At 70.5% G+C, this 115,343-nt stretch carries 94 protein-coding genes and 1 tRNA gene (1 of these 95 running past the window's edge); 43 read left to right on the forward strand and 52 right to left on the reverse strand.

What is annotated here, in order from left to right; all coding sequences use genetic code 11:
- Positions 1–301: 301 nt before the first annotated feature.
- The 3 genes from QSK32_RS09705 to QSK32_RS09715 all read right to left on the reverse strand — a co-directional run bounded on the left by QSK32_RS09705 (position 302) and on the right by QSK32_RS09715 (position 3,147).
- Positions 302–1,621, reverse strand: coding sequence for an FAD-dependent oxidoreductase (locus QSK32_RS09705; RefSeq protein ID WP_285471696.1), 1,320 nt, complete (start codon positions 1,619–1,621; stop codon positions 302–304).
- 69 nt (positions 1,622–1,690) lie between these two features.
- Positions 1,691–1,954 (reverse strand): hypothetical protein, encoded by a 264-nt coding sequence (locus QSK32_RS09710; RefSeq protein WP_285471697.1) that lies wholly within the window; start codon positions 1,952–1,954, stop codon positions 1,691–1,693.
- Positions 1,951–3,147: an eCIS core domain-containing protein gene (locus tag QSK32_RS09715; RefSeq protein ID WP_285471698.1), complete on the reverse strand. Its 1,197-nt coding sequence runs from the start codon at positions 3,145–3,147 to the stop codon at positions 1,951–1,953. Before QSK32_RS09715 ends, QSK32_RS09710 begins: the two co-directional genes overlap by 4 nt.
- 314 nt (positions 3,148–3,461) lie before the next feature.
- On the opposite strand from QSK32_RS09715, the gene QSK32_RS09720 reads away from it, so the two are divergent.
- Positions 3,462–3,704, forward strand: a complete 243-nt coding sequence (locus QSK32_RS09720) for a hypothetical protein (RefSeq protein ID WP_285471699.1) — start codon at positions 3,462–3,464, stop codon at positions 3,702–3,704.
- A gap of 2 nt (positions 3,705–3,706) precedes the next feature.
- On the opposite strand, the gene QSK32_RS09725 is transcribed toward QSK32_RS09720, so the two are convergent.
- From QSK32_RS09725 to QSK32_RS09735, 3 genes are read right to left on the reverse strand one after another with little or no spacing between them, the layout of a single operon-like run.
- The gene (locus tag QSK32_RS09725) at positions 3,707–4,240 is read right to left on the reverse strand and encodes a hypothetical protein (RefSeq protein WP_285471700.1); all 534 of its coding nucleotides are present in this window, start codon (positions 4,238–4,240) and stop codon (positions 3,707–3,709) included.
- A 23-nt stretch (positions 4,241–4,263) separates the two neighbouring features.
- Positions 4,264–6,330 carry a hypothetical protein gene (locus tag QSK32_RS09730; RefSeq protein ID WP_285471701.1) on the reverse strand — a complete coding sequence of 689 codons (2,067 nt, stop codon included), beginning with the start codon at positions 6,328–6,330 and terminating at the stop codon, positions 4,264–4,266.
- Positions 6,323–7,387 carry a hypothetical protein gene (locus QSK32_RS09735; protein WP_157411596.1) on the reverse strand — a complete coding sequence of 355 codons (1,065 nt, stop codon included), beginning with the start codon at positions 7,385–7,387 and terminating at the stop codon, positions 6,323–6,325. Before QSK32_RS09735 ends, QSK32_RS09730 begins: the two co-directional genes overlap by 8 nt.
- Positions 7,388–7,654: 267 nt before the next feature.
- Between QSK32_RS09735 and QSK32_RS09740 the strand changes: the two genes are divergently transcribed.
- The 7 genes from QSK32_RS09740 (at position 7,655) to QSK32_RS09770 (ending at position 18,611) form a co-directional block, all read left to right on the forward strand.
- The gene (locus QSK32_RS09740; RefSeq protein WP_045748123.1) at positions 7,655–7,996 is read left to right on the forward strand and encodes a WXG100 family type VII secretion target; all 342 of its coding nucleotides are present in this window, start codon (positions 7,655–7,657) and stop codon (positions 7,994–7,996) included.
- 29 nt (positions 7,997–8,025) lie between these two features.
- The gene (locus QSK32_RS09745) at positions 8,026–8,310 is read left to right on the forward strand and encodes a WXG100 family type VII secretion target (protein WP_285471702.1); all 285 of its coding nucleotides are present in this window, start codon (positions 8,026–8,028) and stop codon (positions 8,308–8,310) included.
- A gap of 94 nt (positions 8,311–8,404) precedes the next feature.
- The gene (locus QSK32_RS09750; protein ID WP_052721238.1) at positions 8,405–8,812 is read left to right on the forward strand and encodes a YbaB/EbfC family nucleoid-associated protein; all 408 of its coding nucleotides are present in this window, start codon (positions 8,405–8,407) and stop codon (positions 8,810–8,812) included.
- Entirely contained in the window at positions 8,805–9,170 is a 366-nt protein-coding gene (locus tag QSK32_RS09755) for a hypothetical protein (protein WP_045748121.1), read from the forward strand. Before QSK32_RS09750 ends, QSK32_RS09755 begins: the two co-directional genes overlap by 8 nt.
- A 10-nt stretch (positions 9,171–9,180) precedes the next feature.
- Positions 9,181–16,581 carry a WXG100-like domain-containing protein gene (locus tag QSK32_RS09760; RefSeq protein ID WP_285471703.1) on the forward strand — a complete coding sequence of 2,467 codons (7,401 nt, stop codon included), beginning with the start codon at positions 9,181–9,183 and terminating at the stop codon, positions 16,579–16,581.
- A gap of 137 nt (positions 16,582–16,718) precedes the next feature.
- The gene (locus tag QSK32_RS09765) at positions 16,719–17,819 is read left to right on the forward strand and encodes a hypothetical protein (protein ID WP_285471704.1); all 1,101 of its coding nucleotides are present in this window, start codon (positions 16,719–16,721) and stop codon (positions 17,817–17,819) included.
- A 57-nt stretch (positions 17,820–17,876) separates the two neighbouring features.
- On the forward strand, positions 17,877–18,611 hold the full coding sequence (locus QSK32_RS09770; RefSeq protein ID WP_045748119.1) for an endonuclease/exonuclease/phosphatase family protein: 735 nt from the start codon (positions 17,877–17,879) through the stop codon (positions 18,609–18,611).
- Positions 18,612–18,619: 8 nt separating this feature from the next.
- Here the strand turns inward: QSK32_RS09770 and QSK32_RS09775 are convergent, their stop codons facing one another.
- Positions 18,620–19,147: a hypothetical protein gene (locus QSK32_RS09775; RefSeq protein ID WP_285471705.1), complete on the reverse strand. Its 528-nt coding sequence runs from the start codon at positions 19,145–19,147 to the stop codon at positions 18,620–18,622.
- Here QSK32_RS09775 and QSK32_RS09780 point away from each other — a divergent pair.
- Entirely contained in the window at positions 19,146–19,421 is a 276-nt protein-coding gene (locus QSK32_RS09780) for a hypothetical protein (protein WP_285471706.1), read from the forward strand. The genes QSK32_RS09775 and QSK32_RS09780 overlap by 2 nt on opposite strands.
- Before the next feature lie 133 nt (positions 19,422–19,554).
- Here QSK32_RS09780 and QSK32_RS09785 read toward each other — a convergent pair whose 3' ends face one another.
- Positions 19,555–20,616, reverse strand: coding sequence for a hypothetical protein (locus QSK32_RS09785; protein ID WP_285471707.1), 1,062 nt, complete (start codon positions 20,614–20,616; stop codon positions 19,555–19,557).
- Here QSK32_RS09785 and QSK32_RS09790 point away from each other — a divergent pair.
- From QSK32_RS09790 to QSK32_RS09800, 3 genes are all read left to right on the forward strand, one after another.
- Positions 20,563–21,540 carry an SMI1/KNR4 family protein gene (locus tag QSK32_RS09790; protein WP_285471708.1) on the forward strand — a complete coding sequence of 326 codons (978 nt, stop codon included), beginning with the start codon at positions 20,563–20,565 and terminating at the stop codon, positions 21,538–21,540. The genes QSK32_RS09785 and QSK32_RS09790 overlap by 54 nt on opposite strands.
- Positions 21,537–22,373: an SseB family protein gene (locus tag QSK32_RS09795; RefSeq protein ID WP_045748239.1), complete on the forward strand. Its 837-nt coding sequence runs from the start codon at positions 21,537–21,539 to the stop codon at positions 22,371–22,373. The genes QSK32_RS09790 and QSK32_RS09795 overlap by 4 nt, the downstream gene beginning before the upstream one ends.
- 119 nt (positions 22,374–22,492) lie before the next feature.
- A complete protein-coding gene (locus QSK32_RS09800) occupies positions 22,493–22,975 on the forward strand; it encodes a hypothetical protein (protein ID WP_285471709.1) in 483 nt (160 codons plus the stop codon).
- A gap of 90 nt (positions 22,976–23,065) precedes the next feature.
- Here QSK32_RS09800 and QSK32_RS09805 read toward each other — a convergent pair whose 3' ends face one another.
- Entirely contained in the window at positions 23,066–23,971 is a 906-nt protein-coding gene (locus tag QSK32_RS09805; protein ID WP_285471710.1) for a hypothetical protein, read from the reverse strand.
- Between the two features lie 118 nt (positions 23,972–24,089).
- Here QSK32_RS09805 and QSK32_RS09810 point away from each other — a divergent pair, with 118 nt between their 5' ends.
- Positions 24,090–25,346 carry a S8 family serine peptidase gene (locus QSK32_RS09810; RefSeq protein WP_245674363.1) on the forward strand — a complete coding sequence of 419 codons (1,257 nt, stop codon included), beginning with the start codon at positions 24,090–24,092 and terminating at the stop codon, positions 25,344–25,346.
- A gap of 4 nt (positions 25,347–25,350) precedes the next feature.
- Here QSK32_RS09810 and QSK32_RS09815 read toward each other — a convergent pair whose 3' ends face one another.
- The 3 genes from QSK32_RS09815 to eccD are packed head-to-tail and all read right to left on the reverse strand — an operon-like array spanning position 25,351 to position 28,956.
- Positions 25,351–26,166 (reverse strand): class I SAM-dependent methyltransferase, encoded by an 816-nt coding sequence (locus QSK32_RS09815; RefSeq protein WP_045748242.1) that lies wholly within the window; start codon positions 26,164–26,166, stop codon positions 25,351–25,353.
- 11 nt (positions 26,167–26,177) lie between these two features.
- Positions 26,178–27,554, reverse strand: a complete 1,377-nt coding sequence (eccB, locus tag QSK32_RS09820) for a type VII secretion protein EccB (protein WP_045748243.1) — start codon at positions 27,552–27,554, stop codon at positions 26,178–26,180.
- A gap of 4 nt (positions 27,555–27,558) precedes the next feature.
- The gene (gene eccD, locus QSK32_RS09825; RefSeq protein ID WP_045748244.1) at positions 27,559–28,956 is read right to left on the reverse strand and encodes a type VII secretion integral membrane protein EccD; all 1,398 of its coding nucleotides are present in this window, start codon (positions 28,954–28,956) and stop codon (positions 27,559–27,561) included.
- A gap of 161 nt (positions 28,957–29,117) precedes the next feature.
- Here eccD and eccCa point away from each other — a divergent pair, with 161 nt between their 5' ends.
- Positions 29,118–33,080, forward strand: coding sequence for a type VII secretion protein EccCa (gene eccCa, locus QSK32_RS09830; protein ID WP_285471711.1), 3,963 nt, complete (start codon positions 29,118–29,120; stop codon positions 33,078–33,080).
- 23 nt (positions 33,081–33,103) lie between these two features.
- Here eccCa and QSK32_RS09835 read toward each other — a convergent pair whose 3' ends face one another.
- From QSK32_RS09835 to QSK32_RS09865, 7 genes are read right to left on the reverse strand one after another with little or no spacing between them, the layout of a single operon-like run.
- A complete protein-coding gene (locus QSK32_RS09835) occupies positions 33,104–34,165 on the reverse strand; it encodes a hypothetical protein (RefSeq protein WP_157411644.1) in 1,062 nt (353 codons plus the stop codon).
- Positions 34,162–35,445 (reverse strand): type VII secretion protein EccE, encoded by a 1,284-nt coding sequence (locus tag QSK32_RS09840; RefSeq protein WP_285471712.1) that lies wholly within the window; start codon positions 35,443–35,445, stop codon positions 34,162–34,164. Before QSK32_RS09840 ends, QSK32_RS09835 begins: the two co-directional genes overlap by 4 nt.
- A 31-nt stretch (positions 35,446–35,476) precedes the next feature.
- A complete protein-coding gene (locus tag QSK32_RS09845; RefSeq protein WP_045748458.1) occupies positions 35,477–36,484 on the reverse strand; it encodes a glycoside hydrolase family 26 protein in 1,008 nt (335 codons plus the stop codon).
- A complete protein-coding gene (locus tag QSK32_RS09850; protein WP_211275658.1) occupies positions 36,481–38,175 on the reverse strand; it encodes a glycosyltransferase family 2 protein in 1,695 nt (564 codons plus the stop codon). The genes QSK32_RS09845 and QSK32_RS09850 overlap by 4 nt, the downstream gene beginning before the upstream one ends.
- Positions 38,175–39,728, reverse strand: a complete 1,554-nt coding sequence (locus tag QSK32_RS09855; protein WP_285471713.1) for a glycosyltransferase family 39 protein — start codon at positions 39,726–39,728, stop codon at positions 38,175–38,177. Before QSK32_RS09855 ends, QSK32_RS09850 begins: the two co-directional genes overlap by 1 nt.
- Before the next feature lie 58 nt (positions 39,729–39,786).
- A complete protein-coding gene (locus QSK32_RS09860) occupies positions 39,787–41,451 on the reverse strand; it encodes a right-handed parallel beta-helix repeat-containing protein (RefSeq protein ID WP_285471714.1) in 1,665 nt (554 codons plus the stop codon).
- 9 nt (positions 41,452–41,460) lie between these two features.
- Positions 41,461–42,768 carry a hypothetical protein gene (locus tag QSK32_RS09865; protein ID WP_045748286.1) on the reverse strand — a complete coding sequence of 436 codons (1,308 nt, stop codon included), beginning with the start codon at positions 42,766–42,768 and terminating at the stop codon, positions 41,461–41,463.
- A 527-nt stretch (positions 42,769–43,295) separates the two neighbouring features.
- Between QSK32_RS09865 and QSK32_RS09870 the strand changes: the two genes are divergently transcribed.
- Positions 43,296–44,420 (forward strand): hypothetical protein, encoded by a 1,125-nt coding sequence (locus QSK32_RS09870; RefSeq protein ID WP_285471715.1) that lies wholly within the window; start codon positions 43,296–43,298, stop codon positions 44,418–44,420.
- A 250-nt stretch (positions 44,421–44,670) separates the two neighbouring features.
- Here the strand turns inward: QSK32_RS09870 and QSK32_RS09875 are convergent, their stop codons facing one another.
- Both QSK32_RS09875 and glpK (QSK32_RS09880) read right to left on the reverse strand, forming a co-directional pair.
- Positions 44,671–46,404, reverse strand: a complete 1,734-nt coding sequence (locus tag QSK32_RS09875) for a glycerol-3-phosphate dehydrogenase/oxidase (protein ID WP_285471716.1) — start codon at positions 46,402–46,404, stop codon at positions 44,671–44,673.
- 22 nt (positions 46,405–46,426) lie between these two features.
- Entirely contained in the window at positions 46,427–47,905 is a 1,479-nt protein-coding gene (gene glpK / locus QSK32_RS09880) for a glycerol kinase GlpK (protein WP_045748283.1), read from the reverse strand.
- 84 nt (positions 47,906–47,989) lie between these two features.
- Between glpK (QSK32_RS09880) and QSK32_RS09885 the strand changes: the two genes are divergently transcribed.
- The 3 genes from QSK32_RS09885 to QSK32_RS09895 all read left to right on the forward strand — a co-directional run bounded on the left by QSK32_RS09885 (position 47,990) and on the right by QSK32_RS09895 (position 51,482).
- Positions 47,990–48,748: an IclR family transcriptional regulator gene (locus QSK32_RS09885; RefSeq protein WP_045748289.1), complete on the forward strand. Its 759-nt coding sequence runs from the start codon at positions 47,990–47,992 to the stop codon at positions 48,746–48,748.
- Positions 48,748–50,247, forward strand: coding sequence for a glycerol kinase GlpK (glpK, locus tag QSK32_RS09890; RefSeq protein WP_285471717.1), 1,500 nt, complete (start codon positions 48,748–48,750; stop codon positions 50,245–50,247). The genes QSK32_RS09885 and glpK (QSK32_RS09890) overlap by 1 nt, the downstream gene beginning before the upstream one ends.
- Positions 50,248–50,387: 140 nt before the next feature.
- Entirely contained in the window at positions 50,388–51,482 is a 1,095-nt protein-coding gene (locus tag QSK32_RS09895; protein ID WP_245674368.1) for an LCP family protein, read from the forward strand.
- Positions 51,483–51,520: 38 nt separating this feature from the next.
- On the opposite strand, the gene QSK32_RS09900 is transcribed toward QSK32_RS09895, so the two are convergent.
- On the reverse strand, positions 51,521–53,692 hold the full coding sequence (locus QSK32_RS09900) for a bifunctional polysaccharide deacetylase/glycosyltransferase family 2 protein (RefSeq protein WP_285471718.1): 2,172 nt from the start codon (positions 53,690–53,692) through the stop codon (positions 51,521–51,523).
- Between the two features lie 3 nt (positions 53,693–53,695).
- The gene (locus tag QSK32_RS09905) at positions 53,696–54,682 is read right to left on the reverse strand and encodes a glycoside hydrolase family 18 protein (protein ID WP_285471719.1); all 987 of its coding nucleotides are present in this window, start codon (positions 54,680–54,682) and stop codon (positions 53,696–53,698) included.
- Between the two features lie 180 nt (positions 54,683–54,862).
- Here QSK32_RS09905 and QSK32_RS09910 point away from each other — a divergent pair, with 180 nt between their 5' ends.
- The gene (locus QSK32_RS09910) at positions 54,863–55,726 is read left to right on the forward strand and encodes a GDSL-type esterase/lipase family protein (protein ID WP_285471720.1); all 864 of its coding nucleotides are present in this window, start codon (positions 54,863–54,865) and stop codon (positions 55,724–55,726) included.
- A gap of 194 nt (positions 55,727–55,920) precedes the next feature.
- On the forward strand, positions 55,921–56,724 hold the full coding sequence (locus tag QSK32_RS09915; RefSeq protein ID WP_285471721.1) for a hypothetical protein: 804 nt from the start codon (positions 55,921–55,923) through the stop codon (positions 56,722–56,724).
- A gap of 46 nt (positions 56,725–56,770) precedes the next feature.
- On the opposite strand, the gene QSK32_RS09920 is transcribed toward QSK32_RS09915, so the two are convergent.
- Entirely contained in the window at positions 56,771–58,351 is a 1,581-nt protein-coding gene (locus tag QSK32_RS09920) for a DUF2079 domain-containing protein (RefSeq protein WP_045743450.1), read from the reverse strand.
- 96 nt (positions 58,352–58,447) lie between these two features.
- Between QSK32_RS09920 and QSK32_RS09925 the strand changes: the two genes are divergently transcribed.
- Complete coding sequence (locus QSK32_RS09925; protein ID WP_285471722.1) at positions 58,448–59,578, forward strand: Fic family protein; 1,131 nt, start codon at positions 58,448–58,450, stop codon at positions 59,576–59,578.
- A 14-nt stretch (positions 59,579–59,592) separates the two neighbouring features.
- Here the strand turns inward: QSK32_RS09925 and urtE are convergent, their stop codons facing one another.
- The 6 genes from urtE to QSK32_RS09955 form a co-directional block, all read right to left on the reverse strand.
- Positions 59,593–60,285 (reverse strand): urea ABC transporter ATP-binding subunit UrtE, encoded by a 693-nt coding sequence (gene urtE / locus QSK32_RS09930; protein ID WP_285471723.1) that lies wholly within the window; start codon positions 60,283–60,285, stop codon positions 59,593–59,595.
- Entirely contained in the window at positions 60,285–61,025 is a 741-nt protein-coding gene (gene urtD, locus QSK32_RS09935) for an urea ABC transporter ATP-binding protein UrtD (protein ID WP_045743453.1), read from the reverse strand. Before urtD ends, urtE begins: the two co-directional genes overlap by 1 nt.
- A complete protein-coding gene (gene urtC / locus QSK32_RS09940; protein WP_045743454.1) occupies positions 61,022–62,077 on the reverse strand; it encodes an urea ABC transporter permease subunit UrtC in 1,056 nt (351 codons plus the stop codon). The genes urtD and urtC overlap by 4 nt, the downstream gene beginning before the upstream one ends.
- On the reverse strand, positions 62,074–62,961 hold the full coding sequence (urtB, locus tag QSK32_RS09945) for an urea ABC transporter permease subunit UrtB (protein ID WP_045743455.1): 888 nt from the start codon (positions 62,959–62,961) through the stop codon (positions 62,074–62,076). Before urtB ends, urtC begins: the two co-directional genes overlap by 4 nt.
- The gene (gene urtA, locus QSK32_RS09950) at positions 62,961–64,199 is read right to left on the reverse strand and encodes an urea ABC transporter substrate-binding protein (RefSeq protein WP_045743456.1); all 1,239 of its coding nucleotides are present in this window, start codon (positions 64,197–64,199) and stop codon (positions 62,961–62,963) included. The genes urtB and urtA overlap by 1 nt, the downstream gene beginning before the upstream one ends.
- A gap of 199 nt (positions 64,200–64,398) precedes the next feature.
- Entirely contained in the window at positions 64,399–65,457 is a 1,059-nt protein-coding gene (locus tag QSK32_RS09955) for a substrate-binding domain-containing protein (protein WP_045743457.1), read from the reverse strand.
- Positions 65,458–65,526: 69 nt separating this feature from the next.
- On the opposite strand from QSK32_RS09955, the gene QSK32_RS09960 reads away from it, so the two are divergent.
- Together QSK32_RS09960 and QSK32_RS09965 are read left to right on the forward strand one after the other, a co-directional pair.
- On the forward strand, positions 65,527–65,979 hold the full coding sequence (locus QSK32_RS09960; RefSeq protein ID WP_045743458.1) for a MarR family winged helix-turn-helix transcriptional regulator: 453 nt from the start codon (positions 65,527–65,529) through the stop codon (positions 65,977–65,979).
- Positions 65,976–68,444, forward strand: a complete 2,469-nt coding sequence (locus QSK32_RS09965; protein WP_285471724.1) for a rhamnogalacturonan lyase family protein — start codon at positions 65,976–65,978, stop codon at positions 68,442–68,444. The genes QSK32_RS09960 and QSK32_RS09965 overlap by 4 nt, the downstream gene beginning before the upstream one ends.
- A 310-nt stretch (positions 68,445–68,754) precedes the next feature.
- Here the strand turns inward: QSK32_RS09965 and QSK32_RS09970 are convergent, their stop codons facing one another.
- Positions 68,755–69,204: a protein-tyrosine phosphatase family protein gene (locus tag QSK32_RS09970; protein WP_425394655.1), complete on the reverse strand. Its 450-nt coding sequence runs from the start codon at positions 69,202–69,204 to the stop codon at positions 68,755–68,757.
- Between the two features lie 70 nt (positions 69,205–69,274).
- On the opposite strand from QSK32_RS09970, the gene QSK32_RS09975 reads away from it, so the two are divergent.
- The 3 genes from QSK32_RS09975 (at position 69,275) to QSK32_RS09985 (ending at position 74,189) form a co-directional block, all read left to right on the forward strand.
- Positions 69,275–70,507 carry an MFS transporter gene (locus QSK32_RS09975; protein WP_285471725.1) on the forward strand — a complete coding sequence of 411 codons (1,233 nt, stop codon included), beginning with the start codon at positions 69,275–69,277 and terminating at the stop codon, positions 70,505–70,507.
- Between the two features lie 151 nt (positions 70,508–70,658).
- Complete coding sequence (gene argS, locus QSK32_RS09980) at positions 70,659–72,299, forward strand: arginine--tRNA ligase (protein ID WP_285471726.1); 1,641 nt, start codon at positions 70,659–70,661, stop codon at positions 72,297–72,299.
- A gap of 105 nt (positions 72,300–72,404) precedes the next feature.
- On the forward strand, positions 72,405–74,189 hold the full coding sequence (locus tag QSK32_RS09985; RefSeq protein ID WP_285471727.1) for a bifunctional metallophosphatase/5'-nucleotidase: 1,785 nt from the start codon (positions 72,405–72,407) through the stop codon (positions 74,187–74,189).
- Positions 74,190–74,240: 51 nt separating this feature from the next.
- Here the strand turns inward: QSK32_RS09985 and QSK32_RS09990 are convergent, their stop codons facing one another.
- From QSK32_RS09990 to QSK32_RS10000, 3 genes are all read right to left on the reverse strand, one after another.
- On the reverse strand, positions 74,241–74,870 hold the full coding sequence (locus QSK32_RS09990) for a sulfite exporter TauE/SafE family protein (RefSeq protein WP_045743462.1): 630 nt from the start codon (positions 74,868–74,870) through the stop codon (positions 74,241–74,243).
- 52 nt (positions 74,871–74,922) lie between these two features.
- Entirely contained in the window at positions 74,923–76,389 is a 1,467-nt protein-coding gene (locus QSK32_RS09995) for a serine/threonine-protein kinase (protein ID WP_285471904.1), read from the reverse strand.
- 136 nt (positions 76,390–76,525) lie between these two features.
- Positions 76,526–76,939 (reverse strand): hypothetical protein, encoded by a 414-nt coding sequence (locus QSK32_RS10000; RefSeq protein WP_045743464.1) that lies wholly within the window; start codon positions 76,937–76,939, stop codon positions 76,526–76,528.
- A 305-nt stretch (positions 76,940–77,244) separates the two neighbouring features.
- On the opposite strand from QSK32_RS10000, the gene QSK32_RS10005 reads away from it, so the two are divergent.
- A complete protein-coding gene (locus tag QSK32_RS10005) occupies positions 77,245–77,595 on the forward strand; it encodes an STAS domain-containing protein (RefSeq protein ID WP_045743465.1) in 351 nt (116 codons plus the stop codon).
- A 26-nt stretch (positions 77,596–77,621) separates the two neighbouring features.
- Here QSK32_RS10005 and surE read toward each other — a convergent pair whose 3' ends face one another.
- Genes surE through QSK32_RS10020 form a run of 3 tightly spaced genes read right to left on the reverse strand, consistent with a single transcriptional unit; the run spans position 77,622 to position 80,399 of the window.
- Positions 77,622–78,458: a 5'/3'-nucleotidase SurE gene (surE, locus tag QSK32_RS10010; protein ID WP_083449124.1), complete on the reverse strand. Its 837-nt coding sequence runs from the start codon at positions 78,456–78,458 to the stop codon at positions 77,622–77,624.
- Positions 78,459–78,484: 26 nt separating this feature from the next.
- Positions 78,485–79,429 (reverse strand): 1-phosphofructokinase family hexose kinase, encoded by a 945-nt coding sequence (locus tag QSK32_RS10015; RefSeq protein ID WP_285471728.1) that lies wholly within the window; start codon positions 79,427–79,429, stop codon positions 78,485–78,487.
- 58 nt (positions 79,430–79,487) lie between these two features.
- Positions 79,488–80,399, reverse strand: a complete 912-nt coding sequence (locus QSK32_RS10020) for a cation diffusion facilitator family transporter (RefSeq protein WP_045743467.1) — start codon at positions 80,397–80,399, stop codon at positions 79,488–79,490.
- An 82-nt stretch (positions 80,400–80,481) separates the two neighbouring features.
- Here QSK32_RS10020 and QSK32_RS10025 point away from each other — a divergent pair, with 82 nt between their 5' ends.
- Positions 80,482–81,405 (forward strand): SMP-30/gluconolactonase/LRE family protein, encoded by a 924-nt coding sequence (locus tag QSK32_RS10025; protein WP_285471729.1) that lies wholly within the window; start codon positions 80,482–80,484, stop codon positions 81,403–81,405.
- Here the strand turns inward: QSK32_RS10025 and QSK32_RS10030 are convergent.
- Positions 81,402–83,525 (reverse strand): HelD family protein, encoded by a 2,124-nt coding sequence (locus QSK32_RS10030; protein WP_045743468.1) that lies wholly within the window; start codon positions 83,523–83,525, stop codon positions 81,402–81,404. The two genes, QSK32_RS10025 and QSK32_RS10030, sit on opposite strands and share 4 nt — an antisense overlap.
- Positions 83,526–83,750: 225 nt before the next feature.
- Positions 83,751–84,716: an alpha/beta fold hydrolase gene (locus QSK32_RS10035; protein WP_045743541.1), complete on the reverse strand. Its 966-nt coding sequence runs from the start codon at positions 84,714–84,716 to the stop codon at positions 83,751–83,753.
- 181 nt (positions 84,717–84,897) lie between these two features.
- Here QSK32_RS10035 and QSK32_RS10040 point away from each other — a divergent pair, with 181 nt between their 5' ends.
- Positions 84,898–85,509: a carbonic anhydrase gene (locus QSK32_RS10040; protein WP_045743469.1), complete on the forward strand. Its 612-nt coding sequence runs from the start codon at positions 84,898–84,900 to the stop codon at positions 85,507–85,509.
- 239 nt (positions 85,510–85,748) lie between these two features.
- Positions 85,749–85,907, forward strand: coding sequence for a hypothetical protein (locus QSK32_RS10045; protein WP_157411104.1), 159 nt, complete (start codon positions 85,749–85,751; stop codon positions 85,905–85,907).
- A 94-nt stretch (positions 85,908–86,001) separates the two neighbouring features.
- On the opposite strand, the gene QSK32_RS10050 is transcribed toward QSK32_RS10045, so the two are convergent.
- Positions 86,002–86,328, reverse strand: coding sequence for a hypothetical protein (locus QSK32_RS10050; protein WP_045743470.1), 327 nt, complete (start codon positions 86,326–86,328; stop codon positions 86,002–86,004).
- A 232-nt stretch (positions 86,329–86,560) separates the two neighbouring features.
- Here QSK32_RS10050 and QSK32_RS10055 point away from each other — a divergent pair, with 232 nt between their 5' ends.
- Together QSK32_RS10055 and QSK32_RS10060 are read left to right on the forward strand one after the other, a co-directional pair.
- On the forward strand, positions 86,561–87,052 hold the full coding sequence (locus QSK32_RS10055; protein ID WP_045743471.1) for a DUF3145 domain-containing protein: 492 nt from the start codon (positions 86,561–86,563) through the stop codon (positions 87,050–87,052).
- A 228-nt stretch (positions 87,053–87,280) separates the two neighbouring features.
- Positions 87,281–89,011, forward strand: coding sequence for a glycoside hydrolase family 3 protein (locus QSK32_RS10060; protein WP_502872520.1), 1,731 nt, complete (start codon positions 87,281–87,283; stop codon positions 89,009–89,011).
- A gap of 66 nt (positions 89,012–89,077) precedes the next feature.
- On the opposite strand, the gene fabF is transcribed toward QSK32_RS10060, so the two are convergent.
- The 5 genes from fabF to QSK32_RS10085 form a co-directional block, all read right to left on the reverse strand.
- Positions 89,078–90,304 carry a beta-ketoacyl-ACP synthase II gene (gene fabF / locus QSK32_RS10065; RefSeq protein WP_045743473.1) on the reverse strand — a complete coding sequence of 409 codons (1,227 nt, stop codon included), beginning with the start codon at positions 90,302–90,304 and terminating at the stop codon, positions 89,078–89,080.
- A 1-nt stretch (position 90,305) separates the two neighbouring features.
- Positions 90,306–90,548 (reverse strand): acyl carrier protein, encoded by a 243-nt coding sequence (locus QSK32_RS10070; RefSeq protein ID WP_043525374.1) that lies wholly within the window; start codon positions 90,546–90,548, stop codon positions 90,306–90,308.
- Positions 90,549–90,598: 50 nt separating this feature from the next.
- On the reverse strand, positions 90,599–91,549 hold the full coding sequence (locus QSK32_RS10075) for a beta-ketoacyl-ACP synthase III (RefSeq protein WP_285471731.1): 951 nt from the start codon (positions 91,547–91,549) through the stop codon (positions 90,599–90,601).
- 52 nt (positions 91,550–91,601) lie between these two features.
- On the reverse strand, positions 91,602–92,528 hold the full coding sequence (locus QSK32_RS10080; protein WP_285471732.1) for an ACP S-malonyltransferase: 927 nt from the start codon (positions 92,526–92,528) through the stop codon (positions 91,602–91,604).
- Between the two features lie 192 nt (positions 92,529–92,720).
- Positions 92,721–93,806 (reverse strand): PucR family transcriptional regulator, encoded by a 1,086-nt coding sequence (locus QSK32_RS10085; protein WP_083449125.1) that lies wholly within the window; start codon positions 93,804–93,806, stop codon positions 92,721–92,723.
- Between the two features lie 400 nt (positions 93,807–94,206).
- Between QSK32_RS10085 and QSK32_RS10090 the strand changes: the two genes are divergently transcribed.
- On the forward strand, positions 94,207–94,431 hold the full coding sequence (locus tag QSK32_RS10090; RefSeq protein ID WP_045743476.1) for a hypothetical protein: 225 nt from the start codon (positions 94,207–94,209) through the stop codon (positions 94,429–94,431).
- A gap of 136 nt (positions 94,432–94,567) precedes the next feature.
- Positions 94,568–95,356, forward strand: a complete 789-nt coding sequence (locus tag QSK32_RS10095) for a TetR/AcrR family transcriptional regulator (RefSeq protein ID WP_285471733.1) — start codon at positions 94,568–94,570, stop codon at positions 95,354–95,356.
- Between the two features lie 71 nt (positions 95,357–95,427).
- On the opposite strand, the gene QSK32_RS10100 is transcribed toward QSK32_RS10095, so the two are convergent.
- From QSK32_RS10100 to QSK32_RS10120, 5 genes are all read right to left on the reverse strand, one after another.
- Positions 95,428–96,033, reverse strand: coding sequence for a hypothetical protein (locus QSK32_RS10100; protein WP_245674016.1), 606 nt, complete (start codon positions 96,031–96,033; stop codon positions 95,428–95,430).
- 351 nt (positions 96,034–96,384) lie between these two features.
- Positions 96,385–97,797 carry a glutamate--tRNA ligase gene (gltX, locus tag QSK32_RS10105; RefSeq protein ID WP_083449126.1) on the reverse strand — a complete coding sequence of 471 codons (1,413 nt, stop codon included), beginning with the start codon at positions 97,795–97,797 and terminating at the stop codon, positions 96,385–96,387.
- Between the two features lie 70 nt (positions 97,798–97,867).
- Positions 97,868–99,982 carry a methyl-accepting chemotaxis protein gene (locus tag QSK32_RS10110; protein ID WP_285471734.1) on the reverse strand — a complete coding sequence of 705 codons (2,115 nt, stop codon included), beginning with the start codon at positions 99,980–99,982 and terminating at the stop codon, positions 97,868–97,870.
- A gap of 94 nt (positions 99,983–100,076) precedes the next feature.
- Positions 100,077–102,815, reverse strand: coding sequence for a pyruvate dehydrogenase (acetyl-transferring), homodimeric type (gene aceE / locus QSK32_RS10115; protein ID WP_045743480.1), 2,739 nt, complete (start codon positions 102,813–102,815; stop codon positions 100,077–100,079).
- A 288-nt stretch (positions 102,816–103,103) separates the two neighbouring features.
- Entirely contained in the window at positions 103,104–103,508 is a 405-nt protein-coding gene (locus QSK32_RS10120) for a YjbQ family protein (protein ID WP_045743481.1), read from the reverse strand.
- A 62-nt stretch (positions 103,509–103,570) separates the two neighbouring features.
- Here QSK32_RS10120 and QSK32_RS10125 point away from each other — a divergent pair, with 62 nt between their 5' ends.
- The 4 genes from QSK32_RS10125 to QSK32_RS10140 all read left to right on the forward strand — a co-directional run bounded on the left by QSK32_RS10125 (position 103,571) and on the right by QSK32_RS10140 (position 106,955).
- Positions 103,571–105,796, forward strand: coding sequence for a transketolase C-terminal domain-containing protein (locus QSK32_RS10125; RefSeq protein WP_285471735.1), 2,226 nt, complete (start codon positions 103,571–103,573; stop codon positions 105,794–105,796).
- Positions 105,797–105,903: 107 nt separating this feature from the next.
- A complete protein-coding gene (locus QSK32_RS10130; RefSeq protein ID WP_045743483.1) occupies positions 105,904–106,335 on the forward strand; it encodes a DUF3052 domain-containing protein in 432 nt (143 codons plus the stop codon).
- Between the two features lie 52 nt (positions 106,336–106,387).
- Positions 106,388–106,849: a peroxiredoxin gene (locus tag QSK32_RS10135; RefSeq protein ID WP_285471736.1), complete on the forward strand. Its 462-nt coding sequence runs from the start codon at positions 106,388–106,390 to the stop codon at positions 106,847–106,849.
- A gap of 34 nt (positions 106,850–106,883) precedes the next feature.
- Positions 106,884–106,955 (forward strand) — tRNA-Val (locus tag QSK32_RS10140).
- A gap of 1,220 nt (positions 106,956–108,175) precedes the next feature.
- Here QSK32_RS10140 and QSK32_RS10145 read toward each other — a convergent pair.
- Together QSK32_RS10145 and QSK32_RS10150 are read right to left on the reverse strand one after the other, a co-directional pair.
- Positions 108,176–109,786, reverse strand: a complete 1,611-nt coding sequence (locus QSK32_RS10145; RefSeq protein ID WP_285471737.1) for a methyl-accepting chemotaxis protein — start codon at positions 109,784–109,786, stop codon at positions 108,176–108,178.
- Positions 109,787–110,263: 477 nt separating this feature from the next.
- Positions 110,264–110,908, reverse strand: coding sequence for a bifunctional DNA primase/polymerase (locus tag QSK32_RS10150; RefSeq protein ID WP_045743488.1), 645 nt, complete (start codon positions 110,906–110,908; stop codon positions 110,264–110,266).
- Between the two features lie 217 nt (positions 110,909–111,125).
- Here QSK32_RS10150 and QSK32_RS10155 point away from each other — a divergent pair, with 217 nt between their 5' ends.
- The 5 genes in view from QSK32_RS10155 to QSK32_RS10175 are tightly spaced (at most 47 nt apart) and all read left to right on the forward strand, a layout consistent with a single transcriptional unit that may run on beyond the window.
- Positions 111,126–112,352 carry a helix-turn-helix domain-containing protein gene (locus QSK32_RS10155; RefSeq protein ID WP_045743489.1) on the forward strand — a complete coding sequence of 409 codons (1,227 nt, stop codon included), beginning with the start codon at positions 111,126–111,128 and terminating at the stop codon, positions 112,350–112,352.
- Positions 112,353–112,368: 16 nt separating this feature from the next.
- Positions 112,369–112,953, forward strand: coding sequence for a flavoprotein (locus QSK32_RS10160; protein WP_045743544.1), 585 nt, complete (start codon positions 112,369–112,371; stop codon positions 112,951–112,953).
- A gap of 47 nt (positions 112,954–113,000) precedes the next feature.
- On the forward strand, positions 113,001–113,888 hold the full coding sequence (locus QSK32_RS10165) for a Nif3-like dinuclear metal center hexameric protein (protein WP_045743490.1): 888 nt from the start codon (positions 113,001–113,003) through the stop codon (positions 113,886–113,888).
- Positions 113,885–114,619, forward strand: a complete 735-nt coding sequence (locus QSK32_RS10170; protein ID WP_045743491.1) for a zinc ribbon domain-containing protein — start codon at positions 113,885–113,887, stop codon at positions 114,617–114,619. The genes QSK32_RS10165 and QSK32_RS10170 overlap by 4 nt, the downstream gene beginning before the upstream one ends.
- Positions 114,620–114,624: 5 nt before the next feature.
- Positions 114,625–115,343 carry the 5' portion of a bifunctional RNase H/acid phosphatase gene (locus QSK32_RS10175; RefSeq protein ID WP_285471905.1) on the forward strand. The gene runs 391 nt beyond the window's last position, so the window shows 719 of its 1,110 coding nt (coding positions 1–719); the start codon lies at positions 114,625–114,627; its stop codon lies off the right edge, out of view.

The raw sequence follows: 115,343 nt of genomic DNA on the forward strand, positions 1-115,343 counted from the left end.
CGGCTCGGCTCGGCTCGGCTCGGCTCGGCTCGGCTCGGCTCGGCTCGGCTCGGCTCGGCTCGGCTCGGCTCGGCTCGGCTCGGCTCGGCTCGGCTCGGCTCGGCTCGGCTCGGCTCGGCTCGGCTCGGCTCGGGCCTCAACGAGTCGTCGGTGGTGGGGGCTACGGGACAGGCCGGAAGTCGTCCGGGATCGTCCTCACCGACGTGGAGCATCGCCCGACGTTAATCGACGGGCGTTCCCGCTCGCCGTCGGGGTGGCGCAGGCCGCCTTAGTTTTGGCCGCCCGCGTCGGCATGGTGCCACTACGGGACTGTGGTGTGGCGTACCCCCAAAAGCTCTTGATCGTCGATGTTGATCGTGGAATCGGCGCGGAGAACGCGGAGGATCGTGGACGGGGCGAGCAGGTGGGCCGGCGGGGCCAGCATGTTCGAGACGCGGAGGAACGCGGCGCCCAGGGTGGCGTCGTGGACGGTGGCGGCGCGGTACCGGGCCAGATAGGCGTTGAGCGGCCGATCCGTGGGGCGGCGCCGGCCCTCGACCTGGGGGAACCGGAGATCCGTCGCGGAGGCGAGCGCCCAGGGGTTGTCCACCAGACGGGCCGCCTCCCGGAAGTAGCGCTCCGGCGCGGTGCCGATCAACGCGGCCAGCAGCAGCGCCTCCAACGCGGCGACCGTCACACCCTGTCCGTAGATCGGATTGAAGCTGCACAACGCGTCACCGAGCGCGAGAAAACCGACCGGCCGGCGCCGCAGCCGCTCGTAGTGGTGCCGGACGCTCGCCGGGTACCGCATCCTCGCCGGCGCGTCCAGCGGCTCCGCGGTCCGCAGGAAGGCGGCGATCTCGGGACCGGGCAGCGACTCGGCGAAGGCCAGCATGCCGGCGTCGTCGGTCGGCGGCTCCTCGCCCAGCATCCCGGCGAGCAGCACCACCACCCGGTCGCCGTCCTGCCGGATCGTCACCCCGGTCCGCTGCATGCCCGGATACGGCGCCATCACGACGGCGAACGGCGCGCCCGCACCGGGGTCGTAACGGTAGTGACGGGTCGTGTAGACGACCTCGGAACGGACCGTGGTCACCGGGATCTCGCCGTAGCCCAGCGACCGCAGCCACCGCGGGGCCCGCGTGGCGCGACCGCTCGCGTCGACGACCAGATCGGCGAGCATCTCCGACCGTGTCGTGCGGACACCCCGGACACGCTTGTCGTGCAGCAGGGCGGTGACGTCCTCGCCGTCGAGGATCCGGACACCGGGCAGGGCGCGCAGACGCTGCCGGACCAGGTGCTCGAGCAGCGGCCGGCTCACACCGAAGACCGGAAGCGTCGACGGGGCGCGGCGCATCGGGTGGCCGTCCAGGTACCAGTGGCAGTCGGCGTGCGCGTCACCGGCGGGCACCCCGGCGGCCAGCATCTCGTCGACGAAACCGGGGAACAGTTCCTCGAGGGCGGTGCTGCCGCGGGCCAGCAGGACGTGCGCCTGGCGGCTCTGGGGCACACCGCGGCGGGGCACGGCCCGGTCCGGCACCGTGTCCCGGTCGATGAGCGTCACCTGGCCGAACGTGCTGGTGAGGGCCCGGGCGGCGAGCATCCCGCCGATGCTCGCCCCGATGACCACCGCATGACTCATGAGCAGATTGTTATCGTAAATCGCGATATTCGATGAAGTAGTCGGGTCGGTGCCACCCGGTTGGGGCGGTCACTGACCGGCGGTAGTCCAGACCTGGCCCGTTCGGGCCTGAGGGGCGTCGGCGCGGTCCACGACCAGGATGGTCTCGCCGGTACGCCGCGTCCGCGGAGTCGGATGATCCACGGCAAGGATGCGGATCGGCTTCCCGCTGGTCGCGTCGTGCAGGAGGGGAATCCCGGTGAACTCCCCGCCCCGCGTCTCGCCGACGACGATGAGACCACCTCGTGCCGGAATGTCGAACACCTCGTTGACCCGGAACTCGACAACGGTCATGTCGGACTACTCCTCCATCGCTCCAAGGCTGGGATCTCACTCGCGTAGGCCTCGTCCTCGAGTTCCCGGAGCAGCCGGTGCAGATGCTCCCCGCGACGCTGTTGAAGGACGTGTGTGTACTCGTGCGCGATGGTAGCCGCCAGGGTTTCACCGTCGGCGAAGCTCGCCGGTCCGAGACGCACCTGCGCGCCGTGGAGCTCACCGGGCGTGTACGCGGACGCGTCCATGTAATCCAGATACCGGATCTCCTCGGCGTCGGTGATGAGCACGACATCGACATCAGTGAGATCGAGGTTCATTCGTTGCGCGGTGGCGTCGACGTTGTCTCGCGACATCGGGGTTCCCGGGCCGTGATCGAGGACATCCTGGTTGCTGCGAACCGGATTCTTGCTGAAGAAGTTCGTCTCCGCGGCCACCGGACTGGTGCGGCTGAGCCGTCCCAGACGCTGCCGGAGCCGGTCGAGAATCACGTTGATCTCGGTAAGTCTTCCGTTCAGGCGGCGAAGACTGTCCAAAAGCGCTTGGAGGAACCCCCGGATCCGGGACGCCCAGTGCGCCACCATCGTGGCGACCTGGCTGACCACCGCGGGAGTGGCGATGCCGAGCGTCACACCCTCTACGGCCAGCCACTGCGGCAACCGAACCATCAGCGTCGCCACGAACTGGGCGATCAGATCATTTACGATGCCGCGGACCGCCCCGACCAGGAGACCGGCGCCCTCCACCGCGAAGGCGATTGCCCTGGTGACGATAGTGATGGCCTCCATCGCGGCCGACTGCTCGGCGGCGTGCGCCCGGTAGGTGTCACCCGACAGCCCGAACCACTCGGCGGTTCGGGTCTCAACGTCAGCCGCATACCGCTGCCCCGCATCGGCCATCGCCGCGGAGACATTTCGCCAGGCGGCGGCTTGGGCGGCGATGGCGTCCGGGTCGCCGGCGATCTGATTCAGCGCGTCCTGCAACGGTTGCACATGTTCCAGTAGCCAGCCGACACCCCAGGACGCCAGAGTGCCGAGCGGGTCGATCGCCACTGCAAGAGCCTCCAGGCCGCCACCCAGGCCGCCGAGCGTGACGTCAGCCCAGCTTCCGTTCTCGATGCCATTACTGACCTGGAGAGCATCCTCGACCAGGCCCGATCCGGAATACCAGGACGTCGAGGACTGCACCTCGACGATCAGCGGGTTGTCGCTCATCTGGACTCCACCCTCGATTCGGTTCCACCTGGGGCGTACACCGGAATCGGCGCGACGGCTCACTGCAGGGACCGGAATCGGCCCCGATATCCGTCGCCGGGAGGCTGGCGACAGGGGAGCCGTTCGGGATGAGATGTGTCCTTCACCGCCTCAGCCGAACCGGCCGCATCGGAGCTTCCCCCGGCCTGGCTGTTCTAGGGCGTGCACATACATCAGTTGCAGGAGGAGGGGCGGGGGAGCAGCGTCACCGGTCCGTTGGAGGCCGAGACGTACGCCGCCGAGGACGGTTTCGTAGCCACCTGGAGGAGCAGGACATGACCCGGTTGGGCGTCGAGCGGGTCGACCGGATCGGCAGCCGGCCCTGGGTGTTCGTCACCGGGGAGCTGGACGGCGCGCCGCTGAGCATCGGTGACGAGCTCACCGTTACACCGGAGCGGAGCGTCGTGATCCGGGCCGTCGAGTTCCACAGCGCGCCGGGCCGGACCACCATCGCCGTGGACGCCGACGTGGCCGGTCTGGTGGGCGGCGCGGGCACGGTCCTGACGGTTGCGGACTAACCTCACCGGTCCCGGCCGAGCGCCTCCGCGTGATCGGCCCGCAGCCACGGTGAGTCGAGCACCCGGTCCTCCAGGAACCGGATGACCGGATGCTCGATCAGCGTGTCCCGCTGGACGACCGAGTGCACACCGCCCGCGATGTCGCCCAGCTCCTCCAGGTCGGCGCGCAGCACGGCGAACTCCTCGACCCCCGTGTAGAAGACCGCGCCGTCCCGGCTGCCGTCCGCGGCCCACGGCCGTTCGAAGCGTTCGCTCCGGCCGGCGAGCGCCGCGTTCGGCGTCACCGCGTAGACCGCGCTGAGCAGCACACTCAGCCGAGCCTGCACCGGATCGGTCAGGTCGGTGCCGGGTTCCGGGAGGGAATCCGCGGACCAGGGTGGGCCGGCGACGGCCAGGTCGTCGACGAACGTGACGACGACGACCCGGTTCAGGTCGACCCGGTAGGTGCCCTCGTGCAGGGCAGCCTCACCGTCCGGCAGCGACCACGCCAGGGAATCGACCCGGACGTGGTAGTTCGGCGGGAATCCCAGCTTCACCGGCTCACCCTCTCATCCGCGGTTCAGCGCCCGCCCAGAATGCGGCGGATCTCCGGCTCGTAATGCTCCTCGCGTTTGCTCGTCACCACGCCGCCGCCCGGGGTCTGCACCTCGAACGCCTGCTCGTCGGTGACGACACCGCGCGCCTCGTCGTCCCTCTCGGTCCGGTCCCGGCCGTCGCTGGTGCGCCGCCGGTTGAGTTCCGGCGCGACCGTTCCGGGCCGTTCGACCCGGCCCGGACCGCTCGCACGGGTCGCGGCCCGGCTGCGCAGCTCCTTGGGAACCTCTTCCAGCTTGGACACCCTGCTGCCCGAGGGCGGCGGGGCGGGTGCGTCGATGACCGGGGCGCCGGCCTCGGTGCGCGCCTGGTCGGCGCCGATCCAGTCGGCACCGGCGGGCTTCCGGCCGTCTTTACGTCCGGGCCGTCCGCGGGACGGTGCGGGAGTTTCCGGGGTACGGGTCGGACGCTGCAGAACCGGCGGCGCGGTGCCCTCGCGGTGCACGGCGTCGCCACCGGTCCCGCCCAAGCTTGGCGGCCGCATCTCCTGCTGGCTGCCCGGGCGTACCCGGTTGCGGTCGCCGGTCGGGTTCTTCAGCACCGGCGGAGTGGTGCCGCCGGGCCGGCCGAACTGCTCCGCACCGTCGAGCGTGGTGCCGGGCACACGGCGGCCGGCGTCGTCCGAACCCTCGCCGCGCCGGCGCTGGCCGTTCGGCGGCTGAACCGGCGTGCCCCGTCCGGGCTGGCCGGGGGCGCCACGACCGGGCTGTCTTGGCGCGCCTCGCCCGGGCTGACCCGGCTGACCGGGCGTGCCCCGGGCAGGGTCGCCCGGTGTCGATGTCGGACGCCGCAGGCTGCGTCCGGGCGGCTGACCCGCGCCGGGCGACTGCGGGGCGCCGCCGGCGCCGCGGTTGAAGGCGTTGCGGGTCAGCTGGCCGGGGTTCGGCGGCCGGGCCGCACTGGTGGCCGGGCCGGCCGCCGGGGACGTGCCGAGACCGGGCGGACGCGACAGCGACGGTACCGAACCGGGCAGGCTCGGCTTGACCGCGCCGACGCCGGGCGGCGATCCGGCGAACGCGGGCGGCGGGGCGGGCAGCGGCGCCACGGCCGGCGGGACCACCCCGGGCGGGGTGATCGAAGTCGGCGGGTTGGCCACCGCCGGGGGCGCGACGACGGCCGGCGGGCTGGTGGGCAGCGTCGGCGCGGGGGCCGGGGTCGGCGCGGTGGCCGGCGGTTTGGGCGCGGTAGCCGGCGGGGCGACCGGGGTCGGCGCCAGCGCCGGCGGCTTGGCCCCACCCGACGGCACCGGGTTGGGCGCGTTCACCCCGCCCGGTCCGCCGAGCGACGGCGGCGTGACCAGCGCCGGGTTGCCCGGGGTGTTGAGTACCGCGTCCATCGGGCGGTACGGCGGCCCGACTCCGGTGGCGACCAGGGTCGTGTACTCGTAGTGCTCGTTGCCGACGCGGTACGCAAGTTCCTGAGCCCGCTGCTGGAACTGCTGGACCGTCTCGTCGACCTGTTGCTTGACCTGCCAGTGCTTGGCGTCCTCCCAGTCGGTCGTCCAGTACCGCTCGGAGAAGTTGAACCACTCGCTCAACTGCCCGGCCAGGTCGACGTTCTGGGCGGTCTGCAGGGCGCGCTCGTACTCCGCCCAGAGCGCGTCCATGTCGGCGCGGGCGGTGATGCTGATCTGCACCAGGTGACGCAGGGCGGTGACGTTCTGCTGGGCCGCGTCCATCCAGACGTCGAGGTAGGCGAGCACCTCACCGGGCCCCTTGCCCAGGAACGCGTCGCGGGCCTTGGGGGACTGCCAGCTCTCCGCCTCCAGGCGGTTGCTCGAGCCCAGCACGTACGTCCGCACGTTGTCCATCACCGACCAGGCGTTCTGCCAGTGGTCGGCGAGTTCGGCGATCTTCTCCGGGTGCATGTTCCGGATGCGCATCCGGATCTCTTCGATCGTCTTGCCGTCCGCGCTGCCCGGCTTGGAGGTGAACGGCTCGTCCGACGACTGGTGAGTGCCGTAGTGCAACCGTCCGCTGTACGGGCTGTACCCGTAGTTCGGGTCCGCGGTGGTGCCCCAGTAATCAACCATTCGTCAGGGTGCCGTTCAGGGTCGGGTCGTACTCCGCACTGAGTGGCTTGTCGACGGTCAGCTGCCCCTCGGTCTCCTTGCCGGTGTACGTCGTGCCGGTCGTCTCGCCCTCGGCGTTGTACGTCGTCTCGGTCTGCATGCCGGTGTTCTGGTCGACGGTCACCTCGCGGCTGCCGGTCTCGGTGACCTTGCCGTTCTCGCCGGTGGTGGAGTTCTGCGTCTTCTCGTTCGCCACCAAGCCGTCGTCGTCGTAGGCCGTGGTCGTCCGGGTGGTTGAGTTCCCGCTGGTCACCGTCTTGACTTCCGTGTTGGTGGCCGGGTTGTACGACGTGACCGTGCGGGTGCTGGTCGTCGACAGGACCTCGCCCTTGCTGTTGTAGATCGTGATTGTCTGGACGACACCCCCACCGCCGGGGACGTTCATCGTCACGGTCTGCAGCTTCTGGCCGGTGTTCGGGTCGGTGGAGACCGTGGTCGTCTGGTAGGGCGTCTCTGACAGAGTCTGAGGCTCGTCCCAATCAGGGCTGTTCGCGACGACCGGGGTCTCGGCAGCCTCGGCGGAAGCTTCCCGGACTGCCTCGCTGTAGGTCTGGCCGATGTGCGACGGCAGGCCCGCGGGACGGGAGACCCCCGGGGCACCGAAGGCGAAGAGGACGTCGTTGACACTGGCGGCCTGCGTCGCGTCCTCCGCCCCGTAGATGTCGGCGATGGTCTGGGCGGCCGACCCCACGTTGAACAGTGACTGACCGAGATTGTCCAGGTAGCTGAACAGTTCGGAGGCGTTGGCGGCCAGCTGGGAGCGCAGGTACATCGCCTCGCCGAGGGTGGTGCCACCCCACGCCTCGTACGGCCCACTGAACAGGTCGTTGAGGTTCATCTTGCGGTTGGCGAGGTCGAGTTGCTGGCTCACCATGTCCTTGGCGTAGTCGCGCAGACCCTCGACGTCGACCTTCAGCGGCTCGGAGTCGACCCACCCGGCGTTCGTGTTCCCCGACGTCTCCACCGAGTACGGACTGTTCGCCGAATAGGGTGTTCCGTTCCCCGTGTCCAGTCCCATCATGCCTCCCCGTATCGCCGGCTTCGCTGGGTGAACCCGTCTGGCCAGCTAGGGTAATCGGCCACGGCCGTATAGGCGATGGTGTGTCTGAACACTGCCTGTGCAGCCCTTTTGTCGATGGACGGACGAGCCTAATCGGCCACAACGGGTGGCCTTGACACCAGTTCCGCGGTTACCGTCGCTGCTCCATGGAGATTTCGTGTGCCGCTTCACGGGGAGCGAGCCGACATCGAGAGGCGGGGTGATCCCTTGTCGGGGACTCCAGGTATGGGCCAGGTCCATGCCACTCAGGAACAGCTGAACGCGATGGCGCAGCGGTGTGAGGACACCGGCCAGAACATCGCCACCGGTATGGCGCAGCTTGTCGACCGTATCCAGGCGCTGGGCGGTTCGGGTCTGGACGGCTCGGCGAACCAGGCGCTGCAGAACGTGTCCGCCCAGTTGAACTCCGGGCTGACCAAGATCATCAACGCCCTGGACGAGCTCGCGGGCAAGATGAGCAACGCGTCGACGCAGTACGGCGTGAACGACGAGGACGCCGCGCGGGAGATCCAGAACGCTGCCGCGAGCACCGGTGACTCCAGCGTCATGAGCATCCTGCGCGGCTGAGCGCGACCCGGATCGAAAGAGGCGAACACATGAGCATCACCTACAACTTCGGCCAGATCAGCGAAGTGTCCGACGCCATCAACACCTTCCAGGGTTCGATGGAGCAGCAGCTGGAGGACCTGTACAAGCAGTTCTCCCAGCTGTTCGCCCAGGACTGGACCGGCGCCGCCGGCACCGCCTGCGACGAGGCCCGCCAGAAGTGGGACCAGGGCGCGAAGGAGATCAAGGTCGCGCTGGCGCAGGTCGGCACCAAGCTCGGCCAGGCCGGCGAGCGCATGCAGGGCGTCGACCAGCAGATCGCCGCGGGTATGTAGTGACGTCATCGGCCGGTGACCCGATGAAGGGCCACCGGCCGATGACGTACGGTCCCCTTGGCGGATCGTGAGGGTGGAAACCGGGAGGACGGAAGTGGCGGACATACCGGGACGTCCCGACTGGGGCGCGCTCCGCGGGATGATGGCTGACCTGCAGAAGGCGACCAAGGGCCTGCCTGATCTGCAAGACCGGATGATGAGCCTGACCGGGACCGCCTGGTCGCCGGACGGCATGATCAAAGCGGTCGTCGGGCCGCGAGGTCACCTGCTGGAACTCGACATCAATCCGCGTCTGCTGCGCCAGCCCAACTCGCAGGCCCTGTCGGCGAGCATCGTGGCGACCGTGCGTGCCGCCGTCGAGGAGGTCGGCGCCCAGGGACGTGACCTGATCCAGGAGAGCCTGCCCGCGGACATGCGCCACCTGGGTGACGGCGGAATGACCGGATACATCGGCACCCACGACGCCGACGTTCTGATCCGCAGTAAGGACCGCGATGAGTAACTTCGTGCAGATCGGTTCCAGCCCGGCTGAGATCATCGGGATCGCCACCCGGATCAGGAACCGTGGCAGCGACCTGTCCGAGGAGATCAGCCGCCTGAACCAGGCCATCCGGAGTCAGGAGGCGGAGGGTGACACCCTGCCGCACGACGACTTCACCGATGCCTTCCTGAAGGAGTACAACAAGGTCGCCACCGCCAGCGACGGCAAGGACTATCCGGCTTGCGAGGCGGTCCGGATCGGTGCGGCGTCCTGCGGCGACAAGCTGACCGCGATCGGCGACTTCGTCGTCAAGGCGATGACCGGGTACGAGTCCACCGATCAGCAGAGCGGCGACGACATCAGTCGCACGGACCTCTGACGGCGCCGTCGTGAGCGCCGAAGAGCACGAGTTCATGACGTCGCTCCTCGACTGGTTCACGGAGATCGAGCAGTGGATCCCCGGCGCCCGGTCGAAGGTGGGCGAGCTGATCCTCGGCCCGCTTCCGCTGGCACACGCCAACGACGTGTACGACCTGGCCGACCACTGGGGCGCGCTGGCCGACTCGCTCAACGCGGCGTACGAGGACGTCATGCAGGCGGCCAACCCGATCCTGGAGAATTGGTCCGGCGACGGCGCCGCGCAGATGTTCACCCAGGACTGGTTCAACTACCTCGAAGGCCTGCGCCAGTCGGCGGAGAGCGCCGCCCAGATGCGGCAGGGCGCCCAGAACTTCGGCCTCGAGGTCGAGCTGATGAAGTTCATGGCGGCCATCAACCTCGTCATGCTCGCCTACTCGCTGTTCGCCATCGCCGCGGCTGCCGGCCCGTCCCTGGGTGCCGCCCTGCTCGGCGTTCCAGCGGCGTTCGCAGCAGCGAAGACGGCTATTTTTGCGGCTGCCCGGCAGGCCATCTCCAAGATCATGTCGCTGTCGATGCGCATCGTCATGCGCGACATCGGCATGCTGTTCACCCGGCTGCCCGGGGCCCTGACCCACACGCTGCCCACCACGTTGCGCAACGGCGCGACACGGCTCGGCCCCGCGATCGCCAGCCGGGTCAACGTCCCGGCGATGCGGACCGCGATCACTCAGGGCGCCAGGGACATCTGGGCGCAGGGCTTCAACCAGACCGTCCGCAACATCGGCGCACGCGGCATCTCCACCTCGGTCGCCAACCGGATCGCCGCCCAGTCGCTGCGTACCCTCGCCGCCGAACAGGTCGGCGCCGGTCTCGGCCGGCAGATGTCCCGCGAGGCGCAGCGCCAGATGGCCAAGGAGATCCGCAATCAGCTGCTGCTGAAGTGGGCCGGCAAGGAGGGCGCCGACGCGGCCGCCTCCGGTCTGTCCCGGATCGCGGTGGACCGGATCGGTCAGAGCATGCTGGGCCGGGAGTTCGCCCAATATGTGGGGACGCGGGTCGGCATCGGCGCCGGTTTCATGGGCGGCGGCAACCTGGTCGGCCAGATCGGACAGATCGTCTCCGGCAACCGGACCGACGGCGTGGACTGGGCTCAGGTCCGGGACAACACGATCCAGGGCGGTGCGGCCGGCCTGGGCATGTTCGGCGGGGTCACCGGGCACACGATCGGTGGTGGTCTCGCCGCCGGCGGCTACACCCTCGGCGCGCAGACCGTCGACTACATCCGCAGTGACGGTGAGAAGGGCCTCAACTGGAACGAGATCTGGTTGAGCGCCCGCGACGGCGCCGCCTCCGGCCTCTTCGCCGGCGTCGAGACCGTCCTCGAGCCCGGCCTTCCCAACCTCACCCGGGACGACAGCGGAGCGCTCCGCATCGGCAGCGATGTGCACTTCATCGCCGGCGAGGACGGCACGTTCAGCATCGCCGGGACCAGTCGTGGCGAGTCCCTGCTGCTGACCAGCGACGGCTACGTGGCCCACCAGGGCGCGGACGGCGTCCGGACCGTCGACACCGAGATCACCGGCCGCGGCGACGTGACCGAGGGCATCAGCCGGGTCTTCGACAGCCCGGAAACCCGCACGGACAGTGGTGGCGGCGCAGGAGAGGCGAGCTCTCGCGGGTCCGATGCGGCCCCGGTGCCGGGTCACCCTTCTTCAACCCCGGATGGGGTACGCGCAAACGACAGCACCACCACCGTGGCTGACCGGGCGCCGGACTCCGAGCGGTCGGTCCCCGACCGGACGTCCGCGAACGACGGCGGTTCGACCGCTGCTCGGCAGGAGGCCACCACGCGGGGTGACGGCGGTGGCGATCCGCCGGACACGACCAGGGCCGCTTCGGGCGACGGCGGTTCGACCGCTGCTCGGCAGGAGACCAGCACGCGGGGTGACAGCGGTGGTGATTCGCCGGACAGCACCAGGGCCGCTTCGAACGACGGTGGCTCGCCTGCTGCTCGGCAGGAAGCCACCACACGGGCCGACGGGGGCGGCGACCCGCCGGACAGTGGCACGACCGCGCGACCGGAACAGAACACCGCGGAGAGCGTCCGGACCGCCCCCTCCGACGGGAACCGCACGCCCGCGTCCGACTCGCGGACGTCGACGTCGGAGACACACCGTCCGACCGCTTCCGATCAGAGCACGATCGGCACCGGCCACCCGGCTGCGGCCACCGAACACTCCACGACGGCCACCGACCGTGGGGCGACGACGCCGACCGGTGAGCAGTCCCGCGTGACGGGGGACCAGGTCACACCACGGGCCGGCGCGGAATCGTCCGCTGGGCGGGACGGGACTTCCGGCGTACCCACAAAGGGCGAAAGCGGACCGCCGGACGGACCACCGCCGGATCGGACCACGGCTGCTCCCGACCGGACCGCGGCCTCTTCCGGCCGGACGACGCACGATGCTGCTCCCGACCGGACACACGAGACGGCTGCCGACCGGACGCATGAGGCTTCTTCCGACCGGACACATGAGGCTGCGGACAACGCCGGGCGGGAGTCTGATCACCCGGCGGACGCGGCGACCGGTGGGGCTATCCGGCCGCGGGACGACATTCGGGCCTTCGATTGGGCTGAGCGGGCCTATGACCGGTTCCGTGGGGACGACGCGGATGTCGCGGAGATCGCCGGGAACCTGAGCGACGTGCAGCGGGCGGATGGGACCACCGGGTACTCGGTGGCCGAGATCAATCAGATCAAGCAGCATCTGATGGTCGAGGAGCACCCGATCCGCGATTACGACGGGGTGCTGGAGCACCGGCGGTTCGACGCGTCACCGGACATCGCCGAGGCGTGGATCCGGCTGCGCGAGGGCAACCCGCTGCCCGAGGATCTGGTCCTGCTCAACCACGAGCTGGCCGAATCGAATCACATGCGCGCCCACCCGGACGCGGACTACACGACCGCGCATCAGCACGCCAATGAGCAGCACAATTGGCAGGACATCGTGCCGGGTCGGACCGGCGAGGACCTGGACGGCAAGTGGGGAAGGCAGGACGGCGATGGCGCTTCTGGTTCACTTCCGGAAGGCTCGCGAGGACGAGAGACAGGTGGAGTATCTTTTCGGCCACCCGACGACGGATCGGCTGCTGGTGATCGACAAAACGTCGATGGAGGGCAGCCCGGCGGACGGGAACCCGGACAAACCGTTCGCGGCGGCGTTGAGCAAGATCCTGCGCCTGCACCGCGAGCGGGAGACGTGGCCACCGGGCGGGACGTACGCGGCGTAGACCCGGCCACCCGGAACGGCCCGGCCGGTGAGCGAATGCACGGTGACGTCCCGGCCGGTGAACGGGTACCCGGTGACGGCCCGTCGCACGGATCGGCGCCCGATCCGGCGAGCACCGAGAGTCCCCTGCTCGCCAGCAACGGAGCGGGCACCGGTCTGCCGCCGACCCCGGAGACGATCCGGCAGGGCACCGTCCGGATGGAGGACCACCCGGACTATCCGCGCGCCGTGGAGACCCTCGCTGAGCAGGGATTCTCCGTCCTACCGTCGCAGGAAGGGCACCCGCACACCGTCATCCGGCACGTCGTCGACCCGAAGACCCACGAGGTGCTGCGGGTCGAGCGGGAGGTGCGGGTCGTCGAAGGCATGCGGTACCTCGACCTCGAACACGAGATGGCGCACGTCCGTGCCTCCGTCGAACGCTTCGGCCCCGGCGAGCACCCGCCGTCGGAGATCTACCGGGACCGTCCGGGGAACACGCCGAAGGAGATGACCAAGGTCAGGGGCCGGCTCACCACCGAGCAGAACACGATCGGTGAGTACCAGGTCCGGCTCGAGGAGTACCTCCGGCTCTCCGAACGGGGCGTCGACCCGGACGTGCTGGCGGAGCACGTGGCCGGGGTCGACAAGCACCGTGGTGACTACCACGAGGTCATGAACGACGCGTGGGACAAGAAGAACTCGAAGGAGTGGGCGAGGGAGCACTACCCGGACATCCGCGATCTCGAAGCCCGGTACGACGAACTGCGAGCGGCGGAGACGGACGGCACCGGCACGGACCCCCGGACAGGGCAGCCGTCGACGGGCGGCGACAGCACGCCGATGGCCAAGGCGCCCGGCGGCGTCGACCCGTACCGGATGCTGCCTGTTGAAGGTCCGAAACCGGTTGATCCGGTCAACGTGCCGCACGAGGTCGCCCGGCTGATCGGCGACGAGATGGGTGACCTGGTCGCCGGCCGGGACGGCGTCGCCCCGGACCAGCCGCAGCGCGCCGATTGGGACGCCGACGCGGGAACCCTGCGCGTCCGGTACGGCGACGGCCTCGAAGTCGACGTGATCGTCCAGGTCAACGAATCGGTGCCGCCCGGGCAGGCGGTGGTGGTCCGGCCGTCCCTGGAGATGGTGGACGGAACTTGGCAGCAGACGAGTGCGGCCGGCGTGGTGGTGTCCTCCCACATGTCGGCCGACCCGGCCACCCGGGCGGCGCACGTCAGTGAGGCCTTGGACGCGGCATGGCGGACGATGCACGACGAGATCGGCCCGCAGTTGCGCGATCCGGACGGCCCGGCGGTCACCCCTCGCGATCCGGACGGCCCGATGCCCCCGGCTCGCGATCAAGGCGGCTTGCCGGTCGACCATCTCTCCGGCCCGGAGGCGATGCGAGCCCTGGAGGAGCCGCTGACGAGCGGCGACGTCCCGGTACGCGACGCCGACGGCGTCGGCATGCACCGGGCGGATCCGGCAGCCGCGCCGTCCCCCGCGGCATTGACGCCGGAGACCGTCAGGCAGGCGCTGACCTCCACTCGCGGACCGGAACAGATCAGCCGGTGGGCGGGCGACCACCTGTCCGACCGCGACCAGAACGGCACCGCCCGCCCGAAGACCGCCGACGAGATCACCGAGGTCGTCGACCGCCACGCGGGCGAGGCCCTGAACCGGGTCACCCCCGCCCCCGACGTCGCGTCGGTGGTGCATACCGCCAGCCCCATCGAGGGCACTCGCTTCGTGCCCGAAGGCCGGTCACCGTACGAGAGCCCCGTCCACCTCGGCGAACTCCACCAGGCGATCAACGACGTGCTGCCGGGCGACTTCTCCGACGGCGGCATCGTCCGGATCTCCTCGGACGGCGTCGACATCCGGGTGGACAAGGCGGACGGCACCACCGGGTACTTCCGGCCCGAGCTGGGCGTCAACATGCCCGACCTGGCCGAGACGACGGTTCGCTCCGGCACGCCGCAGGACCCGCACATCGTCCGGGTGAACAACCGGGTCTCCGCCGACAACCTGTCCCGCGTCTGGGTCCACGAGATCACCGAGACGCTGGCCGTACAGCACGCGGCGGCCACCCGCCCGGAACCGCAGGGCATGCTCCGGCGTGCGATGACCAAGCTGGGCAACCTCTTCGGTGGCGGCCGCCCGGAGACGACCAGGGTGGACCCGCACGCGGCGGCCCGCGTCAACGAGCGGGTGCACCTGCAGCGACGGCTCAACGAGGCGTGGGCGCGTCCGGACGTGCAGCAACGTCTGCGGCAGGAGATCGCCGGCGTCGAACGGGACCTGGAGAAGCTGGGGCATCCGGTGCCCCGATCCCTTTTCGAGGACATCGGCCGGCGAACCGGACCGTCACCGTTCGGTTCGCATGATTCGCTGGGCAGTCGGATGCGGCCCGACGTGATCGGTCAGTCCGAGCCGATGGGCAGGCCCGAGGCACCGGCCCGCAATGGTCTGCTCGGCCGCAGCGGTGTCATCGGTGAAACCGGTCCGGTCTCCGGCTCCCGCTACGGCGACGACGCCGTGCCGCGACACGACGATTTCACCGCACACCGGTACGAGCAGGAGCCACCTGCCGCACATCACCAGCCCGACCCTCACGCCGAGCCTGAGGCGTCACACATTCCAGACCTCCAGGACCCGACACCTCCGGATGTCGGCGACGGCCCCCGCGAACCAGGGGAGCCCCGTCCGTCTCTGCGCGACCTCTTCCCGCGGACGACGGGTTCGACGGTGGACTGGAGCACGGTCGTCCAGAAGGTGTTCGACCGGGAGTTTCTCAACCGAGACTTCAAGGGCTTCGACGTCCAGGTGGACCACGCATACTCCGCACAGGACGGTTTCTCCGTCCGGATGAGCGTCTGGGAACACGGCGATGATACGAAACCGGTCGGTCACATCACGCGGCGTTTCAGCTACTCGCAGGACCAGGATCTGCTTGTCGCCACCCACGCCTCGCTCACGATCGACGAAGGTTTGCAGGGTTCCGGGTTCGCCAAGGCCTTCAACGATCATATGGAGGAGTGGTACGTCGAGTCCGGAGTGGACCGGATCGCCATCCACGCCAGTATGGACGTCGGTGGATACGCGTGGGCCCGGGCCGGGTTCGGCTGGGACACCCAGAACTGGGGGGGTGCGGAGGCCGACGGTGCCTTCACCCGGCTGCGTTCCGAGATCCGGCAGCTGAGCGAGGACCTGTCCGACTGGGGCGCTGCGAAGAACCGGGATGAGATCCGCGAGCGGCACCGATACGGCGAATCCGTGGACGTCGAGGAGCATCTGACCACCCAGAAGAAGGCCGCGGAGCAGCTGTACCGGCAGTACCGGACCTCCACGTACGGCGATGCCGACTTCCCCACACCCCAGGAAATCAGTCAGGTGGGGCGAGACGGGGAGAGCGGCGCAGGCGCTACCTGGATCGGCAAGCGGGTCATGTTGGGCTACGACTGGCATGGGGCCAAGGAGCCCACCGGGGGCATCGAGGCGCCGTTGCGTGCCGAGTCACCGAACCCGCCCACGGTGGAGAAGCCGGTCTTCAACGATGACTCCCCGGTCTACCCGCCTGACGACGCGGGCCGGGACGACCGGAACCTGCCCGGGATGAGGGGGCAGTGGGGACAGTCCTGGGGTGTTGATGAGGCGCAGCCGCACACCGGCGACACCGCGTACTCTCCGAGCGTCGATGAGCCGGCCGAGAACTATCACAGGCCGGACGAGGGCAGAGAGTACTTCCACCACTCGGATGCCGACCCGCTGGCCAAGTGGGGGCCCGCCTACGAGACGCACCCCGAGGCCTGGAACGAGGCCATCGCGGAAGCGGAGTCGTTCGGTGTCGAGGTGATCACCCGGACCGGAGGCCTCGCCTACGGTCCCGGAGGCAGTCCCGGTACACCTGGTCAGCTCATCCTCGACCCGGAGGCCTCCTACGGTGCCCTGCTGCACGAGCTGAGGCACATGCGAGACGATCAGGAGGCCGGCTGGGTCGGCATGCGTGGCTGGTTCACCGACATGGAGGTGCGGTTCCAGGGTGAGGTGCGGGCCTACCAGGTGGAGATTGACTACGCCGAATCGATCGGCGACCACGAGTCGGCGCAGAAACTCCGTGAACTGCTGGCGGAGGAGCACAAGAAGATCACGGGAGAGCAATGACGTTTCCTGAGTTGCCGAGGGTGCCGGTCCCCGCAGTGGGGGAGATGAGTGTCGCGGAACTGGTCGACTTGGCTAGGGGCAGCAATCGATTCCGGGGCAAGGCGGTCTACGAGCTGGCGGATCGGTCCGCCGCCGATGTGCGGGCCGCCGTCGCCCTCGGGGAGCTGGCCACCCGGCCGGAACTGCAGAACGACCGGTTTCATCTGGTGACGATGGCGTGGGCCGCGATCGTCGCACTGTTGCAGACCCAGGCACCGCATGCCCGGCAGGCCGCATACCAGGCGTTCGCGACGCTGCCCGAGAAGGAACAACATGACCTTCTCGCCTACCTGCGCTGTGAGCGGATCCAGGACGCTGAGCTGTCGCCGGCGAGCGCGGAGATCACGTACTTCATCCGGTTGCGTCCCGCCGACCATGAAGCCAGCCCGTCGTGGGTGCTGCGGCGGGTCGTTACGGAGTCCGGAACGGTGGATGAGCTACTCGGCCGGGACGGGCAGTGGCGACCGTCGGACATGTTGGCCCGGGCCGAGCGAGGAGAGCTGCCCGGCCGGCTCGAGCAGACGAGCGATGCTTTGCCGCGACGGGTTCTTGCGACCGCGGTGTGGCAGTTCGGTGCGATTCGGCGAGCGCTGGCCCTGCAGGAGTCGGGCGGATTCGTGCTTCGGCTCGCGAAGGAGACGCCGGGCACCGCATTTGAGGAGTTCGATGTGGAGGACCGTGAGGAGGTGATCGCGTTCCTCACCCGGGCGCCGCTGGTCATGACGGGCGCGGAGGGCACTTACCGTACCGACGGGATGTGGGTGTGGTCCGAGTCGATCGTGGACATGGTACGGGAGACCGGTTCACATCCGGAGAACAAGTTCTACGGTCACATGTTGGCTCGTGAGTTCGCCCTTCCCGAGACGGTCGCGCCGGACGTGGTGGAACGTGCCCGCCGACTGGTGGGATCGGCGGGCGCCCAGGGCGCGGACCGCATTCAGGAACGGAACGTTCCGGGGCAACCTCCGCCGCCCACCCCGGCGGAACGGCGTCGAGCGCTGAGCGCTTGGCACGCGGAATGGGTGGAGAAGCATGCCGCGACGACGCCGTTCCGTCCGGAGAATCACCCTGAGGGCTCCGACTACAACCTCCACCATGTCGACATGGACGCGTCGCCAGAGGCAGATCGGGAATACGTTCGGCGTGCCCGCGAGATCATGGGCCAGGATCCCGAGACGGGTTTCGACATCGGATTCTGACCGTCGAGGTCCCATCAATCGGTACGTCTCGACGGCGGGAGAAAAGAGAATGATCCGGTGCGGCTGCTGACGTTCAACACGCTCTACAAAGGGGACGTGGCTTTCCGGTTGCGGGCGCTCGGTCCGTTCCTGGCGGAGTATGACGTGGTCTGTCTTCAAGAGTTCATGTACCGCCGCAACGTTCGGGTGCTGCGCGAGGTAGCCCCCGGGTTCCGGCACTACCTGTCCACCGGATCGGTGGTGATCAGAGGCGGTCTGGTGCTGCTGTCGCGGCTGCCGGTCGTGCGGCACCGGTTCGTGCGCTATCCGATGAGCGGGCCGGTCCGTCCGGAGTTCTTCATGCGTAAGGGCGCCCAGCTGGCCACCATCGCCGCCCCGGCGGGCGAGTGGACCGTGGTGAACACGCACCTGTCCGCGAATCTCGACGACGACTGGTCGCCGGAGAACCGGTACACCCGGGTGGAGCGGGCCGAGCTGGACCACCTGGCTGCCGCGCTGCCCGCGGACGGGCCGCTGGTGGTGGTCGGTGACCTCAACCTGCCGCGGAAGACGGAGACGCTCGCCTGGTTCCGGGAGGCCGCCGGGCTGACCGACGCGATGGCGGGGGACACCCGGCCGACCTATCGGCCCACGACACAGTGGCCGAACCCGCCCGCCTTCGACCACGTACTGGTCCGGGGCGCCCGGGCCGAAGCCGACCTGGTGCTCACCGACGAGGTGGCCCTGGCCGACGGCCGCCGGGCGTACCTCTCCGACCACTACGGGATCGGGGCGACGATCACCCTCGACTGAGCCGGTCCTTATTTCGGCCGGATCACACCTCGGGCTGTCGTGATGTCGGCGTCGTCGGGTGCGGTGACGGTGACGGGGGTGCCGAACTGGTCGAGGTTGAAGACGACGTGGGCGTAGTACTCGCCCTGCGGGTGGCCGGGCAGGGGGTTGGTGTCGACTTCGCGGACGTACGCCATGCTGATGGTGACGTCGAGTTTGCGGAGCAGGCCGGTGTCGTCGAGCCAGGCCTGGTAACGCATCGGGTTGCCGATCACGTTGAAGAGAACGCCCAACTGCTCCGGCAGGGGAGGGGCGCAGCCGGGGTTGGCGGCGGCGGTGCTGACGCCGCAGGTGATCTCGTATTTGTAGGGGGCGCCGTCCAGGTCGGCCATGTTCTTGCTGTCCCAGCCGTGGACGGCGTCGTCGCGGGTGACCTGGGGGATGAAGGGCTTCCAGACGGTGAAGTCGGGGAGGTCGTTCGTGGGGTCGGCCAGGATGTTGCCCCAGGAGGACGCGGTCTTCGGGCCGATCCACGTGCGTCCGTCATTGGGCTTCATGACGGGTGAGCTGACCCACACGTCTTCGCCGACCCTGATGCTTTCAGCCGTGATCGGTTTCTCGCCGGAGGCTTCGACGCTGGTGTATTCCGTGTTGGCGTCGTCGCTGTCGGCGCCGAATCTGATCATGCTGGTGCCGGTGAAGGCGGCGGTCGGCCCGGCGACCTGCGGGGTGAACTCGGCGGCGAAGGTGACGCGTGCGCTGCCTGCTTCTTGCAGGCGTTCGCCGACGGAGGCGAGGCGTTTGTGGATGTTGTCGATGGAGTTGCCGTAGCGGGCGTTCAGCCATTCGCCGCCGGCGATGACGGCGACTCCGGCGAGGATGACGACGAGGCTGTAGATGATCCGGCCGCGGGACAGGGGGTTCTCCTGGAAATGGTGGGGGAATCGCGGACTTTGGTAAGTCCTTATTTGGTCCGGATCACGCCGATCTCGGTGGTGACGTCGGCGTCGTCGGGTGCGGTGACGGTGACGGGGGTGCCGAACTGGTCGAGGTTGAAGACGACGTGGGCGTAGTACTCGCCCTGCGGGTGGCCGCCGCCCTTGGGCGCGGTGTCGACACTGGCGATGTACGCCATGCTGATGTTGACTTCGAGTTTGCGGAGTAGGCCGGTGTCGTCGAGCCAGGCTTGGTAGCGCATCGGGCTGCCGATGACGTTGAACAGGTTGCCCAGGCGGTCCGGTAGCGGCGGCGCGCAGCCGGGGTTGGCGGCGGCGCTGCTGACGCCGCAGGTGATCTCGTATTTGTAGGGGGCGCCGTCCAGGTCGGCCATGTCCTTGCTGTCCCAGCCGTCGAAGGCGTCGTCGCGGGTGACCTGGGGGATGAAGGGCTTCCAGACGGTGAAGTCGGCCAGCTCGTTCGTCGGGTCGGCGAGGATGTTGCCCCAGGATCGGGCGGTGCCCTTCCCGATCCACGTGCGTCCGTCTTGGGGTTTCATGACGGGTGAGGTGACCCACACGTCGTCGCCGATCCGGATGCTCTTGGCGGTGATCGGTTCCTTGCCGGAGGCTTCGACGGTGGTGTATTCCGTGTTGGCGTCGTCGCTGTCGGCGCCGAATCTGATCATGCTGGTGCCGGTGAAGGCGGCGGTCGGCCCGGCGACCTGCGGGGTGAACTCGGCGGCGAAGGTGACGCGTGCGCTGCCTGCTTCTTGCAGGCGTTCGCCGACGGAGGCGAGGCGTTTGTGGATGTTGTCGATCGAGTTGCCGTAGCGGGAGTACAGCCATTCGCCGCCGGCGATGACGGCGACTCCGGCGAGGATGACGACGAGGCTGTAGATGATCCGGCCGCGGGACAGGGGGTCCTCCTGGTGGCGATCGAGGGGAGCAGACAGGCTACCCCAGCCCGGAGCAGCCCTTATGTCGTCGCGGTGCGAGGTGTCCCACGCCGGCGGTCCGGCGATTACCCTGGGCGGATGATGGACGAGGACCGGATTGCGGGGGCCCGGTACGCCTTTCAGGTCGCGCACCCGGCCGCGCCCATGCTGCGCGTGCGGTACCGGCACGGGGTTCCGGTCGACCCGTGGGGTTTCCCGGACTGGACGCCGTACGCGCGCACGATGGTCGAGTTGCCGCCGGCGATCGCGGACCTCACCCTCGACGAGGCGCGGGTGGTGGATGTGCGGGCCGCCGAGACGGTCGCCCGGGCGTCCGGTGATCCACTCTGGGACGGCACGGTGGGCACGCCGCCGGGCTGGACGTGGGCGCACGCCGCGCAGGAGCGCAGGCTCGCCCTGGTGCCGGCTGAGCTGCACGCGAGTTTCCGGCACCTGGGCGGGGTCAGTGTCGCCGCTTCGCGGGCGCCGGGGCGTGGGCTCACCGCGCGGGGTGGTGAGGCGCCGCGGGTGCTGCTCTCCGAGCGCCTGTCCGACGAGGCGGTGGCCAAGGCAGAAGACCTTCTGGGGGTACGCCTACCGTATGCGTACCGCGAGTTTCTCCAGCGTACCAACGGTGGCGCCCCCGGCATGCCGGCCGTTCTCCCGGGGTGGGGGTTCGTGCTGGACCAGCCGTTGTTCGGGTTCCGGGACGACCGTGCGCAGGACCTGTCGTATGCGAACGCCTGGTTCGGTGACCGTCTGACCCCGGACTGGCTGGCGATCGGTTTCGTGCAGGGCGGCCTGCTGCTGTTGCGGGTCCGTGGCGAGGACGCCGGCGCGATCGGTTACCTCGACGACGATGATCCGCGGGACCGGGACGCGTTCACGGCCGCCGACGTCTGTGAGCGTCTGCTGTCCCGGGTGGCCGACGATTTCGCCGCGTTCTGGACGGCGCTCCGCGGCGTACCCCATGATCTTGAAGAGCTGGCGGCGAATGCCGCTGCCGGTGCCGAACAGGTCTTTCCGGACGGGTGTGGTGTGCTGTTGCCGACGTCGCACCGGAGGACTGATCAATGACGGACTGGCAGCCGGTCAACGACGTCGAGAAAGCGATGCTGCTGGCGGTCGGCGAGAACGACCGGCAGTCCTATTTCCAGCTGCTGGCGCTGGCCGACCTGTTCCTGCCGCAGATCGCCGGCGACGAGTCCCCGGAGCAGCGGTTCCTCACCGTCCGCGCGTTCGGCGAGGTGTTCCTGCCGGTCTTCACGTCGTCGCAGGCGCTGATCGCGCAGGCCGCCGGGGCGGTGAACGGCTACGCGATCACCAACTACTACGAGCTGCGCCGCAAGTGGCCACATCCGGATTGGCGGCTGGCGATCAATCCGGGTACCCCGATCGACGCCTACCTCGCGGTGGAGGCCGTCGAGCAGGCCGCCGTCGGTGATCTCGAGGTGCCGACCCTGGACGAGCTGGGCGCGGCGGCGGTGGCCGATTTCGCCGAGGAGTTCGATCTTCAGGAGCGCCGGGAGCGGGGCGACTACCCGGACGACGACGCGGCGGCGCTGACCGCGGCGGCCCGGGCCGGTGACGTGTACGGCTACCTGAATCGCCTGCTGGACACCACGGTGCTGATCCCGACCACCCGGCCGGTGCTCGCCGCGGAGGAGATCCTCGAACCGGGCTTCCCGTGGCGGACCGGAACCGATCAGATGATCGAGGTGTTCACCGGTCCGGAGGCGTTGGCCCGCACCCACCCCGACCCGGTGCCGGCCGTCGAGGTGTCGCTGCCGTTCGCGCTGGCGGTGTGGCCCGAGGGTCACGGCCTGTCGGTCAATCCGGGCGGCGACGACGGCATCACCGTCCCCGCCGAACAGGTCCTGCTGCTGCTCAGTTTCAGCCCGCCGGCCTGATCCGGATCACGGCCGGCCCGTTCCGGGTGCGGGGACGGCCTGAAACGGCCCGGAGCAGCGGCTTTATCATCGGTAGTGTGCTGCCTGTAGCCCGTACGCGTGACGAAGCCCATCTCTATATGGATTTGCACGGCTGCCCGGAATGTCAGGGTGTCGACGTCGCCTGGGCCGACGCGCTGTCCGAACAGGACGGCGTGCTCGCCCGTCGTTACCACGGGAGTTGTGGTGGTTGCGGGGCGGCACGGGAGTTCGTCTTCGCGCTGCCCGCGCGGCCGACGCCGCCCCGGCCCGGCGCCGCGGTGACGTTCGGGGCGGACGGGGAGACCTCAGTGCTCTTCGACGCCGGTGAGTGGGTGGAGATCGCCGACATGATGGCGCTCGCCGCCGAACTGCCGGACACCACCGCGGCCGAGGCGCTCGCGTGGCGGGCCACCGCCGTCGCCTGTTTCGACGAGGCGCTGAAATTCGTGCCGGCCGGCGCGGCCGAGGCGCCCGACGGGGCGTTCTGGAGCGACAACGGCCGCGCCTTCCGGGACCGCTTCCCGGACCGGTTCCGCCGTGCCGTGCTCGAGGAGCGGCGGGCGGCGCTGGGCCAGGGATAGCCCGCCACCTGGGCTGACTGTCATCCGGCGCCCGTGCCATCCGCAGCGGCGCGAGGCGGTACGCGCCGCCGGGACGACAAGGCGATGTCCTCAGTCCGACCGGACCACACCCCTGGCTGTGGTGACGTCGGCGTCGTCCGGCGCGGTGACGGTGACCGGGGCGCCGAACTGGTCCAGGGTGAAGACGACGCGGGCGTAGTACTCGCCCTTCGGGTGGCCGCCGGCCGGGGGGAAGGTGTCGAGGTCGGCGAGATAGGCCATGCTGATGTAGACCTCGAGCTTGCGGAGCAGGCCGTCGTCGTCGATCCAGGCGAGGTAGTGCAGCGGGCTGCCGATGGCGTTGAACAGATCGCCGAGGCGGTCCGGCAGCGGAGGCGGGCAGCTGGTGCTGATCGCCTCGACGACGCTGACGCCGCAGAGAACCTCGTACTTGTGGGGCGCGCCGGGGAGGTCGGGGACCTTCTCGCTGTCGTACCCCTGGAAGGCGTCGTTCCTGGTCACCTTGGTGAGGAACGGCTTCCAGACGGTGAAGTCGGCCAGCCCGCTCGTCGGGTCGGCCAGGATGTTCCCGAAGGACCGGGCGGTTCCCGGGCCGATCCACCGGCGTCCGTCGTTGGGTTTGATCGCCGGTGTGGTGAGCCACACCTTGTCGCCGACCCGGATGCTCTCGGCGGTGGTCTCCTTCACGCCGGAGGCTTCGATGCTGGTGTACTCGGTGTTCGCGTTGTCGCCGTCCGCGCCGAACGTGACCATGCTGGTGCCGGTGAACTTGGCGGTGGGGCCGGCGACCTGCGGTGTGTAGTCGGCCGTGAAGGTCACCCGGGCGCTGCCCGCCTCCTGCAGTCGTTGTCCCACCCCGGCCAGGCGCTGGTGGATCAGGTCGATCGAGGAGCCGTTACGGGTGAAATACCACTTCCCGCCCACGAAGACGGCGACCGCACCGGCGAGGACGACGAGCACGGTGACGAGGCTGTAGGTGATCCAGCGGCGGGACAACGGCGACTCTCCCGGTGATCGGCGGCGGGGAGCGGCCAGGGTACCCCGTGCCGGAGCCGGTGATTCGGGCCACGCAGGGCTCACGACCTGGGATGACTATCATCGGGCGGTGTTCTCGATGAGTCGTCGCCTGTCCCGGGCGCTGGCCGGCGTGGCGGTGAGCGCGCTGGTGGCCGTGCCGGTCGTCCCCCTCAGCGCCGGGCCCGCGCTGGCCGCCCCCGGTGACAACTGCGCCGAGGCCGGTGAGCTGGAGTCCGCCGCGCCGTGGCCGCGCACCACGCTCGCCCTGGACCAGGTGCACGCCTTCAGCCAGGGCGGCGGCGTCACCGTCGCGGTCCTCTCCACCGGTGTCGACGCCAACCAGGAACAGCTTCGCGGCCGGGTGCTGGCCGGGTTCGACGCGGTGCGCGGCACCGGTGCGGCGAACACCGACTGCAGCGGCACCGGCACCCAGATCGCCGGGACCGTCGCGGCCCAGCCGGTCAGCGGCAACGGCGTGATCGGCGTGGCGCCGTATGCCCGGATCCAGCCGGTCCGTGTCGTCGCCGACAACCCGCTGAGTACCGCCCCCGCCGAGGCGGCCCCGCTGGTCCGGGGCGTCACCTGGGCCGCCGGTGCCGGTGCCGCCGACGTGATCGTCATCGGCGAGCCGGTCTACCAGAAATCCGCCGCGCTGGAGAACGCGGTGACCGCCGCCGTGGCCAAGGGGATCATCGTGGTCGCGTCGGTGGGTGACACCGAGACGGCCGGCAGCCTGGACGCCGTCCCCTACCCGGCGGGGTTCGGCAACGTGCTGGGTGTCGGCGCGGTCGGCATCGACGGGACGATCCTGTCCGGTTCGCCGTCCGGTGACTATGTGGACCTGGTCGCTCCGGGCGCTGAGGTGCCGACGCTGCAGCGCGGCAGTGGACTGGTCGCGGCGAGCAGTTCGGGGATCGCCGCGGGGGTGACCGCGGGCGTGGTCGCGGTCGCCAGGTCCAAGCGGGGTGACCTGCTTCCCGCCGAGATCGTGCGGACGATCCTGGCCGGTGCCAGTCCGGCCCCGCTGACCGGGCAGTACGGGGCCGGGGTCGTCAACCCGTACGCCGCGTTGACCGAACAGATCGTCGCGCCCAGTGCCCGCGCCCTGCCCGAGGTCGCGCCGGCCCGGATGCCGGACACCAGTGACGCCGACCGCCGCAGTGCGCTGGCCCTGGGCGGCGCGGGGGTGTTGCTGTTCGTGGTGGTCGTGGTGCTGATCGGCACGGCCGCGATGCGACGGCGCCGGACCTGGCGGCCGGTGCTCACCCCGCCGCTGCCGGTGGTCGAGGAGAAGATCGAGCCGGGCCCGCCGGTCGAGTTGCTCACCGACCTGTCCGGCACCGGCCGCGGCTGAATACTCACTCGGAGCTGAAGCGGTACTGCAGGATCCGGCTGGACCGGGTGTAGGCCGGAAACAGGTTGAGCAACCGATAGATCCGCCGGGTGCCCGCCGGCGCCCGGGCCATCAGTAGCGGCGAATCGTTCATCGGTGCCTCGCCGACGTAGCTGAGCCGCGGGTGCCAGCCGGCGATGACGGCCGGATCGTCGATGCCGCTGAGGAACCGGGCGTTGTACCGGCGGCCGATCGGGTCCCACCGGGAGGCCCGCCATCCGGCCACCGAGACGACGTCGAACAGCAGCCGTCCACTCGGGAAGGCCTCGACGATGCCGGTCAGCAGGCGCCGCACGTCGGCCTCGGTCAGGTAGCCCAGCAGGCCCTCGGCGACCATCACCACCGGCCGGTCCCGGGGGATCCGTTCCAGCCAGGTGAGGTCGGTGACGTCGGAGCCGATCAGCGTGTCCTGCCCGCGGGTGGGCAGGAACCGGCGTCGCAGGTCGGCGACGGCGGGATGGTCCAGGTCGTACCAGGAGACGGTGTCCGGTGGGTCGATCCGGTGGGCGCGGGCGTCGAGGCCGCACCCCAGGTTGAGCACGACCGCGTCGGGATGGCCGGCGAGGAAGTCGCGGGTCCAGTCGTCGAGGGTCTTGGCGCGGACCACGGCGATGAGGCCGAGCTGGCTGGTGGCGAACCAGCCTTTGTCGTAGCCGGGGTCGAGTTGGCGCATCGTCTGTTCGGCCACCGTGTCGCCGAGGATGGGCGACGGCAGCCGGTTGTCCAGTGCCTTGGCCTTGAGTACCGGGCTGAGGGTCTTTTGAACTCCGGCGAGTTCCACACCGCCAGACGCTACTCCTCGACGCCGGTGGCGACGGCGGTCGCGACTGCCGGATCCAGGGTCACGCCGGCCGGCAGCCGGTTGATCAGCGCGGTCGGTACCGTCACGGCCGTGGTGACGTCGTAGCCGAGCATGGCGACCGCGTCCGCGGACGGTAGTGCGTACCGCACCCCGAGGTCGGTGATCAGCACGTATCCGCCGGAGCCGGGCACCTTGACCAGCTGGTAGGTGCCGGCCGGGACCAGGACCGCGTCGGCCAGCGCCCGGCCGGCCGAGGTCGCGGCGGTGGTCGGTACCGCGGCGGCGAGGCTGTCGGCGGTGCCGCCGACCGATACCGCCGGGGCGGCCGCCGCGTCGGTGGTCACCGCGCACACCGTTTCGCCGCTCGCCGGGGTGACCAGCACGGGCGGGTCGGCCGGCGGCTGGGTGGCCGGGTCGACGTCGTCGAAGCGCTTGCTGGTCGCCCAGTCCGCGACGTCGGCGACGGTGATCTCCTGGGCCTCGCCGGGGAACCGGGCCTGCAGCACGATCCGCTGCAGCGGGGTGATCGCGGCCAGGCCGTCGTCGAGCACCACGTAGGCCTGCTCGCCGCTGCCGGTCGCGGTCGGGGCGACGACCACGTCGCCGATCTTGCGGCCGGGGAGGTCGGTGGCCCCGGCGCCCCGGTCGCCGACGTCGATCGCGGCGATGTCCAGGCCGGAGGGCAGCGCGTCGAGCCAGGCGGTGCCGGCCGGCGTGGCGGTGACCGCGCCGAACAGCGCCAGGATGGTGGTCTTGGAGTCCTGGAACTGGAACTTGCGGCCGTGCCAGACCAGGTAGCGCACGCCCTTGACGGCGTCCTGGACGATCACGCCGCGGTCGCCGAGGGCGCTCGACGCGGGCCCGCCCGCGCCGGCCAGCAGCACCGAGCGGGTGCGGGAGCCGACGACCGCGCACATCGTCCACGGCAGGCCGCTGCTCTGGGCCGCCTCGGGCAGCGAGGCGGGTGCCCCGGCGATGCCGATGGTCAGCCCGCGCGGGGCCGCGGTCAGTGCTTTCGCGGCGATCCGGTAGACGGTCGGGTTGGGCCGCCCGGCGGCCAGCTTGGCGGAGGCCAGGTTGAGGGCCGGGATCAGCTTGCCGTTGAGATAGACGAAACTGGCGCCGGTCTCGCGTTCGACGACGACCGCGCCTTCGGTCTTCCAGTTGTTGTTGCCGACCTTGGTGACGATGCCGACGATGCCGACGACCGCACCGGCCAGGATCGCCACCATCAGGCCGCCGAACAGCGCGCCGATGCCGCGGCGCAGCGGTGACTGGGCCGGGTCGGTCTCGCGCATCACGAAGGCCGAGACGACCCGCTGGTTCATGAACTGGTACGAGTGGAGCTGATCGCGACGGGAAGCCACCGGATCACCCGCCGATCGACGCGACGAGCCCGCGGATCGCGCCGAAGACGCCGATGACGGCACAGGCGAGCGGGATCAGCGCCATGATCGCCACCACGTCGAACATGTCGGCGGCCCGGCCCATGTAGGGCGAGGGCGTCCGGCGGCTGAACACCAGCGCGGCGCCCAGCGCGACGACGGCCGCGATCACCGCGCCGGCCAGCACGAACAGGCCCGACGTGGTCCACAGCAGGCCGAGGCCCAGCACGGCCATCCCGAGGAAGCCGGCGACCAGCAGCGGCACCCGCTGCTGCGGCACCGCCAGGAGCCGGGAACGCAGCAGCAGGGCGGTGATCGCCGCCACGATCAGCAGGACACCGGAGATGTCCGGGCGCGCCAGCACCAGGTAGATCATCGCGAGCACGCTGCTGATCGCGGTGGCCAGCAGCAGGCCGGTGAGCACCTCGCCGGCGCGGACCACCGCGGCGAAGACGTCCGAGCGGCGCGGCATCGGCCGGTCCTCGAGGATCTCCTCGGCCCGGTTGGGCAGCTCGGGGAAGGGCAGGCGGCCGATCCAGCCGGACACCACCGGGTACGCCGGGAGCAACCCGATCGAGGTGGTGAGCGCCACCGCGGCCGCACCGGCGGCGGAGATGCCGGCCAGGCTCAGCAGGGCGGCGAGCAGGCCGGTCAGCGCGGTGGCGAGGCCGGCCACGAACAGCCGGGGGAGTCCGGCGACGCCGGTGTGCCCGAGCAGGCTGAGGACCAGCAGGGCGGCCGAGCCGAGCAGCAGGCCGGGCGCGCCGAGGTCGAGGAATCCGGCGCGGTCCGGGGTGAGCAGCCATCCGCCGCCGAGGAACGCGTAGGGCAGACCGGCGGCGGCGACGATCGCGCCCGCCCCGGCGTCGCTGAACGCCCGGGAGAGCAGGACACCACCGGCGGTCAGGGCCAGCGCGACACCGAGTGCGATGACGCCCGGGAGTTGCCAGCCGGGGCCGGTCGCGGCCAGGCCGAACAGCCCGACGACCAGCGCGGCGGAGGTGACGGCCAGGCCGGCACGGCGGGTCTCCTCGGCGGTCCAGGCCCGCCCGGCGCGGCGGGCGCCGCTGGCGATCACCTCGACCACGTCGTCGTACGCCAGCTCGGGCCAGTCGTCCTGGGCCGGGTTGAGGTGCAGCAGCTCGCCGTCGCGGATGCCCTGGGCGGCGAGGTTGCGCTGCGGCTCCAGTGCGGCTCCGGTGGCACGGCGCAGCACCCAGCCGCCGTTGCGCTCGCTGGTCTCGCCCAGTGCGCCCTCGGCGTGCCGCAGCAGATGCGGCAGCAACTCGGCCACGAGCATGTTGTCCGGAAGGGCGATGTCCATCCGCCGCTCGGGCGCGGCGATCGTCACCCGGGCCAGACTGGGGCCACCTGGTGAACTCACTCGATCACCTCCGCTGCGACGCCGACATTTCGCGCCACAACCTAGCAGGCTCGGCGGGTGGCCGTGACCTGGGATTCGCTCGCCCGAGCGGGGATCATCGAGGTCCGGCGGGGATGGCTAGGATGGGTCGCCGTCCCGATGCCCTAGGGGGAAGATCAAGCGTGACAGTCACCATCGTCAAGCGTCCCCCACGCCGGGCCGCGCCACCGATGCCCTCCGGCGAGGTCATGCTGGAGCCGCCACCCGAGGTGCCGCCGGCCGGCGGCAAGGGCTGGACGCGGATGCTGATGGTCCTGCCGATGGCCGCCGGTGCGGGCGCGATGGGCCTGATGATGGGCGTGCAGCGCGGCAGCAACGCGATCACCTACGTGGCCGGCGCGATGTACGGCGTCTCCATCCTCGGCATGATCGCGATGATGGTCACCAACACCACCGGGCCCGGCAAACGCGAGATGATCGAGGCCCGGCGGCAGTACCTGCGCCATCTCTCCCAGCTGAGGGCCCAGGTCCGCACCGCGATCCGCCGTCAGCGGGAGGCGCTCTACTACCGCAACCCCGACCCGGACACCCTGTGGTCGCTGATCGACGGCGGACGCCTCTGGGAGCGCCGCCCGGGTGACGCGGACTTCACCGTGATCCGCGTCGCGGTCGGCGCGCAGGAGGTGGCCACCCCGCTGGTCGCCCCGCAGACCCGGCCGGTGGACGAGCTCGAGCCGATGTGCGCGATGGCGCTGCGCAAGTTCGTCAGCACCTACTCGGTCGTCCCGGATCTGCCGGTTTCGGTGTCGTTGCGCGACTTCTCGCACATCTACATGCGCGGCGCCGACGACGCGGTGGCGGATCTTACCCGGGCGCTGATCGCCCAGCTGGTCCTCTTCCACGCGCCGGACGACCTGCGGATCGGCATCTGCACCCCGGATCACCAGCGGTCCCGCTGGGAGTGGGCGAAGTGGCTGCCGCACGCCCAGCACCCGGGCAAGAACGACGCGGTCGGTCCGGTGCGCCTGGTCGCGCCGAGCGTCCCCGCGCTCGAGGCGATGCTGGACGACGTGCTGGTCAACCGTCCGCGCTTCGACCCGGGCGGACCGCCGGTCAACGGCCCGCACGTGGTCGTGATCATCGACGGCGGTTCGACGGCCGGCTCCGACCACCTGATGACCGAGGGCGGCGTGGGCGGCGTCACCATCCTCGACCTGTCCGTCCCGCCGCCGCGGCTGCTCGACGACAGCTCGGTGGTGCTGGAGATCGACGGTGAGGGCACGGTGGTCGGCACGACCATGGACGGGGCCACCACCGTCGGCAAGGGCGACACCCTGGGCCTGCGGGAGGCCGAGGTGCTGGCCCGCGAGCTGGCCCCGCTCCGGCTGTCGGCCGCGTCACACCGTGACGAGGTCGCCATCTCCCAGGACATGGGACTCGCCGAACTGCTGGAACAGGACGACCCCTACCAGATCGACCTGGGTGACCTGTGGGCCAGCCGCCCCAACCGGGACCGGCTGCGGGTGCCGATCGGTGTCGGCCCGGACGGCCGGCCGATCGAGCTGGACCTCAAGGAATCGGCGCAGGACGGCATGGGCCCGCACGGCCTGGTTGTCGGCGCGACCGGGTCCGGCAAGTCCGAGCTGCTCCGGACGCTGGTGCTCGCGCTGGCCGTGACGCACAACCCGGAGATCCTCAACTTCGTGCTGGTCGACTACAAGGGCGGCGCGACGTTCGCCTCGCTCGACCGGCTGCCGCACACCGCCGCGATGATCACCAACCTGGAGAAGGAACTCCCGCTGGTCGACCGGATGCTCGGGGCGATCCAGGGTGAGCTGACCCGGCGCCAGGAGCTGCTGCGCAAGGCGGGCAACTACGCCTCGCAGCGTGACTACGAGCGGGCCCGGTCGGCCGGTGTGCCGCTGACCCCGCTGCCGAGCCTGCTGTTCATCGTCGACGAGTTCTCCGAGCTGCTCAGTGAACGGCCGGACTTCATCGACATGTTCGTCCAGATCGGACGGGTGGGCCGGTCGCTCGGCGTCCACCTGCTGCTGGCGTCGCAGAAACTCGACGAGGGCCGGCTGCGCGGTCTGGAGTCGCATTTGTCGTACCGGATCGGCCTGCGGACCTTCTCGTCGATGGAGAGCCGGGCCGTCCTGGGGGTTCCGGACGCCTACGAACTGCCGCGGTCACCCGGCCACGCCTACCTGCGGACCGGCACCGAGGGCCTGGTGCGGCTGCGGGCGGCGTACGTCTCCGGCGCGGTCCGCGAGGAGAGTGCGATCGCCGCCGCCGGGGTCCGGCTGGGCGACCCGATCCGCGAGTTCTCCACCTTCTACGTCGCGCCGCTGCGCGACGAGCAGCCGGACGAGGAGGACGACACCACGCCGGAGTCCGAGGACGACAAGGTGGTCGGCGACACCCTGCTGGAGGTGCTGGTCCGTCAGATGGAGGGCAAGGGCGCCCCGGCGCACGAGGTGTGGCTGCCCCCGCTGAAGACCGCGCCCACCCTCGGGCAGATGCTGCCCCCGCTGGTGGCGCACCCGGAGCGTGGCCTGGTGGCCGACACCACCGAGCGGTTCGGCACGCTGCACGCGCTGGTCGGCATCATCGACAAGCCGTACGAGCAGCGCCGCGAACCGATGTGGCTGGACCTCTCCGGTTCGGCCGGCAACCTGGTCGTGGTCGGTGCCGCCCAGTCCGGCAAGTCGAACCTGATCCGCTCGCTGATGGTCAGCCTGTCGCTCACCCACACGCCGCGGGAGGTGCAGTTCTACGGCCTCGACTTCGGTGGCGGTCCGCTGAGTGCGCTGGTCGACCTGCCGCACGTCGGCGGGGTCGCCACCCGCCGCGACGTCGACCGGGTACGCCGCACGGTCGCCGAGGTCCACGGTCTGATGCGGGCCCGGGAGGAGTTCTTCGCCGCGCAGAACGTCGAGGGCGTGGCCGCCTACCGCCGGGAGAAGACGCAGGGCAAGCACGCCGAGGACGTCTTCGGTGACGTGTTCCTGGTGGTGGACGGCTGGTCGGTGCTGCGGGCCGAGTTCGAGGACCTGGAGCCGACGGTCAACGAGCTGGCCAACCGGGGTCTCGGCTTCGGCATCCACGTGATCGCCGCGGCGAACCGCTGGATGGACATCCGGCCGCAGATCCGCGACGTGTTCGGCACCCGGATCGAGTTGCGTCTCGGCGAGGCGGCCGACTCGGTGATCAACCGGCGGGAGGCGGTGAACGTCCCGGAGCAGCCCGGCCGCGGTCTGACCCCGGACGGCTTCCACTTCCTGGCAGCGCTTCCCCGCCTCGACCGCGAACAGCGGGCCGAGGACCTCTCCGCGGCCGTCGGCCAGTTCGTGAAATCGTCCACCGAGCACTGGTCCGGCCCGCCCGCCCCGCAGGTCCGCCTGCTCCCCGCCGAGCTGCCCTACGAGGCGCTGCCGCCGGCCGCGGGCAGCCTGGTGCCGATCGGCATCGCGGAGACCAACCTGGAGCCGGTCTGGCTGGACTTCGACGCCGAGCCGCACGCGCTGCTCTTCGGTGACGTGGAGAGCGGCAAGAGCTCGTTCCTGCGCGGCCTGGCCAAGTCGATCGCCGCGGCGAACGACCCGTCGCAGGCCCGCCTGCTCCTGGTCGACCTGCGGCGCAGCCTGCTCGGGTGCGTCGACGAGGGGCACACCATCGGGTACGGCAGCTCGCACCAGACCACCGCCGAGGTGATCAACCAGGCGGTCGTGGTGCTGCGTGAGCGGCTGCCCGGACCGGACGTCACCCCGCAGATGTTGCGTGAGCGCAGCTGGTGGAAGGGCCCGAAGCTGTACGTGCTGGTCGACGACTACGACCTGGTGGCCGGGGCGTCGGTGAACCCGCTGCAGCCGTTGCTGGAGTTCCTGCCGCAGGCCCGCGACATCGGCCTGCACCTGGTGATCACCCGGCGGATCGGCGGCGCGTCCCGGGCGATGTTCGACCCGATCATCGCCCGGATCCGGGAACTCGCGTCACCCGGCATCATGATGTCCGGTCCGCGCGAGGAGGGCCCGCTCTTCGGCACCGTCAAGCCGCAGATCCTGCCGCCCGGCCGGGCCTGGATGATCACCCGCAAGCACGGCAGCCGGCTGGTCCAGCTGGCCTGGACCCCGCCGACGAACTGACGGAGGGCGGCACCCCCACGGCGTCAGCGCCGGGGGGTGCCGATCTCGCGGAACTCGGCGTCGGTCTGCGCCAGGTAGAGGTAGCGGTCCGTGCCCTGGTCGATCAGGGCGATCATGTCGTCCGCCATGAACTGCATGAACTGGCTGCTGTGCGAGCGCAGGCGCAGCGCCGACGAGGCCAGTGCGGCCTCCTCGCCGCCGAGCCGCTGCAGCAGCGTGATGTTCGCGTCCTGCAGTGCCGGCACCCCCGGACGGTCCAGCTGGCGCAGCAGGGTGAGCTGGCTGCGCCACGGTCCGAGCGGCACGGTGTCGGCCGGCCCGGTCATCCCCAGGTCGTACACGGTCAGCATCGGTGTCTGCGCGGTGCCCGGCAGCACCGGCACCTGGCCGCCCTGGTCGGCGCCGAGCACGAACAGCCGGCCCCGCAGGCCGGTGGCCCGCTCGCCGAACCCGGCCCAGGCCTGCGGTTCGGTCGTCACCACGGTGACCCGGGCGCCCAGCGCGAAGGCCCGGAAGACGATCAGGTGCGTGGCCCAGACCCCGCCGACCACGGACACCCGGACCGGCTCCGGCCCGAACAGGCGCAGCGGGACGGCCGCGTACTGCCGGTCCCGGCCGATGATCAGGCCGGATCCGGCCGAGGTGGCCACGTTGACCCGTTTCAGGGTGGCCCGGGAGATCAGGTGCCGGCCCACGTGCAGCCGGGACATCTTGCCCGAGGGGCGGGCGTGGACGTCGGCACCGGCCTGCGCGCCGCCGTCGGCCGGCGGGCCGCCACCGGGCCGCTCGGTGGCGGTCAGCGCCGTCGGGTTGGCCAGCGGTGCGCTGGTCAACTGGGGTGCGGCGAGCCGCCGGGCCTGCGCCGTGGCGGCCTGCTCGGCGACCGGCGCCGGGGCGGCGACCTCCACGACCGGCGGGGGCAGCGGTGCCGGAGTGGCCGGCTGCTGCTCGGCGGCCGGCCGCGGCGCGAAGACCGACGGCGGCGGGGGCAGGGCGGCGGCCGGTGCGGGCGGCGGCGGAAGCTCACCCTCGGGCCGCTGTGCGGGACGTGGACGCCAGGCGCCCTCCCGGTCCGGAAACGTCATCCCGCACCACCACCCGTCGGCGCCGTGGCGTAGGCGGCCGGCCCCTGCTCACCGTCGAGGGGCTCCACCTCCCCGCCGAACCGTTTGACACCCTCGATGAACTGCTGTTCGAGGGCCGCGAAGTCGTCCTCCGGCCGGGTCGCCAGCCGGATCAGGCAGCGCAGCGCGACGTCGTCGCCGCCGGACGCCTCGAGCACCACCGACACGCTGGTCTGTGCCGCCGGGACGGCCGCCGCCCAGGTCAGCAGGTCACTGATCGCGGTGGCGGTGCCCGGCCAGGTCTTCAGCCAGAACGTGCGGTGGCCGAGCCGCGCGGTGTGCCAGCGGTTCCACTCCTCGCGGACCTGGGTGGTCTCGGTGACCGCGCCCGGCTCCACGTCGCAGGACCGGGCCAGCGTGGCGATCAGGTCGTCGGCGTCGAGCACCCGGCAGTCGATGCCGAGGCGGCGCAGGCTGGTGGCCACCTTGCGGCCCAGACTGGCGACCAGGGCCGCGGCGGTGGCCGGGTCGGTGTTGTGGTCGAGCAGCGCCTCGGCCAGGCCGACGGCGTCCACCCGGACGCACACCGACGACTCGCGGTGCGCCGGAACCGGGACCGGGCTCAACGTCTGGGCCATCTGCCGGTACGACGCACCGGCCGGCGACGACGGGTGCACGTCCGCACCCGGTGCCGGGACGGTGTGCGTGACCAGCTGCAGCACCACCCCCGGCTGCTCGGTGGCGGCCAGCACGCCGACCAGGGTGTCCAACGGGACCGGTCCGGCCTCCTGGTGCACCGGGGCGGTCGGGATCAGCGACACGACCGTGTACCAGCCGGCCTCGTCGCGGGCCACCCCGACGCGGGCGCCGTCGGGAGCGGACTCGTTGCGTACCGCAAGACCCGGAGCAACCGCGTGCAGAGCGCGCAGCGGACCGCTTCCCCCGGCGGCCGGAGCGGAGCGACGCCGCCGTCCGTGCTGCCAGGCGATCACCCGGTCCTCCAGCCACCACCGGCCCCGCCGGCGGGCGAAGACCACGCCGAGCAGACCGGCCGCGGCGGTCCCGGCGATCAGGCCGGGCACCGGGCCCTGCGAGGCGGCCGCGGCGGCGCCCAGGCAGGCGACCTCGGCGGTCACGATCTGGCCGATGCCGACCGGGCCGAGATGGCCGCTGCGGCGGACCCGGCGGACCGCGGCGTCGTCCGCACCCGGCAGCGGCACGGGCGTGGCCGGCGGCGCCACCGGCGCGGACTCCTGAACCGGGGGTGCGGCAAACCCCGGGTAACCGTCTCCTCCGCTCACCGGACTCCTCCCCACCAGGTCACGGGCACGATCACTGTACGGTGAAGGCGTAGTCGTCCCGGGCGGGGTGGGTCTTGAAGACCTTCAGCGCCTTGGTGTCGTAGTCGAGCACCCAATCGCCGGAACCCCGCGCGTTGAAGTACACGAATCCGATCAGCTTCTTGCTCGACGCCACCTGGGCCAGCAGTTCGTCGACCACCTCGGCGCGCATCGAACCCGGCTCGGAGCCGGTCTCGACGATCAGCATCGGCTTGTCGCTGAACTGCGTGATCTCCTTCATCGTCGGCTGGAACAGCGCCTTGAAGTGCTGTTCGCCCTTGTGCGTGAAGTAGCCGTCGATGCCGATCCAGTCCACGTACTCGTCACCCGGCCAGTACGGCTTCAGCGGCACGTCCGGCAGGTAGTTGGTGACGTTCGGGGTCCAGGTCCAGATCACGTTCGTCGCGCCGACCTGCTGGTAGATGTCGTGGATGTGTTTCCACGCGGCGACGAAGTCCTTCGCCTTGGCCTTCTGGGTGCCCCACGGGTACCAGTGACCGTTCATCTCGTGCGCGATGGTCAGGGCGATCGGCACGTTCAGCTGCTTCACGTCACTGGCGAACTTCGTCAGGTATTCGTCGTGCTCGCCCGCGGCGATGTCCTTGAGTTCCTGCTTGAACGGCTCCCAGCGGACGATCGGCAGCGCACCGTACTGGTAGATGTCGCGGACCTCGGAGGCCGCGAAGTCGTCGTCGAAGCTCTCGTAGATCGTGATCATGTTGGGCTTCTGCCCGATCCGCTTCGCGAACGCGTCGATGCGGCTCATGTCCTGCGGCGCGCCGTTGATCGCCGTACCCAGGTAGTTGTGGTCCGGCTTGATCAGGTGGGACACGTCGTAGACGGCCGGCGGCGCGGAGACCGACGGGCCGGCGCTGGGAGCCTGCGAGGCGGCGGCCGTGTTGTGCCCGGCGGCCGTCGACTTCTCCGGACCGAACGCGGCGTACCCGAACACACTGGCCACGAAGACCGACATCGCCAGGAGAAGGTGCGGGGTTCTCATGCGTCGGCACTCCTCATGCTCGCCGGGATGTCACGGACCGGGTCGACCAGCAGGACCTGCAGCACGGTGGCCAGATAGATGGTGCCGGCCAGGAACGCCGGGGTGAAGGTGGCCAGGTCCACCGAGCTCATCCGCTCGGCGGCCAGCAGCGTCCACACCGCGGCGGTGCCCAGACTCCACACCGCCAGGCCGATCCGCAGGCGCCGGGTCTTCGACTTCTTGCCGGTCGCACCGGTCGGCTGCCAGCCCATCGGCTGGCCGCGCAGCAGGTCCCAGATGGCGAACGCGTGCGCCCAGCCGTAGACCAGCTTCACCGTCCACGTCTCGAACCGGAACTGGGTCCGGTGCCAGAGCGGGAACACCACGAAGTTGTAGACGATGCTCGGCACGATCAGCAGGTAGTGCTCCAGCTTCACGAACTGCGGGAAGAACAGCAGCATCACGATCGGCACCAGCGGGCTGACGAAGGTGAACAGCGCGGTGTGCGCGTAGTAGCAGAAGCCGGAGACGTACGACAGGCGCTGCCGGAACCCCATCTGCAGGTTCCAGAACTTCGTCGATCCGAGCAGGCTCATCGACCCGGCACACCAGCGGTACTGCTGGGTGTAGAACGAGTTCAGGTCGGCCGGGCACAGCCCGACGGCCAGCGGCACCGGGATGTAGCGCAGGACCCAGCCCTTGCGGCGCATGTCGAAGCCGGTGTGCACGTCCTCGGAGTGCTCGATCAGCGTCGACCCGCCGATCGCGTCCAGCGCCGCCCGGCGGTAGATCGCGCAGCTGCCGACGCAGATGGCCGCCTCGTGGTGCTGCCGGGACACCTGCACCGAACGGTAGAACAGCTCCTGCACGGCGGCCGCGCCGCGTTCCAGCCAGCCCTGGCCCTTGGTGACCCGGAAGTACTGCGGCGACTGCAGGATGCCGACGTCCGGGAACTCGTCGAAGTACGGCAGCATCTGGTCCAGCATGTCGGCGCGGGGCGTGAAGTCCGCGTCCAGCACCAGGACCATGTCACCGAGGGTGCGGTGGTACGCGTACCGCATGTTCCCGGCCTTCTTGAACCACCCCCGGTTCGGCCGCCGCTGGTAGACGAACCCGAAGCCGAGGGCCAGCTCCTGCCGTTCGGTCGACGCCGAGTCGTCGAGCACGTACACGCAGACCCGGCCGGGGTAGTGGTCGGCCATCATGTCGACGTGCCGCCAGGTGTTCTCCAGCACGTCGAGGGCCTCGCCGCAGACCGGCAGGAACACGTCGACCGACGGGTACTGCCCGGGTTTCCAGTTCTCGACCAGCCGCCGGTGCTTCGCCATGTCGAAACCGGGCGTCCCGCCGTTGACCGCCAGTGAGATCAGGTAGTACGCGACCGTGAAGACGAACGCCGGGACCAGCAGGAACAGCCACGGCGACATGCGCAGGAACAGCGTCTGGCTGACCATCAGCGTGCAGAAACTGATCAGCGAGGCGCCGGTCAGCACCCACAGCCGGCGCTTGCCGTAGAGCAGGGTCTCCGCGTCGGTGGGCGGCGGCATCAGCGGCGCGGACGTCCGCCGCTGCGGCGCGACACCGACCGCCCGCGCGGCCGGCCACTCCTTGCGCGGCATCCCGCGCTGCGACGGGACGACGTCGTTGAGGGTCAGGGGGCGTTCGCCGGTCGTCACCACGGGGATGACGGCGGTCTCCTCGGCCGACGACATCAGGCGGCCGGCTTGCGGGTGTAGAGGGCCACGGTGAAGCCCTTCAACGGCCAGATGTCGGACTGTACGAAGTCGGTGCGCAGCAGCGCGTTCTTGGCGTCACCGATGTCCTCCAGGATGTCGGTGTGGCTGCCCTTGCGGACCACCCAGACCCGGGCCGGTTTGCCGAAGCACTGCGGGACCTCGATGTCCGGGCACTCCTGGGCACTGACGCTGCCCTGGGTGCGCGGCGCCTGCACGAGCAGCTTGTCGTCCGGCCGGCTGTCCGCCGCCAGGTACCGCCGGAACGAGTCCCGGCCGGTCAGCTGGTCGTTGTCGGCGTACGGGCCGAACAGCACCGCGTCGCCCTTCGCCTGGTTCGCCCGGATCACCTCGGCGACGTCCCGGCTGGCGATGTCGTGACCGGCCACGGTCCGCTGGGCGGTGTGCGCCGGGACGGCCAGCGCGGCGATGCCGAGGACCGCGAGCAGCCCCCGCATCAGGGTGAGCCGGCGCAGCGCCAGGCCGGCGAGCAGGGCCCAGGCGGGCAGCACGAACATCAGGTACCGCGGCACCCAGAGCGGGACGAGGACCGAGACGGCGGCCAGCACCGCCACCGGGACCAGGGCCCACAGCGTCAGGGCGTGGGCGGTGGTGCGGACCGACAGGGCGGTCAGCGCCAGCGCGATCACGGCACCGGCGATGATGGTGGCCCCGAACAGCCGGTCCGGGGTGGTGGCGACCCGGTCCAGGCTCAGCGGCGGGATCCAGGAGAGCGCGCTGCGCTGCAGGTATCCGAGGTAGAGCAGGGGCCAGAGCGGCGCGGAGCCGAGCAGGGCGGTACCCAGCCAGGAGAGGACCGCCCTGGGGGTACGCCGTACCCGCGCGATCAGCAGCAGGTGCGCCACGAGCATCAGCAGGGCGGCCGGGTGGGCCAGTCCGAGCAGCAGGACGGAGAACGCGTACCCGACGTAGGTCCGGCGGCGCGGTTTCTCGGCCAGGTCCACCGCCATGTAGGTCGACCAGGCAGCCGCCAGCATCGTCAGGGTGTACGGCTGGGTGTCCTGCGCGTACCGCGAGAAGCCCGGCAGCAGCGCCAGCAGCAGTCCCGAGGCCAGGCCGACGCGCAGCCCGGCGATCCGGGTGCCGAGGAGGGCGACCGCCGCGGCCGCGCCCGCCCCGAACAGCACCGAGGGCAGTCGCAGCACCAGGTCGGTGTCGCCGGCGATCGAGGCCCAGAGCCGCAGCAGCATGTACCACGGCGCGACGGTCCCGTCCGCGTTGGTCAGCACGCTGCGGAAGTCGCCCCAGCTCGCGGTGACCATGCCCCAGGTGGCCAGCTCCTCCTCGCTGAGACCGGGGGTGGCCAGGTTCCAGAGGCCCAGGCCGGTGGCGACCACCATCGGGAGCACCCAGGAGAGCGCTTTGAGGCGCGGGTTGGCGAGGGGTTCCGGTGCGGCCGGCAGGTCCTCCGGCGACGGCGTCCAGGCGGCGCCGGCCTCCTCGGGCTTCTCCGGTTCGTCGGTGACCCGGATGATGATCGCCGTTTGATCAGTGCTTGTCGCGCGCATCATCCCTCGGCGTCCTGAACTCGGTTCTCGTACGTTGTGGTGCCGGCCGTGCTGTCCCGGGTCACCGGATGGCGATCAGCAGATCGTCCAGCACCAGGGTGCAGAGATCCTCGCGGCTCGGCATCCGGCCCAGCCCGCGCAGCCGGCCGGACTGCGCCTTCCGCATCCCTTCCAGCAGCTTGCGGGCCTCTCGGGCGTTACCGAAATTACGGTCTCGCTCGAGTTGAGAGAAGTACTCGTGGAGTGCGTCACTCAGACCCGGGGCGAAGATGTAGTCGTCGGTGCGGGCGATGCGTCCGGCGATCATGACGAGTTCGTCGGGTCCGTAGTTCTCGAATTCGAGGGTCTTGGCGAAGCGGGAGGCGAGGCCGGAGTTGGCGTCGAGGAAGTCGGCCATCTCGGTGGTGTATCCGGCGACGATGACCGCGACGTTGTCGCGGTGGTCCTCCATGAGTTTGACGAGGGTGTCGATGGCTTCCTGGCCGAAGTCGGCTGCCGCCCCGCCGGCTCTGGCCAGGGTGTAGGCCTCGTCGATGAAGAGCACGCCGCCCATGGCGGCTTCGAAGGCGGACGTGGTCTTCTCGGCGGTGTGCCCGATGTACTGGCCGACGAGGTCGCGGCGGGAGACCTCCCGGAATTCGCCGTTGGGCAGGACGCCGAGGGCTTTGAGTAACTGGCCGTAGATGCGGGCCACGGTCGTCTTACCGGTGCCCGGTGCGCCGGTGTAGATCAGGTGGTGACTGGCGGAGCCGACGGAGAGTCCGGCGGTGCGCCGCCACTCGTTGACCTGAATCTCGTCGATCAGCGCCCGGACCTCGCTCTTCACCCCCGCCAGGCCGATCATCGAGTCCAGTTCACCCAGCAGGCGCTCGACGTCCGCCTCGTTCTGGTTGTTGCCCTTGCTCTCGCTGACGCCCACCCCGGCCTTCGGCGCGGCACCCTCGTCCAGCGACACCACCGGGTTCGCCGCCGGATCCACGTCGACCCGCGGCTCGGCGGTCTTCTCCACCCGGCACTGCTCGACCACGCCGCCGCACCCCGGGCCGAACGAGATGCCGACCCCGGAGGTGTCGTGCACCCAGGTGTGCAGGATCTGCGGTGAACTGCGGTGCATCACCACGATCCCGGCGTCGGCGGTGCCGGACACGTCGCAGCGTTCGATCGTCGGGCGACCCGACTGATAGACGTAGATGCCCCGGTGCCCGCAGTCGGCCACGGTGGTGTTGCGGATCGCCGGATCGGCGCCCAGCCGCACGATGATGCCGTCGTCGGTGGTGTTGCGGATGTCACAGGAGTCGACCGTGCCGCCCGCGTCGGAGAAGACCAGACCGTGCTGGCCGCGCAGCACCTTCACCTCGGTCGCCTCGACGGTCGCCCCGTCCACGGCCTGCAGGCCGGCGCCGTACCCCGCGGACAGGTGGCACGAGCGCAGCCGCAACCGGCCGCCGGACGCCGCCACCGCCGGGTAGTCGCCACTGGTCAGTGCCAGACCCTCGACCGTAACCTCACCGGCGGACAGGCTCAGTGCCGGACTGTCCAGCCCGGTGGCGTCGATCACCGCCGACCCGGCGTCGCCCGCCGCCCGGACGGTGATCCGCCGGCCGGACAGGTCGAGACGCTCGGTGTAGGTGCCCGGCGCGAGCACGATGACCGCACCGTCGGAGGCCACCTCGAGAGCGTCGGCAATCGTCGGGTAGGTCCCGGGAACCGCGAGGGTCTTGGACACGGGCGCTCCTTAGAGGGTGAAGGTCTCGTCGCGGATCGAGTTGACGACCCGCTTGAGGTCGTCGGCCCCGGTCAGGGGAGCGGTCATCCGCAGCACGAGCTCACGGTCGAGGCCGCCCTCCGGGACCGAACGCCAGAAGCCGACGTAGACCAGGCCGTACTGCCGCTCGCCGGTGATCCCGGACGTCTCCGCCCAGGTGGCGAACGGGCCGCTGCGGACCCACTGCAGGCCCCACGCCTCCTCCTTCTGGCGCATGGCGGTCCGGCGGGTCTCGTCGCAGACCACGTCACAGGTGCGGACGATCAGCTCGCCGCCCGCGCCGGACGAGGCGCCGTCGCCGCCGGCGCACTGGTAGCGGACCGCGGCCTCGGCCTTCTCCACCAGATCGCAGGTCCAGCCCTGCGGCACCCGGAAGTCGAAGCCCAGGCCCTCCAGCGCGGTCATCGGCACGGTCGGCTGGTTCGACGCGAAGGTCGGCGCGTTCGCCGGCCAGCCGCCGCCCACCGGCGGTTCGATGCCGGGTGCGGCCGGGGTGCCCTGCACCAGCAGTTGCGCGTCGGTCAGCGCGGCGGCGGCGCCCGGGCCGTCGTCCGAGCCGCCCAGCGACATCGCGGCCGCGGTGCCCCCGGAGCCGATCACCAGACCGGCCACCGCCGCGGCGGCGATCAGCAGGTTCGTGTTCTTGGTGGCCTTCTGCGCACGGGCCTCCTTGCGGGTGGGCGTCACCCGCGGCACGCCCGGCGCCGGGGAGCCGTCCAGCTCCGGCTTCGGCGCGAAGATCGGGGTCGGCGCGGGCTCCGCCGGGACGGAGAGCGGCACGAACGGTTCGTGCGCGGAGGGCGTGACGGAAGGCACAGCGAAGGGCGAGGCCGTGAAGGGTGAGGCCGAGACGGGCGCGGCGGACACCGGTGCGGCGGACACCGGTGCGGCCGAGACGGGAGCCGCCGACACCGGCGCGACGGAGATCGGCGCGACCGGCTCGGGCTCGGGCTCCGGCTCGGGCTCCGGGATCACCTGCAGCCGCTGCCCGAGCGCCTCGAAGATCTGTGCCGCGCCGCCCCCGCGTTCCCGGGCGCAGGCCACCCACGGGCGTTCTGCGGCGTGGTCCGCGTCGACGATCGGAAGGCGGTCGGCGGCGTGCGCCAGCGCGTCCGCGGCAGCCGCGAACGCCCCCCGCCAGCGGTCGTCGGCCGATGCCCGCTCGTTGAGGACGGCGACGGTGACCGTCTCGCCCCCGGCGTCGACACCTGACCAGACCTCACCGACCTCGCAGGTGCTCAATGCCTGCTCCAAGCGGTACTGACCGGCGGTCTGCATGTGGCCTCTCCGTCTCCAGGTTCCGCCGTTCCTGGGCCCGGTCGGTCACACCCCGGCCATCGCGACGGAGCAGCGCAGCACTCAGCGTCCTGGTCCGCGGCGGGGGATGACGACACCGTGGCACAGGCTGCGGCGCGTTCAGGAAGTGTAGTAGGCAGATCCCCCCGGACAAGGTTCGGGAACCCGCGGCCTAGATCGTTATGTCCGCTCCGCGCCGCGGCACCGGCCTTCCCGGTGGTCCTTCTCTCTTATCGGGTACGCCCCACACCCGCCCCGACCGCACCCGGGCCGCACCGGCCTCGCGGCTGCCATCACCCCGCTGCCATCCCGGGCCGTGTCCCGCCCACCCTCATGCCCTGCGCGAGCGGACCCGCATGAGCGGCCGGCAGCCGTCACGTATTGATTGCCTGAATTACACGTTAACTGTTTCGTTTACAAGTCCGGGAATTGCATAAGGGTTCCCGAGTGGTGGTTTTCAGGCGCGCTGTGCCAGCCTAAACTGCTGGTGTTCACGTCGGGGAGGAAAAATGGTCAAGCGCGTCTTTCTGCACGTCGGGGCGCCGAAGACCGGGAGCACCTATGTGCAGAACGTGCTCTGGAAAAACGTCGAGGCCCTGAAAAAGAGCGGGATTCTGCTGCCGGGGAGCACGACGGCGCACGACGAGGCGATGACCGACCTGCGGCAGGTGACGTGGCGTGATCCGGCGTCGTCCTGGACCTGGGACCGGCTGGTGACGGAGTGCGCCCGGTGGCCCGGTGACGTGATCGTCAGCAACGAGGGGCTGGGCGGCGCGACCGCGGAGCAGGCGGCCCGCGCGGTGGCGAGCCTGGCACCCGCGGAGGTGCACGTGGTGGTGGCGGCCCGGGACCTGTGGCGGACGTTCCCGTCGATGTGGCAGCAGAGCATCCGGGCGCGCAGCCTCTGGAGCTTCGGTGACTTCCTGGACGTCATCGAGCGGGGCCGGTACGACGCCTTCTGGGACTTCACACCGAACCGGATGCTGCGCCGGTGGGGAGACCTGGTGCCCGCCGAACGCCGTCACCTGATCACGGTGCCGCCGCCGGGGGCGTCGCAGGAGATGCTGTGGGGGCGGTTCGCCGGGGTGCTCGGGATCCCCGCCGGACTGTGCGATCTGCGAGTGCCGTCGTCGAACCCGTCACTGGGCGCGGTCGAGGTCGAGTTGCTGCGCCGGGTCAACGTGGGCCTCGGCGACCGCTATCCGCATCGCACCCCGTACCAGAAGGTGGTGCAGCGGCATCTGGTGAACGCGGTGCTGAAGGACAGCGCGAACGACACCCGCTTCGGCATCGGACCGGACCGGGTGGACTGGGTGGCCGAGCTGGCCGAGCAGCAGATCCGGGAGTTGCAGGAGTACCCCTGCCACGTGGTCGGCGACCTGGCCGACCTGCGACCGGACGGGGCGGTCGTCACCACCATGCCAACCGTCACCACTACGCCGACCGTCACCACTACGCCGGACGATCTGACGGAGGCGCAGCTGCTGGAGGCCGCCATCGAGACGATCATCGGGATGCTCGGGCACGCCGACGAGCTGAGCACCCGGGAACCCCTGACGTCCCGCGAGGTCCTGGCGAAGGTCAAGAACCGGGCCAAGCGCGCCCTGCTACGGCGCGCCCCAGCCGGACGCTAGACACCTAATGCAGTCAGGGTCTGCCTCTGTGGTGATTTCAGGCGCTCAGCACGCCCGAATTCACCACACCCACAACAGCGTGGTGATTTGGGGCGTCCAGCGCGCCCGTATTCACCACACCGCCACGGGTGTGGTGACTACGGGCGGCCGTAGTCACCATGCGGATGGGCTTCGTGGCCCCGACCACGGAACGTGTCCAGCGAGCGCGGGTGTGTGGTGGCCCCGTCGCCGGAAGCCACCACGGTGCGGGTCAGGCCGCGGAGGCCGCCACCCGGGCGATCTCCGGGATGTCCCGGCGGGTCGCGTCGGCGCTCTCGTCGTCCGGCAGCTGCTGGGCGGCGATCTCGGCGGCGGTCCGGGCCTCGTACAGCGCGACCTCGCCGGCCGCCTCCGCCTCGGTCCAGCCCAGCGGTCCCGCGATGAGGCCGGCGGCCGTCCGGGCCGCGGCGAGGCCCCGGTCGGCGGTCTCGATCGAGATCCGGGTACGCCGCGACAGCACGTCGTCCAGGTGCCGGGCACCTTCGTGGGTGACCGCGTACACGATCTCGGCGGCGAGGTAGTCCGGGGCGCCGTCGAGTGGCCGGCCCAGTGCCGGGTTCGCGGCGATCAGGTCGAGGATCTCGTCGACGAGTGTGCCGTAGCGCTGGAGCAGGTGCTCCATCTGTGTTCCGGTCAGGCCGTTCTTGCGGGCCACCGCGGCCCGCCGGTTCCACGCCGCCCGGTATCCGTCCGCGCCGAGCAGCGGAACCTGCTCGGTGCACGAGGCGGGGACGCGGGCGGCCAGGTTGCGGACCGCCGCGTCGACGGCGTCCTTGGCCATCACCCGGTACGTCGTGTACTTGCCGCCGGCCACCACGATCAGGCCGGGGACGGGGTTGCCGACCGCGTGCTCGCGGGACAGCTTGGCGGTGCTGGACGCCGTCGCGGACAGCAGCGGGCGCAGTCCGGTGTAGACGCCGTGCACGTCGTCGCGGGTCAGCGGGACGGCGAGGGCCTTGTTGACCTCGGCGAGCAGGTAGTCCACGTCGGCGCCGGAAGCGGACGGGTTGGCCTTGTCCAGGTCCCATTTGGTGTCGGTGGTGCCGATGATCCAGTGCCGGTCCCACGGGATCACGAAGAGCACGCTGGTGGCGGTCCGCAGGATGATGCCGGTCCGGCCGGCGATCTTCTCGCGGGGCACCACGATGTGGATGCCCTTGCTGGCGGTGACCTGGAACTCGCCGCGTTCGCCGGTGAGCAGCGCCTGGCTGTCACCGGTCCACACGCCGGTCGCGTTGATCACCGTACGGGCGCGGATCTCCAGTTCGGCGCCGGTCTCGATGTCCCGGGCCCGGACGCCGACCACCTTGCGGCCCTCGCGCAGGAAACCGGTCACCTCGGTCCGCGCCGCCACGTGCGCCCCGTACGCCGCCGCGGTCCGGACCAGCAGCATGGTGTGCCGGGCGTCGTCGACCTGGGCGTCGTAGTAGCGGATCGCCCCGATCAGGGTCTCCGGCCGCAGCGACGGGAACGCCTTGAGCGCCTCGACCCGGGTCAGGTGCCGGTGCCGGGGGACGGCCGCGCCGCCGCCGGTCAGGGCGAGGGTGTCGTAGAGCGCGATGCCGGCGCCGATGTAGAACCGTTCCCAGGCGCGGTGCTGCAGCGGGTAGAGGAACGGCACCGGGCGGACCAGGTGCGGGGCGAGCCGCTTGATCAGCAGGCCGCGTTCCCGCAGGGCCTCGCGGACCAGGGAGAAGTCGAGCATCTCCAGGTATCGCAGGCCGCCGTGGATGAGTTTGCTGGACCGGCTGGAGGTGCCGCTGGCGAAGTCGCGGGCTTCCAGCAGGCCGACGGAGAGGCCGCGGGTGGCGGCGTCGAGGGCGGCGCCCGCCCCGACCACGCCGGAGCCGACGACGAGCACGTCCAGCTGGTCGTCGGCCGAGGTGGCGGACATGGCGGCCAGCGCGGTGGCACGGGCCTGCGGAGAGATCGCTCCGGTGTTCATGGGTAGTCCTCTTTTCAGACCGTCAGCCGACGCTGACCCAGTCGAGGGTTCGGTCGATGGCCGCTCTCCAGCGGGTGGTGCCTTCCTCGCGGCGTTCGGCGGTCCAGGTCGGCTTCCAGCGCCGGTCTTCGTGCCAGTTGGCGCGCAGGTCGTCGACCGAGTGCCAGAAGCCGACCGCCAGGCCGGCCGCGTAGGCGGCGCCCAGCGCGGTGGTCTCGGCGACGGCGGGCCGGCTGACCGGGACGCCGAGGATGTCCGCCTGCAGCTGCATGCACAGGTCGTTGGCGGTGACGCCGCCGTCGACCTGCAGGCTGTCGAGGGCGTGGCCGCAGTCCTGGGCCATCGCCTCGACGACGTCGCGGGTCTGGTAGCAGATGGCTTCGAGTGCGGCCCGGGTGATGTGCGCGGCGGTGTGGTAGCGGGACAGGCCGACGATCGCGGCCCGGGCGTCCGGCCGCCAGTACGGCGCGTACAGCCCGGAGAACGCCGGGACGAAGCAGACGCCGGCGGTGTCCTCGACCGTCTCGGCCAGGGTTTCGCTGTCGGCGGCGGTCTCCAGGACACCGAGCTGGTCGCGCAGCCACTGGATGGCGGCGCCGGCCGCGGCGATCGAGCCTTCCAGGGCGTACACGGGCTTCTCGTCGCCGAACCGGTACGCCACCGTGGTGATCAGCCCGTGGCTGGACCGGACCGGGGTGGTGCCGGTGTTCATCAGCAGGAACCCGCCGGTGCCGTACGTGCACTTGGCGTCGCCGGGGGTGAAGCAGGTCTGCCCGAACAGGGCGGCCTGCTGGTCCCCGATGGCCGCGGCGATCGGCACGCCGGGCAGCACGGTGTCGGCGGTCCCGTAGATCTCCGACGACGACCGGATCTGCGGCAGCATGGCCCGCGGGATGCCGAAGACGGCGAGCAGCTCGTCGTCCCAGTCCAGGGTGGACAGGTTCATCAGCATGGTCCGGCTGGCGTTGGTGACGTCGGTGAGGTGGGCCCCGCCGGTGAGGTTCCAGATCAGCCAGCTGTCCATGGTGCCGAACAGCACCTCGCCCCGTTCGGCCCGCTCGCGCAGCCCGTCCACGTTCGCGAGCAGCCACTGCACCTTGGTGGCGGAGAAGTAGGTGGCCGGGGGCAGCCCGGTCCGGTCCCGGATCAGGCGCTCGTCCAGGACCGAGACGAGTGGGTCGGTCCGGGTGTCCTGCCAGACGATCGCCGGCGCCACCGGAACGCCGGTCGCCCGGTCCCAGACGACGGCGGTCTCGCGCTGGTTGGTGATGCCGATGGCGGCCAGGTCGTCCGGTTCCAGGCCGGTGTCGGCCATGGCGACGGCGATGGTCTTGAGCGTGTTCTCCCAGATCTCCCGGGCGTCGTGTTCCACCCAGCCCGCGGCGGGCAGGATCTGCCGGTGTTCCAGCTGGTGACGGCCGATCTCCGCACCGGACCGGTCGAAGATCATGAACCGCGTGCTGGTCGTGCCCTGGTCGATCGCGCCGACGAACTGCGCCACATGTGCCTCCCGGTAGCCCTCCGAAGAGCGACGCTAGGGAGCGAGGAGGGCCGCGACAACGCACAGCGTGCGACAATGTCGCACGTGCCGGGGTTGATCCAGTCCATCGAACGGTCCTCGGCCGTGTTGCGCCTGCTCGCGGCCGACCGGCTGCGGGTCAAGGAGATCGCCGACGCGCTCGCGCTGCCCAAGTCGACTGCGCACGGCATCCTGCGGACCCTGGAACACGTCGGGTTCGTCGAGCAGGACCCGCAGACCGCCCGCTACCGGCTCGGCCGCGGGCTGCTCGACCTGGGCGCCGCCGGTCTCGACGTCAACGAGTTGCGGGCCCGCGCGCTGAACTGGGCGGACGCTCTGGCCGCCCGCGGCGGCGAGGAGGTGCGCATCGGCACCCTGCGCGACGGTGAGGTCCTGGTGGTGCACCACGTGTTCCGCCCGGACGACTCGGCCCAGTCGATGGACACCGGCCGGGTGCTGCCGTCGCACGCCACGGCACTGGGCAAGGTGCTCCTGGCCTTCCACCCGGCGGCGGTGGAGGCGCTGGGGCGGGAGTGCTTCGACGCGTACACGAGAAGGACCGTGACCACGCACCGCGAGCTGGCCCGGCAGCTGAGCGAGACCCGCGGGCGGGGGTGGGGTCTGTCGGTCGAGGAGTGGCGTCCCGGGCTGGCCGGGATCGCGGCCCCGGTCCGCGGCATCGGCGGACTGGTGGTCGGCGCGATCGGCATCTCCGGGCCGGTGGAACGGCTCTGTGACACCCGGCGGCAGGCCCGGCCGGGTCTCGTCGAGCACGTCTGCGCCGCGGCCCGGTCGGTGTCCCGGGACCTGACGGGACCGCACTGATGACCGAGCGGTACGTGCTGGCCCTGGACCAGGGCACCACCTCGACCCGCTGCATCCTGTTCGACCGGCGGGCGACCGTGGTGGCGGTGGTCCGCGGCGAGCATCCGCAGTCCTACCCGCGCCCCGGCTGGGTGGAGCACGACGCGGCCCGGATCTGGCGGGACGTGCAGAAACTGATCAGGCGGGCGCTGCGCGACGCGCGCATCGAGGCCCGGCAGGTAGCCGCTATCGGGATCGCCAACCAGCGCGAGACGGTGGTGCTGTGGGACCGGGCGACCGGTGTCCCGGTGGCGCCGGCGATCGTCTGGCAGGACACCCGGACCGATCATCTCGTGGCCGGGCTGGATGCCGGCCTGATCACCGAGCGGACCGGTCTGCCCCCGGCCACCTACTTCTCCGCCACCAAGGTGCAGTGGCTGCTCGCGAACGTGGACGGGCTGCTGGAACGCGCGGCCCGCGGCGAGGTGCTGTTCGGGACGATGGACACCTGGCTGATCTGGAACCTCACCGGCGGGGCGCACCTGACCGACGTCACCAACGCCAGCCGGACCATGCTGATGGATCTGCGCACGCTCGACTGGGATCAGGAACTGCTGGACCTGTTCGGGATCCCGCGGGCCATGCTGCCGGCGATCCGGTCGTCGTCGGAGGTCTACGGGACCGCCGACGCCGTGCTGCCCGGCGTGCCGATCGCGGCGGCCGTCGGGGACCAGCAGGCCGCCCTGTTCGGGCAGACGTGCTTCGCGCCGGGGGAGGCGAAGTGCACGTACGGCACCGGCGGGTTCCTGCTGATGAACACCGGCACCACCCCGGTCCGGTCCAGGCACGGGCTGATCACCACGGTCGGGTACCGCATCGGCGACGAGAAGCCGGTGTACGCCCTGGAGGGATCGATCGCCACCGCCGGCTCGCTGGTCCAGTGGTTCCGCGACGGCCTCGGCCTGATCAGCACCGCCTCCGAGATCGAGACGCTGGCCGGCGGCGTCACCGACAACGGCGGCTGTTACATCGTCCCGGCGTTCTCCGGTCTGTTCGCGCCGCACTGGCACAGCGAGGCGCGCGGTGTGATCGTCGGCCTGACGTCCTACATCACCAAGGGGCACCTGGCCCGCGCGGTGCTGGAGGCGACCGGCTGGCAGACCCGTGACGTGGTCGACGCGATGAACGCCGACGCGGGTCTGGCGCTGACCACGCTGAACGTGGACGGCGGGATGACCGCCGACAACCTGCTCATGCAGATCGTCGCGGACGTGCTGGGGGTTCCGGTGGCCCGGCCGATGGTGGCCGAGACGGTGTCGCTGGGCGCGGCGTACGCCGCCGGTCTGGCCGTGGGTTACTGGTCCGATCTGCGGGATCTGCGGGGCAACCGGCACCGGGCCGGGCGCTGGACGCCGGCCCGTGATCCGGTTCAGGTCGCCCGGGAGTACGAGAACTGGCAGCGCGCGGTTCAGAGCGCGGTATTCTTCACGCTCCGCGACGACCCACCGCCCACAAAGTAGTGGCACGCCCTGGGGATCCGGAAGTTCACCTGACTGTGTGATTATGCGACGTCGATGTGAACCCTGGGGTTGGAGCTCTGTTGGCAAAGTCCGGCAAACGTCGTGCGCCGTTGTGGGCACGGCTCAGTCTCGTCTTCGGCGTGGTCCTGACGATTACCGCGAGTGGTTCCGCGGTCGCCGGTCAGACGCTGATCGCCAAGTACACCAGCGGTCTCACCGACGAGAGCCTGCTCGAGGACGGCCCGGCCAACGCCGCGCCGAAGGACATCAAGGGGCCGCTGACCCTGCTGCTGGTCGGCATCGACCCCCGGGACGAGTCGACGCCCCCGCTGTCCGACTCGATCCTGGTCGTGCACATCCCGAAGGACATGAGCACCGCCTACCTGTTCTCCATCCCGCGTGACCTGTACGTGCAGATCCCGTCGGACAAGAAGTCGGGCACCAACGCGCAGTTCGGCAAGATCAACGGGGCGATGTCGCTGGGCAGCCAGGTGAACGGCAAGATCGACGTGGCGAACGGCTTCAAGCTGCTCTCCAAGACGGTCCGCAACGTCACCGGCATCGAGGAGTTCGACGCCGGCGGCATCATCAACTTCGGCGGCTTCCAGAAGATCGTCGAGGCCCTCGGTGGCGTCTCGATGGTCATCGACATGGACGTGAAGTCCGAGCACCTGGCCCCGAGCGGCAAGAAGCGCCCCCGCTCGGCCCGCTGCCCGGCCAAGAACACCCCGTCCGGTTGCGATCACCCGTACATCGGTCCGCAGAAGTTCTACAAGAAGAGCAGCAAGGAAGTCCGGCTCGAGCCGTGGGAGGCGCTGGACTACGTGCGCCAGCGTTACGCGTTCAAGGGCGGCCCGAGCATGAGCGACTACGACCGTCAGCGCCACCAGCAGCAGTTCATCAAGGCGATGGCCAAAGAGGCGATGAGCACCAACGTCATCACCGACGTCGGCAAGCTGACCAAGATCCTGGACGCGGCCGGCGAGTCGCTGACCTTCGCCGGCGGCGGCAACAGCCCGATCGAGTGGGCACTCGCGCTCAAGGGCATGAACGTCGACGACATGACCACGGTCAAGCTGCCCGGTGGCGGCAAGTTCCAGAACCCGGCCACCAACAGCGGCTACCAGGGTGAGGAGTTCGCCCCCGGCGTCGAGGACTTCTTCGTCGCGGTCAAGGAGGACCGGGTCGCGTCGTACCTGCTCGACAATCCCGGCCTGGTGAACGCCAACAGTTGACGTCCGTGCGGGGTGGGGGCGCCCGGCGCCCCCACCCCTCATTTGACGCCCAGCAGCGCGCTCAGGCCGCCCGCCCGCTGCAGCTTCTGCCAGCCCAGCCGGATCCCGCCCAGCGCGGCCAGCACCGACTGGATCAACACCAGGTACATCACCTGCCGGTAGACGAACTGTTGGAGCGGTACCAGCCAGATCGGCTTCATGCTCTCCTTGTCCAGGTGGAAGGCGTACATCGTGCTGCACACCTGCAGGGCGAGCATGGTGCCCCACGCGATCAGCGTCTCGGCCGGGTCGAGGAAGAACAGGCCGTAGATCAGGAACACGTCGATCAGCGGTGACAGCAGCGGCATCAGCGTCTGGAACATGGCCAGGTTGAGCAGGCCGCGCCGGCCGAACTTGCCGCCCGGACCGCGCTCGACCAGCGCGTGCCGGTGCTTCCACATCGCCTGCATGGTGCCGTAGCTCCACCGGTAGCGCTGCTTCCACAGCTGCTGCATGGTGGTGGGCGCCTCGGTCCAGGCCCGCGCGTGCTCCTCGTAGACGACCCGCCAGCCGGCCCGGATGATCGCGATGGTCAGGTCGGTGTCCTCGGCGAGAGTGTCGTCGCTGAGCCCGTTGACCTGCGTCAGTGCCTGCTTGCGGAACGCCCCGATCGCCCCGGGCACGGTCGCCATGCAGCGCATCACGTCGTACGCCCGCCGGTCGATGCTGAACCCGACGACGTACTCGATGTGCTGCCAGAGCGCGATCATGCCCTTGCGGTTGGCGACCTTGGCGTTGCCGGCGACCGCGCCGATCTCCGGGTCCGCGAACGGCTTCACCAACTCGCGGACGGTGTCCGGCTCGAAGACCGTGTCGCCGTCCATCATCACCACGACCTCGGTGTCGGCCGCCGCGATGCCGGTGTTCAGCGCCGCCGGTTTCCCCGCGTTCGGCTGCCAGATCACCGTGACGTTCGGATAACCGAGTTTCTCGGCGATCTCCGCGGTGCCGTCGGTGGAGCCGTCGTCGACCACGATGATCCGGATCGGGTGGGTGCTGGCGGCCAGTGACCGGACCGTGTCGGCGATGCACTCCTTCTCGTTGTAGGCGGGCACCACCACGGTCACCGGTTTCGTGTACGGCGTCCCCCAGTACGGCGAGATCACCCCACCGGCCCGCCGGCGCCCGCGTTTGTGCCGGTTGGCGTGCTTGCGGCCGAGGCCGAGCATCAGCACCAGCCGGGCGATGGTGAGCACACCGAACGCGACGAGCAGCAGCGAGAACCAGGTGGTGGCGTTCTTGGCGATCTGGATCGCCCCGACGATGCTCGTGCCGAGGATCAGCTCGTTGGCGGTGGCCTCCGGGTTCACCGTCTCCATGCCGGTCAGTCCGGCGACCGTGGTGAAGGTGTACCCCTCCGCGAGCAGGGCCGGGATGACCTCGGCCAGCGCCGCGGCGGTGTTCGACCGGTCGCCGCCACCGTCGTGGAAGAGCAGGATCGCGCCCTCGCCGTCCTCCGGCATCACCGCCTCGACGATCTCGGCGTTGGTGACGTCCGGCTCCCAGTCCCGGCTGTCCAGGTTGTTGACCACGGTGAGGTAGCCGCGGTCGCCCATCTCCTCCATGACCGCCCAGTTGCTGTTGTCCAGGGCCTCGACGGTCGAGGAGTACGGCGGCCGGAAGATCACGCTGCTCACCCCGGCGGCGCCGGCCAGCGCGTACTGGGTCTCCTGCATCTCGACCAGGCGCCGCCACTCGCTCTTGGTGGACAGGTCGGGGTGGGTGAAGGTGTGGATGCCGACCTCGTGGCCCTGATCGAGCACCTGCTCGACCAGATCCGGGTACTTGCTGATCTCCGAGCCGATCATGAAGAAGACGCCCGGCACGTGGTACTGCGCCAGCACCTCCAGGATCTCCGGGGTGTACTCCGGGTCCGGACCGTCGTCGAAGGTCAGCACGATCTGCTTGTCACCCGGGCTGACGGTGGTGGTGGTCTCCCCGTCGGTCTGGATGATCGGGCCGCCGGTGAGCGCCTCCTCCGGCACCTGGTCCACGTCGCTTGTCGACTCGACCGCCTGGTCCTGGGTGAACTCGCCCTGCACCACACCGTTCACCGCGAGGAGACTGGCGAACAGGGTGATCAGCACGGCGAAGACGATCCAGCGGGGGCGGGGCACCCGGATCCGCCTCTTCTCCCGCGGAGCGGGCTTCTGGGACGCGTAGACGGACATCCGCTACCCCGCGAAGGCGGCGAACAGCGCGCCGAACTCGTGGTCGTCCTGCGCGATGCCGCTGCACGCCGCGTCGACCGCGCCGTCCGGGCACTCGCCGTTGTCCCGGTTCACCGACCAGAACCGGACAGATCCCAGGGACTTGTCTTCGGCGTACGCGAGCAGGGTCCTGACGTCGTCGACAGTGGTGACCGGACCGGTGTCGTTGGCGCCGATCATCGGGGTGACGCCGAGCATCGCGTAGATCTGCGTCTCGTCCCGGTCGGTCCAGATCGCGGCGACGTCGTCGCGGACCGCCTCGGTGGCGGTGACCATCGCGTCGCCCCAGTCGCCGTCGGCATGGAAGTTCATCGTCATCGCGTTGACGGTGACCTCGACGCCGGCGTCCTTCGCGCTCTGCAGCAGCGTGATGCTCGCGTCGGTGAGGCCGACCTGGGTGCCGCCCACCGGCACGGTCAGCGTGATCGCGGTGCCCCGCTCGTCCTGCAGCGTCTTCAGCGCCTCGGTCACCGTGGCCGGCTCGATCGACTGCTCGATGTCCACGTCCAGGGAGTTGCTTCCGGCCGCGTCCAGCACCGAGCCGTACGCCGCGGCCAGCTCGCCGGCCGAGCAGACGCTCTCCAGGTAGCTGCCGGTCGCCCCGCCGGTGGAGACGATCACCTCGCCGCCCAGGGCGGTGATCTTGTCGATCTCCGCGCCGATCGTGGCGTCGTCCAGGGCGGTCGTCCCGGCCCAGCTCGCCGTGCAGTCGCCCGAGCTGTCGGCGAGCACGAACGCCAGCGTGAAGTCGGTCAGGCCGGTCGCCTCGTTGATGGCGTCGATGTCCGCCGTGCCGCTGACGATGTCGATGTACGGCGCCACCGACGGCGCGGTGTCCACCGCGACCGTGGCGGTCGTCTTCTCCTCCGGGCTGTCGTCCGTGGAGCAGGCGCCGGTGAACAGCATCGCGGCGGCGGCCAGCCCGGCCAGGGACTGTCGGGGGGAAATCATTCGAGCCCCCGGAAATCGATGGGCGTCATGGTGGTTTCCCCTCTGCAGAATGCGCTGGCGAGGAGCCAAGTTAGGTGCGGAGTCTGGGGGAGACCTATGGACGAACCCAGTGACCCCTATGCGAAAAGTGACTCTCGGTGATTTCCTGATCGCCGGTGGGTCGCCTATCGTGCCGGGAGGATGACGTATCGACATCGGACCTCACTGGCGCTGGCGTTGCTCGCCGCGCTCGCTCTGGCCTGCGACGGCGCCGGCGCGGACCCGGGGCCGACCGGCGAGCCGGAGCCGTCCCGGTCCACGACCTCGCTGCCCTCGTCGATGGCCGCCCTCGGCGACTCGATCACCGCCGGGTTCGGCAGCTGCCCGGTCTTCGTCGCCTGCACCCGCAACTCCTGGTCGACCGGCTCGTCGTCCGCGGTGAGCAGCCACTACCGGCGCATCCTCGAGGACAACCCGAAGATCAAGGGCGAGGCGCACAACCTCGCCGAGCCCGGCGCCGAGGCGGACGCGCTCGCCGCCCAGGCCACCCGCGCGGTCGACCTCGGGGTGCAGTACGTGACCGTCCTGATCGGCGCGAACGACGCGTGCGCCGGCCGGGTCCAGGACATGACCACGGTCGCGACCTTCCGCAAGGAGGTCGACCGCGGGCTGAAACGGCTCAGGAAGGGCCTGCCCAAGGCGCGGGTGCTGGTGGTCAGCATCCCCGACCTCTACCGGCTCTGGCAGGTCGGGCGCACCGACGACGAGGCCGTCCGGGTCTGGGCGCAGGGCCGGATCTGCCCGTCCATGCTGGCCGATCCGGCCTCCCGCGCGGACGCCGACGACGCGCGGCGCAAGCGGGTCCGGGACCGGATCGAGGCGTACAACGAGCAGCTGCGGCTGGCCTGCAAGGCGTACGGCAGACGCTGCCGCACCGACGGCGGGCGGGCGCACGAGGTCCGCTTCGATCTCGACCTGGTGAACCGGATCGACTACTTCCACCCCAACGTCGAGGGCCAGAACGAGCTCGCCGCGGTCGTCTACCCCGACCGGTTCGGGTGGTGATCGGGGTCACAGACCTCGATGTTGGCACGTCCGGAACGCGGCGCGTGGACCTGCGATTTCGCGATCCCATTCACCCACAGTGATGACCCTCGTCCGAACAGGTCAGTTTTATCCAGTGGTATCGGCGGTATTCAGTGAATTCCACGGGGCATATTTGCTGGATTGTCGAACGATAGCGCTGAAAGGGAGACCTGATGGCAGATTGGGTTCTGGTGCCCTGTCTGGTGCAACTGCGGGCCGAGCTCGACGCGATCGCCCCCGGCCGCAGCCGCGCCAGCGACGGCACCATAGGTGACGCGGCCCACCAGGCTTCCGTCTCCGACCACAACGACGACGAGGTCGGCCGGGTGCCGATCCGCGACGCCGACTCCAAACACGAGGTGCACGCGTTCGACGCCACCGCCGACCTGCGAACGTCGAACCTGACCATGGAGAAGGTGGTGCAGCACATCCTCGGCCGCTGTCGCAGCGGTGCCGAGAAGCGGCTGCGGTACATCATCTTCAACCGCCGCATCTGGGAGGCGTCGAACTCCTGGCGGCAGAGCTCGTACAACGGGGCCAGCCCGCACACCGAGCACGCGCACTTCTCCTCGTCGTACGAAACCGCACGCGAAGCATCGAAGGCTTCCTGGCACCTGGAGGACATCCCCGTGGCACTGACCGACGCCGACAAGAAGTGGCTGACCGCGCAGATCGACGCCCGAGCCGACAAGATCGAAGCGAACATCCTGTCCAAGCTCCCCAAGGCGACCGCGAACGAGACCCTGGTCAACACCCGCCCGGACTGGTCGGCGGACAACCCGGCGGACCCGAAGTCCTACCGCCGCAACGTCCTCGACATGATCGGCGACCCGTGGGGCCTGGAGTTGCGCGGCAAGACCCGCGGCGGCGACCCGATCCCGGCCCCCGGCGCCTACGGCCAGATCCTCGGCGGCATCGAGGCCCTGCGCGCCGAAGTGCAGAAGGTCCTCGCCGAGTACCCGGACCGCAAGGTCTGACCGGACGTCCGCGGTCCGCCGGATCCGGTCCGGCGGACCATCCGCGTCAGCTGGCCTGGCCGGTCCCGCGGATCGGCTGGGTCGCCTCGGCGGTCCGGTTCAGCACCTTGATCCGGCCGGTCGAGAAGACCTCCCGGAAACCCATCCCGTCCAGCTGCTGCATGATCTTCGGGATGTCGCCCTTGCCGATCGGGCAGCTCGGGTTGACCGTGTCGACGACCGCCCAGTCGCCCTCGTCGACGTTCGAGCCGATCAGCGTGACCTCGTTGGTCGACAGCAGCGGGATCAGCAGGTTGTTCGTGGCCCGGACGGTGACGTCCGCCGGGATGTGCGTGAAGGCCTGCTTCGCCTCGGCGACCACCAGGTGGTTGCCGAACGCCGGCTGACCCTCCTGATACCACTTCAGGATGTTGTCCTCGCGGAAGTCCTGCCAGGCGAACCAGACGAAGGTGACGGCCGCGACACTCGCCAGGATCGCTCCGGTCCGCACCTGCCACCACGGGCGCTTCTTCTCCTCTGCCGCGGCCTCGGCGGTCTCCGCACCCTCTTCCGTTTTCGGTACGCGCGAAGCCATCGCCCAGTCGCGATCCGGTCCCAGCCCGCGCAGCCGGTCGACCAGGCTCCCGATCCGGCGGGCACCGTCGGCCACCGCCGCGAACAGGATCGGCATCAGCGGCATGTCGTAGTACAGGTGCGAGGACCACTGGGTCTCCCGCGACGACAGCATCCGGCTCAGCATCACCGGCGCGATCAGCAGCGCCAGCGGCGAGGCCAGCGCGGCGAACCCGATCGGGATCAGCAGTTGCTGCCACGTCTCGACCTTGGCCGGCTGGTCGTACATCAGGTTCAGGATCTCCAGCGGGTGGCTGAGCATGTACGGGATGCCGGCGAAGATCCCGTCCGCGTGCAGGCTCTGCTGGTAGTCCACGGCGTAGGTGAACCCGCCCGGGTTGAGCGCCGGGATGATCACCTTGAGGCTGATCAGGAACCAGAAGGCGCCCCACAGCACCAGGAACACCGCGTGCTTGAGGCGGCGGTTGAGCAGCGCGTACAGGGCGAGCAGCGCGCACATCAGGCCGCCGTCCTCCTTGACGGTGACCAGCAGCGCGAACAGGATCGTGGCCTGCGTCCACCGGCCGGCCAGCGCCCGTTCCAGGCCCCAGGCGAGGAACAGCGCCCCGAACATCACCTCGTGCACCGGGAACTGGATGGTGCCGAGCACGGCGTGGCTGCCCAGGTAGGCGAGCAGCATCCCGGTGCCCGCGAGGATCCCGAACCGCCGCCGGAAGATGTGGTAGATCGGCACACCGGACAGGCAGATCAGCACCACCTGCGCGTACACCAGCGTGATCGGCGAGTCGTACGCCCACGCGATCGGCGCCAGCACCGCGTAGATCGGCGAGAAGTGGTCCCCGATCTGCGGATACCCCTTGATCGGCACATAGGGCCAGCCGCCGAACGCCCACCCCTGCACCGCCTGGTAGAAGATCCCCAGGTCGCAGGCGCCGACCGACATGTTCACGTACTGGGCATGGGCCCACCGTGAGAAGAACCAGATCGCCACCCCGACGATCCACGTGCACGGCGACAGGACCACCCGCACCGCGTACTGCCCGACTCTCGCCACGGTGGCTCAACCTAATGGATCTCGGGCCGGGCGCGTCACCGGGGCGAGTGCCGGAAAGATTTCAGCATGACCCCGGAATTATTCTATGATCGGTGGATGCTCTATCCCACTCCCGCACTTACCGCGGCGGACGAGCGCGTGCTCGCCGAGGTGGAGGCGATGCGCGAGTGGTTGCGCTATCAGGTCGCCGAGCCGCGCCGGTGGACCGGCCAGTTGCGCCGCCATCTGATCGCCCACGCCATCCAGGGGTCCAACTCGATCGAGGGATACCAGGTCGGGCTCGACGACGCGGTCGCCGCCGTCGCGGGGGAGGACCCGATGGAGACCGGACCGGCGACCTGGGACGTCATCACCGGATACCGCGACGCCCTCACCTATGTGCAGCAGCTCGCCCAGTCCCGGGAGTTCGCGTGGCAGCACATGCTGCTGAACTCGCTGCATTTCATGATGATGCGCCATGAGCTCGGCAAATGGCCCGGCCGCTTCCGTCCCGGCGACATCTACGTCGACGAGGAGAACACCGGGCGCCGGGTCTACACCGGTCCGGACGCCGACGACGTCCCCGTCCTGATCGGCGAGCTGGTCTCCTGGCTCGCCGACGCGGACCCCGGCGTACCTCTGCTGGTCCGGGCCTCGATGGCCCACCTGAACCTGGTGAAGATCCATCCTTGGCGGGACGGCAACGGGCGGATGGCGCGCTGCCTGCACACCCTGGTCCTGGCCCGGGACGGCGTCCTGGCTCCGGAGTTCTCCTCGATCGAGGAGTGGCTGGGTGCGGGCCGGAACACCTATGCCTACTACGACGCCCTCGCGGATACCGGCAGCGCGTCATGGAGTCCGGACGGCGGGACCGGGGCGTGGGTCCGGTTCTGTCTCAGTGCCCACCACCAGCAGGCCCAGCGGGTCCGGGGGCGCCTGGACCGGGCCGGCCGGCTCTGGGAGCTCCTGGAGGGATGGGCCGGTGCCCGCGGGCTGCCCGACCGGGCGGTCAGTGCCCTGACCGTCGCCGCGGCCGGTGGCCGGGTCCGTCGCACGGTCTACCAGCGGGACGAGACGCTCACCGACGACCAGGCGGTCCGTGACCTGCGTGCGCTGGTCCGGGCGGGTGCGCTGGAGCAGCACGGCCAGACCCGGGGCCGGTACTACCTGGCCGCACCGGCGCTGCGGGCCCTGGCCGCGCCGGTGCTGAATCCCCTGGAGATCGCCGACCCCTACCGGAACCGGTAGGAGCCGGCGCGGAGTCAGACGGTGAGAGCCCGGCGAACGCGGGGCTCGGCGTCGGCGCCGCCGTCGCCGGTGGAGGTCACCCGGCCGGCCTCCAGGACGTGATAGGTGCGGGCGGCCCGCAGGGCGAACCCCACGTGCTGCTCGACCAGCAGGACCGAGAGGCCGCCGCGGGCGGCCAGCGACAGGATGGTCTGTTCGATCTCGGCGACGACCGACGGCTGGATGCCCTCGGTCGGTTCGTCGAGCAGCAGCAGACGGGGGCGGGTGATCAGGGCCCGGGCCAGGGCGAGTTGCTGGCGCTGGCCGCCGGAGAGCAGACCGGCCCTGCGGGGGAGCAGGTCCTTCAGCGCGGGGAAGAGGTCCAGCGACTCGGCCGTCGCCGCGCGGCCGTCGCGGCGGCCGTCGGCGACCAACTGCAGGTTCTCGGCGGTGGTCAGGTGCGGGAAACTCTGCTGACCCTGCGGGACGTACGCCATCCCGCGCGCCACCCGGTCGTGCGGTGCCAGGCCGGTGATGTCGTCGCCGTCCAGCAGGATGCGGCCGGACCGCGGGGTGAGCAGGCCGATCGCGGCGCGCAGCAGGGTGCTCTTGCCGGCGCCGTTGTGGCCCAGCACCGCGGCGACGCCGTCGGCCGGCACGGACAGGCTGACGCCGTGCAGTACCACGCTGCGGCCGTACCCGGCGTGGACGTCCTCGAAGCTCAGCATCAGACGGCCTCCCCTACCGCGTGCCCCAGATAGACCTCCTGGACCCTCGGGTCGGCCTGCACCTGCGCCACGGTGCCTTCGGAGAGGACCTTCCCGGCGTGCATGACGGTGACGGTCCGGGCGAAGCGCCGCAGGAAGTCCATGTCGTGTTCGATCACCACGATCGTGTGGTCCGCACTGAGCAGTCCGAGCAGTTCACCGGTGGCGTCGCGTTCCTCGTGGCTCATGCCGGCGACCGGCTCGTCGAGCAGGAACAGGCGGGCATTCTGGACCAGCAGCATGCCGATCTCGAGCCACTGCTTCTGGCCGTGGGCGAGCGTTCCGGCGGGGCTGTCGCGCACGGCGGTCAGGCGTACCGTCTCCAGGGCTTTCTCGACCTCGGGGGGAACGGCCCGGCGGGTGCGCAGCAGGGTGAGCGGCCCGCGCGCCCAGCCCGCGGCGATGTCCAGGTTCTGCAGGACGGTGAGTTCCTCGAAGACCGTGGCGGTCTGGAAGGTGCGGCCGACGCCCATCCGGGCGATCCTGTGGACTTTGCGGCCGAGCAGTTCCTGTCCGTCGAAGGTGACCGAGCCGCCGGCCCGGGCCAGGCCGGTGACCGCGTCGATCAGGGTGGTCTTGCCGGCGCCGTTGGGCCCGATGATGAAACGGACGTCGCCGTCCGGGATGTCCAGGTCGACGCCGCCGACCGCGACGAATCCGTCGAAGGTCACTGTGAGACCGCGAATGGTCAGGCCGCTCATGGGGTTGCCTCCGCGGGGATCCGGGCCTGCCGCCGGCGCCACGAGGGCCGGAGCCGGGCCAGTGAGGCCAGACCGCCGGGCAGGAACACGATCGGCAGGATGAAGAGCAGGCCCTCGAAGTACGTCCAGGCCGACGGTGCCCGCTCGGACAGGGCGGTCTTGGCCCAGGCCACCGCGACGGCGCCGAGGGCCGGCCCGACCAGGCTGGCCCGGCCGCCGACGGCGACGCCGATGACGAATTCGATCGACGGGACCACGCCGATCAGGGCCGGCGAGATGATCCCCACGGCGGGGACGAAGAGGGCGCCGGCCAGTCCGGCCATGCCCGCGGCGGCGACGTACGCGACGAGTTTGACGTTCGCCGGGTCGTAGCCGAGGAACCGCACCCGTTCCTCGCCGTCGCGGACCGCCACCAGCAGTTCGCCGTAGCGGCTGCGGATGAGCTGCCAGGTCAGGGCGAGGACGGCGAGCAGGCTCGCGGCGATGATGAAGTAGACGGTCCGGCGGTTGAGCGGGTCGTTCAGGTCGTACCCGAAGAAGCCCCGGATGTCGGTGAGCCCGTTGGTGCCGCCGGTGGTGCCCTGCTGCCCGATCAGGAAGATCGCGAAGGCGGCGCAGAGGGCCTGGGACAGGATCGCGAAGTACGCGCCGCGGACCCGCCGCCGGAAGATCAGCAGACCGAGGAGCAGGGCGACCAGCATCGGCAGCAGCACGGTGGCGGCCATCGCGAACACCGGGTTCGCGAACGGTCGCCACCACCAGGGCAGTTCGTCGAGTTGCCCGTACAACTGCATGAAGTCGGGCAGCTCACCGGGGCCCGCGTCGGCGAGCTTGAGGTGCATGGCCATCGCGTAGCCACCGAGCCCGAAGAACACCCCCTGTCCGAGGGTGAGCATGCCGCCCCGCCCCCAGGCCAGGCCGATGCCGACCGCGACGATCGCCAGGCAGAGGTATTTCGCGAGCAGGTTGAGCCGGAAGTCGCCGAGGACCAGTGGGGCCACGCCGAACAGGGCGACGGCCGCCAGTCCGAAACCTATCAGTGGTCGTCTCATGCCAGGCTCCTCGTGCGGAGGGTGAACAGCCCCTGCGGGCGCCACTGCAGGAAGGCGACGATCGTGACGAAGACGATCACGCTGGCGACGCTGGTCGTGGTGGTGTACTCGACCATCGACTGCAGCACGCCGAGCACGAACGCGACGATCACGGTGCCCTTCAGCTGGCCGATGCCGCCCACCACCACGACCAGGAACGCGTTGACGATGATGTTGGTGCCCATGGCCGGGCCGATCGGGCCGATCAGGGTCAGCGCGACCCCGGCGATCCCGGCCAGCCCGGACCCGATGAAGAAGGTCAGCCGGTCGATCCGGCCGGTGGCCAGGCCGGAGACGGCGGCCAGGTCGCGGTTCTGCACCACGGCCCGGATCCGCCGGCCCAGCGGCGTGGTCCGCAGCACGAGGGTCACGGCGGCGACCGCGGCCAGCGCCAGCACCAGGATGAACACCCGGCTGCTGGAGATCGCCAGGTCGTCGGTGATCCGGATGCTGCCGGTCAGGATCTCCGGTGCGCGGGTCTGCACGTTGGGCGCGCCGAAGACGTCCCGGGCGAGCTGCTGGAGCAGCAGCGAGACACCCCAGGTGACGAGCAGGGTGTCCAGTGGCCGCAGGTAGAGGCGGCGGATCAACGACACCTCCAGCAGGACGCCGATCAGGCCGGCCACCGCGAACGCCACCGGCAGGGCGATCAGCAGCGACCACCCGGCGCCGCTGATCACCTGCTGGAGGACGTAGACGGTGTACGCGCCGACCATGATCAGCTCGCCGTGCGCCATGTTGATCACGTTCATCTGGCCGAAGGTCAGCGAGAGCCCGAGGGCGATCAGGAGCAGTACGGCCCCGATGCTGATCCCGGTGAAGAGCTGGCTGAGGACGAGGGTCATCAGGACAGCCCGGTCGCCCAGCTGTAACCCTTGAGGTAGGGGTCCGGCTTGACCGGCTGACCGGAGTTCCACACCTCGGTGATCAGGCCGTCGTCGCCGATCCTGCCGATCCGGGCGGTCTTGTGGATGTGCTGGGTCGCGCCGTCCACCGTGACCAGTCCTTCGGGGGCGTCGAAGGTGATGCCGTCCGAGGCTGCCTTGACCTTCTCCACCTCGAAGGTGCCGGCCTTCTCGACCATCGCCTTCCACAGGTGGACCGAGACGTACGCGGCCTCCATCGGGTCGCTGGTCGGCTTGTCCGCGCCGTACTTCGCCTTGTAGGCCTTGACGAACTTCTCGTTCGCCGCGCCCTCCGTGGTCTGGTAGTAGTTCCAGGCGGTCAGCTGCCCGGCCAGGTACTGCGTGCCGATGCTCTTGACCTCCTCCTCGGCGATCGAGACGGAGACCACGGGCATGGCGCCGGCGGTCAGCCCGGCCGACTTGTACTCCTTGAAGAAGGCCACGTTGCTGTCGCCGTTGAGGGTGTTGAACACCGCCGAGGCGCCGGACGCCTTGACCTTGTTGACGATCGTGGAGAACTCGGTGGAGCCGAGCGGCGCGTAGTCCTCGCCCAGGACCTTCATGCCGTTGGCCTCGGCGTACGCCTTAATGATCTTGTTAGCGGTCCGCGGGAAGACGTAGTCGCTGCCGACCAGGTAGACGCTCGTCTTCCCCTGCGCCTTGAGGTAGTCCAGTCCCGGGACGATCTGCTGGTTGGTGGTCGCGCCGGTGTAGAAGATGTACGGCGACTGCTCCAGGCCCTCGTACTGCACCGGATAGAACAGCAGCGCCTTGTTCTTCTCGAAGACCGGCTTGACCGCCTTGCGGCTGGCCGAGGTCCAGCAGCCGAAGACCGCTGCCACCTTGTCCTCGCTGATCAGTTTCCCGGACTTCTCGGCGAAGGTGGGCCAGTCCGAGGCGCCGTCCTCGCTGATCGCCTCGATCTGCTTACCGAGCACGCCGCCGGCCGCGTTGATCTCCTCGATCGCCAGTTGCAGCGAGTCGCGGACGGTCACCTCGCTGATCGCCATCGTGCCGGAGAGGGAGTTGAGCAGGCCGACCTTGACGGTCGGCCCGGAGGTGTCGATGACCGCGCCGTCGGGTGATGCGGCACCGCTCTCGTCGGTCTTGGCGCCGCAGGCGGTCAGGGTCGCAAAAGTCGCCGCCACCGCGACGAAAGCCATCGTTCTTTTCAGCATGAATCCTCCGAACACCGCCGGTCCGCGCTGGTCAACCGGGTAACGACAGTGTTGGATTCATCGATTTCCGACGAGTTTCACGGCGATTGACAAGCCGTTTCTTCCATTGGTTGAGATCAATAAAAAAAGCCGACCCATAAAGGATCGGCGCATTGTTACTTCCTGCTGGAAGCATCTTGGTCCGAAGTGGCCGGCCCTGTCAAGACAGCTGGGTCAGCACGTCGAACTCGACACCCCGGGCCTGCGCCAGATAGATCCGTTGGTTGACGTGCCGGCGCCGCAGCCGCAAGAGACCCCGTGGGCCCTCGTAACAGACCGACTCGGCGTTCGCCCCGATCGCCCGCAGATCCAGCCGGCCGGCCCGCTCGATCAGGGCGGACAGCAGAAGCACCCCCTCGTAGCAGGACTCGCCCAGACTGCCCAGCGGTGGCGCCTCGGGACCGAACCGGGCGGCGTACCGGCCGTGGAAGTCGAGGTTCTCCGGCGTGACCATGGCGGCGAAGAAACCGGCCGTGCTGAACAGGTCCTCGGTGGCCGTCGCGCCACTGGCCAGCAGCATGTTCTCGTCCATCAGGGTGCTCAGCCGCAGACACCGGGCGGCCAGCCCGCGACGGGCGAACGCCCGGTTGAAACGGACCGCGTCGGTGCCCACCAGCAGCATCAGCACGGCGTCCGCCGCGGAGTGCTCGATCTCGCGAAGCACGTCGGTGAAGTCGTGGGTGGACAGCGGCACGTACGTCTCGCCGACCACGGACAGGCCGGCGCCGGTGGCGTACCGGCGGGCGGCGGCCGCGGTCCGGCGCGGCCAGACGTAGTCGTTGCCCACCACGAACCACCGTCGGGCTCCGCGTTCGGCGGCGAGCAACCGGATCGCCGGGAACAGCTGCACGTCCGGGGTCTCGCTGGTCAGGAAGACGCCGTCGGTGTTCTCGCCGCCCTCGTACAGCGCGGTGTAGACGTACGGCACCCGGCCGGCCACCCGCGGCGCCACCGCCTGCCGGACCGAGGAGATGTGCCAGCCGGTGACACCCTGCACCGCACCCGACGTGACCAGGGCGGCCACCTCGTCGGCCACCGCGCCGGGTGCCGCCCCGCCGTCCACCGGCAGCAGCCGCACCTCACGCCCGAGGACGCCACCGGCGGCGTTCACCTCGGCGGCGGCGAGCTCGGCACACGACTCGGCGCTCGGTCCGAGAATCCCGGCCGGGCCCCGCAGCGGCACGACGAGGGCGATGTCGAGGGTGTCCGGGGCCGACATGGCCCCATCGTCGCGGATCGTTGCCTCGATCTCCAGGAAAGCCGGTCCCCGTTCGGTAACATCCCAGCGATGCGGGGCTCCGATGATCTGATGTACCTGCTCACCCGTGCCGAACGGCTGCTGTCCCGCCGTCTGGCCGGCATCCTCGACACCCACGGCTGCGGTCCGGAGGCCTGGCGGGTGCTCTGCGTCCTCGCCGACGGCAAGGGCCACTTCATGACCGGCCTCTCCGAGCGGGTCTCCCTGCCGCCCGGCAGCCTGACCCGGCTGATCGACCAGATGGTCGAGGACAACCTGGTGTACCGCCGCGGCGACGACGTGGACCGCCGGCGGATCCGGGTGCACCTGGCCGCCCGTGGCCGCCGCCTGCACGACAGCGTCGACCGGAAGGTCCGGGCCAGCATCGCCGAACTGCCGGTCGGCGACGACCTCAGTGCGTTGCTGAACGAGCTGATCACGGCACTCGACGTCAAAAGTTCGCAAATATCGATACACAGTGGTCGGTTACCTTCCGGCGGATGAGAGCGCTCATCGCCGCCGCGGCCGGCTTCACGCTGGCCGCCGGCATCCTTCCCGTCCCGGCCGCCGCCGGTGGCCGTCATGAGAGCAGCCCGCTACGGATCGTCGAGTCGCTGGACCGGGGGCTCGTCGCGGTGCCCGCCACCGGCGGCGGGACCTTCCTGAGCTGGCGTCTGCTCGGCACCGAGTACGGCACGGACATCGCCTTCCACGTCTACAAGGGCGCCAGGCGGCTGACCCCCACACCGGTCACCGCGTCGACCGCCTTCACCGACAGATCCCGGGGCTCCGGGGCGTACACCGTCCGGGCCGTGGTCCGCGGGCGGGAGCAGGCGGCGAGCGGCCCCGCGTTCACACCCGGCGACATCCCGCTGTCTGAGGCGCCCGGCTACTACGTGCAGCACGCCTGGCCCGGTGACCTGGACGGGGACGGGCGCTACGAGATCGTGGTGTCCCGGCTCTCCTACGACCTGGACAAGCCCAACTATCTGGAGGCGTACACCCTCGCCGGCGAGCACCTGTGGCGCGTCGACCTGGGGCCGGCGTCCTACGCCCGGGCCGGTGGCAACGCCGCCAACGACCCGCCGCCCGCCGCGGTCAGCGGGTACGGCGACGTGGCCGGCTACCGCAACGACGACAACGTCACCGTCTACGACCTGGACAGCGACGGCCGTGCCGAGGTCGTGGTGAAGACCGCGAACGGGACCGTCTTCGCCGACGGTGCGTTGCTCCGGGCCGGCGAACTGGACCAGTTCGTCTCGGTGATCGACGGCCGCAGCGGCGTGGAACGCGAGCGTGTCCCGGTCGCCGGCGACTTCGCGGCCGACGGCACCTCCGGCGGGCAGTACGGCGTCGGCTACCTGGACGGCGTGCATCCCAGCCTGATCACCAAGCAGGTGGTCCGGGTGGGCGCCAAGCGCGGCGACTTCCGGGTGCTCTTCGTCGCCTGGGACTACGACGGGCGGACGCTGCGGGAGCGGTGGAAGTTCATCCGCGGCGCGGACCAGGGCACCAGCTTCCACCAGCTGCGGATCGTCGACGTCGACCAGGACGGCCGGGACGACATCGCGGACGGCAACTACGTGGTGAACAGCGACGGCACGTTCCGGTACGTGGTGGCCGGCGCGACCCACGGCGACCGGTTCCACATCGGTGACCTCGACCCGTCCCGCCCCGGGCTGGAGGGGTACGCCATCCAGCAGACCGAAGGCGGTGTGTTCACCGCGTTCCCCTGGTACTACTACGACGCGGCGACCGGGGAGCGGCTGGTCACCGGCGTGCATCCGGACGTGCCGCAGGACGCCACGCTCTGGGACGTCCCGCGCGGCACCACCGCCGACATCGACCCGCGGACACCCGGCTACGAGTACTGGGCGGCCACCGCGAACAGCGACCTGCCGGGCGCCGGGGTGTGGAGCGTCGACGGCAGGCAGATCACCAAGAGCACACCGAGCGTCAACTTCCGGATCTGGTGGGACGGCGACCTCGGCTCCGAGTTGCTGGACACCACCTCCGTGGAGAAGTGGGACTGGCGGACCTCGACGACGGCGAAGATCTTCGAGCCGGCCGGGGTGGTGTCGTCCTGGCGCAACGCGGTCCCGTTCTACGGCGACATCCTGGGCGACTGGCGGGAGGAGTTCCTCGCCGAGACGGCGGACCACACCGCGCTGCGGATCTTCACCACGAACATCCCGACCACGACGCGTCTCTACACGCCGGCGCACGATCCGGCCTACCGTCTCGGCTGGACGGTCCGGGGTTACCTGCAGTCCACGCTGACCGATTTCTACCTCGGGTTCGGCGCGCGGCCCCCGGCGCGGCCCCGGATTCAGACGACGGCGAAGGCGGGGAACGCCTGGCAGGTCGTTACCCACGACAATTTCACGAAAAATGCAGATAAGTGGTTTGCGGAGCTGCAGAGCGGCGGCACGGTGGAAGCCCGTGACGGCGTTCTTGACGTCGACGTCCCCGGCGGCGCGACCGTCTGGCTCAAGCAGGAACTCGCCGGCCCCTACGAGATCGAGTACACCGCCACCCCGATCCAGGCCGGCGGACCGAACGACCTGGTCACCGACCTGAACTCGTTCTGGAACGCGCGTGACGCCCGCTCACCCGACGACATCTTCGCGACCGTAAGGCAGGGCGCCTTCGCCGAGTACGACCATCTCAAGACGTACTACGTCGGGCAGGGCGCCAACCTCAACACCACCACCCGGTTCCGGAAGTACGTCGGTGAGCCGGGCAACCGTCCGCTGATCTACGACTACACGTCCCCGCTGATCGCGGCGAACACCCCGGTGCGCGTCCGGATCGCCGTCGACGGGCAGCACATCCGCTACTTCAGCGACGACCGGCTGGTCTTCGACTGGACCGACGCGGACCCGTACCCCAGCGGGTGGTTCGCCTTCCGCACCGTGGCCAGCCACTTCCACCTGCAGGACTTCACCGTCTGGCGGCCCCCGGTCTAGCTGGACACGTTTCGTGGTCAGGGTGCGAAGCCCATCCGCGTGGTGATTTCGGGCGCGCTGGACGCCCGAAGTCACCACACCCGTGGGGGTGTGGTGATTACGGGCGCGCTGGACGCCCCAAGTCACCACACCCGTGGGGGTGTGTTGAATACGGGCGCGCTGGACGCCCGAAGTCACCACACCGGTGGGGGTGTGGTGATTACGGGCGCGCTGGACGCCCGAAGTCACCACACCCGTGGGGGTGTGGTGATTACGGGCGGTCAGCCCGCCCGAAATCACCACGCGGGCAGACCCTGACTGCGGAACGTGTCTAGCTCCGGAAACGCTCCACGAAGCGGCGCTGCCAGAGCGTCTCGACGGCACGGCGGTGGTAGGCGTCCCGGACGAACGCCACCGCCTCGCCCGGCGGCACCCCGTCGAGCACGGCCAGGCAGGCCAGCGCGGTGCCGGTGCGTCCCCGGCCGCCGCCGCAGGCCACCTCGACCCGCTCACTCCCGGAGCGGCGCAGAGCTTCGATCAAGACCTCCGTCGTGTACGCGCGATCACGCGGCAACCAGAAGTCCGGCCAGCGCACGAAACGGCTCTCCCAGCCGAACTGATCCGGCGCGGAGCCCAGCAGGTAGACGCCGAACTGCGGGGGATGCCCGGACGGCATCGGTGATCGCAGGCCGCGGCCGCGGACCAGCCGCCCGGACGGCAGGCGCAGCACACCGTCGCCGTCCTCGTCCCACGTCACGGTCACCCCGTTGTCGTTTCGCACCGGGTCATCTTCCCCGGTGTGCCGGAACCCGGCAGCCCGGGCGCCCGGATCGACGTAGGGTGATCGCCTTGTGAGCACTCTCGTCCAGAACCTGCTGCCGCCCCGTCTCGGTGCCGGATTCCGTTGGCTCGCCGCCTCCTCCTGGTCGACCAACCTGGGTGACGGCATCGCCGCGGCGGCCGGTCCGCTGCTGGTGGCCTCGCTGACCGACGGTCCGTTCCTGATCTCGATGGCGGCGTTGCTGACCTGGGCGCCGCCACTGCTGTTCGGGTTGTACGCCGGGGTGCTCTCGGACCGTTACGACCGCCGGCGGATCGTGCTGGCCGCCAACGCGCTGCGCCTGGTCGTGCTGTTCGCCATGGTCGTGGGCCTGTCCACCGGCCGGCTCACGGTCGCCTCGGCGCTGCTCGGTCTGGGACTGATCAGCACCGCGGAGGTGTTCGCCGACAACACCACCGGCACGCTCGCCCCGATGCTGGTGCACCGCGACGATCTGGGGCTGGCGAACACCCGTCTGCAGGCCGGGTTCATCACTCTCAACCAGTTGGCCGGGCCGCCGATCGGTGCCGCGCTGTTCGCCGCCGGGCGGGTCTGGCCGTTCGCCACCGAGGTGCTGCTGGTGGCCGCCGGGATGCTGCTGATCTCCCGGGTGCGCCTGCCGCCGCACGGCCGCCGGGCCGCGGGCCCGGGCACCACCACCGGGGTACGCCGGGAGATCGCCGAGGGTTTCCGCTGGGTGCTGCACCATCCGCCGGTCCGGACACTGTGCCTGACCATCCTGGTGTTCAACGTGACCTTCGGGGCGGCCTGGTCGGTGCTGGTGCTCTACGCCTCGGACCGCCTCGGACTGGGCGAGATCGGATTCGGCCTGATCACCACGGTCTCCGCGGTGGGCGGGATGCTCGGCACCGGCGCGTACGGCTGGCTGACCGCACGCTTCAGCCTCGGCAATCTGATGCGGACCGGCCTGGTGATCGAGGTGCTCGTCCACCTGACCCTGGCCGCCACCAGCTCGCCGTGGATCGCGATGCCGATCTTCTTCGTCTTCGGCGGGTACGCGTTCGTCTGGGGCACGATCTCCACCACGGTCCGGCAGCGGGCCGTTCCGGAACACCTGCAGGGCCGGGTCAACGGCGTCAACACCATCTGCGTGTACGGGGGACTGGTGGTCGGCTCGGCTTTCGGCGGCACGCTGGCCACCCATTACGGCGTGGCCGCACCGTTCTGGGTGGCGTTCGCGGGCTCGGCGGTCTTCGTGGCGGTGCTCTGGAAATCGCTCGCCGACATCGCGCACGGTAGGTAGGGTTCCCGGCATGTTCTGCTTCAGCGTGCGACGCCGGCCTCGTCCAGGCCGCCGCTGACGTTGCATGTCTCCCTCCCGGCGGGTCGTCCGCCGGTGCGGGATCCGTGTCCGGTCGACCCGTCTTCGTGTTCCCACCGAGGAGTGCCGACCGATGAATCTCGAGTCCCTGCTGCACGACCGGCTCGCGCCCGCCCTGGCGGCGGTCGCCGGTGCCCCGGTCGATCCGGCCGTGCGGGTGTCGCCGCACGCCGACTTCCAGTCCGGGGTGGCCCTCGCCCTGGCCCGGTCCCTCGGCCGGCCGCCGCGGGAGATCGCGGCGGAGGTCGCCGCCGCGGCCGATCTGTCCGGGGTGGCCACCGCCGTGGTCTCCGGGCCGGGCTTCCTCAACCTGCACGTCGCCGACGAGCTGATCACCGGCGCGCTGGACGCGCTGCGGCACGACGAACGGCTCGGCATCGCGCCGGTGACCGCCCCGTCCCGCATCGTGATCGACTATTCCGGACCGAACGTGGCCAAGGAGATGCACGTCGGCCACCTGCGGTCCACGATCATCGGGGACGCACTGGCCCGGTTGCTCTCCTGGCAGGGCCATGACGTGCGGCGGGTCAACCACCTCGGCGACTGGGGCACCCCGTTCGGGATGCTGATCGAGCACCTGACCGAGGCCGGGGACGGCGACCACTCGCTCGGTGATCTGACCGGTTTCTATCAGGCGGCGCGGGCCCGGTTCGATGCCGACGAGGACTTCCGGACCCGGTCCCGGCTGCGGGTGGTGGCGCTGCAGAACGGCGACGGCGCGACCCGGGACCTCTGGCGGCGGCTGGTCGCCCAGTCCGAGAGGGCGTTCCTGGCCGTCTACGACACCCTCGGCGTGACCCTCGGGCCGGACGACTTCGCGGGGGAGAGCAGCTATCAGGACGACCTGGCCGGCGTGGTCGACGACCTGGCGGCCCGGGGCCTGCTGTCGGAGAGCGACGGGGCCCTCTGCGCGTTCCCGGCGGGGTTCACCGGCAGGGACGGCGCTCCTCTTCCGCTGATCGTCCGCAAGGCGGACGGCGGTTTCGGGTACGCGGCGACCGACCTCGCCGCCCTGCGGCACCGGGTCGGCACGATCGGTGCCACTGAACTGCTCTATGTGGTCGGCATGCCGCAGCAGACCCATTTCCGGATGGTCTTCGCGGTGGCCCGGGCGGCCGGCTGGCTGCCCGACGACGTCACCGCCGAGCACATCGGCTTCGGCGCGATCCTGAGCACCAGCGGCTGCATGATCAGAACCCGGTCCGGGACCAGCGTCCGGCTCGCCGACCTGCTCGACGCGGCGGTCGACCGGGCCACCGTCCCGGCGATCGGCATCGCCGCGGTCAAGTACGCCGACCTGTGCTCCGACCGGCGGGGCGATTACGTGTTCGACCTGGACCGGATGCTCGCCTCGGTCGGCAACACCGGACCCTACCTGCAGTACGCGTACGCCCGGATCCGCTCGATCTTCCGGAAGGCCGACGGCGGGCCCGGCCCGGTCCGGCTCACCGATCCGGCCGAGCGGGAACTGGCGCTGGCCCTGCTCCGGCTGGACCCGGCGATCGCGACGGCCGCGGCCCTGCGCGAGCCGCACCGGCTCACCACGTACCTGCACGACCTGGCCGCGGCGTTCTCGGTCTTCTACGAGCGGTGCCCGGTGCTGCGGGCCGACGAGCCGACCCGGGCCAGCCGGCTGGCACTGGCCGACCTCACCGCTCGTACCCTCCAGATCGGAATGTTTCTGCTGGGTATCGAGGCGTTGGACGAGATTTGATCTCCGCGCAACCTCCGATCGATCGACCAGTTTGCCCATTCGCCGTTATGGTGCTGGTTTCGGCGCCCACGACGCGCCACGGAAACTCATGGTGAGAGGTTCGACATGACCCTTCCCTCCGGCATCTCGCGGCGGAGCGTCCTCGCCGCCTCGGCGGCCACCGTCGCCGCGCCGCTCGTCTTCTCCGAGGCGGCGCAGGCCGGCGGTTCGAAGCCCGCGCAGACCTTCCGCCTCACCGTGCTCGGCACGTCCGACACCCACGGCAACGTCTACAACTGGGACTACTACCAGGACAAGGAGTACGACGACAGCGCGCACAACGACGTCGGCGTGGCCAAGCTGGCCGCCCTGGTGACGAAGCTGCGTGCCGAGGCGACCGGCCCGGTGCTGGTCCTCGACGCCGGTGACACCATCCAGGGCACGCCGCTCGCGACGTACTACGCGAAGCAGGAGCCGATCACCACGACCGGTGAGAAGCACCCGATGGCGCGGGCGATGAACGTGCTGCAGTACGACGCGGTGACGCTCGGCAACCACGAGTTCAACTACGGCCTGCCGCTGCTGAACCTCTGGATCCGCCAGCTCGGGTTCCCGGCCCTCGCCGCGAACGCGATCAGCGTCAAGACCGGTAAGCCGGCTTTCACGCCGTACATCATCAAGAAGGTCTCGCTCGGCAAGCACGCGCCGACCCTGCGGGTGGGCATCCTCGGCCTGACCAACCCCGGTTCGGCGATCTGGGACCGGGCGAACGTCGAGGGCAAGCTGACGTTCACCGACATGGTCGCCGCGGCGGCGAAGTGGGTGCCGGTCATGCGGGCCCGCGGCGCCGACATCGTGCTGATCTCGGCGCACGGCGGCGACAGCGGCGTCTCCAGCTACGGCGACGAGCTGCCCAACGAGAACCCGACCGCGCTGATCGCCGAGCAGGTTCCCGGCATCGACGCGATCCTGTTCGGGCACGCGCACCGCGAGGTGGCCGAACGGTTCGTCACCAACACGAAGACCGGCGAGCAGGTGCTGCTCTCCGAGCCGTCCAAGTGGGGCCAGCGCCTGACGAAGATGGACTTCGACCTGGTCCGGGCCAAGACCGGCTGGAAGATCACCAAGAAGGCGGCCGCGTCGCTGAACACCAACACCGTCGAGGCCGACCCCAAGGTCCTCGCCGTGGTGCGCAAGCAGCACGAGAAGACCGTCACCTACGTCAACCAGGTGGTCGCCACCTCCACCGCGACGCTCTCCGCCGCGACCTCCCGGTACGAGGACACCCCGATCCTCGACTACATCAACAAGGTGCAGACCGACACGGTCACGGCGGCGCTGGCCGGCACCGAGTACGCCGGACTGCCGGTCCTGTCGATCGCCGCGCCGTTCAGCCGGACCGCGGTCTTCCCGCAGGGCGACGTCAAGATCAAGGACGTCGCGGGCCTCTACATCTACGACAACACCCTGGAGGCGGTCGTGCTGACCGGCGCCGAGGTGAAGGCGTACCTGGAGTACTCCGCGAAGTACTTCGTCACCGTCGCCCCGGACGCGCCGGTCGACCCGGAGACGATCAGCGACCCGGCGATCCCGGACTACAACTACGACATCTTCTCCGGTGTCGACTACGACATCGACATCTCCCAGCCGGTCGGCAGCCGGATCACTCGCCTGCAGATCGACGGTGTGGACGTGGCCGCGGACGCGCGGTTCGTGGTGGCCGTCAACAACTACCGGCGCTCCGGCGGCGGCAGCTTCCCGGGCATCGTGAAGACCCAGGTCTACAACGCCCAGCAGGAGATCCGTCAGCTGCTGATCGACTGGGCGCAGGAGAAGGGCAGCATCGACCCGGCGGACTTCTTCACGAAGAACTGGCAGCTCGTCCGGGCCGGCGTGCCGATCACCTTCTGAACGGTGGCTGTTTGAGCGGGTGGCAGGCCGGACCCCGCATCCGGCCTGCCGTCACTCGGTGTCGAACTCCCAGTTCCCCCGCTCGTCCGTCATCAGGTACGCCGAGGTGGTGGTGCCCTTCTCCAACTTGAAGGTGCACAGGTAGGACAGCATCCCGTCGGCCTCGCGGTACCCCTGCGGCTGGCAGGACGCGCTGGTGACCGCGCCGATCTCGGTCTTGATCCGGTTGTCGGTGAGCAGGCCGCCCTCGACCACCGCGGTGATCGCCGCCTCCTGGTTCTTCAGGTAGAGCGGGATCGCCACCTTGAGCGTCAGCGCCGTCCAGAACACGCCGCCCACCACCAGGGTGAGCCCGAACGCCATCCAGTACCGCAGGCGCGGCCGCCCGTAGTGCCGGGCCCGGCCCGCCCGCCGCATCGCCGAGACCACGCCCAGGACGCTGAGGAAGAACGTCCAGACCACCACCGGTTTCCAGGAGGGCGCGTCCGGGCGGCCCCCGGCGAGCACCTCCTCCGGGAAGCGCACCAACAGCTGACCGTGCTGGTAGTACTCGAAACCGTCGTGCGGGGCCTGCCCCCCGGGCGGCGCCGTGGGCGGCGCTGCCGGTGCGGGTGCCGCCTGGTTCGCCCACGGCGGGGCGGTGGAGTACGGCCCCGGCTCCGGAGAGGTCTGGAGTGTCATGGCGGCACCATCGGCGCCCGCCAGGCCCAGATGAGGCTTAGAGAGCTTCCTGTCAGCCCGCGCCGCCGTCGCCGATGACCGGCGGCAGGGTCGGCGTGGTGGTCGTCGGCTCGGTCGTCGGTTCCTTGGTCGGCTCGGTGGTCGGCTCGGTGGTCGGCTCGGTCGTCGGCTCGGTGGTCGGCTCGGTCGTCGTCGGCTCGGCATCCGGCGTCGGCGAGGACGAGGACTCTTCGGGGGTGGGCGACGCGGACCGGCTCTTGCTCGGCCGGACGGTGGCCTCCGTCGTCTCCGCCTCGTAGTCGTCGTCGGGCGACTCGCTGGGCACGACCTCCTCGGTCGGCAGCACCGCCTCGACCGGATTGTTCTGCTTCACCGGGTTCTCCCCCTTGGGGGTGTCCTCGCCGCCGGTCAAGGTGAAGATCAGGCCGAGCCCGCCGGCCATCACGAACAGGGCGAGGACCGCGAACATCAGGATCCGCTGTCCCGGCTGCTGCCGGGGCGACGAGACGGGCATCGGTGGCATCGGCGGAGGCGCCGGCGACACCGGACGGGGCATCTGCACCGGCCGGGTGGCCGGGGGCTGACCCATCGAGGCCGGGCTCATCGGCGCGGTGGGGAACTGGCCGGTGCCCAGGCGGGCCGGGCTGATCGGGGCGACCAGGGCGGTGCCGGTCAGACGTTTCCAGTCCATCGGCCCGGCCGCGAGGATCGCCGCCTCGGCGAACTCGGAGGCGCTCTGGAACCGGTCGGCGGGCTGTTTCGCCATCGCCCGGCCGATCAGATAGCGCACCTCGTCGGGCACGTGCGCGGGCAGCGGCTCCGGCTCGTCCTCCAGGTGACGCAGCGCCACCTGCAGCGCGTTGTCGCCGTCGAACGGCGGGTGGCCGGCGATGCAGTGGTAGGCCACCGCGCCCAGCGCGTAGATGTCGGTGCCGGGCGTGAGGTTGCCCTTGGCGACCTGCTCGGGCGCCATGTAGAGGGCGGTGCCGACGATCGCGTTGAGGCCGGTGACGCTGGTCATCGCGTTCGACCGGGCGACACCGAAGTCCACCAGGATCACCGCGCCGGACGGCTTGACGATCAGGTTGCCCGGTTTGACGTCCCGGTGCACGATCCCGTTCTCGTGGGCGGCGTGCAGCGCGTCGGCGGCCTGAGCCACGATCGACATGGTCTCGGCCACGTCGATCGGGCCGTCCTTGAGCCGGTTGGACAGCGGCTCGCCCTCGACCAGGGCCATCACCAGATAGGCGACCTTCTCCGGGCCCTCGTAGTCGCCGTCGCTGGCGTAGTCGTAGACCTCGACCACGCCGGGGTGACGGAAGGCGGCCATCATCCGGGCCTCGCCGTAGAACCGGGTGGCGAACTCCGGATCCTCGAGCATCGCGGTGCGCAGCACCTTTACCGCAACGGTGCGGCCCAGGACGACATCGGTGCCGCGCCACACGTCACCCATGCCACCGGCGGCGATCCGATCGTCCAACCGGTACCTGTTGTCCAGGAGACTTCCCGCACTGAGCACCAAGCGGACCCATCTGATCGGGCGGCCCTGACCCGGCGCCGCGAGAACAAGCCGAACGACGCCCAACTGTACAGAGGGTCCGCTCGCAACGGGAGGGTCGGCGGTTGGCCCCGAAAGAGCCTGCTCGCGGCCGGGGTCAGGGCTCGTCGTACGACGGCGTGACCACGATCGCGGTCTCGGCCAGTTCGCTCTCCTCGTCCTCTGCCTGGCGTTGCAGCGCTGCCCGGGCGGTGGTCGCGGCCACCCAGCCGATCGCCGCACCGGCCAGAATCGCGCCGGTGATCAGGCCCCACGGGCGTCCCGGGCTGCGCCCGGCGAGCGCGTCCGCGGCGGCGATGGCCCTGACCCGGGCCTCGTCGGTGACCGAGGTCACCCGATCTCCTGTCCGCCCGGCCAGTCCCCGGGTCCGCCGTCCGGCGCGTTCGGCGACTCCGGCGGTCGCCCGGCCTGCACCTTTGGCGCTTTCGCCGGCCGTCGACATGGCTTCGGACAGGTACTCCCATGCCTGGACGGCCGTGTGCTCGGCCCGGCTCTTCCTGCTTGCGAACATCGTCGGTCTACCTCCTCGACAGGCCCCTGAGGGCCTAGTTGCCCGAATTATCGAATCCGCAAACGTCCGCATTACGGTTCCAAAACGATTTGACGTCGCGCAGTACTGTTGACCTCGTCCACACCGGCCACTCAGGTGTCTGACAGGTTCGGGTCCTAACGTTTCGTGCAGTTTCACCGAACCTTCCGGGGGTAGTCCTTCGGCCCTGGCTGACAGGGCGGCGCGTGGCAGAGGTGCGACGCGCGGACCGAACCGCGTAACAGGAAACGACGCCCGGACCCGCCGGGCGGGTGGAGGGAAGAGGCGTGACGCTGTCGATAACGACGTCGACGCTGGCCGACGGTGCAGTGGAGGTCTCGCCGCGCGGCGAGATCGACGTCGAGAACGCATACGAGATCCGCGAAGCCGTGGCCGCGCAGTTGGCCGACTGCACCCCGGTGCGTATCGAGCTCAACATGCAGCACGTGACCTTCATCGACTCGGTGGGGATCAGCGCCCTGGTGGCCGCGTTCCAGCTGGCCGGCGTCAGCGGGGTCAAGGTCGTGGTGACCAGGCCCAGTCGTTTCGCCCACCGCCAGCTCTGGGTGACCGGGCTGCTGGGCCTCTTCGGCAATCCACAGCCCCACGAGGACGCGGTGACCGCCGCCGGCGCCTGACATCCGTCCTTCTCCAGGGCCCGGGGCTAGTAGGCCGGGCTCTGGAACTTGATGCCGTCCAGGCTGATCCGCACCCCCGGGTCCTCCGAGGGGGCCCGGATCGGCGTGATCACCGCGAAGTTCTCGGCCAGGGCGGCCAGGTCGGTGCCCGGATCGAGGTCCTCCTCGGCGGCCTGCACCGCGGTCCGGACATAACCGTCACCGGCCTCGGCGATGCTCATCTGCACCTGGCCGAACCGGGCCAGTGACGCCTGCCGCAACCCGCGGATGCCGTCGACGTGCAGGTCCGGCACGTTCAGGTTGAAGACCGTCCCGGGTGGGGTGTGCAGCAGCGACGGCAGCAGCCGGACCGCCAGGTCGGCGGCGCTGCCCCAGTGGTGCTTCTCGTCGTCGATGTGGTCGAGGGCCGCGATGGCGGCGCCCCCGCTGGCGGCCGTGGCCGCGGCCGGGGTGAGCACGTCCAGCGAGACGGCGAACCCGTGCAGGCCGGCGTGCGAGGCGGTCAGGGTGGCCCCGACGGTCCCGGAGTGCACCACCGCGGCCCCGGCGTTGGCGCCCCGGTTGATCCCGGAGAGCACGACGTCCGGCGGTGGCCCGAAGGCGTCCCGCAGGGCCAGCAGCACGATGTAGGCGGGCGAGGCCGCCACCCCGTACGCCGGGATGTTCTTGGCACCGGCCAGCTCGCGGCGCTGCGAGACGATCTTGCCGTCCTGGACCACGGCGGTCATCGCGGCGCTGCTGCCGCTCGCCTCGCTCAGCGGGGCGGCGACCACCACCTCGTGGCCGGCGTGGGCGGTGGCCCGGGCCAGCCAGCGGATCCCGGGCGCGTCGATGCCGTCGTCGTTCGTGATGAGGATTCTCATTGGCGGCTGATTGCCCGCTACGGCGCTCATGATTCCTTCTTCATCGGAGTCAGCCGGACGCGTTCGGTCAGGACCCGGACCGCGTCGACGTGGCCGGTGCCCAAGCCGTGCCGGGTGACGTTCAGTGCGCCCGCCGCGGTGCCGGTGCGGACCGCCTCGTGCATCGGGCCCCCGCGGGCCAGGACCGCCGCCACGCCGGCCGTCATCGAGTCCCCGGCGCCCCGGTGCTCGGCCGGGGTGAGGCGGGGCAGGGCCACCTCGTGGATCTCGCCGTCGATCAGGGCCAGGGCGCCCTCGTCGGCCCGGGACAGCAGCACCGTCTCGGCGCCGCCGTCATGCAGTTTGATCAGCGCCTCGGTCAGCGCGGCGGTGCTGCCGTCCGGGGCCGTGCCGTCGGCGATCAGCTCCTCGTGGCTGATCTTCAGAACCGAGATGCCGGCCTCCAGGACCGCGGCCAGGTGCCGGCCGCACAGGTCGGCGATCACCCGGCAACCGTTGGCGCGCAGATCGGCGGCGAGCCGGCCGTACACGTCCGGGTGGATCACCGACGGGTGTGCCGGTCCGCTGAGGACGGCGATGCCGGCCCGCAGGCCCTCGGCCAGGCTCAGGTTGTAGAGCTCGTCCAGTTCGTGGCGGGACAGCGGGACGCCGGGCCGCTCGGCGATCTCCTCGCGGGTGCCGCCGCGGCGGTCGTGGACGTACCACCCGCTGCCGTGCTCGCGCATCACCAGGCGCAGGGTCACCCCGGTCAGTTGTTCGAGCAGGGGGCTCAGCACCCGGCCGACCTCCCCGCCGGCGGCCGCGCAGAGCGTCACCCGGGCGCCCAGCAACGTGATCATCCGGGTCTGCCAGATGCCCTGGCCGCCGGGATGCACGTGCAGTTCGGGCTCGTCGTGGTGTTGCTCGATGGTCACCGTCAGCTGGGGAGCCGGCGCGAAGACCATGACCCGGCCGTCACTCATGATTCGCATTGTTATCTTTTTGCGCAATCGGCGTGGGAGATCGCAGAAAGAACTTCTGCCCCACACGTCACCAACCGGTCGGCGAGCAGTGTCGATCCGTGTCGGCCGGTTCCACCTGCAGGGTGGCGTGATCGATGGCGAAGTCCTCGTGCAGAGCCTCCCGGGCGCGGGTGAGCACCGTCCCGAACTCGGCCGCCGCGTCCAGCCGCAGATGCGCCGACGCCACGTCCATGCCCGAGGTCAATGTCCAGACGTGCAGATCGTGTACATCGCAGACGCCGGGGACGGCTGCCAGGCGGGCGCGGACCGCGGTGATGTCGAGACGCTCCGGGGCGGCCTGCACCAGGATGCGCACCGCCGAGCGGCCGAGCGCGAAGGTCCGGGGCAGGATCATCAGCGCCACCACCACGGCGACGATCGGATCCGCGTACGCCCACCCGGTCCCCGCGATGACCAGGGCCGCCACGATCACCCCCGCCGAACCGAGCAGATCGCCGAGCACCTCCAGGTACGCACCGCGTACCCCGATGTTGTCCCGTGCCCCGGACCGCAGCAGCACGAAGGCCACCACGTTCGCGGCGAGACCGCCGAGCGCGACCACCAGCATCCATCCGGCCGGCACCTCGGGCGGATCGGTGAACCGCCGGACCGCCTGCACCAGGACGAACCCGGCGACCGCGGTGAGCAGCAGCGCGTTGGCGAGGGCGGCCAGCACCTCCAGTCGGTACAGGCCGAAGGTGCGCCGGGAGTCGGTGCCCCCGTGCCGGTCCGCGGCGGTGATCGCGGCCAGGGTCATCGCGATGGCCAGCACGTCGGTGAACATGTGCCCGGCATCGGAGAGCAGGGCGAGCGAACCGGTCAGCCCGGCCGCCACGGCCTCGGCGAGCATGACCGCGGTGAGCAGACCGGCGGCCCACCAGAGGCGTCCGCGGTGCTGTCCGCCCTGCCTCCGGGCGCCGTGATCGTGACCGGCTCCCATGTCTCACCCTCCTCCGGTTGTGGGCGGGGTCATAGTGGGTTGGAATCATGACGACCCGTTCTGCAACGGAAAGGAAGTGTTCGTGCTTCGCCGTACCCTTGCGAACGTCCTCTGCGCCATCCTGGCGGTGACCGTAGCCGCCCAGCCCGCCGCGGCGGCGCAGACCAGCGCACTACCCGGCACAATCACCCTGCCGAGCGGTTTCCAGCCCGAAGGTGTGGCGATCGGCGCGAAGCCGTACGCCTACTTCGGCTCCCGCGTCACCGGCGACATCCTGCGCGTGGACCTGCGGACCGCGGAGGGTTCCACCTTCGCCGCGGGCCCCGGCACCGCGTCACTCGGCATGAAACTGTCCGGCGGCCGGCTGTTCGTGGCCGGCGGCGCGGGTGGCGACGCCCGCGTCTACGACGAGCGGACCGGGCGGCTGCTGCGGACCTATCCGCTGCGTCCCGCCGCCGACGCGCCGTTCATCAACGACGTGATCGTCACCGGTGGCGCCGCCTGGTTCACCGACTCGCGCAGCCTCACCCTGTTCAAACTGCCCCTCGGCAAGGGCGGTGCGCTGCCGGAGGCGGCCGTCGCGGTGCCGCTCACCGGCGACCTCGAGTTGCTGGCCGGCAACAACGCCAACGGCATCAGCGCCACGCCGGACGGCCGCGCGCTGATCATCGTGCAGTCCAACACCGGCAAGCTGTTCCGGGTGACCCCGGCCGGGGTCACCACCGAGATCGGCCTGGCCGGGGAGACCGTCGCCTTCGGGGACGGCCTCTGGCTGCGCGGCCGCACGCTGTACGTGGTGGAGAACCGCAACAACGTGATCACCAAGATCGCGCTGGACCGGTCCGGAACCGCCGGCACGGTGCTCTCCCGCACCGGCGACCCCGGGTTCGACGTGCCGACCACCATCGCCGAGTTCGGCGGGCGGTTCTATCTGCCGAACGCCCGCTTCACCACCACGCCGACGCCGGAGACGGCCTACACCGCCGTCTCCGTGGCGATCCCCTAGGGCAACCAGCCGGGGACCGTGCCCACGGTCGTCAGACGCTGCGTGGCACGCGACAGCGCCACGTAGAGGGTGCGGACCCCGGCGTCGTCCGTCGCGATCTGCTTCGGTTCGACCAGGACCACCGCGTCGTACTCCATGCCCTTGGCCTCCAGCGCGGTGACCACCTGCACCCGCTCCGGCAGGCCGGTGAGCCAGCCGGCCGCCTCGTCGCGCCGCGGCACCGGCGTGATCACGCCGATCGTGCCGTCCACCTCGGTCAGCTGCTTCTCGGCGAGCTCACGGACCACCTCCGGCAGCCGGCCGGCGTCGGTGACCACGTCGTCCGGCGGCACACCGGTGCTGCGGACCGCCGACGGCAGCGGCAGATCCGGCATGATCGTCCGGATCACCCGGGCGGCCACCTCGAAGATCTCCGAGGAGTTGCGGTAGTTCGTGGTCAGCGCGTAACTGTTGCGCTTGCGGGAGCCCAGCGCCCGCTCCCGGGCCCGCTCCAGCTCCTCCGCGTCACCGGACCAGGCGGTCTGCGCCGGGTCGCCGACGATCGTCCAGGACGCGTACTGCCCGCGCCGCCCGATCATCCGCCACTGCATCGGCGTGACGTCCTGCGACTCGTCCACCACCACGTGGGCGTACTCGCGGTAGTCGTCCTCGCGGTGCACCTGCTGGGCGCGGGCCGCCGCCTGCCGGTCGGCGAACGTGCTGACCTCCTGGATCCCGTCCCGGACGTGGAACGGGTTCTTCGACTTCTTCTGCGCCTTGCGGGGGCGGCCCATCAGCTCGTCCAGCTCGTCGAGCAGCGCCACGTCGGCGATCGTCGGGCCGTGCTCGTCCAGGCCGTCGAACGAGCCCTGCAACGCGGCGACCTCCTCCCGGGAGAGCAGACCGTTCGTGTACGCCCGGAGCCGTCGCGGATCGGCCAGCCAGCGCAGCACCCGCATCGGGGTGAAGCGCGGCCACCACGCCTTGAGGAACTCCCGGAAGTCGGTGCGGTCGGCCAGTTCCGCCTCGAACTCGCGCTTCTCCGGCAGGCTGCCGGTCTTCTGCTCGCGGGCCTGCGCCCACAGCTCGTTGAAGACCCGGTCGAAGCCGTGCCCGCGGACCTCGTTGCGGCGCGCGCCCCGCGGCAGGGCCTGCCGGCGGATCTTCTCCAGGGTGGCGGCGTCCAGCCGCAGCAGCATCCCCCGGTAGAGCATCCGCAACTCGGTGGGGGCGCCCGGCACCGTGTCGTGCGAGGCGCGCTCCAGGACCCGTCGCATCCGCAGCGAGCCCTTGATCGCCGCGACGTCGCCCGGGTCGACCCTCGTCGCGTTCCAGGCCGGTACGAGCGATCCCAGCGAGCGCAGCGACGCCGTCTCCTCGCCGAGCGACGGCAGCACCGTCGCGATGTACTCCACGAAGACGCCGGACGGTCCGACCACCAGGATGCCGCCGCCGGCGAAACGGCTGCGGTCCGAGTAGAGCAGGTAGGCCGCCCGGTGCAGCGCGACCGCGGTCTTCCCGGTGCCCGGGCCGCCGGTCACGATCGTCACCCCGCCGGCGGGGGAGCGGATCGCGTCGTCCTGCTCCCGCTGGATGGTGGAGACGATGTCGCGCATCCCGTGACCGGTCGCCTTGGAGAGGCTGGCCAGCAGGGCGCCGTCGCCGACGATCCGCATGCCGTCCGGTGCTGCCTCCGGGTCGAGGAGGTCGTCCTCGATGCCGGTGACCTTCTCGCGGTTCGACTGGATCATGCGGCGGCGGACCACGCCGAGCGGATCGGCCGGGGTGGCCCGGTAGAACGCGGCCGCGGCCGGCGCCCGCCAGTCCACCACCAGCGGCTTGGAATCCTCGTCCCGGATGCCCATCCGGCCCACGTAGTGCACGGCTCCGGTGTTCAGGTCGAGGCGACCGAAGACCAGACCCTCGTATTCGGTGTCGAGCGCGTGCCGGCGGCGCGCCGCGTGGAAGACCATCGCGTCGCGTTCCACCAGTGCGCCGAAGGTGCCGACGCCGGCCTGCCGGTAGCCCTCCTTCTCGGCCCTGGACGCGTCCCGCCGCAGCTCGACGAGCCGGGAGTAGACCCGGTCCACGTGCAGCTGCTCGGTCGCGATCTCCTGTTGCAGGACGGTGGCGTCGCTCAAGACGGCAGTTCTCCCTTTCCTGCGCACCACGCGAGCGGCCCCGCCCGGGATGCGCGTCTTCCCCATCACGCCACCACAGCGCTCTCGCGAAGGGGGCAATCGAACTTACTCCCGCGCGGCGGGGCGCGTCGACAGGGCCTCCCCTCCGGCGCGTCCCCGGGGCCGTCCGAAACTCCCAGGATCGTCGCCGGGGCGGCGATCAGTGTGCGCTTTGCGGTAAAACGACTAAGCGGCCCTGCGGCAGCGGGTGGCCGCGCTCATCCGGCGCACCTCGTTCTTGCGAGCCCGCTTCACGTCGCGCAGCACCCGGCGCACGATCCCGGTCAACGCGTCGGCCACCGCCTCCGGGCGTTCCAGCGGCAGCATGTGCCCGGCACCGGCCAGCACGGTCAGCTCGGCGTCCGGCAGCGCCCCGGCGATCGACTCGGCGCAGGCCCGCGGGGTCAGGCGGTCCCGGTCGCCGACCAGCACGACGGACGGGACGGGCCCGATCGCGGCCAGGGTGTCCAGCCGCTGCTGGGCGCCGACCGCGGCGCGGAAACCGCCGATCGAGTTGAGCGGGGCACGCCCGAACCCGCGCATCGTGGTGAGCATCGCCGTCTCGGCGCACTCGTCGCCGAACAGCAGCCAGCGCAGAGCCGGCCGCAGGACGGGCAGCACCGCCCGGTGCGGGCGCCAGGCCCCGGACCGGGCGAGCAGGCCGGCCCCGAGCGTCTCACCGGCGCGCAGCAGCGTGGCCACCTGGGGCGGCAGGCCGTACCGGGTGTGGGCGTGGCCCTCGGCCGTGGTGGAGACCAGGAGCAGCCCGGCGACCCGGGTGGCGAACTCCTCGGGACGGCGGTGCGCGTACTCCATCACGGCCATCCCGCCCATCGAGTGGCCGGCCAGGACGAGTGGGCCCTCGGGGGCGTACCGCGCGATCACCTCGGCCAGGTCGTCGCCGAGCCGGTCCAGGGTGGCCGAGCCGATGTCGGTCGCGTCGGAGCGCCCGTGGCCGCGGATGTCGAACGCGACCACGCGGGGCGCCTTGCGGCCCAGCCCGGCGAGCGCCGACACCTGATGTTCCCAGGTGCGGCGATCCTGGCACCAGCCGTGCAGCAGGATCACCGTCGCCGCCGCGTCCACCGGTCCGGACGTCTCGACGTGCAGGCGTACGCCGTCGGTCATGACGACCGCGGAATGCTCGATCATGGGCACCTCCGTGAGGGTCACGGTCCCCGTAGGTACCCACGGGTCATCAGCATCACTCGCGATCACGATTATTACCAGCATGTTTCGGTGGTGATTCAAATCCGTTCAGGCCACGCGGATCGGACAGTGAGTTAGCTCGCAAATACTATGGCGACGGCCGGTGCCGGTGAGAATCGTGTGCATGACGGCTACTCGAGACGCCACCCAGGTCAGCACCCCCGCAGCCGCCCTGAGCGAGCTCATCTCCGGCAACAAACGGTTCGTCTACGGCAAGCCCCGTTACGGACACCACGTGACGCAGGCCGCCGCGACCGCGAGCGGACAGCAGCCGCACTCGATCGTGCTCGGCTGCATCGACTCCCGCGTGCCCCTCGAGGCGGTGTTCGACCAGTCGTTCGGTTCGATCTGCGTGGCCCGGTCCGGCGCCCACGTGCTCGACCGCTCGGTGGCCGGCTCGGTCGCCTTCGCGGTCAGCGAACTCGGCGTCTCGCTCGTCCTGGTGGTCGGCCACAAGCGCTGTGGTGCCGTGCACGCCACCGTTCAGTCGCTGCGCGCCGGACAGCAGCCCGGTGGGGACATCGGGTACCTGGTGGACGAACTCGCGCCGGCGGTCCACGAGGTGGGCCTGGACGATCCGGACGCCGAGGAGAAGGCGGTCCGGGCCCACGTCGCCCGCACGGTCGACCGTCTGCGGATCAACCCGGGTCTCGCCGAGGCGCTCGCCTCCGGACAGGTCCGTGTCGAGGGCGCGGTCTACGACCTCAGCACCGGCTGGGTGGACTTCCTGCGCTGATTCATCGGGTACGGGCCAAAGACGTCCCGTCCCCTTCCTCGCCCACGCCCTCCCGCCCGTTCCGGAGTCGTCCCGGCGGGCCCCTCGGGCTCAGCTGTGGCGCCCGCGGCTTCTGAGATCGGCCCCGCGGGGTCGGAAGCGGTCGAACGTGGCGTGTGCGGCATCTGAGGCCGCCCCGCGAGCCCGGCTGCAGCGGGTCGCAGCGTCGGGAATCCGCCACGTGCCCGGTGCGGATGGTGATGAGTGCGACACCCCGGATCCACAGCATGCTTGTGGACGCGAGGCGCGACATCTGGTGGGTGACCCACCGCTACGGCCCGGCGGTCGCGTTCTCGGCCGTGCGTGGGCAGGTGGCCGCGTGCAGCCACGACACCCCGTGGTTGCCGGCCGGCGCGTAGGTCGTACCACCGGAAAAGCGTCCGAGAAGCGCCTGGAGCGGGCAAGAAGAAGGCGCCCCGACGTCAGTCGAAGCGCCTTCCGGAAGACCGAAGATCAGCCCTCGAAGACGCCGGCCTCGGCGAGGCGCTTCTCGGTGGCGGCCCAGCCGTGACCCGGGTTCGAGGTCTCGAGCGCGGAGAGCTCGGCACGGATCTTGGCACCGTGACCGGCGGCGGTCAGGACGCGGATCTCCTCGACGAAGGCGTCCGAGCCGGTCGCGAGGTGGGTGGTCTTGCCATTGGTCAGGTTCCGCACATATGCGTAGCGGCCGTCGGCGAGCGGGATGAGGTATTTGAACTCACCGAGAACGCTGAGGGCGCCACCGGAACCCTGGCCGGCGCGGACTGATGCGCGGGCGGTCTTTGAGGTGTTGCTCGCCACGACGGCACTCCTTGAGGAATAGAAAAAGGCTTTGGCAACTCTACACGACTGCCCTCGGACCGTGCCGTCGGAGCAGGTAAGGCCGTTGCACAGGGTGTGCCACTACGACAGCTCCCATAGTCGATGTTGCGGATTCTCTGGCGCACCATCAGTACCACCCGGCATCATGGGACACGATCAACCGCGGTCGAGGTCGTAGGGGAAGACGCACCTCGGTCTCCGGGAGGTCACCGTGCCAACGTGTGGCGTCGTATACGTCCACTCGACCCCACTCGCCGTGTGCCAGCATGTCGAGTGGGCGATCGCGCGCGTCCTGACAGCGCCGGTCAATCTGCAATGGACCGTGCAACCGGTCGATCCGGGCATGCGGCGTGCCGAGTGCACCTGGACCGGCCGGACCGGTACTGGCGCCGAGCTGGCTGCTGCCTTGCGACAGTGGCCCATGATCCGGTTCGAGGTCACCGAGGAGCCCAGTGCGGGCGTCGACGGGGAGCGCTTCATGCACGTCCCCGGCCGCGGTCTCTTCCACGGGGTCATGGGCGCGTCGGGCGACATCCAGATCGGTGAGGACCGGTTGCGCGCCATCATGTCCTCGGTCCGTGCGCCCGAGGCGCTGTCGCATGCGCTGGACAAGGCGCTCGGCACCGCCTGGGACGCCGAACTCGAGCCATATCGCTACGCCGGTGACGGCGCCCCGGTCACCCTGCTCACCCGGGTCGGCTGAGCGGGGGCGACACGCGTGCCGGCCAGGTGCCGGCACGCCGGCTCGCCGTGTCCGGAAACGGTCGAAGGCGTGTCCGGAAACGGTCGAAGGCGTGGCCGGAAACAGCCGAAGGTGCGGCCTGCGACGATCGAAGGCGTGTCCGGAAACGGTCGGACACCGATGCCCCGAGAGATGTGCACACGGGGGTTGAAGTGGCGACGTTTCCGGCGAACTGGTTCGATGGCGGGCGTGAGAAAGCTGCTGCGAGCCGCCGTCGTCGTGCCGTTACTGCTGGTCACCGGGGCTTGCAGGAGTGAGGGCGCCGAGCCGGTGGCGCCGGCGTCCAGCGCGCCGCCACCCGTTCCCGAGAGCGCCCTGCCCTCCAGCGCCCTGCCGGCGCCGACCGGGGATCCGGCGACCCGGGCCGCCGCCACGGTGGCCCGGCTCAGCGACGAGGATCTGGCCGGGCAGGTGCTGATGCCCTATGCGTACGGCAGCGCCGCCACCGAGGTCGACAAGATCGCCGCCGGTGGCAACCAGCAACTCGCCGGGGTGAACACCCCGGCCGAGATGATCGCGAAATACCGGCTGGGCGGCCTGATCCTGGTCAGCTTCACCGCGGGCGACCCGACCAGCGACACCAACCCCACCACGAACGTGGAGAACCCCGAGCAGGTCCGCAAGCTGACCGCCGGTCTCCAGCAGGCGTCCGCCGCGCTCCCGGTCCAGGCGCCGCTGATGATCGGCACCGACCAGGAGTACGGCGTCGTCACCCGGATCACCGAGGGCGTCACCATGATGCCGTCGGCGATGGCCTTCGGGGCCGCGGCCCAGCCGTCGCTGACCGAGGGCGCCTGGCGGGCGGCCGGCGAGGAGCTGGCCGCGATGGGTGTCACGGTGGACTTCGCCCCGGTCGCCGACACTCTCGGACCGCAGGGCAGCGGTGTGATCGGTTCCCGGTCGTACGGTGCGGACCCGGCGGTGAACAGCGCCCAGGTCGCGGCGGCGGTCCGCGGCCTGCAGAGCGCCGGGGTGGCTGCCTCGCTCAAGCACTTCCCGGGGCACGGGCACACCACCGGGGACAGCCACGACGAGCTGCCGGTGATCGCGCAGTCCCGCGCGAAGTGGGAGAAGGAGGACCTGCCGCCGTTCAAGGCCGGGATCGGGGCCGGCGCCGGGGTGGTGATGTCCGGCCACCTCGACCTGCAGGCGGTCGACAAGGGCACCGCGGCCACGTTCTCGCACAAGGTGATGACCGACGTGCTGCGCGGTGAGCTCAAGTTCACCGGGGTCGCGATCAGCGACGCGATGAACATGGCCCCGGCGAAGAAGTGGCCGGCCGGTGAGGCCGCCGTCCGGGCCCTCAACGCGGGCAACGACATGCTGCTGATGCCGCCGGACATCCGGGCGGCGCGGGACGGCATCCTGGACGGCCTGAAGAGCGGCAGTCTCAAGCGGGAGCGCCTGACCGAGGCGGTCACCCGGATCCTGACGCTGAAGTTCACCACCGCGCAGAAGACCCAGCCCGAGCTGTCCGTGGTCGGCTCCGAGCAGCACCGGCAGGCGGTCACCGCACTGGACGCCGCCTCGATCACCGTGCTGAAGGGCCGGTGCACCGGCTCGCTGGTCACCGGGCCGGTCACGGTCACCGCACCCGGCTCCCGGGAGACCGCGCGCGCCAACCTGGTCCGGGCCCTCCAGGACGCCGGTGTGACCGTTCAGGCGGCCGGTGGCACGGTCGTGCACCTGGTGGGCTACGGCGACGGCCTGGCCGATCTGAACGCCGACGCCGGCGTCACCGTGATGATGGACAACCCGGGGCTGCTGGGGTCGGCCAAGTCACCGACCCTGATCGCCACGTACTCGTCCAGCAAGCTGTCGCTGACCGCTCTGGCCGCGGTGATCGCCGGCAAGGCGAAGGCACCCGGCAGGTCTCCGGTGGCCGTGCCCGGCCTGCCGCGGAGCGCCTGCGTGAAGTGACCGGACGCGAACGAGGAGGGCCCCCGGTGCAGCGCACCGGGGGCCCTCCTCGTCTGTACGGGCTGATCAGGCCTTGCCGAAGATCAGCGCCACGTTGTGCCCGCCGAAACCGAACGAGTTGTTCATCGCCGCCTGGATCTCGGCCGTCCGCGCCTTGTGCGCGGCGACCTCGAGGTCGAGACGCTCGTCCGGGTCGTCCAGGTTGATCGTCGGGGGGATGACGCCCTCGCGCAGGGCGAGGATCGTGGCGATCGACTCCAGGGCGCCGGCCGCGCCGAGCAGGTGACCCGTCATCGACTTGGTCGAGGTCAGGATCGGGTGGCTTCCGATCGCCGCCTTGATGCCGATGATCTCGCCCATGTCGCCGACCGGGGTCGACGTGGCGTGGGCGTTGACGTGCTGGATGTCCGCCCCGGTCAGGCCGGAGTCCTTGATGGCCATCTTCATCGCCCGGATGCCGCCCTTGCACTCCGGGTCCGGCTGGACGATGTCGTAGCCGTCCGAGGTGATGCCACCACCGAGCAGGCGGGCGTGGACCCGCGCACCCCGGGCGGCCGCGTGGTCGGCGCGTTCCAGGACGATCGCGCCGGCGCCCTCACCGAGGACGAAGCCGTCCCGATTCTTGTCCCACGGACGTGAGGCCCGTTCCGGCTCGTCGTTGCGGGTGGACATGGCGCGCATCGAGGCGAAACCGGCGATCGGCAGCGGGTGCACCACGGCCTCGGTGCTGCCGGCCAGCACCACGTCCGCCCGTCCGGCCCGGATCAGGTCGAGACCCAGGGCCACCGCCTCGGCCCCGGTGGCGCAGGCGCTGGCCATGGCGCGGACGCCGGCCTGAGCGCCGAGTTCGATGCCGATCCAGGCGGCCGGCCCGTTCGGCATCAGCATCGGCACGGTGTGCGGGCTGACCCGGCGCGGACCCGACTTCTCCAGGATGTCGTCCTGCTCGAGAAGGGTCAGCGCACCACCGATGCCGCTGCCGTAGGAGACCGCGAGCCGTTCCGGGTCGAGGCCGGAGCCGGCCAGCCCGGCGTCCGCCCACGCCTCCTTGGCGGCGATGATCGCCATCGCCTCGGCCCGGTCCAGGCGCCGCATCTTGACACGGTCGATGACCTCGGAGGGGTCGACCTTGAGCAGGGCGCCGATCCGGACCGGGAGTTGCTCGGCCCACTCCTGGGTGAGCGGACCCACCCCGGAGTGACCGGCGAGCATGGCGTCCCAGGTGGACGCGACGTCCCCGCCCAGCGGGGTCGTCGCGCCGAGCCCGGTGACGACGACGTCAACATTGCTCATGTCAGTGGTTCGCCTCGATGTAGGTGACCGCGTCGCCGACGGTCTTGAGGTTCTGGACCTCGTTGTCGGGGATCTTGACGCCGAACTTCTCCTCAGCCGCGACCACGACCTCGACCATGGACAGCGAGTCGACGTCCAGGTCGTCGGTGAAGGACTTCTCCTCGGCGACGTCGTCCGGGTTCACCCCGGCGACCTCCTCGAGGATCTCAGCAAGGCCGGAGGTGATCTCTGCGCGAGTTGCCATTTCGGATTCTTTCCTCTCGATGGTGCGATGTGTCGACGGAAGGGTGCTGCTCACGGGCAGCGGATGACCTGTCCGGCGTAGGTGAGGCCGCCGCCGAAGCCGAAGAGCAGCACCGGTGCCCCGGAGGGCACCTCACGGCGCTCGATCAGCTTGGACAGGGCCAGGGGGACGCTCGCGGCCGAGGTGTTCCCGGACTCGACGAGGTCCTTGACGACGATCGTGTCGGGCCCGACGCCGAGCTTCCTCACGATGGCGTCGATGATGCGGGTGTTCGCCTGGTGCGGCACGAACGCGGCCAGTTCGGACGGGTCGACCCCGGCCCGGCGGCACGCCTCGAGCGCGAACGGCGCGAGAGCGGTGGTGGCCCAGCGGAAGACCGACTGGCCGTTCTGCTTGATGTACGGCCGCCAGCCCGCGATGGTCAGGGCCTCGCCCTTCTCCGGGGCGGATCCCCAGATGACCGGCCCGACGCCGTGCTCCTCGTCGTCGGCGGTGGCGGTCAGGACCGCGGCACCGGCGGCGTCGCCGAACAGGATGGCGGTGGTGCGGTCCGACCAGTCGATCACGTCGGACAGCTTCTCCGCGCCGATCACCAGGGCGTTGCGCGAGGCGCCGGCCCGGATCGCGTTGTCGGCGTTGCCCAGCGCGTACGAGAAACCGGAGCAGGCGGTGTTGATGTCGAACGCGCCCGGGGCGAGGATGCCGAGCCGGTGCGAGACCTCGGCGGCCACGTTCGGGCACCGGTCGATCGCCGAGCAGGTGGCCACGACGACCAGGTCGATGTCGGTGGCCGCGATGCCGGAGGCGGCGAGCGCCTTCTCGGCGGCGATGGTGGCCATGTCGGCGACCGACTCGGCGTGGTCGGCGATGCGCCGCTCGGCGATCCCGACCCGGTCCCGGATCCACGCGTCGTTCGTGTCCAGGGTCATGGCCAGGTCGTCGTTGGTGACCACGCGAGAGGGCTGGTAGTGGCCCATCGCGACGATGCGGGAACCCGTCATCGTGTTCCTCCTTGGGGCGCGGCGAGCGCAACGGGGTGGTGTGTGGGGTGTGTCATTGCTGTGCGCTGTGCCGTGCGATCAGGTCGAGGGCCGCGGGCAGGTCGTCCGGGGTGTTCAGGGTGACCGTCTCCGGGACGCCGATCGGCCGGAACTCGCGCTTGACCAGGCCGGCGAGCGTGCCGGCCGGCGGCAGCTCGATGATGCCGGTGACGCCCAGCTCCTTCAGCGTGTTCATGCAGAGGTCCCAGCGCACCGGCGAGGTGACCTGCTGGACCAGGCGCCGCAGCACCTCCCGGCCCTCGGTGACGGCGGTGCCGTCGAAGTTGGAGAGCAGCGTCCGGCCGGGGTCGTGGGCCTCGATGCCGGCCGCGGCGGCGGCCAGCTCGGACTCGGCGGGCGCCATGTACGGCGTGTGGAACGCCCCGGCGACCTTCAGCGCGACGATCTTGGCTTTCTCCGGCGGCTCGGCGGCGAACGCGGCGAGCCCTTCGAGCGAGCCGGCCGCGACGATCTGGCCGGCGCCGTTGCGGTTGGCCGCGTGCAGCCCGTGCTTCTCGATGGTGGCGACCACCTCGTCCGGGTCGCCGCCCAGGACGGCGCTCATGCCGGACTGCTCCAGGGCGCAGGCCGCGGCCATCGCCCGTCCGCGGACTCCGGCCAGCGTGATCGCGGCCTCCGCCGGCAGCACGCCGGCGATCGAGGCCGCGCCGAGCTCACCGACGCTGTGGCCGGCGACGACGACGGAGCCCGCGAGCGGCAGGTGTTCCGCGGCGAGCAGAGCTGCGGCTATCAGCAGGGGCTGAGTCCGCGCGGTGTCCTTGATCTCCTCGGCGTCCGCCTCGGTGCCGAGGTGGATCAGGTCGACGCCGGCATGGCCGGACCAGTCACGGAGACGGTCGGCAGCACCGGGGAGGTCGAGCCACGGAGTGAGGAAGCCTGGCTTCTGTGAGCCCTGGCCAGGCGAGAGTACGGCGAGCACGTTGTTGACTCTCCCGGATCGGAGGCCGTTCCGGGGTTGCCGGGGGCTACCAATCCCTACGATGAGGGTTGTAGGAAACCTACAAAAGGGTGGACGACTTGGGTAACTTTATCCGCTTTTGGGGTCGTGGTCGTTTGTTGCTGGTAGGCGATACGCCGGTCGTTCACCCGGAAGAGTGACCCTCTTGCGGGTTCAGGACACCGGATCCATCCGGCCGATCGTGAGCGCCATCCGCAGGGCGAAAGCGTCCCGGCCGTCCAGCGGGGACAGCGCGGTCACCTCCGCGACCCGCTTCAGGCGGTACCGCACGGTGTTCGGATGCACGTACAACTCCCGGGCGGCACTCTCCAGCACGCCCCCGGCCGAGAAAAATGCGTCGAGCGTCTCCAGCAGTCCGCTGCCGGCCCGCGACAACGCCCCGAACACGTCGTGCCGCAGCTGCCGCCGGGCGTCCATGTCCCCGGCCAGCACCCGCTCCGGCAGCAGGTCGTCGGCGGCCACCGGGTTCGGCGCCCCCGGCCACGCCGCCGCCACCCGGAACCCGGAGAGCGCGGCGCGGGCCGACTCGGTCGCCTGATCCAGGGACGGCACCGCCGGGCCGACCACCACCGGGCCCTCGCCGAAACTGGACGCCAGGGCGGACGCGGTCGCCAGCGGGTTGGCCGCGCCACCGGCCACCACCACCAGCCGGTCGCCGTGCACGCCGCCGATCACCTCGAGCCGGGCGCGCCGCGCCGCCCGGTAGACCGCGTGCAGCACGGCGGCGATGTCCCCGCCCGGCGTACGCCCCACCACCACCGTCACCGGCGGCGCGTCCGCCCAGCCCAGTGCGGCCGCCCGGCTGGCCAGCACGTCCGAGGAGTCGCCCCGCAGCAGCGCGTCGACCAGCAGGGCCTGCAACCGGGCGTCCCAGGCACCCCGGGACTCGGCGGCCCGCGCGTACACCCGGGCGGCCGAGAAGGCGATCTCCCGGGAGAACCGCAGGATCGCCCGCAGCAGCGCCTCCTGCTCGCCCTCCTCGGCGAAACTGGGCACCTCGGCCTCGGCGACGTCGATGGTCACCTTGATCAGCTGGACGGTGTGGGTCAGCGTGATCACCCGGGCCAGGGCGCGCGGCGCCGCGGCGAACACCTCGTCGGAGATCTCCTGCGTCTCGGCGACCGTGCCACCCGAGCGCAGCCACTCGACCAGCGACCGGACGCCGGCCTGTGCGACGAGCATCACCCAGGCCCGCTGATCGGCCGGCAGTGCCCGGAACCAGGGGAGGGTCTCGTCCATCCGGCTGATCGCGCCGCTGGCGAGGGCTCCGGCCTGCCGTTCTATCCGGCGCAGCGTGTCCGGGCGCAGCGGATTCGCATCCGGTGCGGGGGGAGGAGGATTGTCGTTTCGGGCGGTGTCTGCCACCGGCCCAGGGTGTCACGGCGGGTCCGGCCGGTGTGGGTACCCGCCTCCGGCATGCGGATGACACGCCGGGAGAGCCCTCCAGGCCAGAACTTTAGGCGTTTTTATGACATTTGACGGGAGTAGCGGTGCGCCTCTGCCGCGATTTCGGTCGGTGACCTGGCAAGGTGTCGGACGAGTGCGGTCCGGGCTGAGGGTTAACACCGGGCGCCCCGGTGCCGATGAAGATGCGGTGCCGGGGGAAGCCGGTGTCGAGGACACGGATCGAGGAGGCGAGATGATGGAGCGGGACGAGTCGTTTCCGCGTACCGACAGCGAAGCCCCCCTCGACGACATGCCGGCGGTCACGCCGGCCGACGAGGAGCCTGTCGACAACGAGGTCACCGGGCGGGTCGGTTGCCGGACCGAACTGCGCGGATGGGCCGGCGCACATCTGCACGGCGCGGTGCGGCCACGGCGTCGTGCGGCCGGGCGAGGCCGGCCTCCGGGCCGTTGGTGCTGATTCTCTTGGGGGTACGCGTCAGCTGCCGTCGCATCTGACGCCACACCTCCCCCGGTCGTCCCCGAACGAGTGAGCGGAAGCCTGTTTCGGGCGCGTTTCCCGGGCCGCGGGGTCCGGGCCTGATCAGGTTGTCGCGGTGGACGACAAGAGGCGACTGATTCTCGACCAGGCACTCGCTCTCGTGGACGAGCGCGGACTCGCGGCCATGTCGATGCGGGCGGTCGCCGAACGTGTCGGGCTCACCTCGATGGCGTTGTACCCGTACGTCGGTGGCAAGGACGCCCTGCTCGACGGCCTCGTCGACCTGCTCAACCTGGAGTTGGGCTCGGCGGTCGGCGGCGATCTCGCGGACATCGACTGGCGACGCCGGCTGCGTGCCCTCGGGCGGGCGGTTCGCGCGCTGGCCGGGGCGCATCCGAGTGCTTTCCCGCTGCTGCTCAACCGGTCGGCGGCGGGCGCGTCGGCGTCGTGGCTGACCGCGGCGCTGCGCGGGGTGCTGCACGATGCGGGCGTGCCGCCGGCGGGGGTGCCCCGGATGGCCCGGATGATCTGCGCGTTCCTGCTCGGCTACACCACCGGGGAGGTGACCGGTGGCCTGCCCGCGGCGCCCGTTCCCATCCCACCCGTAACTCCCGGCCCGGAACCCGGCCCCGCCCCGCCCCGGACCTCCCGGTTCGCCACGGCCTCCATCGGGCAGCCTACCGAGCCGGCGTATGCGGAGCGGGCAGATCCCGGGCCGGCGTATGCGGAGCGGGTGGATCCCGGGCCGACGGATATCGAGCGGGCGGATGGACTGACGGACCCTGATCAGGAGGAGCCCGATCCGGCCGCCGTCCGGGCGCGCGCCGACGCCGAGTTCGACGCCGACCTCGATGATCTGGTGCGCCTGGTCGAGTGCGCTCTCCCGTACCCGAGAAAGGTCTGAAAGGGCCTGCGCGGAAAAGCGACCGGGCCCGGCCGACTCATCGGCCGGGCCCGGTGATGTGCGTGGTGTGGCTAGATCCGCCGGCGGATCAGGAACGCCATGCCGGCCAGGCCGACCATGATCGCCAGCAGGACCGCGCCGTTCAGCAGGAACAGCTGGCGGAACTCGGTGAACGCGTCGTTGACGGTGTCCATCGGGTCGACTGCCTTGATGTCCTCGCCGAAGCCGCCGCCGATGCCGCCGTTGACGACGTCCGGCTTGGCCTCCAGCGGGGCCCCGCCGAGGCGCAGCGCCTCGGACATGGACAGCCGTCCGTAGAACCAGCCGGCGGTCTTCTTGCCGGAAGGCTGCTTGGCCGGCCGGTAGGCCCGGGGGCCGCCGGTCGCCAGCGGGTAGAGGTCGTAGACCTGGCTGGGCGATTCCTTGACCAGCAGGGTGACCGTGTATTTCGGTCCGAGTTCCGACGATTTCGGCGCCGTGGTCTGCGGCTTGGCCGCGGACAACCAGCCGACCTCGCTGAACAGCATCTGGAACAGGCGAGGCTGAGCCTCCTCCTGCACCATGATCTCCTCGGCGATCTCCTTGCCATCGATCTTGATCGCCGTGGGTTTCGTCGTTTTCGGCGCGGCGTGTGCCGCGCCCGGCACGACGCCGAGCAGTAGCGCGAACGTCACCATCAAGGCTCCGACCGCGGACACCGCCCTCGTGACCGTCCCTCGCACCATCCGACCTCCCGCCCCGTGTGGATGGACATGGACCAGTGAACACGCTGCTCATGAACCGGCGGTAGCGCCGGTGCGAAGGCCCAGGTCTCCAGCCTCCCCGGACACCGCCCCGCGCGCATCTCGAGGCAGGGTGAATTGGAGCCATGAGGGGGGACGGAGCCGGAACGGCCGTTGATCAGCCGCCGAATAGTACCCATGTCGTGCAACCGGCGGGGGCGGCGGTCACCCTGGTAGCGGACAGTTTCGTCCCGTTCGACGACCGGTGGTGTTCCCCGGTCGTCGAACGCGACTATTGTCGGCGAATCAGGACGAAAGCTTCGCCAGGGCGGCGTCCAGGCGGGTGATGGTGCGCTCCCGGCCGAGGGCCTCGAGCGACTCGAACAGCGGCAGACCGATGGTGCGCCCGGTCGCGGCGACCCGGACCGGCGCCTGAGTCTTGCCCAACTTGAGACCTCGGGCCTCGCCGACCTGCTCGAGAGCCGCCTTCAGCGCGTCGGCCGACCACTCCGGCAGCGCGGCGAACGCGGCGGACGTGGCGGTCAGGATGTCCGCCGCGCCCTCCTTCATCGCCTTGGCCCAGGAGGCCTCGTCGTGCACCGGCTCGTCGAGGAAGAGGAAGTCCACATAGTCGACGATCTCGGAGAGCACCGCGATGCGGGTCTGCGCCAGCGGGGCGATCGCGGCGAACACCGCGATGTCGAACTTCGCGGTCTCCCAGCGTGGGGCCGGGATGGTGTCGGTGCCGCTCAGCCAGGGCGCGCAGACCTGGATGAACTCGTCCTGGGTGAGCGCCCGGATGTACTCGCCGTTGAACGCCCGCAGCTTCTTGACGTCGAAGAACGCCGGCGCGTGGTTGACGTCCTCGATCCGGTACTCCTCCTCGACGACCGACCACGGGACGATCTCCCGGTCGCCGGTGGGCGCCCAGCCGAGCAGCATCAGGTAGTTGCGCATCGCGGCGGCGAGGTAACCCTCGTCGCGGTAGGACTCCAGGGCGACCTTGTCGCGGCGCTTGGAGAGTTTCTGCCGCTTCTCGTTGACGATCACGGGGACGTGGCCCCAGACCGGCGGCGTGACACCCAGCGCCTCCCAGAGCAGCTGCTGCTTGGGGGTGTTCGGCAGGTGCTCCTCGGCGCGGAACACGTGGGTGATGCCCATGCTCATGTCGTCGACCACGTTGGCCAGCAGGAACACCGCCGAGCCGTCGCTGCGGGCGATGACGAAGTCCTCGATCAGCTTGTTCTCGAAGGTGGGCTTGCCGCGGACCAGGTCGATCACCACGGTCTCGCCGGTGTCCGGCGTGCGGAAGCGCAGGGCGCGACCCTCGCCGGGGCCGAGCGCACGCTCACGGCAGAACCCGTCGTAGCCGGTGTGGGTGTTGCCGGTCCGCGCGATCACGTCGTCGCGCTTGCAGTCGCAGTAGTACGCCTTGGCCTCGCCGTAGAGCCGGGTGGCGGCGGCGGTGTGGTCGGCCGCGTAGGAGGACTGGTAGTAGGGGCCCTCATACGTCCCGCGTTCGATGCCGATCCAGTCGAGTGCCGAGATGATGCCCTCGGTCCACTCCGGCTTGTTGCGGGCTGCGTCGGTGTCCTCGATCCGGAGCACGAACACCCCGCCCTGTTGCTGGGCGTAGATCCAGTTCTGCAGCGCCGACCGGGCGCCGCCGACGTGGAACATGCCGGTGGGGGAGGGTGCGAAACGTACGCGAACAGTCACCGCCCCAGACTACCCAGGGCCGAAAGCCGTTTCCGCCCGGCATCGTGGGATGCCGGGCGGAAACGCCGGATCAGACCGTGAAGCGGCCGACCAGCCCGTCGAGACGCTGGGCGGTCTTGGCCAGCTCGTCGGCGGCCTGGTGCGAGATGGTGACCGACTCGCGGGTGCTCTGCATCGCGCCGCTGACCGTGCCGATGCCCTCCGCGATGTCCCGGCTGCCGCCGGCCGCCTCGGAGATGTTGCGGGCCATCTCGGCGGTGGTGGCCGCCTGCTCCTCGACCGCCGCCGCGATCGCCGTCTGGTAGTCGTTGACCTGGGCGATCCGCTGCGAGATCGCGTCGATCGCCTGGACCGCGCGGGCGGTGTCCGAGTCGATGGCGGCGACCCGGGAGGTGACGTCCTCGGTGGCCCGGGCGGTCTCCTGGGCCAGCTCCTTGACCTCGTTGGCGACGACCGCGAAGCCCTTGCCGGTCTCGCCGGCCCGGGCCGCCTCGATGGTGGCGTTCAGGGCGAGCAGGTTGGTCTGCTCGGCGATGGTGGCGATCAGCTGCACCACGTCGGTGATCTTCCCGGTGGAGGCGCGCAGCTCGGTGATGACGTCCGCCGCGGCCGCGGTGAGGCCGACACCGTCCCGGCCGGCCTGCGCCGCCTCCTGGGCGTTGTGCGAGATCTCGCCGATCGACGCGCCCATCTCCTCGGCGCCGGCGGCCACCGTCTGCACCACGTGCGAGACGGTGTCTGCCGCGTTGCTGACCGTGCCGACCCGCTCGGCGGCGGTGTCCGCCGCGTACGTCAGCTCGCTGCCGGTGGTGGCGACCTGCTGGGCGGTGTTGGACACCTCGGCCGACGCGGAGGTCACCTCCTGCATCACCGTGCGCAGCTGGGCCGAGGCGGTGTTCAGCGCGGTGGCCGCCTCGCCGATCTCGTCGGTGCCCTTGTCGTTCACCGTGACGGTCAGGTCCCGGTCGGCGAGTCGGCGCAGCGCACCGGTCAGGCCGCTGATCCGCCCGGCGATCCGGGACGCCTGCCACCAGGCCACGGCCGCGCCGAGCAGGGCGAGCAGCACGGCGGCGACCACGAACCAGGTGAGCATCGCGCTGCGGCCGTCGCGGACCACGGTCACCGCGGTGGCGGAGTCCGGCCCGTAGCCGCCGACCGCGACCGCCCACTGGTACGGCGCGTAGTAGGCCACCGTGATGGTGGTCGACGCGGGTTCACCGCCGGCCGCTCCGGCCAGTTTGTAGGTGCCCTGCCACGTCTGGCCGTCGGTGAGGGAGGGCGCCGCCGCCACGATCTCCTGGACGTACGTGACACCGTTGGCGTCGGTCGCGTCGAGGAAGGTCTGGCCGACCGCGGCCTCGATGCTGGAGGCGACCACCCGGCCGGCGTCCGCGGCGGCGGTGCTGTACGTGGCGAGCCAGCCGTTGGTCTGGATCGTCGTCTCGCCGATCGCCGAGGTCAGGGTCTCCAGTGCGGAACTCTGCGGCACGCCGACGAAGAGCGCGCCGATCACCGTGTTGCCGCTCTTGATGGGCTCGTAGACGGTGATGTACGGCGTACCGACCACCGAGGCGACACCGCGGTAGGTCTTGCCGGCCTTGATCGCGGCGTACACCGCGTTGGCCTTGCCGTCGGCGGCCGACGGGATGTACGTGCCGATCGCCCGGGTGCCCTTGGCGGACTTCACCGTGGTGGCGATCCGCAGCAGGCCGGTGTCGCCGTTCATCATCTGGAAGATGGTCACGTCGGCGCTGGTCAGTTGTTTGACCCGGTCGACGTAGGGCGTGGTGACCTTGAGGTTGGTGTTCTGCCCGAGCGCCTTGCCGTCGATCGCCATGCGGGGCAGGGTGACGCTCTTCGCCGTAGTGGTCACCTGGTTGATCGCCGACCAGGTGTAGGTCCCCGCGGTCTTGACCATTCCACCGAGCTGCGAAAGCAGGCCGGAAGCGGTCGTCATGTTGGCGTCGACGCCGTTCTGCACCTCGTCCCCGACCGTCTGGACCAGGGCGCTGGCGTCCTTGGCGCTCGCCGCCAGCGAGGCCTGGCTCTGCTTCAGCACCTCCTTCTCGGTGCTTTCGGCGAACTCGGCGCTGCGCCAGGCGCCGACCAGGACCAGCACGAGGGCGGTCGCCAGGACGCTGCCGAGTCCGAGAAGAAGCAGTTTGTGACTGATGCGAAGGCTCACAAAGGGTGTATCGGCGAATTACTCCCGGCAATGAGCGAAGCCCGCCGCATGCGCGGCGGGCTTCATCACATCGTGATCGGTTCAAGCGCGGCGATCAGCTGTCGCCACCGGTCTCGCCCACCGGCGCCGCGTTGACGTCGTCGATCGCGTACTTCTTGGCGGCCTCGGCCGGCACGTGCGCCGGGATCTTGCCCTTGAGGGCCAGTTCCCGCAGGGTCGCGACGGTGACCGACTCGCCGTCCACGTGGAAGTGGCGGCGCAGTGCGTGCCGGGTGTCGCTCATGCCGAAACCGTCGGTGCCCAGCGAGGTCCAGCCGTTCGGCGCCCACCGGGCGATCAGGTCCGGAACCGCCCGCATCCAGTCGCTGACGGCCACCGCGGGACCCTCGGTGTCCTCCAGCTTCTGCAGGACGAACGGCTTGCGCGGGGTGTCGCTCGGGTGGAGCAGGTTGTGCTCCTCGGCCTCGATCGCGTCGCGGCGCAGCTCGGTCCAGGAGGTGACCGACCAGACGTCGGCGCTCACGCCCCAGTCCTGGGCCAGCAGCTCCTGGGCCTTGAGCGCCCAGCGCATGCCGGTGCCGGAGGCGAGCAGCTGCGCCTTCGGGCCGGTGGTCGACGGACCCTCGCTGTACCGGTAGATGCCCTTGAGCAGGCCCTCCCGGTCCACGTTCGCGGGCTCGGCGGGCTGAAGCGCCGGCTCGTTGTAGATCGTGAGGTAGTAGAAGATGTTCTCCTGCTTCTCGCCGTACATCCGGTGGAGGCCGTCCTCCATGATGTGCGCGATCTCGTACCCGAACGCCGGGTCGTACGACACGACAGCCGGGTTCGTCGCCGCGATCAGCAGCGAGTGCCCGTCCTCGTGCTGCAGGCCCTCACCGTTGAGCGTGGTCCGCCCCGCGGTCGCGCCGAGCAGGAAGCCCCGGGTCATCTGGTCCGCGGCCGCCCACAGCTCGTCCGCGGTCCGCTGGAAGCCGAACATCGAGTAGAAGATGTACAGCGGGATCATCGGCTCGTCGTGCGTCGCGTACGACGTACCGGCGGCGATGAAGCTCGCGGTGGAACCGGCCTCGTTGATGCCCTCGTGCAGGATCTGGCCGTTGGTCGCCTCCTTGTAGGACAGGAACAGGTCCCGGTCCACGGAGGTGTAGTTCTGGCCGTGCGGCGAGTAGATCTTCTTGGTCGGGAAGAGCGAGTCCATGCCGAAGGTACGGGCCTCGTCCGGGATGATCGGCACCCACCGGGCGCCGAACTCCTTGTCCTTCATCAGGTCCTTGAGCAGGCGGACGAAGGCCATCGTGGTGGCGACCTTCTGCTTGCCGCTGCCCTTCTTGAGGAAGCTGAACGCGTCGGAGTTCGGGATCGCCAGCGACTTGGCCTTGGTGCGCCGGCTCGGGATGGACCCGCCCAGCTCACGACGGCGCTGCAGCATGTACTGCATCTCGTCGGACTTCTCGCCGGGGTGGTAGTACGGCGGGAGGTACGGGTTCTCCTCGAGCTGCTTGTCGCTGATGTCGAGGTAGAGCCGGTCGCGGAAGCCCTTGAGGTCGTCGAGGGTCAGCTTCTTCATCTGGTGCGTGGCGTTGCGGGCCTCGAAGTGCGACCCGAGCGTCCAGCCCTTGATGGTCTTGGCCAGGATCACGGTCGGCTGGCCGGTGTGCTCGGTGGCCGCCTTGTAGGCCGCGTAGAGCTTGCGGTAGTCGTGACCGCCCCGCTTGAGGTTCCAGATCTCGTCGTCGGTCATGCCCTCGACGAGCTTGCGGGTCCGCTGGTCACGGCCGAAGAAGTGCTCCCGGACGTACGCCCCGGACTCGCCCTTGTAGGTCTGGTAGTCACCGTCGGGCGTCACGTTCATCAGGTTGCGCAGCGCGCCGTCGGCGTCCGCCTCGAGCAGGGTGTCCCACTCGCGGCCCCAGACGACCTTGATGACGTTCCAGCCGGCGCCGCGGAAGAAGCCCTCCAGTTCCTGGATGACCTTGCCGTTGCCGCGGACCGGCCCGTCGAGGCGCTGCAGGTTGCAGTTGACCACGAAGGTGAGGTTGTCGAGCTCCTCGCGGGCGGCCACGCCGATCGCGCCGAGCGACTCGACCTCGTCCATCTCACCGTCGCCGAGGAACGCCCAGACGTGCTGCTGGCTGGTGTCCTTGATGCCGCGGTTGTGCAGGTACCGGTTGTACCGGGCCTGGTAGATCGCGTTCATCGGGCCCAGGCCCATGCTGACGGTCGGGAACTCCCAGAAGTTCGGCATCAGGCGCGGATGCGGGTACGACGGGAGACCGCCACCGGGGTGGCTGAGCTCCTGCCGGAAGCCGTCGAGCTGGTCGGTGCTGAGCCGGCCCTCGAGGTAGGCCCGCGCGTACATGCCGGGGGAGGCGTGACCCTGGAAGAAGATCTGGTCGCCGCCGCCGGGGTGGTCCTTGCCGCGGAAGAAGTGGTTCATGCCGACCTCGTAGAGGCTGGCCGACGACGCATACGACGAGATGTGCCCGCCGACGCCGATCTCCGGGCGCTGCGCGCGGTGCACCAGCATCGCGGCGTTCCACCGGACGTAGGCGCGGATCCGCCGCTCGACGAACTCGTCACCGGGGAACCAGGGTTCGTCCTCGGGAGCGATCGTGTTGATGTAGTCGGTGGACCTCAGCGGCGGAACGCCGACCTGTCGCTCCCGGGCCCGTTCCAGCAGCCGCAACATCACGTACCGGGCTCTTTTGGTGCCCCGTTCGTCGATGACTCCGTCCAGCGACTCGACCCACTCGGTGGTTTCCTCGGGGTCGATGTCCGGAAGCTGGCTCGGCAGGCCGTCGCTGATCACCGGGCGCTTGCGCTCCGTGGCCACAGGCATTACCTCTTGGTTGAGTGTCGGGAACCGGGCGACCTAGGTGGCGAATCGCTCGGAATAGGCTTCCATCCTGCCCCCTCACGGTGGGCCTCGTCACGCCTACCCGAGGTGTCAGCGACGCGGGACACATGTACTGACCAGTAATTTGCCGGTTCCGGGGCGACTGGCAGGCAAAAGAGGTACCGTCCGGCCCTTGCCCGCGGGCCCGGTCCGGCGTGGCGGGATCCCCGGACGGCCCTCATGGGACGGACGGCGCGCTCCGGCGCGTACCCCCGGAAGGGGATCTCACCCCGCCAGGAAGGAGAATCGCACCTGGCGTGTGGGGTTGTCGCCGTTGGTGTCGACCAGGCAGATCGACTGCCAGGTGCCGAGCGCGATCCGCCCGCCGATCACCGGCAGTGAGGCGAACGGGGTGATCCAGGCGGGCAGCACATGGTCGCGGCCGTGACCGCGCGAACCGTGCCGGTGCTGCCAGATGTCCTCGGTGGGCAGCAGCCGGTCGATCGCGGCCAGCAGGTCGTCGTCCGAGCCGGCGCCGGTCTCGATGATCGCGATGCCGGCCGTCGCGTGCGGCACGAAGACGTGCAGCAGGCCGTCCTTCTCGGAGGCCACGAAGGACCCCGCCTCGGCGGTGATGTCCCGGACCACGGGCGAGCCACCGGTCCGGACAGTGATCAGTTCAGTGCGCATGTGTCATGTATAGAGATCGAGCCGGAACACTTCCGCACTGGCAGGGTTCGCGCGGTTCGGCAATGCTGAATCGCGTGACCACCCCGCAAAACCTCGACGAGCGGTTCCGCGACGCGGTCTCGGCCCTGCCTCTCCCCGCCACGTTGCGTGCCCCCGGCGACCCGGTCCGTGACGGTGTCACGTTGACCGGCGACCAGGCCCGCGAACTCTTCGACGCCCAGCTCACCAGCCGTCACCTCGACCTCGCCGCGCGCTGGCTGCGCAGCTTCAACGAGGGCTTCCACAGCCTCGGCTCGGCCGGTCACGAGGGCAACGCCGCGGTCGCCGCGGCGCTGCGCGGCGACGATCCCGCCCTCCCGCACCATCGATCGACAGCATTCTTCTGTGTACGCGCGGCGCGCGGTCCCGCAGCGGACCCGTCCCTCGAGGAGGCCGCCCGTGACGTTCTGCGCGGTGTCGTCGCGTCGGTCCGCGACCCCGGCTCCGGCGGCCGCGACTTCACCCTGGGCAGCCCCGCCCTGCACCTGATCCCGGCGGTCGGCGGGCCCGGCGCCCACCTGCCCCGGGCCGCCGGACTGGCCCGGGTGCTGGCCCGCGCCGCCGGCACCCCCTGGCCGGACGACGCCATCGTGGTCGCCTCGTTCGGCGACGACGGCCTGTCCGGGCCCGGTGCGACCGCCGCCCTGCACTCGGCCGGCTGGGACGAGCGTTCCGGCGTTCCCCTGCCGCTGCTGCTGGTCTGTGAGGACGACACCCCCGGCGGCCCCGAGCCGGACGGCTGGGTCGCCGCGTCCCTGCGCGCCCGGCCCGGCCTGCGGTACTCGTTCGCCGACGGCTGCGACCCCGCCGCGGTGTACGACGCGGCGGCCGATGCGGCGGCGTTCGTCCGCGCCGAACGCCGTCCCGCCCTGCTGCACCTGTCCACCGTCCGGCTGCTCGGCGGCCCCGGCGAACCGGACACCACCCCGGGTCTCGACCGGGACCCGCTGATCGTCACCGCCGGCCTGCTGGTCGCCGCCGGCCTGCTCACCCCCGACGAGACGATCAGCCGGTACGACGAGGTGGGCTGGCAGGTCCGCAAAGCCGCCGAGGAGGTCCTCGGCGAACCGAAGCTGGCCTCCCTCGCCGAGGTGGCCGCCACGCTGGCCCCACGACGGCCGCTGCGGGTCGCACACGCCGTGACCGAGTCCGCGACCCGGGCCGCCGGTCCGGGACGCTCCGGCCGTCTGAGGGCCTTCGGCGGGCGTCTGCCCGAGGACGCCGGGCCGATGACACTGGCGCAGACCGTCAACGCCACCCTCACCGACGCGCTGCTCGCCGACCCGGGACTTCTGGTCCTCGGGCCGGGAACCACCCGCGGCGGGCGGCACGGGGTCACCACCGGGCTGCGCGAGCACGCCCCGGACCGGGTGCTGGACACCCTGCCGGACACCACGACCATCCTCGGCACGGCCCTCGGCGCCGGGCTCGCCGGCATGCTGCCGGTGCCCGAACTGACCGGCCAGGCCGACCTGGACACCGGCATCGACCAGTTGCGGGCCGAGGCGACCGGGATGGCGTTCCTGTCCGCCGGGGCCTACCGGAATCCACTCGTCCTGCGGATCCCGGCGTTCGCCCAGCCACTCGCCCCCGGCGGCCGGCTCGCCAACGACAACACCGTCGCCGCGCTGCGCGACGTGCCCGGCCTGGTCGTCGCGGTGCCCGCCCACCCGGTCGACGCCGCGCCGATGCTGCGCACCTGCCTGGCGGCGGCACGGGCCGACGGGACGGTCTGCGTCTTCCTCGAACCGGTCGCCCTCTACCCGATGAGGGACCTCTATCAACAAGGCGACAACGAGTGGCTGGCGCCCTATCCGGCCCCCGGAACCTGGTCCGAGGACCACGTGCCGATCGGCCGGGCACGTACCTACGGGCTGGGCACCGCCCAGGATCTGACCATCGTGACGTACGGCAACGGGGTGCGGATGTCGCTCCGTGTCGCTGCCCAACTCGCCGCCGAGGGGTACGGTTCCCGAGTGGTGGATCTCAGGTGGCTCAGCCCGCTCCCCGCGGCTGACCTGGTCCGAGAGGCCTCGGCAACCGGGCGGGTGCTGATCGTCGACGAGACCCGGCGATCCGGCGGCGTCGGCGAGGGTGTCCTCGCGGCCCTGGTGGACGGGGCATTTGTCGGATCCGTACGCCGAGTGGCCGCGGCTGACTCACCCGTTCCGCTCGGACCAGCAGCCCAACAGGTTCTCGTGGGAGAGGATGCCATCACACAGGGTGCCCACACGCTGCTGGCGCGGTAAATTGCCACACACTCGGTGCGCCACTTGCGCCCGAGCCCCGGAGTGTGTGGACTACCCCCAGGTTCCGGTGCATTTTCCACGGATTTCAGGCTAGGAGGATTTGGACAGTGAGCGCGACCGCGGGTCAGGCCGACGGCGTACGCAGCCTGGCGGACCGGTTCGGCTTCGAGCCGAACATGGTGGTCATGGAGATGGGTTACGACGACGACGTCGACGAGGATCTCCGTGACGCCCTGACCGAACGCGTTGGAGAGTTGGTCGAAGAGGACACCGACGAGGTCGTCGATGCGGTGCTGTTGTGGTACCGCGACGGCGACGGTGACCTGTTCGAGATTCTCACCGACGCCCTCGGCCCCCTCGCCGACAACGGTGTGGTGTGGCTGCTGACCCCGAAAGCCGGCCGCGACGGACACGTCGAGCCGAGCGAGATCAGCGAGTCGGCCCCCACCGCGGGGCTGCAGCAGACCTCGACGGTGAACGCCGGCAAGGACTGGACCGGCGCACGCCTGGTCACCCCCCGGGGCGCCAAGAAGAAGTAGCGACACTGCCACCTCGCCGAGGTCGGCGTCCGCCCAGGCCTAAGCTGAGCGGATGCCGATCTCTGTTGGCGTGCCCGCGCCCGACTTCACCCTCAAGGACCAGAACAACCAAGAGGTGAGGCTGGCCGACTTCCGGGGACGCAAAGCCGTCCTGCTGATCTTCTACCCGCTCGCCTTCAGCCGTCGCTGCCACGGCGAGCTCACCGAGATCCAGCAGAACCTTCCGGCGTACGCGAACGACGACGTCCAGGTGCTGACCGTCAGCGTGGACTCGTTCTTCAGCCACAAGGTGTGGGCCGACCAGGAGGGATTCGACTTCCCCCTCCTCGCCGACTTCTGGCCGCACGGCGAGGTGGCCCACGCCTACGGCGTCCTCGACGAGCAGGCCGGGGTGGCCGTCCGCGGCACGTTCCTCATCGACCGCGACGGCATCATCCGCTGGGCCGAACACACCGAGATAGGCAAGTCCCGCGACCAGCAGTCCTGGCGCGACGCCGTCGCCGCCCTCGGGTAAGATTGGCGGCTCCGGCCGGTTTGTGGTCTGTGCCGGGCGCGTAGCTCAGTGGGAGAGCACCCGCCTTACAAGCGGGGGGTCGTAGGTTCGAAACCTACCGCGCCCACGAGCTTGGGTGGATTGTGTCCGCGGAATGCGCGGACCTTGGTCGCTCGTCTTGTCTGCTCCGGGGGCCGAGCCCCCGGACGCCCCGCGTTATCGCTTGCTGCCGGCTTTCTGTTCGGTTGCCGTCTGGTTTTTCGTCTGATCGACGTCGGCTTTCGCCTCCACTACTCAGGTCTGTTGCGGGCTTCTCCGGCGGGGTCTTCGCGTGTCGGGTGGGTCTCGGGTTCGGCTTATTGGCTGGTCAGCCCATCGGCGGCTGAGTGCAGTGGTTTGCGGCTGAGCCGGGGCTGCTTCAGGAGCCGGGCGTCCCGTGCGGCGGGTCGCGTGGTCGTCAGTGTTGCGATTCCTGCTCTTGTTCCGGACGAGAAACACCGCCTTGCCGCCATCATTCCTGGGGAGCGGGTCCCTGGGTGTCGGCGTGTTTTGGTCACAGAGCTTTCAATGCCACTTCGCCTACTCCGGGTGTGGCGATGACCAGGTGTTACGCGATCACCGCTTTGTGCCGACCCTGCGGCAGCTCATGACGCCCGATACGTCGCTGTGTTCGCAGAGCTGCTCGGGGTTCAGTTGCTCGTTGTGATACTGCTCCCGGCCGATGACCGAACTGGGGCGGACGGCGGACGGCGGACGGGGGCCGGGCGGTATTCGGGGCCTGGCGGCAGACCGGGGCGGACGGCGGACCGGGGCCGGGCGGCATGTCGGGCATCCCGGCCGTCGCCCACGGTTCGCCCGAGACGCCGACAACTCTCGGCGACGGTGACGGCCGTCGTTCAGGGCCGTTTTCGGCTTGCGGATGGACCGTGTTCGACGGCTCGCCTGACCCGGCCGTCGGCTGTGGTTCGTCTGTGAGTCGGTTGCGGCCGTGGGTGACGGCTGGGTGGCCCCGGGCCGTCGGTCATGGCTGGTTCTTGTCCGGCGAATAGCCGTGTTCGACGGCTGGACTGTCTCGGCCGTCGTCTGCGGCTACAGGACCGCGGGCTTCGGCTACCGGAGCCGGTCACGTCGGTCGGTCGGTCGGGCGTCGGCATCGGTTCGCCGACGGGTTCGAATCCTGGCGTGCCGATCGGTGGCGATCAGTTCCGGGAAGGCGCCGACGTCGAAGGCCGGAACGAGATCCCACGAAACCAGTGACTACCGGAGCCGGGCGGTTCCCGGCACCGGAGCCCTGGCGTCCAGCCGAACGGTTCCCGATACCGGAGCCCTGGCGTCCAGCCGGACGGGTCAGTAGCGGAACGTGCCGACCGTGGTGCGGAGGTTCTCGACCACGGTGGAGACGGTCGACGTGGTGCGGGCGGCCTCCGCGGCGGCCTCCGACGTCGAGGAGGCGCCGCCGGCCACCTGGGAGATGTTGCCCGCTATCAGGTTGGCGCCGGATGCTGCCTCGGAGACGTTGCGGGACATCTCGTTGGTGGTGGCGGTCTGTTCCTCGACGGCGGAGGCGATCGTGGTGGAGTAGTCGCTGATCTTGGTGACGATCTCGCCGATGGTGGAGATGGCGTCCACGGCGGCGGTGGTGCCGGACTGGATGGCGGCGACCCGCTGGGTGATGTCCTCGGTGGCCTTCGCGGTCTCCTGCGCCAGTTCCTTGACCTCGCCGGCGACGACCGCGAAGCCCTTGCCGGACTCGCCGGCCCGGGCCGCCTCGATGGTGGCGTTCAGGGCGAGCAGGTTGGTCTGCTCGGCGATGCTGGTGATCAGGGCGACCACGTTCTCGATCTCGGAGCTGGAGTCGGCGAGTGCGGTGACCGTGCCGCGGGCGGTGGCGGCGATGTTGACGGCGGTGTTGGCGACCTGGGCGGCTTCGGCGGCGCTCTGGGCGATCTCCCGGATCGAGGCGGTCATCTGCTCGCTGCCCGCGGACAGGGTGGAGATGTTGCGGGAGACGTCCTCGGCGGCGTCGCTGGCGGCGGAGGCCTGACCGTTCGTCTCGCCGGCGTTCGCGGACATCTCGGTGGTCATCGCGCTCAGCGTGTGGACCGAACCGCCCAGGGTCTCGGCGGCGTTCGCCATCTCCTGCACCAGGGTCTGCACCCGGCTGATGAACCGGTTGACGGCGCGGGCCACGTCACCGGTCTCGTCGCGGGCGGTCTCTGGCAGGCGGGCGGTCAGGTCGCCTTCGCCCTCGGCGATGTCCTCCATCCGGGTGCGCAGGCCGGTCAGCGCGGACCGGATGCCGCGGACCAGGAACCAGCCGATGCCGCCGAGCACCACGGCCGCGACGATGAGGGTCACCACGACCATGACCCGGACGCCGGTGGCCCGTTCGGCGGCGGCCTCGTCGCCGGCCGCGACCGCTTCGGCGAGTTGCTGGCGCATGGCGGCCAGTTTCTCGCCCAGCGCGTCGGAGGCCGCGGTGTCCTCGGCGATCAGCGCTTTCGCCGCGGCGGACGCCGGGTCGAGTTTCACCGCGGTCGTCATCTTCTCCTGCACCGCGGTCAGGTAGTCGCGGTAGCCGCTGACCACCTCGGCGAGCGGGGAGGACAGTGCGGTCGGCAGCGTGACGGCGGTCAGCTCGCTCAGGTCGGTCTCGATCTTCTCGACGACCGAGGTCATCAGGTTGTTGGCGGTGGTGCCCTCGGCCTCGGTGGTGGCCAGCAGCCCCCAGCTCAGCGCCAGGCTGGCCATGCTCTGCTGGAGGTCGAGGTCGATCAGCTGGGCGTTGGCGCCGTTCAGCGTCGCCTGTTCGTCGGCCTGGGCGCGCAGTGAGGTGATCGAGGTGATCGTCATGATCCCCAGGCCGGTGAGCAGGAGGATCGCCAGTACCACCATCGCGGTGATTCTGAAGGCGATGGTGGGCCGGAACCGGCCTGCTGGCACTGCTGCGGTGGTCATCGCGGGCTCCCGGACGGCGACAGGACTCCCGGTCAGGGAACCACGGCGAGGGTCGCCGGGTCGGCGGAACCCGGGAACCGGCGCGGACCGGCCCATCGGCCGGCTCGCCGCGGAGGCAACCGGCACGCAACGCGGGCGGGCTCAAGTCGGCCCGCCCGTCTCCGATCCCTTATGACACCTGCGGGACGCCCCGCAGGTGGGCGGGTCCGGCCGGTTTCCCCTCGGCGGTGCGGGCCCGCCCGGATGAGATCGACCGGCCTCGCAGCCGGGACAGATCCGGACGAACGCCCTGCCGATTCGGGATGAAGCAGCATTTTCGTGAGATAACTACCCACTCACTCATGCATATCATCCCTTCGTGTGATTCCCTGATCACCGTACGAACACGGTATCTTGCTCCTTGACATGTGTAACCGTGTTAAGCCCCGGCGGCAGCCGCCCACCACTGGTGAGGCGGCGGGCGGGCATGCCACGGTGTCAGGCCGAGCGGCGCGACGTCGACAGTTGGCGGGGCACGACGAGCGGGCCCGGCCCGCGCGCCGAACCGAACACGGCGGCGAGCGACTGCTGCACCTCACCCGCGTCGGGCAGGCGCCAGCCGGTCCGGCCGGGCGGGTTCACCCAGCGGACCGGTCCCTCGATCATCCGGCTCGGCGGTGCCGGGATCCATGAGCCGGTGCCGTGCCGGACCACGTCGAGGCGATGTTCCAGTTCGGACCGGAGCGGGCGGCCGGGTGCGACGAAGAACATCCAGCGTCCGGTGGCGGTCACCGCGACGGGCCCGGCGGCCGGGGCGAACCGGCCCATCGCGGCGGGGACCTCCAGGACGTCGAAAGTGGTGCCGGTGGTGAGCAGGACGGCGTACGGGCGCCGTCGCCACCACGCGGTGATCCGGGCGGGGTCGGTGGTCGCCGACTCGGTCCAGGTGTCGAGCGCCGGATGGCAACCGGTGATCCGGCAACCGGGGCGGCCGCAGTCGAAGTGGTGACCGGAGAGCCAGGCTCCCGGCGTGACGGACCAGCCGTGTTCCGCGTACCGCAACGCCGTGCGGCGCAGACGAAGGCGATCCAGCCGATCGAGGAGTGACGGTGGGACGAACGGTTGACGGTTGTTCCACTGCATGGCTCGATAACCCCCGGATCCGTATCCCAGCGCGACGGTCGTCGTTGGGTCGGTCAGATCCACCTACTGCAACTTGCATGAAAAACTACGAGCTTCGGTGCGCAGGAGATCACACACGCTGTGCGATCCGCACGGACGTGAACGGTCCACACTGCGGGTGACACCGGATGGCTCGACCGGCGGGTATGAAGAGCCACCGGTCGAGTGGGGAGGCACCGTGGACGAGCTGCCGATCGGCCGCCGCGTCGCCTACTGGCGGGGCCGTCGAAAAATGTCCCAGCAGGTCTTCGCGGACCGGCTGGGCAAGTCCAAGAGCTGGGTCGACAAGGTGGAACGGGGCGTCCGCCGACTCGACAAGTTCTCGGTCGTGTACGACATCGCGGATGTGCTGCAGGTCGATGTCCAGCTGCTGCTGGGCAAAGAGGTGGAGCGCAAACCGGAGACGCAGAACTGCATCGATCAGGTCGAGGTCGAGGAGATCCGCGCGGCGCTGGAGCGGTATGACCAGATGAGCGCGTTCTTCCAGGCGGTGCCGCATGCGCCGCCGCTGTCCGAGATGAAGAAGGCGGTCAGCCACGCCTGGCTGACCTATCAGCACGCGAAGTACGGCGTACTCGCGCGCACCCTGCCCAAGCTGCTGCGTGACGCGCAGGCGGCGGACAGCGCCTACGCGAACAGCGACGAGGCGTCGACCGCGGCCCACCTGCTCGGGCAGGTCTACCAGATCGCCTCGTCGGCACTGCGCAAGGTCGGCGAACACGAGCTGTCCTGGCTGGCGGCGGACCGCTCCATCGCGGTCTCGCAGCGGGCCGGCGACCAGCTGCTGGCCGGTCTGGCCAGTTACCGGGTGGGCAGTGCGCTGCTCGCGCTCGGCCGGGTCCGTCCCGCGCTCGAGGTCAACGTCAACATCGCCAACCGGCTGGCGCCGGGTCCGGAGCGGCCCCGCGGGGAACAGCTCTCGGTCTACGGCATGCTCCTGCTCAACGGGGCCATGGCGGCGGCCCGGATCGGGGACAGCGCGACCGTGCGCGACCTGCTCTGCGGCGCCGAACAGGCCTCGCTGGAGCTGGGTGGCGACTTCAACCACTACTGGACCTGCTTCGGCCCGACCAACGTGCAACTGCACCGGGTGGCGACCGCGGTCGAGCTGGGCGACGGGCGGACCGCCGTGGAGACCCACGAGCGGATCGACCTGGCGGGGTTCCACGCCATGCTGCCGGAACGCCGCGCGCACCACTACCTGGACATCGCGCGGGGCTACACGCAGATCGGCGACATGGAGAAGGCCGGCGAGATGTTGCTCGAGGGCGACCGGCTCGCCCCCGCCGAGATCCGCTGCCGGCCGCTGGCTCATGAGGTCCTTTCCGACGTGCTCCGGCGTACCCGTGGCACGCCACCGGCTCCCATCGCGGAGCTGGCCGAACAGATGGGAGTCGGGGTATGAGGTGGGTCCGCACGTGATGGTCAACCCCTCTCCCGGTGTGCTGTATGTGCTGGTGTGCGGCTCACCGATGGCCCGGGACGTCGGTATCCTCGTCGCGCTCGCTCAGGACGAGGGCTGGGAGGTCTGCGTGATCACGACGCCGGACGGGCGCAAGTTCGTCGACGTCGCGGCCCTGCAGGCCCAGACCGGCCATCCGGTCCGCTCCTCGTACAAGAGTCCCGGCGACCCGGACGTGCTGCCGGCGGCGACCGCGATGATCGTCGCGCCGGCCACCGTCAACACGGTCAACAAGTGGGCCGCCGGGATCACCGACACCCTGGTGCTGGGCCTTCTCGTGGAGGCGTACGGCTACGGCGTCCCGATCTCCGTGGTCCCGTACACCAACAAGGTGATGGCCCTGCACCCGTCGTTGCACGAGAGTGTCGCCAAGTTGCGGGACTGGGGAGTTCACGTGTTGTACGGCGACGAGTACTGCCGTCTCGGCGGCCCCGGGCAGACCGACCGTTTCCGCGGTCAGTTCCCGTGGCGCCGGGCGCTGCAGGCGGTCAGCGGCGCGGTCACGACCGCCGCGGGCCGTGTCGAGCCGGGGGCGGTCTCCTAGCCATAGCCAGCGCCGACGGCCCCGGCCCAGCGATATAGAGTTTCGCCGTGACGGACTGCACCGAGCGGAATGAGACCACCGTCCGCGATCTGGTCGGCGCCCTGGACGAGCGTTACCCGCGGGCCTGGGCCGAGTCCTGGGATCGGGTCGGTCCGGTGCTCGGCGAGTTCGACGCCACGGTCTCCCGCGTCCTCTGCGTGGTGGACTGCGTGCCGGAGACCGTCGACCAGGCGCTGGAGATCGGCGCGGACCTGATCGTCGCGCACCATCCGCTCTTCCTGAAGCCGGTGTCCTCGCTGGCGCCGGACACCTTCAAGGGCCGCCTCGTGCACCGGCTGATCCGGGCCGGGGTGGCGCTCTACACCGCGCACACCAACGCCGACGTGGCCGATCCCGGCGTGTCCGACGCGCTGGCCGCCCGTCTCGGCCTGACCGCTCTGCGCCCGCTGGCGCCCGCCGAGGGCGCGGCCGCCGGTGGAGGCCGCGGTGTGGGCCGGATCGGTGAGCTTCCCGAGCCGATCACCCTGGAGGAGCTGACCGTTCTCGCGGCCGAGCGCCTGCCGGCCACCGCCGCGGGGGTCCGCGCGGCCGGCGACCCGGGCCGGGTGATCCGCACGCTTGCCGTCTGCGGCGGTGCCGGCGACTCGTTCCTGTCCCTCGCCGCGCGTTCCGGCGCCGACGCCTACCTCTGTGCCGACCTGCGGCATCATCCGGTGAGCGAGCATCTCGCCGCCGGTGGCCCGGCTCTGCTCGACGTCGCACACTGGGCGAGCGAGCGTCCGTGGCTCGACGAGGTGGCCGCCTGGCTGCGCGGTGCGTTTCCCATCGACGTCGTGGTGTCAGACCTGGACACCGACCCGTGGACCGTCCATGCCGCCTCCGCGGCGGACCGGCCGGTTCATGCCGCTTCTGAGGAGAAGGAGAACCACCCGTGAAGGCCGCCCCGGAAGCCCAGCGCCGCCTGCTCGACCTGCAGGCCGTCGACACCGCCCTGGCCCAGCTCGCGCACCGGCTCAAGAACCTGCCGGAGATCGCCGAGATCGACGCCGCCGCCCGGGAGATCTCCGCGCTGGAGGACGAGCGGGTCCGCGCCCAGGTCGCGGTCGACGACCTGGACCGGGACATCACCCGGTTCGAGAAGGACATCGATCAGGTCCGCCAGCGCAAGGAGAAGGACCAGAAGCGCCTGGACGCCGGTGGCGCGCTGCGCGAGATCGAGGGCCTGCAGCACGAGCTGGCCACGCTGAACCGCCGGCAGTCCGAGCTGGAGGACGCCGAGCTGGAGCTGATGGAGCAGCGGGAGGCCGCGGTCGCGACGCTGGCCGAGGTGCAGGGCCGGCTGGCGTCGGCCGCCGCCCGCCGCACGGACGCCGAGCGCCGTCGTGACGAGAGTTCCACGGAGATCACCAAGGAGCGGGAGTTCAAGACGGCGGCGCGGGTTCCGCTCGCCGCGGATCTCCCGGCCGATCTGGTCACCCTCTACGACAAGATCCGGACCGAGAGCGGTCTGGGCGCGGCTCTGGTGTACGCCGGGCGCTGCGGCGGCTGCCGCATCGAGCTGTACGGCGCCGACCTGGCCCGGGTCAAGGCGGCCCCGCGTGACGACGTGGTCCGTTGCGAGGAGTGCCGCCGGATCATGGTGCGCAGCTCGGAGTCGGGCCTGTGACGGATCTGCACGTCATCGTCGAGGCAGACGGCGGGTCCCGGGGCAATCCCGGGCCGGCCGGGTACGGCGCTGTGGTCCGTGAGGCGGCCACCGGTGAGGTCCTGCTGGAGCGGTTCGCCTCGCTCGGCGTGGCCACCAACAACGTCGCGGAGTACTCCGGTCTGGTCGCCGGCCTGCAGGCCGCCGCCGAGCTGAACGCGACCCGGGTCGACGTCCGGATGGACTCGAAGCTGGTCGTCGAGCAGATGTCCGGCCGTTGGCAGATCAAGAACCCGGGTCTGCGCCCGCTCGCCGCGGAGGCGGCCGTGCTGGTCGGCAAGTTCGCCCGGGTGACGTTCGACTGGATCCCCCGGGAGAAGAACAAGGCCGCGGACGCCCTGGCCAACCGGGCGATGGACGAGGCCGCCGGCAAGCCGGTGCGGGACACGATCGAGGCCTCCGTCCCGGTGCTCGGCGACACCAAGCCGCCGCTGTCCTGGGCGCCGCCGTCACTGGACAACGCCACCCGGATCATCCTGGTCCGGCACGGTTCGACGCCGTTGACCTCGGCGGGCCGCTACTCCGGCCGCGGTGACGTGCCGCTCACCGACGAGGGCGAGGCCCAGGCGATGGCCGCGGCCGGGCGGGTGGCCGGCATCTGCCGCGACGTCACGGCCGTCCTCAGCTCACCCCTTCAGCGGTGTACGCGGACCGCCGAGCTCATCTCGGCCGAGGTGGGCGGACT

The organism is Actinoplanes sp. NBRC 101535, assembly GCF_030269225.1.
Classification (GTDB): Bacteria; Actinomycetota; Actinomycetes; order Mycobacteriales; family Micromonosporaceae; genus Actinoplanes; species Actinoplanes rectilineatus.

What these genes read in the sequence shown, in the direction of transcription:
- QSK32_RS09780 (WP_285471706.1), top strand. Translation starts at nt 19,146, where the DNA reads ATGACGGGTGAGCTGACCCACACGTCTTCGCCGACCCTGATGCTTTCA.
- QSK32_RS09965 (WP_285471724.1), top strand. Translation starts at nt 65,976, where the DNA reads ATGAGAGCGCTCATCGCCGCCGCGGCCGGCTTCACGCTGGCCGCCGGC.
- fabF (WP_045743473.1), bottom strand. Translation starts at nt 90,304, where the DNA reads ATGAGCAATGTTGACGTCGTCGTCACCGGGCTCGGCGCGACGACCCCG.
- QSK32_RS10035 (WP_045743541.1), bottom strand. Translation starts at nt 84,716, where the DNA reads ATGATCGAGCATTCCGCGGTCGTCATGACCGACGGCGTACGCCTGCAC.
- glpK (WP_285471717.1), top strand. Translation starts at nt 48,748, where the DNA reads ATGACCGAGCGGTACGTGCTGGCCCTGGACCAGGGCACCACCTCGACC.
- QSK32_RS09910 (WP_285471720.1), top strand. Translation starts at nt 54,863, where the DNA reads ATGACGTATCGACATCGGACCTCACTGGCGCTGGCGTTGCTCGCCGCG.
- QSK32_RS09710 (WP_285471697.1), bottom strand. Translation starts at nt 1,954, where the DNA reads ATGACCGTTGTCGAGTTCCGGGTCAACGAGGTGTTCGACATTCCGGCA.
- QSK32_RS09855 (WP_285471713.1), bottom strand. Translation starts at nt 39,728, where the DNA reads ATGATGCGCGCGACAAGCACTGATCAAACGGCGATCATCATCCGGGTC.
- QSK32_RS09900 (WP_285471718.1), bottom strand. Translation starts at nt 53,692, where the DNA reads ATGTCCGTCTACGCGTCCCAGAAGCCCGCTCCGCGGGAGAAGAGGCGG.
- urtE (WP_285471723.1), bottom strand. Translation starts at nt 60,285, where the DNA reads ATGCTGAGCTTCGAGGACGTCCACGCCGGGTACGGCCGCAGCGTGGTA.
- QSK32_RS10145 (WP_285471737.1), bottom strand. Translation starts at nt 109,786, where the DNA reads ATGACCACCGCAGCAGTGCCAGCAGGCCGGTTCCGGCCCACCATCGCC.
- QSK32_RS10020 (WP_045743467.1), bottom strand. Translation starts at nt 80,399, where the DNA reads ATGGGAGCCGGTCACGATCACGGCGCCCGGAGGCAGGGCGGACAGCAC.
- QSK32_RS09850 (WP_211275658.1), bottom strand. Translation starts at nt 38,175, where the DNA reads ATGTCGTCGGCCGAGGAGACCGCCGTCATCCCCGTGGTGACGACCGGC.
- surE (WP_083449124.1), bottom strand. Translation starts at nt 78,458, where the DNA reads ATGAGAATCCTCATCACGAACGACGACGGCATCGACGCGCCCGGGATC.
- QSK32_RS09845 (WP_045748458.1), bottom strand. Translation starts at nt 36,484, where the DNA reads ATGAGAACCCCGCACCTTCTCCTGGCGATGTCGGTCTTCGTGGCCAGT.
- QSK32_RS10045 (WP_157411104.1), top strand. Translation starts at nt 85,749, where the DNA reads ATGAGTGCGACACCCCGGATCCACAGCATGCTTGTGGACGCGAGGCGC.
- QSK32_RS09790 (WP_285471708.1), top strand. Translation starts at nt 20,563, where the DNA reads ATGATGGACGAGGACCGGATTGCGGGGGCCCGGTACGCCTTTCAGGTC.
- urtC (WP_045743454.1), bottom strand. Translation starts at nt 62,077, where the DNA reads ATGAGACGACCACTGATAGGTTTCGGACTGGCGGCCGTCGCCCTGTTC.
- QSK32_RS09745 (WP_285471702.1), top strand. Translation starts at nt 8,026, where the DNA reads ATGAGCATCACCTACAACTTCGGCCAGATCAGCGAAGTGTCCGACGCC.
- QSK32_RS09810 (WP_245674363.1), top strand. Translation starts at nt 24,090, where the DNA reads ATGAGTCGTCGCCTGTCCCGGGCGCTGGCCGGCGTGGCGGTGAGCGCG.
- QSK32_RS09960 (WP_045743458.1), top strand. Translation starts at nt 65,527, where the DNA reads ATGCGGGGCTCCGATGATCTGATGTACCTGCTCACCCGTGCCGAACGG.
- QSK32_RS09875 (WP_285471716.1), bottom strand. Translation starts at nt 46,404, where the DNA reads ATGAACACCGGAGCGATCTCTCCGCAGGCCCGTGCCACCGCGCTGGCC.
- QSK32_RS09755 (WP_045748121.1), top strand. Translation starts at nt 8,805, where the DNA reads ATGAGTAACTTCGTGCAGATCGGTTCCAGCCCGGCTGAGATCATCGGG.
- QSK32_RS09730 (WP_285471701.1), bottom strand. Translation starts at nt 6,330, where the DNA reads ATGGTTGATTACTGGGGCACCACCGCGGACCCGAACTACGGGTACAGC.
- QSK32_RS09705 (WP_285471696.1), bottom strand. Translation starts at nt 1,621, where the DNA reads ATGAGTCATGCGGTGGTCATCGGGGCGAGCATCGGCGGGATGCTCGCC.
- QSK32_RS10100 (WP_245674016.1), bottom strand. Translation starts at nt 96,033, where the DNA reads ATGGTGACGTTCGCGCTACTGCTCGGCGTCGTGCCGGGCGCGGCACAC.
- QSK32_RS10125 (WP_285471735.1), top strand. Translation starts at nt 103,571, where the DNA reads ATGCTGAATCGCGTGACCACCCCGCAAAACCTCGACGAGCGGTTCCGC.
- QSK32_RS09800 (WP_285471709.1), top strand. Translation starts at nt 22,493, where the DNA reads ATGGATTTGCACGGCTGCCCGGAATGTCAGGGTGTCGACGTCGCCTGG.
- QSK32_RS09915 (WP_285471721.1), top strand. Translation starts at nt 55,921, where the DNA reads ATGGCAGATTGGGTTCTGGTGCCCTGTCTGGTGCAACTGCGGGCCGAG.
- urtA (WP_045743456.1), bottom strand. Translation starts at nt 64,199, where the DNA reads ATGCTGAAAAGAACGATGGCTTTCGTCGCGGTGGCGGCGACTTTTGCG.
- QSK32_RS09740 (WP_045748123.1), top strand. Translation starts at nt 7,655, where the DNA reads ATGGGCCAGGTCCATGCCACTCAGGAACAGCTGAACGCGATGGCGCAG.
- QSK32_RS10090 (WP_045743476.1), top strand. Translation starts at nt 94,207, where the DNA reads ATGATGGAGCGGGACGAGTCGTTTCCGCGTACCGACAGCGAAGCCCCC.
- argS (WP_285471726.1), top strand. Translation starts at nt 70,659, where the DNA reads ATGAATCTCGAGTCCCTGCTGCACGACCGGCTCGCGCCCGCCCTGGCG.
- QSK32_RS10135 (WP_285471736.1), top strand. Translation starts at nt 106,388, where the DNA reads ATGCCGATCTCTGTTGGCGTGCCCGCGCCCGACTTCACCCTCAAGGAC.
- QSK32_RS09720 (WP_285471699.1), top strand. Translation starts at nt 3,462, where the DNA reads ATGACCCGGTTGGGCGTCGAGCGGGTCGACCGGATCGGCAGCCGGCCC.
- QSK32_RS09870 (WP_285471715.1), top strand. Translation starts at nt 43,296, where the DNA reads ATGGTCAAGCGCGTCTTTCTGCACGTCGGGGCGCCGAAGACCGGGAGC.
- QSK32_RS10000 (WP_045743464.1), bottom strand. Translation starts at nt 76,939, where the DNA reads ATGTTCGCAAGCAGGAAGAGCCGGGCCGAGCACACGGCCGTCCAGGCA.
- QSK32_RS09905 (WP_285471719.1), bottom strand. Translation starts at nt 54,682, where the DNA reads ATGATTTCCCCCCGACAGTCCCTGGCCGGGCTGGCCGCCGCCGCGATG.
- QSK32_RS09955 (WP_045743457.1), bottom strand. Translation starts at nt 65,457, where the DNA reads ATGTCGGCCCCGGACACCCTCGACATCGCCCTCGTCGTGCCGCTGCGG.
- QSK32_RS10150 (WP_045743488.1), bottom strand. Translation starts at nt 110,908, where the DNA reads ATGCAGTGGAACAACCGTCAACCGTTCGTCCCACCGTCACTCCTCGAT.
- QSK32_RS09715 (WP_285471698.1), bottom strand. Translation starts at nt 3,147, where the DNA reads ATGAGCGACAACCCGCTGATCGTCGAGGTGCAGTCCTCGACGTCCTGG.
- QSK32_RS10070 (WP_043525374.1), bottom strand. Translation starts at nt 90,548, where the DNA reads ATGGCAACTCGCGCAGAGATCACCTCCGGCCTTGCTGAGATCCTCGAG.
- QSK32_RS09835 (WP_157411644.1), bottom strand. Translation starts at nt 34,165, where the DNA reads ATGACGTTTCCGGACCGGGAGGGCGCCTGGCGTCCACGTCCCGCACAG.
- QSK32_RS09985 (WP_285471727.1), top strand. Translation starts at nt 72,405, where the DNA reads ATGACCCTTCCCTCCGGCATCTCGCGGCGGAGCGTCCTCGCCGCCTCG.
- QSK32_RS09990 (WP_045743462.1), bottom strand. Translation starts at nt 74,870, where the DNA reads ATGACACTCCAGACCTCTCCGGAGCCGGGGCCGTACTCCACCGCCCCG.
- QSK32_RS10160 (WP_045743544.1), top strand. Translation starts at nt 112,369, where the DNA reads ATGGTCAACCCCTCTCCCGGTGTGCTGTATGTGCTGGTGTGCGGCTCA.
- QSK32_RS10085 (WP_083449125.1), bottom strand. Translation starts at nt 93,806, where the DNA reads ATGGACGAGACCCTCCCCTGGTTCCGGGCACTGCCGGCCGATCAGCGG.
- QSK32_RS09865 (WP_045748286.1), bottom strand. Translation starts at nt 42,768, where the DNA reads ATGCAGACCGCCGGTCAGTACCGCTTGGAGCAGGCATTGAGCACCTGC.
- QSK32_RS10015 (WP_285471728.1), bottom strand. Translation starts at nt 79,429, where the DNA reads ATGCGAATCATGAGTGACGGCCGGGTCATGGTCTTCGCGCCGGCTCCC.
- QSK32_RS09925 (WP_285471722.1), top strand. Translation starts at nt 58,448, where the DNA reads ATGCTCTATCCCACTCCCGCACTTACCGCGGCGGACGAGCGCGTGCTC.
- QSK32_RS10120 (WP_045743481.1), bottom strand. Translation starts at nt 103,508, where the DNA reads ATGCGCACTGAACTGATCACTGTCCGGACCGGTGGCTCGCCCGTGGTC.
- QSK32_RS10040 (WP_045743469.1), top strand. Translation starts at nt 84,898, where the DNA reads ATGACGGCTACTCGAGACGCCACCCAGGTCAGCACCCCCGCAGCCGCC.
- urtB (WP_045743455.1), bottom strand. Translation starts at nt 62,961, where the DNA reads ATGACCCTCGTCCTCAGCCAGCTCTTCACCGGGATCAGCATCGGGGCC.
- QSK32_RS09795 (WP_045748239.1), top strand. Translation starts at nt 21,537, where the DNA reads ATGACGGACTGGCAGCCGGTCAACGACGTCGAGAAAGCGATGCTGCTG.
- urtD (WP_045743453.1), bottom strand. Translation starts at nt 61,025, where the DNA reads ATGAGCGGCCTGACCATTCGCGGTCTCACAGTGACCTTCGACGGATTC.
- QSK32_RS09735 (WP_157411596.1), bottom strand. Translation starts at nt 7,387, where the DNA reads ATGGGACTGGACACGGGGAACGGAACACCCTATTCGGCGAACAGTCCG.
- QSK32_RS10075 (WP_285471731.1), bottom strand. Translation starts at nt 91,549, where the DNA reads ATGACGGGTTCCCGCATCGTCGCGATGGGCCACTACCAGCCCTCTCGC.
- QSK32_RS09775 (WP_285471705.1), bottom strand. Translation starts at nt 19,147, where the DNA reads ATGAAGCCCAATGACGGACGCACGTGGATCGGCCCGAAGACCGCGTCC.